General features: G+C 65.8%; 91 protein-coding genes, 1 tRNA gene and 4 pseudogenes (1 of these 96 running past the window's edge). 46 read left to right on the top strand and 50 right to left on the bottom strand.

What is annotated here, in order from left to right; genetic code table 11:
- Both AC1DR7_RS01240 and AC1DR7_RS01235 read left to right on the top strand, forming a co-directional pair.
- On the top strand, positions 1-442 hold the end of the coding sequence (locus AC1DR7_RS01240; protein WP_457318015.1) for a pyridoxal-phosphate dependent enzyme. Its footprint begins 518 nt before the window's first position; 442 of the gene's 960 nt are visible here — the last part of the coding sequence; its start codon lies off the left edge, out of view; the stop codon is at positions 440-442.
- Positions 439-1,038: a YdcF family protein gene (locus AC1DR7_RS01235; RefSeq protein ID WP_457318016.1), complete on the top strand. Its 600-nt coding sequence runs from the start codon at positions 439-441 to the stop codon at positions 1,036-1,038. The genes AC1DR7_RS01240 and AC1DR7_RS01235 overlap by 4 nt, the downstream gene beginning before the upstream one ends.
- A gap of 751 nt (positions 1,039-1,789) precedes the next feature.
- On the opposite strand, the gene bioC is transcribed toward AC1DR7_RS01235, so the two are convergent.
- The 5 genes from bioC to bioB all read right to left on the bottom strand — a co-directional run bounded on the left by bioC (position 1,790) and on the right by bioB (position 6,673).
- Positions 1,790-2,674 carry a malonyl-ACP O-methyltransferase BioC gene (gene bioC, locus AC1DR7_RS01230; RefSeq protein ID WP_478050938.1) on the bottom strand — a complete coding sequence of 295 codons (885 nt, stop codon included), beginning with the start codon at positions 2,672-2,674 and terminating at the stop codon, positions 1,790-1,792.
- A 34-nt stretch (positions 2,675-2,708) separates the two neighbouring features.
- Complete coding sequence (locus AC1DR7_RS01225; RefSeq protein ID WP_478050937.1) at positions 2,709-3,491, bottom strand: SDR family oxidoreductase; 783 nt, start codon at positions 3,489-3,491, stop codon at positions 2,709-2,711.
- Between the two features lie 57 nt (positions 3,492-3,548).
- A complete protein-coding gene (bioH, locus tag AC1DR7_RS01220; RefSeq protein ID WP_457319593.1) occupies positions 3,549-4,310 on the bottom strand; it encodes a pimeloyl-ACP methyl ester esterase BioH in 762 nt (253 codons plus the stop codon).
- A gap of 16 nt (positions 4,311-4,326) precedes the next feature.
- Positions 4,327-5,538, bottom strand: coding sequence for an 8-amino-7-oxononanoate synthase (gene bioF / locus AC1DR7_RS01215; RefSeq protein ID WP_457319591.1), 1,212 nt, complete (start codon positions 5,536-5,538; stop codon positions 4,327-4,329).
- 85 nt (positions 5,539-5,623) lie between these two features.
- Positions 5,624-6,673: a biotin synthase BioB gene (gene bioB / locus AC1DR7_RS01210; RefSeq protein ID WP_256774803.1), complete on the bottom strand. Its 1,050-nt coding sequence runs from the start codon at positions 6,671-6,673 to the stop codon at positions 5,624-5,626.
- A 247-nt stretch (positions 6,674-6,920) separates the two neighbouring features.
- Here bioB and AC1DR7_RS01205 point away from each other — a divergent pair, with 247 nt between their 5' ends.
- The 6 genes from AC1DR7_RS01205 (at position 6,921) to AC1DR7_RS01180 (ending at position 11,451) form a co-directional block, all read left to right on the top strand.
- Positions 6,921-7,460, top strand: coding sequence for a helix-turn-helix transcriptional regulator (locus AC1DR7_RS01205; RefSeq protein ID WP_457319590.1), 540 nt, complete (start codon positions 6,921-6,923; stop codon positions 7,458-7,460).
- A 2-nt stretch (positions 7,461-7,462) separates the two neighbouring features.
- Positions 7,463-8,734 (top strand): type II toxin-antitoxin system HipA family toxin, encoded by a 1,272-nt coding sequence (locus AC1DR7_RS01200; protein ID WP_457319589.1) that lies wholly within the window; start codon positions 7,463-7,465, stop codon positions 8,732-8,734.
- A gap of 75 nt (positions 8,735-8,809) precedes the next feature.
- The gene (locus tag AC1DR7_RS01195; protein ID WP_457319588.1) at positions 8,810-9,538 is read left to right on the top strand and encodes a ComF family protein; all 729 of its coding nucleotides are present in this window, start codon (positions 8,810-8,812) and stop codon (positions 9,536-9,538) included.
- Positions 9,539-9,583: 45 nt separating this feature from the next.
- Positions 9,584-10,600, top strand: a complete 1,017-nt coding sequence (locus AC1DR7_RS01190) for an SMI1/KNR4 family protein (RefSeq protein WP_478050936.1) — start codon at positions 9,584-9,586, stop codon at positions 10,598-10,600.
- A 71-nt stretch (positions 10,601-10,671) separates the two neighbouring features.
- Positions 10,672-10,908: a hypothetical protein gene (locus AC1DR7_RS01185; RefSeq protein ID WP_457318439.1), complete on the top strand. Its 237-nt coding sequence runs from the start codon at positions 10,672-10,674 to the stop codon at positions 10,906-10,908.
- Positions 10,909-11,028: 120 nt separating this feature from the next.
- On the top strand, positions 11,029-11,451 hold the full coding sequence (locus AC1DR7_RS01180) for a SecDF P1 head subdomain-containing protein (protein ID WP_256774798.1): 423 nt from the start codon (positions 11,029-11,031) through the stop codon (positions 11,449-11,451).
- A gap of 48 nt (positions 11,452-11,499) precedes the next feature.
- Here AC1DR7_RS01180 and AC1DR7_RS01175 read toward each other — a convergent pair whose 3' ends face one another.
- Genes AC1DR7_RS01175 through AC1DR7_RS01150 form a run of 6 tightly spaced genes read right to left on the bottom strand, consistent with a single transcriptional unit; the run spans position 11,500 to position 18,731 of the window.
- Positions 11,500-13,305, bottom strand: coding sequence for an MFS transporter (locus AC1DR7_RS01175; RefSeq protein WP_457318440.1), 1,806 nt, complete (start codon positions 13,303-13,305; stop codon positions 11,500-11,502).
- Between the two features lie 53 nt (positions 13,306-13,358).
- On the bottom strand, positions 13,359-14,474 hold the full coding sequence (gene nagA / locus AC1DR7_RS01170; protein WP_457318441.1) for an N-acetylglucosamine-6-phosphate deacetylase: 1,116 nt from the start codon (positions 14,472-14,474) through the stop codon (positions 13,359-13,361).
- Positions 14,471-15,247, bottom strand: coding sequence for a DeoR family transcriptional regulator (locus tag AC1DR7_RS01165; protein WP_478076368.1), 777 nt, complete (start codon positions 15,245-15,247; stop codon positions 14,471-14,473). The genes nagA and AC1DR7_RS01165 overlap by 4 nt, the downstream gene beginning before the upstream one ends.
- Positions 15,248-15,280: 33 nt before the next feature.
- Positions 15,281-16,609, bottom strand: a complete 1,329-nt coding sequence (locus tag AC1DR7_RS01160; protein ID WP_457318442.1) for a D-tagatose-bisphosphate aldolase, class II, non-catalytic subunit — start codon at positions 16,607-16,609, stop codon at positions 15,281-15,283.
- A gap of 24 nt (positions 16,610-16,633) precedes the next feature.
- Positions 16,634-17,560, bottom strand: coding sequence for an ROK family protein (locus AC1DR7_RS01155; protein WP_457318443.1), 927 nt, complete (start codon positions 17,558-17,560; stop codon positions 16,634-16,636).
- 13 nt (positions 17,561-17,573) lie between these two features.
- Entirely contained in the window at positions 17,574-18,731 is a 1,158-nt protein-coding gene (locus AC1DR7_RS01150) for an SIS domain-containing protein (protein ID WP_457318444.1), read from the bottom strand.
- A 322-nt stretch (positions 18,732-19,053) separates the two neighbouring features.
- Here AC1DR7_RS01150 and AC1DR7_RS01145 point away from each other — a divergent pair, with 322 nt between their 5' ends.
- From AC1DR7_RS01145 to AC1DR7_RS01135, 3 genes are all read left to right on the top strand, one after another.
- Positions 19,054-22,413: a TIM-barrel domain-containing protein gene (locus AC1DR7_RS01145; protein WP_478052682.1), complete on the top strand. Its 3,360-nt coding sequence runs from the start codon at positions 19,054-19,056 to the stop codon at positions 22,411-22,413.
- Between the two features lie 137 nt (positions 22,414-22,550).
- Positions 22,551-25,523 carry a TonB-dependent receptor domain-containing protein gene (locus AC1DR7_RS01140; RefSeq protein ID WP_478076367.1) on the top strand — a complete coding sequence of 991 codons (2,973 nt, stop codon included), beginning with the start codon at positions 22,551-22,553 and terminating at the stop codon, positions 25,521-25,523.
- Positions 25,524-25,575: 52 nt separating this feature from the next.
- Positions 25,576-26,931 carry a Gfo/Idh/MocA family protein gene (locus AC1DR7_RS01135; protein ID WP_457318447.1) on the top strand — a complete coding sequence of 452 codons (1,356 nt, stop codon included), beginning with the start codon at positions 25,576-25,578 and terminating at the stop codon, positions 26,929-26,931.
- Positions 26,932-26,988: 57 nt separating this feature from the next.
- Here the strand turns inward: AC1DR7_RS01135 and AC1DR7_RS01130 are convergent, their stop codons facing one another.
- The 3 genes from AC1DR7_RS01130 to AC1DR7_RS01120 all read right to left on the bottom strand — a co-directional run bounded on the left by AC1DR7_RS01130 (position 26,989) and on the right by AC1DR7_RS01120 (position 30,311).
- Positions 26,989-28,911 carry a pepsin/retropepsin-like aspartic protease family protein gene (locus AC1DR7_RS01130; RefSeq protein WP_478076366.1) on the bottom strand — a complete coding sequence of 641 codons (1,923 nt, stop codon included), beginning with the start codon at positions 28,909-28,911 and terminating at the stop codon, positions 26,989-26,991.
- 34 nt (positions 28,912-28,945) lie between these two features.
- A complete protein-coding gene (locus AC1DR7_RS01125) occupies positions 28,946-30,106 on the bottom strand; it encodes a helix-turn-helix domain-containing protein (protein WP_457318985.1) in 1,161 nt (386 codons plus the stop codon).
- 128 nt (positions 30,107-30,234) lie between these two features.
- A tRNA-Arg gene (locus AC1DR7_RS01120) sits at positions 30,235-30,311 on the bottom strand.
- A gap of 155 nt (positions 30,312-30,466) precedes the next feature.
- Between AC1DR7_RS01120 and ubiA the strand changes: the two genes are divergently transcribed.
- Both ubiA and AC1DR7_RS01110 read left to right on the top strand, forming a co-directional pair.
- Positions 30,467-31,360: a 4-hydroxybenzoate octaprenyltransferase gene (gene ubiA, locus AC1DR7_RS01115; protein WP_457318984.1), complete on the top strand. Its 894-nt coding sequence runs from the start codon at positions 30,467-30,469 to the stop codon at positions 31,358-31,360.
- Between the two features lie 371 nt (positions 31,361-31,731).
- On the top strand, positions 31,732-33,123 hold the full coding sequence (locus AC1DR7_RS01110) for a short-chain fatty acid transporter (RefSeq protein WP_457318983.1): 1,392 nt from the start codon (positions 31,732-31,734) through the stop codon (positions 33,121-33,123).
- Between the two features lie 12 nt (positions 33,124-33,135).
- Here the strand turns inward: AC1DR7_RS01110 and AC1DR7_RS01105 are convergent, their stop codons facing one another.
- The 3 genes from AC1DR7_RS01105 to AC1DR7_RS01095 form a co-directional block, all read right to left on the bottom strand.
- Positions 33,136-35,997 carry a type I restriction endonuclease gene (locus tag AC1DR7_RS01105; RefSeq protein ID WP_478054262.1) on the bottom strand — a complete coding sequence of 954 codons (2,862 nt, stop codon included), beginning with the start codon at positions 35,995-35,997 and terminating at the stop codon, positions 33,136-33,138.
- A gap of 248 nt (positions 35,998-36,245) precedes the next feature.
- Positions 36,246-37,784 (bottom strand): HsdM family class I SAM-dependent methyltransferase, encoded by a 1,539-nt coding sequence (locus AC1DR7_RS01100; protein ID WP_457318981.1) that lies wholly within the window; start codon positions 37,782-37,784, stop codon positions 36,246-36,248.
- Complete coding sequence (locus AC1DR7_RS01095; RefSeq protein WP_478050931.1) at positions 37,781-38,377, bottom strand: restriction endonuclease subunit S; 597 nt, start codon at positions 38,375-38,377, stop codon at positions 37,781-37,783. Before AC1DR7_RS01095 ends, AC1DR7_RS01100 begins: the two co-directional genes overlap by 4 nt.
- Positions 38,378-39,144: 767 nt before the next feature.
- Here AC1DR7_RS01095 and AC1DR7_RS01090 point away from each other — a divergent pair.
- Complete coding sequence (locus AC1DR7_RS01090; RefSeq protein ID WP_478076365.1) at positions 39,145-43,818, top strand: RHS repeat domain-containing protein; 4,674 nt, start codon at positions 39,145-39,147, stop codon at positions 43,816-43,818.
- A gap of 99 nt (positions 43,819-43,917) precedes the next feature.
- Positions 43,918-44,757, top strand: coding sequence for an RHS repeat-associated core domain-containing protein (locus AC1DR7_RS01085; protein ID WP_457322303.1), 840 nt, complete (start codon positions 43,918-43,920; stop codon positions 44,755-44,757).
- A 580-nt stretch (positions 44,758-45,337) separates the two neighbouring features.
- On the opposite strand, the gene AC1DR7_RS01080 is transcribed toward AC1DR7_RS01085, so the two are convergent.
- Complete coding sequence (locus tag AC1DR7_RS01080; protein WP_478051071.1) at positions 45,338-45,787, bottom strand: multidrug/biocide efflux PACE transporter; 450 nt, start codon at positions 45,785-45,787, stop codon at positions 45,338-45,340.
- A gap of 165 nt (positions 45,788-45,952) precedes the next feature.
- On the opposite strand from AC1DR7_RS01080, the gene AC1DR7_RS01075 reads away from it, so the two are divergent.
- Both AC1DR7_RS01075 and AC1DR7_RS01070 read left to right on the top strand, forming a co-directional pair.
- Positions 45,953-46,837: a LysR family transcriptional regulator gene (locus AC1DR7_RS01075; RefSeq protein ID WP_256774774.1), complete on the top strand. Its 885-nt coding sequence runs from the start codon at positions 45,953-45,955 to the stop codon at positions 46,835-46,837.
- Positions 46,838-47,028: 191 nt separating this feature from the next.
- Complete coding sequence (locus tag AC1DR7_RS01070) at positions 47,029-48,336, top strand: TPM domain-containing protein (RefSeq protein ID WP_457320827.1); 1,308 nt, start codon at positions 47,029-47,031, stop codon at positions 48,334-48,336.
- An 8-nt stretch (positions 48,337-48,344) separates the two neighbouring features.
- On the opposite strand, the gene AC1DR7_RS01065 is transcribed toward AC1DR7_RS01070, so the two are convergent.
- Complete coding sequence (locus AC1DR7_RS01065; RefSeq protein ID WP_478051080.1) at positions 48,345-49,016, bottom strand: VOC family protein; 672 nt, start codon at positions 49,014-49,016, stop codon at positions 48,345-48,347.
- A 50-nt stretch (positions 49,017-49,066) separates the two neighbouring features.
- Positions 49,067-49,564 carry an Lrp/AsnC family transcriptional regulator gene (locus AC1DR7_RS01060; protein WP_312237919.1) on the bottom strand — a complete coding sequence of 166 codons (498 nt, stop codon included), beginning with the start codon at positions 49,562-49,564 and terminating at the stop codon, positions 49,067-49,069.
- 270 nt (positions 49,565-49,834) lie between these two features.
- On the opposite strand from AC1DR7_RS01060, the gene AC1DR7_RS01055 reads away from it, so the two are divergent.
- Genes AC1DR7_RS01055 through proC form a run of 7 tightly spaced genes read left to right on the top strand, consistent with a single transcriptional unit; the run spans position 49,835 to position 59,508 of the window.
- Positions 49,835-52,081, top strand: a complete 2,247-nt coding sequence (locus AC1DR7_RS01055; RefSeq protein WP_457318505.1) for a TonB-dependent receptor — start codon at positions 49,835-49,837, stop codon at positions 52,079-52,081.
- Between the two features lie 4 nt (positions 52,082-52,085).
- Positions 52,086-53,639: an amino acid permease gene (locus AC1DR7_RS01050; RefSeq protein WP_478076364.1), complete on the top strand. Its 1,554-nt coding sequence runs from the start codon at positions 52,086-52,088 to the stop codon at positions 53,637-53,639.
- Complete coding sequence (locus AC1DR7_RS01045; protein ID WP_457318507.1) at positions 53,636-55,075, top strand: amidase family protein; 1,440 nt, start codon at positions 53,636-53,638, stop codon at positions 55,073-55,075. Before AC1DR7_RS01050 ends, AC1DR7_RS01045 begins: the two co-directional genes overlap by 4 nt.
- Entirely contained in the window at positions 55,075-55,704 is a 630-nt protein-coding gene (locus tag AC1DR7_RS01040; protein WP_457318508.1) for an FMN-binding negative transcriptional regulator, read from the top strand. The genes AC1DR7_RS01045 and AC1DR7_RS01040 overlap by 1 nt, the downstream gene beginning before the upstream one ends.
- Entirely contained in the window at positions 55,701-56,693 is a 993-nt protein-coding gene (locus tag AC1DR7_RS01035) for an alpha/beta hydrolase (protein ID WP_478051072.1), read from the top strand. The genes AC1DR7_RS01040 and AC1DR7_RS01035 overlap by 4 nt, the downstream gene beginning before the upstream one ends.
- Complete coding sequence (locus tag AC1DR7_RS01030; protein WP_457318510.1) at positions 56,690-58,690, top strand: S9 family peptidase; 2,001 nt, start codon at positions 56,690-56,692, stop codon at positions 58,688-58,690. Before AC1DR7_RS01035 ends, AC1DR7_RS01030 begins: the two co-directional genes overlap by 4 nt.
- Positions 58,687-59,508, top strand: a complete 822-nt coding sequence (proC, locus tag AC1DR7_RS01025; RefSeq protein WP_478051074.1) for a pyrroline-5-carboxylate reductase — start codon at positions 58,687-58,689, stop codon at positions 59,506-59,508. The genes AC1DR7_RS01030 and proC overlap by 4 nt, the downstream gene beginning before the upstream one ends.
- A gap of 6 nt (positions 59,509-59,514) precedes the next feature.
- On the opposite strand, the gene AC1DR7_RS01020 is transcribed toward proC, so the two are convergent.
- From AC1DR7_RS01020 to AC1DR7_RS01010, 3 genes and pseudogenes are all read right to left on the bottom strand, one after another.
- Entirely contained in the window at positions 59,515-60,516 is a 1,002-nt protein-coding gene (locus tag AC1DR7_RS01020; protein ID WP_457318512.1) for an aldo/keto reductase, read from the bottom strand.
- Between the two features lie 47 nt (positions 60,517-60,563).
- Entirely contained in the window at positions 60,564-61,568 is a 1,005-nt protein-coding gene (locus AC1DR7_RS01015) for a TIGR03571 family LLM class oxidoreductase (RefSeq protein WP_457318513.1), read from the bottom strand.
- Between the two features lie 117 nt (positions 61,569-61,685).
- Positions 61,686-62,357, bottom strand: a pseudogene (locus AC1DR7_RS01010) (ATP-binding protein); the annotation flags it as partial.
- A 214-nt stretch (positions 62,358-62,571) separates the two neighbouring features.
- Between AC1DR7_RS01010 and AC1DR7_RS01005 the strand changes: the two are divergent.
- The 6 genes and pseudogenes from AC1DR7_RS01005 to AC1DR7_RS00980 all read left to right on the top strand — a co-directional run bounded on the left by AC1DR7_RS01005 (position 62,572) and on the right by AC1DR7_RS00980 (position 68,447).
- A complete protein-coding gene (locus AC1DR7_RS01005) occupies positions 62,572-63,144 on the top strand; it encodes a TnsA endonuclease N-terminal domain-containing protein (protein WP_457318515.1) in 573 nt (190 codons plus the stop codon).
- A 3-nt stretch (positions 63,145-63,147) separates the two neighbouring features.
- Positions 63,148-65,040, top strand: a complete 1,893-nt coding sequence (locus AC1DR7_RS01000; RefSeq protein ID WP_478051076.1) for a transposase — start codon at positions 63,148-63,150, stop codon at positions 65,038-65,040.
- Positions 65,040-65,927, top strand: coding sequence for a TniB family NTP-binding protein (locus tag AC1DR7_RS00995; protein ID WP_478051077.1), 888 nt, complete (start codon positions 65,040-65,042; stop codon positions 65,925-65,927). The genes AC1DR7_RS01000 and AC1DR7_RS00995 overlap by 1 nt, the downstream gene beginning before the upstream one ends.
- Positions 65,849-66,343: pseudogene (locus tag AC1DR7_RS00990) on the top strand (TniQ family protein); the annotation flags it as partial. The gene AC1DR7_RS00995 and the pseudogene AC1DR7_RS00990, both read left to right, overlap by 79 nt.
- Positions 66,344-66,574: 231 nt before the next feature.
- On the top strand, positions 66,575-66,964 hold the full coding sequence (locus AC1DR7_RS00985) for a hypothetical protein (protein WP_457321702.1): 390 nt from the start codon (positions 66,575-66,577) through the stop codon (positions 66,962-66,964).
- Between the two features lie 634 nt (positions 66,965-67,598).
- The gene (locus AC1DR7_RS00980) at positions 67,599-68,447 is read left to right on the top strand and encodes a hypothetical protein (protein ID WP_478076363.1); all 849 of its coding nucleotides are present in this window, start codon (positions 67,599-67,601) and stop codon (positions 68,445-68,447) included.
- Positions 68,448-68,513: 66 nt separating this feature from the next.
- Here AC1DR7_RS00980 and AC1DR7_RS00975 read toward each other — a convergent pair whose 3' ends face one another.
- From AC1DR7_RS00975 to AC1DR7_RS00950, 6 genes are all read right to left on the bottom strand, one after another.
- A complete protein-coding gene (locus tag AC1DR7_RS00975) occupies positions 68,514-70,436 on the bottom strand; it encodes a hypothetical protein (protein WP_457321278.1) in 1,923 nt (640 codons plus the stop codon).
- 274 nt (positions 70,437-70,710) lie between these two features.
- Positions 70,711-71,007, bottom strand: a complete 297-nt coding sequence (locus AC1DR7_RS00970; RefSeq protein ID WP_457321276.1) for a hypothetical protein — start codon at positions 71,005-71,007, stop codon at positions 70,711-70,713.
- 104 nt (positions 71,008-71,111) lie between these two features.
- Positions 71,112-71,888, bottom strand: coding sequence for a hypothetical protein (locus AC1DR7_RS00965; protein WP_478051910.1), 777 nt, complete (start codon positions 71,886-71,888; stop codon positions 71,112-71,114).
- A 442-nt stretch (positions 71,889-72,330) separates the two neighbouring features.
- On the bottom strand, positions 72,331-72,987 hold the full coding sequence (locus tag AC1DR7_RS00960; RefSeq protein ID WP_478051909.1) for a hypothetical protein: 657 nt from the start codon (positions 72,985-72,987) through the stop codon (positions 72,331-72,333).
- A complete protein-coding gene (locus AC1DR7_RS00955; protein WP_478076362.1) occupies positions 72,987-74,018 on the bottom strand; it encodes an ImmA/IrrE family metallo-endopeptidase in 1,032 nt (343 codons plus the stop codon). Before AC1DR7_RS00955 ends, AC1DR7_RS00960 begins: the two co-directional genes overlap by 1 nt.
- A 30-nt stretch (positions 74,019-74,048) precedes the next feature.
- The gene (locus AC1DR7_RS00950) at positions 74,049-74,378 is read right to left on the bottom strand and encodes a hypothetical protein (protein ID WP_457322148.1); all 330 of its coding nucleotides are present in this window, start codon (positions 74,376-74,378) and stop codon (positions 74,049-74,051) included.
- Between the two features lie 76 nt (positions 74,379-74,454).
- Between AC1DR7_RS00950 and AC1DR7_RS00945 the strand changes: the two genes are divergently transcribed.
- Positions 74,455-75,015 carry a sce7726 family protein gene (locus AC1DR7_RS00945; protein ID WP_457322150.1) on the top strand — a complete coding sequence of 187 codons (561 nt, stop codon included), beginning with the start codon at positions 74,455-74,457 and terminating at the stop codon, positions 75,013-75,015.
- Here the strand turns inward: AC1DR7_RS00945 and AC1DR7_RS00940 are convergent.
- The 4 genes from AC1DR7_RS00940 to AC1DR7_RS00925 all read right to left on the bottom strand — a co-directional run bounded on the left by AC1DR7_RS00940 (position 75,012) and on the right by AC1DR7_RS00925 (position 79,818).
- Positions 75,012-76,031, bottom strand: a complete 1,020-nt coding sequence (locus tag AC1DR7_RS00940) for a beta family protein (RefSeq protein WP_478053122.1) — start codon at positions 76,029-76,031, stop codon at positions 75,012-75,014. The genes AC1DR7_RS00945 and AC1DR7_RS00940 overlap by 4 nt on opposite strands.
- Before the next feature lie 587 nt (positions 76,032-76,618).
- Positions 76,619-76,888 carry a hypothetical protein gene (locus tag AC1DR7_RS00935; RefSeq protein WP_478052335.1) on the bottom strand — a complete coding sequence of 90 codons (270 nt, stop codon included), beginning with the start codon at positions 76,886-76,888 and terminating at the stop codon, positions 76,619-76,621.
- Between the two features lie 233 nt (positions 76,889-77,121).
- Complete coding sequence (locus AC1DR7_RS00930) at positions 77,122-77,826, bottom strand: hypothetical protein (RefSeq protein ID WP_478053097.1); 705 nt, start codon at positions 77,824-77,826, stop codon at positions 77,122-77,124.
- Between the two features lie 861 nt (positions 77,827-78,687).
- Positions 78,688-79,818: a HEPN-associated N-terminal domain-containing protein gene (locus tag AC1DR7_RS00925; RefSeq protein ID WP_478054823.1), complete on the bottom strand. Its 1,131-nt coding sequence runs from the start codon at positions 79,816-79,818 to the stop codon at positions 78,688-78,690.
- A gap of 584 nt (positions 79,819-80,402) precedes the next feature.
- Here AC1DR7_RS00925 and AC1DR7_RS00920 point away from each other — a divergent pair.
- Positions 80,403-83,027 (top strand): AAA family ATPase, encoded by a 2,625-nt coding sequence (locus tag AC1DR7_RS00920; protein ID WP_478076361.1) that lies wholly within the window; start codon positions 80,403-80,405, stop codon positions 83,025-83,027.
- A gap of 457 nt (positions 83,028-83,484) precedes the next feature.
- On the opposite strand, the pseudogene AC1DR7_RS00915 reads toward AC1DR7_RS00920, so the two are convergent.
- Positions 83,485-84,330, bottom strand: a pseudogene (locus AC1DR7_RS00915) (YifB family Mg chelatase-like AAA ATPase); the annotation flags it as partial.
- A gap of 162 nt (positions 84,331-84,492) precedes the next feature.
- Here AC1DR7_RS00915 and yidA point away from each other — a divergent pair.
- Positions 84,493-85,332, top strand: a complete 840-nt coding sequence (yidA, locus tag AC1DR7_RS00910) for a sugar-phosphatase (RefSeq protein WP_478051717.1) — start codon at positions 84,493-84,495, stop codon at positions 85,330-85,332.
- Between the two features lie 73 nt (positions 85,333-85,405).
- The gene (locus tag AC1DR7_RS00905; protein WP_478076360.1) at positions 85,406-85,975 is read left to right on the top strand and encodes a DUF6438 domain-containing protein; all 570 of its coding nucleotides are present in this window, start codon (positions 85,406-85,408) and stop codon (positions 85,973-85,975) included.
- A 45-nt stretch (positions 85,976-86,020) separates the two neighbouring features.
- Here the strand turns inward: AC1DR7_RS00905 and ubiK are convergent, their stop codons facing one another.
- A complete protein-coding gene (ubiK, locus tag AC1DR7_RS00900) occupies positions 86,021-86,281 on the bottom strand; it encodes a ubiquinone biosynthesis accessory factor UbiK (protein WP_478051716.1) in 261 nt (86 codons plus the stop codon).
- A gap of 123 nt (positions 86,282-86,404) precedes the next feature.
- Here ubiK and AC1DR7_RS00895 point away from each other — a divergent pair, with 123 nt between their 5' ends.
- Entirely contained in the window at positions 86,405-86,743 is a 339-nt protein-coding gene (locus AC1DR7_RS00895; RefSeq protein WP_038685739.1) for a P-II family nitrogen regulator, read from the top strand.
- A gap of 19 nt (positions 86,744-86,762) precedes the next feature.
- Here the strand turns inward: AC1DR7_RS00895 and AC1DR7_RS00890 are convergent, their stop codons facing one another.
- Together AC1DR7_RS00890 and AC1DR7_RS00885 are read right to left on the bottom strand one after the other, a co-directional pair.
- Positions 86,763-87,416, bottom strand: coding sequence for an RIO1 family regulatory kinase/ATPase domain-containing protein (locus tag AC1DR7_RS00890; RefSeq protein ID WP_256774751.1), 654 nt, complete (start codon positions 87,414-87,416; stop codon positions 86,763-86,765).
- Between the two features lie 199 nt (positions 87,417-87,615).
- Positions 87,616-88,572: an alpha/beta hydrolase gene (locus AC1DR7_RS00885; protein ID WP_457318325.1), complete on the bottom strand. Its 957-nt coding sequence runs from the start codon at positions 88,570-88,572 to the stop codon at positions 87,616-87,618.
- Positions 88,573-88,791: 219 nt separating this feature from the next.
- Here AC1DR7_RS00885 and AC1DR7_RS00880 point away from each other — a divergent pair, with 219 nt between their 5' ends.
- Entirely contained in the window at positions 88,792-89,697 is a 906-nt protein-coding gene (locus tag AC1DR7_RS00880) for an aspartyl/asparaginyl beta-hydroxylase domain-containing protein (protein WP_256774749.1), read from the top strand.
- Between the two features lie 203 nt (positions 89,698-89,900).
- On the opposite strand, the gene speE is transcribed toward AC1DR7_RS00880, so the two are convergent.
- Positions 89,901-90,755 carry a polyamine aminopropyltransferase gene (gene speE / locus AC1DR7_RS00875; protein WP_256774748.1) on the bottom strand — a complete coding sequence of 285 codons (855 nt, stop codon included), beginning with the start codon at positions 90,753-90,755 and terminating at the stop codon, positions 89,901-89,903.
- Between the two features lie 191 nt (positions 90,756-90,946).
- On the opposite strand from speE, the gene speA reads away from it, so the two are divergent.
- Together speA and AC1DR7_RS00865 are read left to right on the top strand one after the other, a co-directional pair.
- Positions 90,947-92,836: an arginine decarboxylase gene (speA, locus tag AC1DR7_RS00870; RefSeq protein WP_457318323.1), complete on the top strand. Its 1,890-nt coding sequence runs from the start codon at positions 90,947-90,949 to the stop codon at positions 92,834-92,836.
- 187 nt (positions 92,837-93,023) lie between these two features.
- A complete protein-coding gene (locus tag AC1DR7_RS00865) occupies positions 93,024-93,347 on the top strand; it encodes a DUF6122 family protein (RefSeq protein WP_457318322.1) in 324 nt (107 codons plus the stop codon).
- 124 nt (positions 93,348-93,471) lie between these two features.
- On the opposite strand, the gene AC1DR7_RS00860 is transcribed toward AC1DR7_RS00865, so the two are convergent.
- Genes AC1DR7_RS00860 through AC1DR7_RS00850 form a run of 3 tightly spaced genes read right to left on the bottom strand, consistent with a single transcriptional unit; the run spans position 93,472 to position 95,758 of the window.
- Positions 93,472-94,797 carry a sensor histidine kinase gene (locus AC1DR7_RS00860; protein WP_478051386.1) on the bottom strand — a complete coding sequence of 442 codons (1,326 nt, stop codon included), beginning with the start codon at positions 94,795-94,797 and terminating at the stop codon, positions 93,472-93,474.
- Positions 94,794-95,456 (bottom strand): response regulator transcription factor, encoded by a 663-nt coding sequence (locus tag AC1DR7_RS00855; protein ID WP_256774744.1) that lies wholly within the window; start codon positions 95,454-95,456, stop codon positions 94,794-94,796. Before AC1DR7_RS00855 ends, AC1DR7_RS00860 begins: the two co-directional genes overlap by 4 nt.
- Positions 95,456-95,758 carry a PepSY domain-containing protein gene (locus AC1DR7_RS00850; protein WP_478076359.1) on the bottom strand — a complete coding sequence of 101 codons (303 nt, stop codon included), beginning with the start codon at positions 95,756-95,758 and terminating at the stop codon, positions 95,456-95,458. The genes AC1DR7_RS00855 and AC1DR7_RS00850 overlap by 1 nt, the downstream gene beginning before the upstream one ends.
- Before the next feature lie 118 nt (positions 95,759-95,876).
- On the opposite strand from AC1DR7_RS00850, the gene AC1DR7_RS00845 reads away from it, so the two are divergent.
- Entirely contained in the window at positions 95,877-96,311 is a 435-nt protein-coding gene (locus tag AC1DR7_RS00845; protein ID WP_457318319.1) for a PepSY domain-containing protein, read from the top strand.
- Between the two features lie 75 nt (positions 96,312-96,386).
- Here the strand turns inward: AC1DR7_RS00845 and AC1DR7_RS00840 are convergent, their stop codons facing one another.
- The 3 genes from AC1DR7_RS00840 to AC1DR7_RS00830 all read right to left on the bottom strand — a co-directional run bounded on the left by AC1DR7_RS00840 (position 96,387) and on the right by AC1DR7_RS00830 (position 98,709).
- Positions 96,387-96,893 carry a hypothetical protein gene (locus tag AC1DR7_RS00840; protein ID WP_256774741.1) on the bottom strand — a complete coding sequence of 169 codons (507 nt, stop codon included), beginning with the start codon at positions 96,891-96,893 and terminating at the stop codon, positions 96,387-96,389.
- A 105-nt stretch (positions 96,894-96,998) separates the two neighbouring features.
- Positions 96,999-98,210 carry an NAD(P)/FAD-dependent oxidoreductase gene (locus AC1DR7_RS00835; protein WP_478052844.1) on the bottom strand — a complete coding sequence of 404 codons (1,212 nt, stop codon included), beginning with the start codon at positions 98,208-98,210 and terminating at the stop codon, positions 96,999-97,001.
- Between the two features lie 4 nt (positions 98,211-98,214).
- The gene (locus tag AC1DR7_RS00830) at positions 98,215-98,709 is read right to left on the bottom strand and encodes a lipocalin family protein (RefSeq protein ID WP_256774739.1); all 495 of its coding nucleotides are present in this window, start codon (positions 98,707-98,709) and stop codon (positions 98,215-98,217) included.
- A 178-nt stretch (positions 98,710-98,887) separates the two neighbouring features.
- Here AC1DR7_RS00830 and AC1DR7_RS00825 point away from each other — a divergent pair, with 178 nt between their 5' ends.
- Both AC1DR7_RS00825 and AC1DR7_RS00820 read left to right on the top strand, forming a co-directional pair.
- The gene (locus AC1DR7_RS00825; RefSeq protein WP_457318317.1) at positions 98,888-99,136 is read left to right on the top strand and encodes a hypothetical protein; all 249 of its coding nucleotides are present in this window, start codon (positions 98,888-98,890) and stop codon (positions 99,134-99,136) included.
- A 146-nt stretch (positions 99,137-99,282) separates the two neighbouring features.
- Positions 99,283-101,679 carry a DUF3772 domain-containing protein gene (locus AC1DR7_RS00820; RefSeq protein ID WP_478052848.1) on the top strand — a complete coding sequence of 799 codons (2,397 nt, stop codon included), beginning with the start codon at positions 99,283-99,285 and terminating at the stop codon, positions 101,677-101,679.
- Positions 101,680-101,783: 104 nt separating this feature from the next.
- Here AC1DR7_RS00820 and AC1DR7_RS00815 read toward each other — a convergent pair whose 3' ends face one another.
- Together AC1DR7_RS00815 and AC1DR7_RS00810 are read right to left on the bottom strand one after the other, a co-directional pair.
- Positions 101,784-103,886, bottom strand: a complete 2,103-nt coding sequence (locus tag AC1DR7_RS00815; protein ID WP_256774737.1) for a phosphoglycerol transferase I — start codon at positions 103,884-103,886, stop codon at positions 101,784-101,786.
- A gap of 266 nt (positions 103,887-104,152) precedes the next feature.
- A complete protein-coding gene (locus AC1DR7_RS00810) occupies positions 104,153-105,793 on the bottom strand; it encodes an ABC1 kinase family protein (protein WP_457318330.1) in 1,641 nt (546 codons plus the stop codon).
- A 181-nt stretch (positions 105,794-105,974) separates the two neighbouring features.
- Here AC1DR7_RS00810 and AC1DR7_RS00805 point away from each other — a divergent pair, with 181 nt between their 5' ends.
- Positions 105,975-106,913 (top strand): DUF808 domain-containing protein, encoded by a 939-nt coding sequence (locus tag AC1DR7_RS00805; protein WP_256774878.1) that lies wholly within the window; start codon positions 105,975-105,977, stop codon positions 106,911-106,913.
- A 141-nt stretch (positions 106,914-107,054) separates the two neighbouring features.
- Here AC1DR7_RS00805 and AC1DR7_RS00800 read toward each other — a convergent pair whose 3' ends face one another.
- The 3 genes from AC1DR7_RS00800 to AC1DR7_RS00790 are packed head-to-tail and all read right to left on the bottom strand — an operon-like array spanning position 107,055 to position 109,869.
- A complete protein-coding gene (locus AC1DR7_RS00800) occupies positions 107,055-107,717 on the bottom strand; it encodes a hypothetical protein (RefSeq protein WP_457318315.1) in 663 nt (220 codons plus the stop codon).
- A gap of 10 nt (positions 107,718-107,727) precedes the next feature.
- Complete coding sequence (locus tag AC1DR7_RS00795) at positions 107,728-108,249, bottom strand: RNA polymerase sigma factor (protein WP_457318314.1); 522 nt, start codon at positions 108,247-108,249, stop codon at positions 107,728-107,730.
- A gap of 57 nt (positions 108,250-108,306) precedes the next feature.
- Positions 108,307-109,869: a GGDEF domain-containing protein gene (locus tag AC1DR7_RS00790; protein WP_457318313.1), complete on the bottom strand. Its 1,563-nt coding sequence runs from the start codon at positions 109,867-109,869 to the stop codon at positions 108,307-108,309.
- A 148-nt stretch (positions 109,870-110,017) separates the two neighbouring features.
- On the opposite strand from AC1DR7_RS00790, the gene AC1DR7_RS00785 reads away from it, so the two are divergent.
- Positions 110,018-110,650: an NAD(P)H-binding protein gene (locus AC1DR7_RS00785; protein ID WP_457318312.1), complete on the top strand. Its 633-nt coding sequence runs from the start codon at positions 110,018-110,020 to the stop codon at positions 110,648-110,650.
- A gap of 835 nt (positions 110,651-111,485) precedes the next feature.
- Here the strand turns inward: AC1DR7_RS00785 and AC1DR7_RS00780 are convergent.
- Positions 111,486-111,668: pseudogene (locus AC1DR7_RS00780) on the bottom strand (2-oxo acid dehydrogenase subunit E2); the annotation flags it as partial.
- A gap of 113 nt (positions 111,669-111,781) precedes the next feature.
- Between AC1DR7_RS00780 and AC1DR7_RS00775 the strand changes: the two are divergent.
- The 3 genes from AC1DR7_RS00775 (at position 111,782) to AC1DR7_RS00765 (ending at position 115,022) form a co-directional block, all read left to right on the top strand.
- Positions 111,782-112,660 carry a tryptophan 2,3-dioxygenase gene (locus tag AC1DR7_RS00775; protein WP_256777584.1) on the top strand — a complete coding sequence of 293 codons (879 nt, stop codon included), beginning with the start codon at positions 111,782-111,784 and terminating at the stop codon, positions 112,658-112,660.
- Between the two features lie 242 nt (positions 112,661-112,902).
- Positions 112,903-114,405, top strand: a complete 1,503-nt coding sequence (locus AC1DR7_RS00770) for a peptide MFS transporter (protein ID WP_256777583.1) — start codon at positions 112,903-112,905, stop codon at positions 114,403-114,405.
- An 8-nt stretch (positions 114,406-114,413) separates the two neighbouring features.
- A complete protein-coding gene (locus tag AC1DR7_RS00765) occupies positions 114,414-115,022 on the top strand; it encodes a thioredoxin family protein (RefSeq protein ID WP_457318310.1) in 609 nt (202 codons plus the stop codon).
- The last annotated feature ends 321 nt before the right edge of the window (positions 115,023-115,343 follow it).

Genomic DNA, 115,343 nt, shown 5'->3' with positions numbered 1-115,343 from the left:
GTTCGACGTGCTGGTGGTGCCGGTCGGCGGTGGTGGTCTGGCCGCCGGCACGCGCCTGGCGCTGCAGGCGGTCGCACCGAACACCCGTCTGGTGCTGGCCGAACCGGAGGGCGCGGCCGACACCGCGCGCTCGCTGGCCGCCGGCGAACGCCGCATCGACTTCACCCCGGCAACCGTCTGCGATGGCCTGCGCACCACCCTCGGCGCGCCCAACTTCGCCCTGCTGCATGGGGCGGCCGAGGTCATCACGGTGCCCGACGCGGCCACCCTGGCGGCGATGCGGCTGCTCTGGCAGGTGCTCAAGCAGGTGGTTGAACCGTCCTCGGCGATCGTGCTGGCCGCGATCCTGTCCGACCCGGCGCGGTTTGCCGGGCAGCGGGTCGGGCTGGTGCTGTCTGGCGGCAATGTCGACCTGGACGCACTGCCCTGGGGGCGCGCATGAGCGGGCACGCGCGGGTGGGCCTGCTCGGCTGGCTGTGGCGGCTGTGCGTCGTGCTGTTCGCCTGGCTGCTCGGGGTGACCGCGTGGATCGTGTGGGTGGGCGAGCGCGACCAGGCCGCCAAGGCCGATGCGATCATCGTGCTGGGCGCGGCGGCCTACGATGCCAAGCCGTCACCGGTGTTCGAAGAGCGCATTCGCCATGGGCTGGACCTGTACGAGCAGGGGTATGCGCCGCTGCTGATCTTCACCGGTGGCTACGGCGGCACCGGGGCGCGCTTTTCCGAATCGCAGGTGGCACGGCGCTACGCGCTCAAGCAGGGCGTGCCGGACAAGGCGATCCTGATCGAGACCGCCTCGCGTACCACCCGGCAGAACCTGATCGAGGCACGCCGGCTCATGGAGCAGCGCAACCTGCACCGGGTGATCATCGTCAGCGATCCGCTGCACATGGCGCGCGCGCTGCGCCTGGCCCGTGAGCTGGGCATCGACGCGCTCTCCTCTTCGACCCCGAGCACCCGCTTCCGCAGCTTCCACACCAGCTGGAAGTTCCTGGTGCAGGAGATCTACTTCTTCCACCGCGACATGTTCCCGGCGTAGAGCCGACCGTTGGTCGGCTGGACCGCTTCCACCAGACATGTTCCCGTCGTAGAGCCGACCGTTGGTCGGCTGGACCACCGACCCGCCACACGGGCAGCCGACCATACGCGTGGCCGACCACACGGCAGCCGACCAACGGTCGGCTCTACGATCAATCGTTCTGCGCCGGATCGGGATCGCCGATTCCACACCAGCTCGAAGTTCCCGGTGCAGGAGATCTACTTCTTCCACCAGACATGTTCCCGTCGTAGAGCCGACCGTTGGTCGGCTGGACCACCGACCCGCCACACGGGCAGCCGACCATACGAGTGGCCGACCACACGGCAGCCGACCAACGGTCGGCTCTACGATCAATCGTTCTGCGCCGGATCGGGATCGCCGATTCCACACCAGCTCGAAGTTCCCGGTGCAGGAGATCTACGTCTTCCACCGCGACATGTTCCCGTCGTAGAGCCGACCGTTGGTCGGCTGGACCACCGACCCGCCACACGCGTAGCCGACCATACGAGTGGCCGACCACACGGCAGCCGACCAACGGTCGGCTCTACGATCAATCGTTCTGCGCCGGATCGGGATCGCCGATTCCATACCAGCTCGAAGTTCCCGGTGCAGGAGATCTACGTCTTCCTCCACGACATGTTCCCGTCGTAGAGCCGACCGTTGGTCGGCTGGACCGCCGACCCGCCATACCGGCAGCCGACCACACCGGCAGCCGACCAACGGTCGGCTCCACGCGATCAGCGCGGTCGGCTCAGGGCGTTCTGCGCCGGATCGGGATGGCCGACACCGGCACGCTGGCCACGTCCTGGCCGCGCTCGCGGATCGGGGCGCCGGCCTCGGGTGCCCAGGCATGGGCGTAGATCACTTCCCAGCTGCTGGGCAGCTTGCCGTCGTCGCGGCGCAGCGGCTCGTAGGCCGCGCGTGCGGCGGCAAAGCGTCCGCGTCCAGTCAGTGTGTGCCGGCGATCCTGGCGGGCGTTGGTGGCGCCAATGGCCTGCAGCTCGCGCATCAGTGCGGTCAGGTCGTCGTAGGTGAGGGTGAACAGATCGCGGTCCAGCACCGGATCGCGGAAGCCGGACATCATCAGCGCATCGCCGAACTGCGCGATCGGGGCGAAGCGACTGACATGCGGCACCGCGTCGGCCTGGGCGAAGGCCTCGCGCAGTTCGACCAGCGTGTCCGGGCCGAAGGTGGAACACAGCAGCAGGCCGCCGGGCTTGAGCGCGCGGCGGAAGCCGGCGAACACCGCCGGCAGGTCGTCCACCCACTGCAGGCACAGGTTGCTGTAGATCACATCCACGCTCTGGTCCAGCAGCGGCAGTGCCTGTGCATCGGCGCAGACACGCGAGAACGGTCTCCACCAGCCGGCCTGCTTCTTCGCTTCGCGCAGCATCGGCTCGGCCAGATCGAGGGCGATCACCTGCGCCTTGGGCCAGCGCTTCTTCATCGCCGCGCTGGCATGGCCGGTGCCGCTGCCAATATCCAGCACCACCTGCGGTTGCCGGTCTTCCAGATAGTCCAGCGATTCGAGCAGGCGCTTTTCGACCTCGCGCTGCAACGCGGCGGCGGCATCGTAGCTGTGGGCGGCGCGCGAGAACGCGCGGCGGACGTGGCGGGGATCGAAGCTGGACGTCATGGAAGGCTCACTGCGGAAAACACGATGGCGAAGGTCAGAACGTGCCGGGGTAGGCGCCGCCGTCGATCAGCAGGTTCTGCCCGGTGATGTAGCCGGCGTGCGCGCTGCACAGGAACGCGCAGGCCGCGCCGAACTCATCGGCGGTGCCGAAACGGCCGGCCGGAATGGGGGTGCGCTTGCGCTCGGCCAGCTGGCCGGCATCGATGCCCTGCTGCTGGGCGAGATAGGCGAAGTTGCCGCGCAGGCGATCGGTATCGAACTGGCCCGGCAGCAGGTTGTTGAGGGTGACGTTGTGGGCCACGGTCTTGCGCGCCAGCCCGGCGACGAAGCCGGTCAGCCCCGAGCGTGCGCCGTTGGACAGGCCGAGGATGTCGATGGGGGCCTTCACCGACGAGGAGGTGATGTTGACCACCCGCCCGAAGCCGCGCTCGATCATGCCATCGACGGTGGCGCGGATCAGTTCGATGGGGGCCAGCATGTTGGCATCCAGCGCGGCGATCCAGTCCTCGCGGGTGAACTGGCGGAAGTCGCCGGCCGGTGGGCCACCAGCGTTGTTGACCAGGATGTCTACCTGCGGGCACGCCGCCAGCGCGGCCTGCCGGCCTTCGTCGGTGGTGATGTCGGCGACCACGCCGATGACCTGGCGCGCGCCCGGCAGCGCCTGCAGCTCGCGTACGGCGCGGTCCAGCGCGTCTTCACCGCGCGCGGCGATCACCACGTTGACGCCTTCGCGCACCAGCGCACGTGCGCAGCCCAGGCCGAGGCCTTTGCTGGCGGCGCAGACCAAGGCCCAGCGCCCGGCGATTCCAAGGTCCATGGGTCAATCCTGTGGTGGGAGACGGGCGTACATGATCGGCGATGCGTAGCGGCAAGGTCAGGGCAGGGCGGCAACGAAGTGTTGCAGCTGCGCGGCAACCTCATCGCTATGGCCCAGGAACGGGGCGTGGCCACCGTGGGCGACCACGTGCGCCTGCGCCGCCGGGGCCAGTGCGGCCGCCGCCTGCATGGCCTTGGCCGAGACCAGCCGGTCGCGCTGGCCGGCCAGCCACAGGCTGGGCTTGCCCAGGCCGGGCAGGGCGCCGCGCAGATCGGTGGTTTCCAGTAGCCGCAATCCTTCCTGCAACGCGCGTGGGGCCGGCTCGCCGCGCGCGACGAGCAGGTCGCGCAGGGTGCGCAGTTCCTGGCGGGCGTGTTCGGAGCCCATCGCATCCAGCGCCAGGAAGCGTTCCAGTGTGCCGCGGTAGTCCGTGGCCAGGTCCTGGCCGAACTGTTCGAACACCGCCGGCTCGACCGCGTGCGGCCAATCGTCGGCGCACACGAAGCGCGGGGTCGCGGCGATCATCGCCAGCGCGCGCACCTGCGGCAGCGTGGCGGCAGCGTGCAGCGCGAACAGGCCGCCCAGCGACCAGCCGCACCACACCGCCGGCGGCGTGGCCGCGGCAATCGCATTGACCACGTAAGGCAACCGCAGCGGGGTGGGGTCGTCGTGGCTGTGGCCGTGGCCAGGCAGGTCGACCAGGTGCAGCTGATGCTGCGCGGCCAGGCGCTCGACCAGTGGTGCGAACACGCCGCCGTGCAACGCCCAGCCATGGATGAGGACCAGCGCCGGCCCGTGCCCGAGCACCTCGATATGCAGGCTCACAGCGACCGGCTCACGCGCTCAGTGCATCCAGCGACTGCTGCCGCAGCACGGTATCGCGTGCATGCCCGATCGCATCGGTGAGCGCGCGTACCTGGGCCGGGGTGTGCAGCGCGGACAGCGTCACCCGCAGCCGCGCCTTGCCTTCGGGCACGGTCGGCGGGCGGATCGCGCTGACCAGGAAGCCGGAGGCTTCCAGTGCCGCCGACAACGCCATCACCGTCGATTCGCTGCCGCACAGCAGCGGCTGGATCGGCGTGTCCGACGGCATCAGTTCCAGGCCGTGCTGGCGTGCACCGGCGCGGAACACACCGACCAGCTCGGCCAGCTTTTCGCGGCGCCAGTCATCGCGCCGGGCCAGCTTCACCGCCGCCAGCGACGCGGCGGCCTGGGCCGGCGACACCGCCGTGGTGTAGATGTAGGGACGTGCGGTTTCGGCCAGGTGCTGGATCAGCGCTGCATCGCCCAGCACTACCGCACCGCTGCCGCCGAGCGCCTTGCCCAGCGTGGCCAGCTGCAAGGGCACATCGGCCACGCCCAGGCCGGCATCGGCCACGCAGCCGCGGCCGTGCTCGCCGACCACGCCGATACCGTGCGCGTCGTCCACGTACAGCAGCGCTTCCTGCATGCGCGCCACCAGCGACAGCGAACGCAGCGGGGCGATGTCGCCATCCATGCTGAAGACGCCATCGGTGACCAGCATCGCCGCGCCGTCCGGCGCGTGCTTCAACTGGCGCAGCGCGCCTTCGGTATCCAGGTGCGGGTAGCGGCGCAGACGGCAACCGGCCAGGCGCGCGGCATCCAGCAGGCTGGCGTGGTTGAGCCGGTCCTGCACGCACACATCGTCTTCTTCGCTGAGCAGGGCCTGCTGCACCGCCAGGTTGGCGGCAAAGCCGCTGCCGAACAGCAGCGCGCGCGGATAACCGAGCCAGTCGGCCATTTCCTGTTCGAGCGCTTCATGCAGGGCATGGTGGCCGCAGATCAGGTGCGAGGCGGTGGCGCCGGCACCTTCGCGCGCGGCCGCGTCCTGCAGCGCGCTGACCACGCCGAACTGTTGCGACAGCCCCAGATAATCATTGCTGCAGAAGCCGGTCAGCCATTGGCCATTGATCTCCAGCCGCACACCGTCGCGACGGGTCACCGTGCGGCGCACGCGGATGCGCCCCTGCGCGTCGCGGAGCTTGCGCTGGGCCTGGATGCGGTCGTGCAGGTCGGGGCGGGCCATGGTCGTCGGCTGGCATGGATGGGCGGTTAGCGTACCCGGTTGACGGGCCCGGCGCTGCCCCGGCAGGGCCGGCCGGGCGCCGCCCTCAGGCGGCCTGCTCGCAGCCACCCTTGCAGCGGCCTGCCTCGGCCGTGATGTCGGCGTGGACCGTGCCCGGGTGGTCGTGGTCGGCCGCGTCCACCTGGACCGCCATCGGGCGCAGGCCCAGCCGTTCGAACAGGGCCAGGTCGCGCGCGGTGTCCGGGTTGCCGGTGGTGAGCAGCTTTTCGCCATGGAAGATCGAGTTGGCCCCGGCAAGGAAGCACAGCGCCTGCAGCTCATCGCTCATCGCTTCGCGCCCGGCCGACAGCCGCACCATCGAGCGCGGCATGACGATGCGCGCCACCGCGATCATCCGCACGAACTCGAACGGGTCCAGTTCGGCGATGCCGTGCAGGGGCGTGCCGGCGACCTGCACCAGCCGATTGATCGGTACCGAATCGGGATGCGCGGGCAGCGTGGCCAGCGCCAGCAGCAGGCCCGCGCGCTGCTCACGGGTTTCACCCATGCCGACGATGCCGCCGCAGCAGGTCTTCAGCCCGGCATCGCGCACGTGCGCCAGGGTATCCAGGCGGTCCTGGTACTGGCGGGTGTGGATGATCGCGTCGTAGTAGTCCGGCGCGGTGTCCAGGTTGTGGTTGTAGTAATCCAGCCCGGCCTCGCGCAGGGCCACGGCCTGGTCGCCGCTGAGCATGCCCAGGGTGGCGCAGGTCTCCAGCCCCAGCGCCTTCACCTCGCGGATCATCGCCGCCACCTTGGGCACATCGCGATCCTTGGGCGAGCGCCAGGCCGCGCCCATGCAGAACCGCGACGCACCGGCGGCCTTGGCCTGGCGTGCCTTGGCGACCACCGCCTCGGTGTCCATCAGCTTCTGCGCCGCCACCCCGGTGCTGTAGCGCTGGGCCTGGGGGCAATACGCGCAGTCCTCCGGGCAGCCGCCGGTCTTGACCGACAGCAGGGTGGAAACCTGCACTTCCGCCGCATCGAAGTGCTCGCGGTGGATGCCGGCGGCGCGGTGCAGCAGGTCCGGGAACGGCAGTGCGAACAGCGCCAGCAGTTCGTCGCGGTGCCAGTCGTGGCGGAGGGCAGCAGCCATGGGGTGTCCTGACGGAGAGAGGCGAAAGGGCGGCAGTCTGGTGAGTGCAGTCGAAGCTGTCAACCTTGAGGATCAAGTATAGGTTTACAGTGAAACGGTTTGCTCGAGCGGATCAATGTTGAATAAATCCAACACAAACCCCGCGAATGTTGGATTTATGGATCATGGGTGTCTGGCTACGACCCGATGCCGTATGAAATGTAAGATAAAAATGACACCAGCCGCCAAAGTGATGGTTTAATTACGCATGGCCAAGCGAACGCCACCGGTAAGACCAGGAGATGCCAAGCGCATCGCCGCGCTCGGCGAGCGCCTGCGTACCGCGCGGCTCGCGCGTCGCATGAGCCAGGCAAACCTCGCCGAGCGCGTCGGTGTGGATCGCACCACCATAGGCAAGCTGGAAGCCGGCGATGCCGGCACCAGCCTGTCCACCGTCCTGCGCGTGCTTTCCGCGTTAGGCCTGGAGCGGGACATCGAGCGCATTGCAGCGGACGACGCGCTGGGTGCACAGCTGGCTGCAAGCAGCCTGAAACGACCGCCACCGCGCCGCGTGCCCGCCGCAACCGGCCGGGCATCGAGCCCGCAAGGTACGACGCCCGCCACGCTGCAGGTCCGGGAGCCAAGGGGTGCTGAAACGCACCCCACCTATTCGACCGATCACACCGGGCCATCGCAGGACGCAACCGGCGACCGATACACGTTGGTTGCAGGCCATCGCGCGCCGCGTCTGGATGCTCCGGCTGCAACGCCGACGCGGCGTCGATCCCGCGCACCCGGTAGCCGCTGAACATGGCCGGCCGGGAGCAGATCGACCGGGAAGTCTGGTTCGACGCACCGGAACTCTGCCCACCGGTGCAGGTGGGATGGATCAGCCGGCACGCCGGTCGCACCGGCGACACCGTCGCCTTCACCTACGCCGATGTCTGGCTGCGTGGCGCCATGGGCATCGCTCCTTTCGCACTCGATCCCGGCCTGCCGCTGGTGGAAGGCCACCAGTTCGCCCGCACAGGCGCCGGCGAGGTGACCGCCGCGTTCCAGGACTGCTCGCCCGATCGATGGGGGCGGCTGCTGATGGATCGGCGCGAGGCAGTACGCGCCAATCGCGATGGAGTGCCTCGCAGATCCCTGCGGTCGTGGGACTACCTGATGGGAGTGGATGACACCACCCGCATGGGGGCGCTGCGTCTGCGTGATCCGGACACGCAGACGTGGATCACTTCGGACAGCCCGGCCGCACCGCCGGTCACCGACCTGCGCCGATTGGAAAGCATCGCGGGAAAGGTGGAGTCCGGTGCCAGACTCACCCGCGACGAGGAGACGCGCTGGCTGATCCAGCTCGTCGCACCTGGCGCATCACTGGGCGGGGCCCGCCCCAAGGCAGGGTATCGAGATTCCGACGGTGCGCTGTGGTTGGCGAAGTTTCCCGGCAACGAAGATCGCCATGACGTCGGGCTCTGGGAATACATCACCTACCGCCTCGCCACGGAAGCCGGCGTGCGGATGCCGCCGGCCGCCCTGCTGTCGCTTTCCGCGCGCGGGCACACGTTCGCCGTCCAGCGCTTTGATCGTAGTCCTGAGGGGCGGCGTCACTACGCGTCGGCGTTCACCCTGCTCGACGCGACGCACGGCGAAGGCCACAGCTACCTGGATCTGGCCCAGGTGATCGAAAACGTCGGCACGCAGCGGGGCATCGCAGACGATCTTGACCAGCTTTTCCGCAGGGCCCTGTTCAACGTGCTGGTCGGCAACCGCGATGACCACCTGCGTAACCATGGCTTCCTGCGGACCCGGACGGGCTGGTCGCTTTCCCCCGCGTTCGATGTGAACCCGAATACGGCCAGCGACACGCACGTGCTGGCGCTGGACGATGCCGATCCCACGCCAACGACCGCGCATGTTCTGGCGACGGCTGCGTATTACCAGCTGACGCCGGCCGATGCGGCTGTCATTGAACGGCAGGTGCGGCACGCGGTGCGCAAATGGCAGGCAGTTGCCAAGGCACAAGGTGCCAAATGTGCCGAGATGGAGTTGATGGCCTCGGTGATCGACGCCGACCGATAAGGCACCTGCAAGGCGAAACGCCGACGCGCTCGAAGGGAACGCACTGACAGACATTCGCCGACCGAGGCGGCAGCCTTGTCGCACTCCACGCGCTGCGGTGACACCTTGCCTCTTCACTGGTTCGATTCTCTGGCGTGGCTGTCCCGACAGGCCCTGCCGCTGCGCTGCCTGGTCTGTGACGAAGCCGGGGCCGACGGGCGCGACCTGTGCCTGGCCTGCCATGCCGCATTGCCATGGAATGAGCACGCCTGCCCGCTGTGCGCGCTGCCACTGCCAGCCGACGAACCTGCCGAGCGCTGCGGCAGCTGCCAGCACGATCCACCACGCCAATCCGCCGCCGCTGCGGTGTTCCTGTATGCCGCGCCCGTTGACCAGTTGCTGATCCGCTTCAAGTTCCATCAGGATCTGGCGGCGGGACGGCTGCTTTCCCAGCTCATGCTGCAGCGAGTGCCCGCGTTCGCGACCGGTCCGCTGGCGCCGGTGCCACTGCACTGGCGGCGCCTGCGTTCGCGCGGCTACGACCAGGCCCTGGAGCTGACACGCCCGTTGGCGCGCGCGCTGCGACAGCCTCTGTGGTGCGGGCTGCACCGGGATCGGCTCACTGCCGCGCAATCTGACCTGGATGCCGATGCGCGACGTCGCAACCTGCGCGATGCGTTTGCAGTGACCTCGCCGCCACCGTCACGGCTGACCCTTGTCGATGACGTAATGACCACCGGCGCCACGCTCGACGCGGCGGCGCACGCGGTGGAGCGAGCCGGACTGCCCGATGCCGCCCTGTGGGTGTGCGCGCGGGTGCCGTAAGCGACCGCTCTATACTTGGCCGCTGTCATAGGGAAAGCGCACCCGATGGATCCGTTCGCCACGTTCGACTTTGATGATTTCTGGGACGACTGCGAGTACGCCCTGCAGAACTACCAGGAGCCGCCGCCCGGCGATGCAGTGATCGCCGAACTCCAGGCCGAACTGGGCTACCGCATCCCCGACGCATACGTCGCCCTCGCGCGGCGCCACAATGGCGGCCTGCTGCAGCGCAGCTGCCATCCGATGGATGAGGCCACCAGTTGGGCCGAAGACCACATCCAGGTCTGCGGCCTGTACGCGCTGGGGCGGCAGAAGCCCTACTCGCTGGGGGGCGAATTCGGTTCGCGTTTCATGCAGGAGCAGTGGGGCTACCCGGACATCGGCATCGTCTTCGCCGACTGCCCCAGCGCCGGCCACGACGTGATCATGCTGGATTACCGCCACTGCGGGCCGCAGGGCGAGCCGCAGGTGGTGCATGTGGACCAGGAGGCGGACTACGCGATCACGGTGGTCGCCCCGGACTTTGCCGCGTTCATCCGCGGGCTGGTGGACGAGGAGGCCTTCGATGACGCCGCCGAAACGCTGGAGATCGATCTGGTCACGGTGGATCGGGGCACCTTGTCACCGATCGTGCGCCGCGCGCTGGATGCATCGGTGGCCGTGCGTCCGCACGGCGAGCGCCACCTGCGCGCGCTGGCTAGGAAGATCACCGAAGAGAAGGGCTTCTTCGCCCTGCACGCCGACGCAGACTCGCACCGCATGTACGACTGGATGTTCTGGCTGTATTCGCAGTTGGCTACGGCCAGGTCGTTCACGCAGTTCCTCAAACTCCCGGCCGAGCAGAATGACTACGCAACGCCGTGCTACGAACTCATGCTGCCCTTCGACCTCGTCGCGGCGCCGTTCGGCTTCAAGACCGGTGGCTTCGCGCCCGGGTTCGTCGAGGACTGGTGGAACGCGCGGGTGGCCGACGGTGCCATCGTGCCGGTGGACGGCGGCTATCGTTTCAGTGCCGAGGCCGAGCAGCGGCTGCTGGCGGAGGCGGCTACCGCGACGGGCTGATGGACACGCGGTGATCGAGCCTCTCATCGCCCGGCGCCGGATGGACCACTGACCCCTGCACGGCGCTGGCGATGAACACCCCCTTGTCCCCTGTGTTGTCCCTGATCGGCCGCAGCTGGTGGGTACTGCTGCTGTACGGCATCGTGGCCGTGGTGTTCGGCCTGATCGCCATCGCCCGGCCGCTGGCGGCCGCCACCGCGCTGGCCTGGGCGATCGGTGTGATGGCACTGGTGTGGATCGGTGTGGGCAGTCTTATCTACGGTGTGCTGCAGATTGTGGTGGGCTGGCGGCTTCGCCGGCTGCGTTGAGTCGCCCGAGCGGTGATACTGCTCCCAGATCCGAGTGGAGGTGGATGTATGCGCGCTGTTGTGCTGACTGGACTGATCCTGGCTGGATGTGTCGCCCTGACCGGTTGCCCGCGGAAGGAGATGACCTCCCCTGTTGCGGATGTCGCCGGTGTTGCACCGCTGCCCCAGGCCCGCATTTTGATGCGCGAAGTGGACGAACAGCGCGCCGCCGGCTCCACCCACCTGAAGAATCGCGACGGCACCCCGCTTGCGCTGCTGGAGCCGCCTTTCGTTCTCACCGCCGACGTAGCGTCGGTGGCGCTGGGGATGGATTCCACCGGCCAGCCGGTACTCAACCTGCAGATGACCGAGGCCGCCGCGCCACGCATCCTGGCGGCCACCGAGGCGCGGGTCGGCCGCCGTGTGGCCTTTACCGTGGGCGACCGGGTGCTGACGGTCGCCACCATCCGGGGGCCCTTCGGCAAGGCGATGCAGGTCGCCGGGCTGGAAGATGCCACCGACGCGCAGCGGATATTCACCGAGATCACCGGCAAAGCGCACTAGCCGAACACAGCCTGCGAGGGCCGGTGGCTTGACCACCGGCGCGTTTCATCAACGGAACGTAGCCTCGATCTGCTCCAGCGTCTTCCCCTTGGTTTCCGGCAGCCAGAAGGCGGCGATCAGGAAGTACAGCAACGTGCAGCCGGCCCAGAAGAAGAACATGCTGGCATAGCCGTGGTGGCCGACCGTGGGCAGGAAGATCGCCGCGATCACGGTGGACACGAACTGGTTGATCAGCAGCGCGATGCTCATCCCGTTGGAGCGGATCCGGGTGGGCATCAGTTCGGACAGCGCCAGCCACACGCACACGCCGGGACCGACGGCGAAGAAGGCCACGAACAGCAGGATGCAGCCGGCCACCAGCCAGCCGTGGGTGGGCGAGGGGACCGGGCCGATCATGGCGCGCTCGATCACCAGCGGCGCCTGCGCGGCATGGGCCGGGTCCGGGAACGGGTTGAGGTGCAGCGTGCGGAAGAACGCGCCGATCACGCTGTCAGCCGAGACCGCATCCTCACGGCGGATCTCCAGCGCGGCATCGATGGGATTGTCGCTGCGCAACGAACGCACGTTGCTGAAACCGCCGTACGCATAGGACACCGTCAACTGCTGCGGCCCCATGCCGGCATGGCCATCCAGCCGCTGCCACTGCGCGGCGTCCAGCGGCAACGACAAGCTGCTGCCGGCCACCTGCTGCTGCAGCTGCGCATGCACGTCCACGCGGCCGTGCTCGCTCTTCACGAACAACAGCGCGGCCGCCAGCAGCGCCACGGTGATGCCGCCGCTGCCCAACATCAGCAGGAACTTGCGGCCCTTGCGGTCCACCAGCACCAGCGCCACCACCGTCATGATCGCGTTGAGCAGCTTGATCGCCACGTCCGCGCCATTGGCCACCGAGCCGGGCAGGCCGGCCTGGTTGAGAATGTTGACCGCGTAGGCCAGCACCGAGTTGATGCCGGTGGCCTGGGTGAAGGCCAGCACCAGGCAGGCCAGCACGAACGGCCACACATAGCGCCGGCTCAGCAGCGGATCGCGCGTGCCGTTGCGGCCGGCCTGCACGTCGTCCGGAGCCTGCATGCGCTGCAGGGTCGGCTCCACCTCGGCAGCGGCGACCGTGCGCTGCAGGGCAACGCGTGCCTTGTCGATGCGCCCACGGCGGACCAGCCAGCGCGGTGATTCGCTGATGAGCAGCACGCCGGCGGTGAACACCAGGCCGGGCAGCAGGCAACTCCAGAAGATCGTGCGCCAGGCGTGGTCCTTGACCACGAACAGCAGCCGTTGCTGCTCGGCGGCGGGCAGCTGGCGCACCGCGTCGGTCGCCGCGTCCACGGTATGCGCGTGGTACAGACCGATCAAGGCGGCCAGTACCAGCCCGATGGTCAGCAGCAGCTGGAACATCGCCGCGCCGCGGCCACGCCGCTCGGGGCTGAGCACTTCGGCCAGGTACAGCGGCACCACCACACCGATCAGGCCGCCGCTTACACCCTGCAGCAGGCGCCCCATCAACAGCGCGGCGTAGCCATCGGACAGTGCCATGACCGGAATGCTGGCGGTGAACAGCACGCCGGCCACCAGCATCGCCCCACGGCGGCCGATCAGGTCGGCGACCATGCCGGCGAACAACGAGGACAGCACGCTGCCCAGCAGCACCGCAGCGACCACGAAGCCCAGCTGCTGGCTGGTGAGGTGCCAGCTCGCGGTCGCGGTCGCTTCCAGGTAGGGCAGGGCGCCGGCGATGATGCCGATGTCGATGCCGTAGAGCAGGCCGCCCATGCCGCCGATGAACAACAGATAGCGTACCGGCCAGCGCGGCGCGTCGGCGTGGGCATGCATGGGCGTAGCGGCGGAAACCTGATTCATCGAGCCGGTCCTGTCTGCAACTGCATGCGCCGCATCGGCGCGGGATTCAACGCTTAATCGAGTGCGATGTCGTCGCCTTCCACCACCACCCCGCGCACCTGCAGGTCGCGGTCGAGCACGACCAGGTCGGCCCAGGCGCCGAGCGCGAGGCGACCGCGATCGGCGATGCCCAGGTAATCGGCGGGGTAGCGCGACAGCCGGTTGCTGGCATCGGCGATATCCAACCCCAACGACACCAGGTTGCGCAGTGCCTGGTCCATGGTCAGCGCGCTGCCGGCCAGCGAGCCGGTCGACAGGCGCACGCAGCCCAGGCACTTGTGCACGCGCTGCACGCCCAGCGCGTACTCGCCATCGGGCATGCCGGTGGCGGCGGTGGCATCGGTGACGCAGTAGAGCTTTGGGATCGCGCGCAGCGCGGTGCGGATGGCGCCGGGGTGCACGTGCTGCAGATCGGGAATCAGCTCGGCGTACTCGGCATGGGCGAGCGCGGCGGTGGCGATGCCCGGGTGGTAGTGGTCCACGCCGGTCATGCCGTTGAACAGATGGGTGAAGCCCGACGCGCCGGCCTGCAGTGCGGCCACGCCGTCGGCGTAGCTGCCGGCGCTGTGGCCGAGCTGCACGCGGATGCCCAGGGCGCTCAGCGCGGGAATCAGCGCCAGGTGCTGGCCGATCTCCGGGGCGAGCGTCAGTACCTTGATCGGGGCGATGGCATGCAGGCGGCGCACGTCGTCCAGCGTGGCTTCCACCACCAGCGGGGGCTGCGCGCCCAGGCGCTGGGCGCTGATGAAGGGGCCTTCCAGATGCACGCCCAGCATGCGCGCCGTCCCGGGCGCGCGCGTTGCGATCACCGCGGCCAGGCCCGCCAGCGCCTGCACGATGTCATCCTCGTGCGCGGTCATGGTGGTGCCCAGCAGTGCGGTGGTGCCGTGGCGCGCATGCGTTCGGGCGACGGTGCGCCCCGCCTCGCCACCCTGCATGATGTCCACGCCGGCCGCGCCATGCACGTGCAGGTCGATGAAGCCGGGCAGGATCAGCGGTACCTCGTGGTCATCGCGCCGGTCTTCGTGCGCGGTGTCGATGGCGGTGATGCGCTGGTCGAAATGGATGTCGCCGCGCATCCAACCGGTAGCGGTGAGCAGGCGGCCATGCAGGGAGCGGGTCTGGGTCAAGGCGGGGACTCGGCGATGATCACTTCGATGCCCAGCCGCTGCAGTCCTTCCAGGTACTCGGCGTCGATGCTGGCGTCGGTGATGACGGTATGGACCTGGTCCAGCTGTGCGATACGKTGCAGGCTGACCCGGCCGAACTTGGAGGCATCGGTCAGCACCACGATGCGGCGCGCGCGCTCGACCATGCGGTGGTTGAGGCTGGCTTCGGCCTCGTGGTGGGTGGTGAGACCGAACTGCAGGTCCAGGCCATCCACGCCCAGGAACAGGGTGTCGAAGCTGTAGGTGTTGAGGCTGGCCTCGGCCTGGCTGCCCTGCAGCGACAGCGACTGCTTGCGCAGCAGTCCACCGGTGAGCAGCAGCTCAACCCCCGGTGCGTTGGCCAGCTCCCAGGCGATGTTCAGGCCGTTGGTCATCACCGTCACGTCGCGGTGCRCGCGCAGGTGGCGGGCCAGGGTCATCGTGGTGGAGCCGGAGTCGATGATGATGTTGTCGCCTGCCTTGACCAGCCCAGCCGCGTGCGCGCCGATGCTGTCCTTGACCGGCAGGTTCAGCGTGTCCTTCTCGTGGATGTCCTGCTCCGGCAGCGGCGTGCGCACCAGCGTGGCGCCGCCGTGGGTGCGGGTGGCCATGCCCTGCGACTCGATGTGGGTCAGGTCGGCGCGGATGGTCACCGCCGACACGCCAAAGCGCTCGACGAGATCGCTGACCTGCACGTTGCCGTGGTCGACCAGCAACTGCAGGATCTGTTGGCGGCGCTGCCGTGTGTTGCGCATGGGGACGATTCCGTTCAGAAGGAAAGCCAAAGCTTACCGTTCCGAAAGCTCCGTGGCCCGGGAAGTTTCGTTATCGGCAGCTGCCCGGTTGCGATTGCAGGCGCGGGCGTACTCGGCAAGGCGCTCGGCCACCTTGTGCTGGATCAGCGCGCGGGGCTCGGCCTGCAGCTCGCCGCGTTCGATGGCCAGCTGCTGGGTGGGCAGGAACTGACTGAGCAGGATCTGCGGCGGCGCGTGTTCGGTCAGGTTGGCCAGCAGGGTGTCCAGTGCTGCCTGCACCGGCGCTTCACCCCAGTAATAGCGGCTGCGGTCACTGAGTGCGTACGCGCGCAGCAGGCGCAGTTGGTCTTCATCGCCCTGGTAATAGCTGCGCCAGCTGCCTGGCATGTCGACCATGCAGCGGTCCAGCACCTCGATCAGGTTCGAGCACTGCGCGGCGGGCAGCAGTTCGCGCTCGATCATCGCCAGTGCGAACACCGCCTCGCGGAAGGCATAGGTCGCCGCCGGGCCCACCTTGAGGATGGCGAAGTGATCGCGCACCAGCGCATGCAGGCCAGCTTCGGTCTGGTAATCGGTGGAGTGTGCCTCGAACACGATGCGCGGCTGCTGCTCGACAAACGCCGACAGTTCGGCCGCGGCGGCCGGGTCGTAGTAGTGCACGCTGCTGTGGTCGAAATCCACACCCGGCTGCACCACCATCGCGATCACCCGCTCCCACGCTGGCAGCAGGTCCGGCGCGGCGAACGCCTCGCGGTGGATCGCCAGCGTGGTCGCCGCGGCGGCGGGCGTGGTGACCTGCAGGCCACCGGCCAGTGAGGCCTCGCCACCGGGGATCGGCACCTCGGTCCCGATCACATACACCGGCGGCGGCAGGCCGTGCTCGGCAGCGGTCCGCTCGGCGATGCGCGCCAGCTCGGCCGAGCGCGCCGCGACGGTCGCGTCCGGCAGCGGCACCGGGTCATCGGCGCAGGACATGCTGCAGTCCAGGTGGATCTTGTGGAAGCCGGCGGCCACGTAGGCGGCGATCAGCACGCGCGCATTGGCCATGGCCGCCTCGGCCGGACCCTTCTGCCAGGCGTTGGGGCCGAGGTGATCGCCGCCCAGCACCAATCGCTCGGCCGGGAAGCCGGCGTCGCGTGCCAGCTGCAGCACGTAGTCGCGGTACTGCGGCGGGGTCATGCCGGTATAGCCGCCGAACTGGTCGACCTGGTTGGAGGTCGCCTCGATCAGCAGCAGGGTGTCGTAGCGCCGGGCCACCTGCATCGCCGCCAGCAGCACCTGTGCGTTGCTGCAGCACACGCTGTACAGCCCGACGGGGTGGCCTTGGCGATGGGCGGCGATCAGCGATTGGATGGCAGACATGGCAACTCCAGTAACAACGGAAGATCAGTGGGCCCGGTGGTGCTGCCGCGCGAGCAGGGCGGCGCCGCGTGCGCCACCGGCATCGCCGAAGGCCGGCGGCAGGATCGGGGGCACGCGCACCCCCTGGAACAGGTACGGAGCGATCGCCGCTGGCAGGTCGCGGTAGAGCTGCTCCAGCTTGGACAGCCCGCCGCCGAGCACGATCACGTGTGGATCGACGGCCAGGATGAGGTTGGCGAAGCTGTAACCGAGCAGATCGCGGTGGACCGCCAGCGCCTGCGCCGCGATGGGATCGCCGGCGGCGGCCAGGGCCACCACGGTCGTGGCGTCCATCGCCTCGCCGCCGCGGCCTTCGTAAATCAACGTCAGCCCATTGCCGGAGACATACCGCTCCAGGCAGCCGCGCAAGCCGCAGGCGCAGGCCAGCACCGGCAAGGCATGGCGCTGCAGGAGGGTGGCCGGAATGCTCCAGTGCCCCCACTCGCCGGCAATGCCGTTGGCACCGGCGACCAGGCGCCCACCCACGCAGAAGCCGCCACCGGCACCGGTGCCGAGGATCGCGCCGAACATGCTCGCGTAGCCCGCACCCGCGCCGCCGTGTGCCTCGCTCAACGCGAAGCACTGCAGGTCGTTGCCGAACTGCAGCGGGCGTTGCAGCAACGCCTGCAGGTCATCACCGACCAGGCGCCCGGTCAGCACCGGTACGTTGGCGCTCAGTTGGCGGCCGCTGACGCGGTCGCGCACGCCGGGCAGGCCGATGCCGATGGCAATGCCTGCACCGCCCAATGCCGCGTCCGCGCCGTGCACCAGACCGGCGATGGCCTGCAGGAACGCGTCGTAGTCCTGGGTCGGCGTGCCCACCCGCTGCCGATGCAGCTCGCGCAGGTCGCCGTCGTAGGCGACCAGTTCGATCTTGGTGCCACCCACATCGAGGCCGTACCAACACTGCATGGGCGTTGCCTGCTCAGCCATGGGGATGGATGGTCACGCCCTGGACGACCCGGTTGACGGTGCCGTCGGGGAAGGGATTGTCCGGCGTGATGCCGAGCGCGGCCGAGCGCTGCAGGGCATAGCACTGCGGCACCAGCAGCCACAGCGGCGCCAGCCACGGGTCGGCCAGCGCGGGCGCATCCAGGACGAAGTCGCCCTCGACGCGGTCGGCGCCGTCGGGGCCCACCGAGATCACCTTGGCGGCGATGCGGTCGCGGCGCAGTTCGTCCAGCAGGTCCTGCTCGTAGCGGCGCGACAGCGGCTGCGCGCTGCGCAGCATCACCACCAGGGTGTCGCCATCGAGCGTGGACTTGGGACCATGACGGAAGCCGAGCGGCGTGTTGGCCAGCGCCAGGACGCGGCCGCCGGTGAGTTCGAGGACCTTCAGCGCTGCCTCGCGTGCCAGCGCTTCCAGCGGGCCGCTGCCCAGGTAGATCACCCGCGAATACGCCGCTTGCGCCAGTGTACCCACGCCGGTATCCCAGGCGCCCAGCGCCTGCTCACCGTGCGTGGCAAGCGTGCGCAGACGCTGCAGGCGCTGCGGCCACGGCGCGGTGTCGAACACACTCAGCGCGGCGAGCAGCATGCAGCTCAGGCTGCTGGTCATGGCGAACGCACGGTCGCAGCTGGCCGCCGGCATCAGCAGCGACAGCGTGTCGCTGCGGCCCTGGCCACGCCGGGCCAGTTCGCCGTCGGGGTTGCAGGTGATATCCAGGAAGCGCGCCTCATCCACCATCGCACGCACCAGCTCCACCACGGCAACGCTTTCCGGGCTGGAGCCGCTGCGGCCGAAGGACACCAGCAGGGTCGGGCGGTCGCGGCGCAGGTACAGCGCCGGGTGGGTCAGCAGGCTGGTGGTGTGCAGGGCGCGCACTTCGGCCGGCCACTGCGCGTTGATCTGGTCGGCCACCATCTCGGCGATGAAGCCCGAGCTGCCGGCGCCGGTGAAGATGACCAGTTGGCCCGGCTGGCGCAGGGCCTGGCCGAGGAAGGTATCGATCTTCGCCTGCGCGCTGTCCAGGCTGTCGGCCAGCGCCGTCCACATGCGCGGCTGCTGGGCGATTTCTTCGGCGGTATAGGCGCCGCCGAGGCGCTGCCACGCGGGCAAATCAGTGAGCAGAGAAGCGTCCATTCGCAATTCCTGTTGGGCGACCGCACCTTCTGTGTTTTCTTTCGAAATGTCAAATATCGAAAGATAAAGAAAAGCTGGGTCGATCACATTTTCCCGCGAACAATACGGCGCCAATGGCACAGATGCCGCGCTGCGACATGGTTACACGCGACACGAAGTCCGCATTCAGCCGCCATATAGAAAGTGGTGCCCCGCAACAACTTTCGTTTATCCTAAAATATCCTTCTTTTTTCTTTGCAATTTATTGACATCTTTCGAGACCCTGCCCTAGAGTCGGCCGCACTGGTTGCAGATATCCGCTCATCGCGGGCTTGGGGGCAAGGTGGAATTCCGGGTACGACGCACGGGTTTGACGATCGCACTGCTGGCCGCGCTGGCGGTGGCCGCACCGGTGATGGCCGAACCGCTGGGCAACCTGCGCGCCATCACTGCCGCCCCCGGCAAGGACGGCAGCCCTGGCTGGACGCTGAGCACCGACAACGGCGTGGCGCTGCGCGTGGACCTGCTCGGCGCGGACGTGCTGCGCATCCAGGCCGGGCGCAACGGCACACTGCGGCCGGCCGGCGACAAGGCCGCCCCGATCGTGCTGCCGCAGCCGGCGGCCAAGGTCGCCTTCCAGCTGGAAGAAGACGGCAACGAAGTGCGCATCCGCACCGATGCGCTGGTGCTGCACATCCAGCGCACGCCGCTGCGGCTGGCGCTGGACCGCCGCGAGCAGGGCACCGACATCGCGCTGTGGCGCGAACTGCAGCCGCTGGACCTGGACAAGGAGCAGAGCGTGCAGGTGCTGTCCAGCGAGGCCGGCGAACACTTCTACGGCGGTGGCCAGCAGAACGGCCGCTTTGAGTTCAAGGGCCGCGAGCTGGAGGTGTCCTACTCCGGTGGCTGGGAAGAGGGCGACCGCCCCAACCCGGCACCGATGCTGCTCAGCTCGCGCGGCTGGGGCATGCTGCGCAACACCTGGAGCGATGGCAGCTACGACCTGCGCCAGGCCGACCAGGCCACGCTGCTGCATCGCGAAGACCGCTTCGATGCGTACTACTTCGTCGGGCCCAGCCTGCACACGCTGCTGGACCGCTACACCACGCTGACCGGCCGCGCCGGCCTGCTGCCGCGTTGGGCGTTCTCCTACGGCGATGCGGACTGCTACAACGACGCCGACAACATCAAGAAGCCCGGCAGCGTGCCCGACGGCTGGAGCGATGGCCCCACCGGCACCACCCCGGACGTGGTCGACAGCGTGGCCAAGCAGTACCGCGCGCACGACATGCCCGGCGGCTGGATCCTGCCCAACGACGGGTACGGCTGCGGTTATAAAAAACTCCCGGAAACGGTGCAGGGCTTGGCGAAATACGGCTTCAAGACCGGCCTGTGGACCGAGAACGGCGTGGACAAGATCGCCTGGGAAGTGGGCACCGCCGGCAGCCGCGTGCAGAAGCTGGACGTGGCCTGGACCGGCAAGGGCTACCAGTTCGCGATGGACGCCAACCAGTCCGCGTTCAACGGCATTCTCAACAACTCCGACTCGCGTCCGTTCCTGTGGACGGTGATGGGCTGGGGTGGCATCCAGCGCTACGCGGTGGCCTGGACCGGCGACCAGAGCAGCAGCTGGGATTACATCCGCTGGCACATCCCGACCCTGATCGGCTCGGGCCTGTCCGGCATGGCCTATGCCAGTGGCGATGTGGATGCGATCTTCGGCGGCAGCGCCGAAACCTTCACCCGCGACCTGCAGTGGAAGAGCTTCACCCCCGTGCTGATGGGCATGTCCGGCTGGTCGGCCAATGCGCGCAAGCACCCGTGGTGGTTCGACGAGCCGTACCGCAGCGTCAACCGCGACTACCTCAAGCTGAAGATGCGCATGACCCCGTACATGTACGGGCTGGCGCACGATGCGGCCACCAGCGGCGCACCGCCGCTGCGCGCGCTGATGTGGGACTACCCGCAGGACCCGCAGGCGTATACCGAAGCGCACAAGTATCAGTTCCTGCTCGGCCGCGAACTGCTGATCGCCCCGGTGTACCGCAGCCAGGCCGCCAGCCGTGGCTGGCGCCGCGACATCCACCTGCCGCCGGGCCGCTGGATCGACTACTGGGACGGGCGCCAACTGCAGGCCGGTGCCGACGGACGTTCGCTGGACCGCCCGGTCGACCTGGCCACGATCCCGGTGTTCGTGCGCGCCGGGGCGATCATCCCGATGTACCCGGACATGCTCTACGACGGTGAAAAGCCCCTCGATGAAGTGACCTTCGACCTGTATCCGCAGGGCGAGGCCAGCTACACCCTGTACGAAGACGACGGCGCCACCCGCCGCTACGAGAAGGGCGAATCCAGCACCCAGCAGATCCACGTGCAGGCACCGGCGCAAGGCAGTGGCCCGGTGCAGGTGCGCATCGATGCCGTGCAGGGCCAGTACGCCGGCCAGCGGGCGCAGCGCCGCTATGGCCTGCGGGTGCTCAGCCGCCAGCGTCCGAGTGCGGTAACGCTGGGCGAGCGCACGTTGCCGATGCTGGCCGACAAGGCGGCATGGCAGGCGGCCAGCGAAGGCTGGTACTTCGATGCCAGCGAGCGTCGCGGCACCGTGCACGTGCGTACCGCCCCCAGCGACATCCGCCAGCCGCTGCGCCTACAACTGGCGCTACCGGTCGCCGCCGCCGTGGCCGATGACGCCTACCCGGCTGCGCCCGAACTTGGCCGTGCACTGCCGTCGGACAGCCTGCTGGTGGTCAACCGCCCGGCCGAAGAACAGGGCTACGAACTGGAAAAGGCCTTCGACGACGATCCGGCCACGTGGTTCCGCACGGTGCGCAACCAGGCGGTCAAGACCGGCGCGCACGAATGGGTGGTCGGCTTCGGCGAGCGCAAGCTGATCGATGGCATCGAACTGGCCCCGCGCAACGACCAGCACTGGAAGAACGGGCAGATCCGCGACTACGAGATCTACCTGGCCGACAGCAACGGCGAGTGGGGCGAACCGGTCAAGCGCGGTCGCCTGATCCTGCAGCAGGGCAAGCAACAGATCGACTTCCCCGCCCACGCCGGCCGCCTGCTGCGCTTCCGCGTGTTGAGCACGCAGAACCCGGAAGGCGACGGCGCCAGTGCGTCCGATCCGATGGTGACCGCCGCGCAGGGCAGCGTGGCCCGCGCGGTGGATGCGCTGCAACCGCGCGATGTGGGTCCGATCGTGCTGTCGACCTTCCATGTGCTGGAACACCAGCAGCCTGAAAAGCCGGCGCAGCAGCTGTACCTGTCCGCATTGCCACTGCCGGCCGCGTTGCAGGCCAGCGTCGCCACCGACCACGCCTTCGGCGGCACGGCGGACATGCGCATGAACGGCCTGCACTTCCGTCGCGGCCTGGGCGTGAATGCCAGCAGCCGCATCGACCTGCAGCTGGGCGGCAGCTGGCGCCTGCTGCGCGCCGACCTCGGCATCGATGACCAATGCCGCGCCGCCGGTGGCATGCAGTTCCAGGTCTGGGGCGATGGCCGGCTGCTGTACGACAGCGGCCTGGTCAAGGCACCGGGCGTGGTCAAACCGGAACTGGACGTGCGCGGCCTGCAGCGCCTGAGCCTGCGTACGCTGGGCGCGCAGGGCCAGACGCCTGCGCAGGTCTGTGGCAACTGGGCCAATGCCGCCCTGATCGGACAGGAGGGCGATACCGCCAGCATCGTGTCGCCGTAACCGCTCAACCGCCCGCTTCAAAAACAGCTCTCTGCGTTTTCCCGACTGCGGCCCGCCGGCCGCGGAACGGGGGACGTTTGCCCGAAAACACCCATCCACCGCCAGCCCCACGCTGCGGATCGAACAAGGAGACAAAGATGTTGACCGAACGCCATCGCCATCGCCGCATCACCGCTACCCCCTTGTCCATCGCACTCGGCCTGGCCGTTGCCGTGGTCGGCAGTGCCAACGCGCAGGACGCCACCCCCGATCCCAAGGCCACCGAGCTGTCGCGCATCGAAGTGACCGGCTCCAACATCCGCCGCACCGACGTGGAAACCGCCTCGCCGGTGCAGGTGATCAGCAAGCAGGACATCGAGAACATGGGCGCACGCACCCTGCTGCAAGTGCTCGACAACCTGCCCGCAGCGCGTCCGGGCCAGCAGGATTCGCGCTCGCTGTTCACCGGCTCCGATGGTGCCTCGCAGGCCAACCTGCGTGGCCTCGGCGCGCAGGGCACGCTGGTGCTGCTGAACGGCCGTCGCCTGTCGTACTACGGCGCGCCGGCCGGCTTCCAGACCCAGTTCGTCAACATCGATGCGATCCCGGCCGCGGCCATCGAACGCATGGAAGTGCTCACCGACGGCGCCTCGGCGGTGTACGGCACCGATGCGGTGGCCGGCGTGATCAACGTGATCACCAAGCGCTCCTACCAGGGCGCCGAGATCAACCTCACCACCGATAAATCCTCGCGCATCAGCTCCTACGGCGAACACCAGGGCAGCATCACCGCCGGCTTCGGCGACCTCGACGCTGACCGTTACAACGTCTACGCCTCGGTCAACCTGTACCGCCGTGATGCGATTCCGCTGAGCGATTTCTACGACAAGCGCCCCAGCCAGTACTACGTCAACAACCCCAACTACCTGCCCAACCTGCGCCTGGGCACCGGCAGCAAGCCGGGCGAGTTCAACCCCGGCAGCTACTTCGCCTTCGACCCGGTCACCGGTCGCCGCGTGCAGGAAGCCGCGCCAGGCTGCAACAACGTGCTCACCAGCGAAGCGGCCGGCCCGCGCTGTATCTGGGAGACGTGGATGAACAACGAGATCGATGCCGGCGCCAAATCCGAGCGCAACACCGCCTACGTCAACGCGCATTTCCTCATTGGCGACAGCACCGAAGCCTTCGCCGAGGCGACCTATACCGACATCGACCTGACCGCCAACGGCGGCACCCCGCGCGCCTACGGCACTACCACCGGCAACCCCACCAGCTGGTTCTCGCGCAACACCGGCACCACGGTCAACCAGTTCCTGTACCCGTACCTGGGTCCGAACAACGAATACAACCACGCGTCGCCCGAACTGAAAGCCCTGATGGGCGGCGTGGTCGGCCTGCAGTACCTGCTGCAGGACGTGGGCGCCAACCACTTCGGCCAGCGCAACACCGACCAGAGCTACCGCGTGGTGGCCGGCCTGCGTGGCGACGTGGGTGACTGGAACTGGGAAACCGCGTTCGCCACCGCCGGCAGCCACTCGGTCACCTACCAGACCACCAACGTCAACCTGGCCGGTTTCGAGAAGGCCTTCGGCCCGTACAGCATCGACCCGGGCACCGGGCGGGTGATCATCTCCGACCATCCGGCCTACACGTTCGGCGAGCTCAGCGAAGCCAACGCCGCGCTGATCCGCGAGGCGTTCCCCACTTTCGACATCCAGTCGTGGACGCGCCTGCACACCCTGGACGGCAAGATCGAAGGCCCGCTGTTCAGCCTGCCCGCCGGTGAGGTACGTGCGGCCTTCGGCTTCAACGCCAGCCGCGAAACCTTCTACACCCCCGGCAACCCGGATGCGGCCAACGGCCTGATCACCCAGCAGGGCGGCTCGTGGTTCGACGGCAAGCGCAACACCTATGCGCTGTTTGCCGAAACCGTGGCCCCGCTCACCGAGAAGCTGGAACTGGACGCTGCGCTGCGCGTGGACAAGTACCCCGACTTCAGCGCCAACCTGGCCCCGAAGATCGGCCTGAAGTACCAGATGTTCGACCAGCTGATGCTGCGCGGCACGTACTCCACGGGCTTCCGTGCACCCAGCCTGGCCGAGTCCGGCAACGGCGGGGTGTTTGCGCAGCTGGGCGGCTACCGCGACGAAGTACGCTGCAACGAGACCAACGCCATTGCCAACCTGCTGCTGAAATCCGGCCGCGGCGGTGATGTGGACCTGGGCAAGACCCTGCTCAACAGCGACTGCAGCCGCACCGTGGCGCGCATGACCCAGCCCAACCCGGACCTGAAGCCGGAGAAGGCCAAGATCACCACGCTCGGCTTCGTCTACGAGCCCACCCAGTGGCTGTCGGTGTCGGCCGACTACTGGTTCATCTACCGCAGCAACGAAATCGTCGCCCCGGACTTCACCCGCGACGAAGACATCATCGCCTCAACGCGCTCGCCGATCACCGACAGCGACCGTGCCAACCAGGCCGCGCTGGCGGCGATGTGCGCCGACCCGGCCAGCGGCGTCAGCTGCCCCGGCACGCYGCCCGGCTACAGCGTGGGCAACGTGGCCAGCGTGGTGGGCCAGTACAAGAACCGCGGCAAGACGCTCATCGACGGCTTCGACATCGACGCGCGCAGCCGCTWCACCCTGGGCGACTGGGGCAACCTCAACATCGGCCTGGCCGCCACCATCGCCAACCGCAACCGCTCCTACACCGACGCGGAAAGCGGCTGGTACTACGGCGACCTGGTCGGCTATTACAACAACCCGCGCCTGCGTGCCACGCTCAACGCCGACTGGACCTACAAGCAGTTCACCACCAGCATGTTCATCAACTACGTGGGCGGCACCAAGTGGGCGCTGCAGCAGATCGATGAGGAAGACAACAACCCGCAGACCTGCACCGCCGGCTACCTGCCGCTGGAGCAGAGCAAGTGCGATGGTGCCCCGTCGTGGTGGACGGCAAACCTCAGCGTGGGCTGGCGCCCGGATGAGCACTGGAATGTCGGCTTCACCATCAAGAACCTGTTCGACCGCCTGCCGTTCTACGATCCGAACAGCTTCCTCGGCGACTCCAGCGATTACGCCACCATCTACGGTCGTGGTTACAGTCTGACCGTCGGCTACAAGTTCTGATGCTTCATCGCGCCGGTGCACGCCGGCGCGATCTTCAAACGAGGTACTGTCCATGAAACGTAGGGAATTCATCGCCGCCAGCGCGGCCGTCGCCGCCACCAGCCTGCTGCCGCAGACGCCGGCCTGGGCGCGCGGGCGCAAGGTAAGACTGGGCCTGATCGGTACCGGTATGCGTGGCCAGGTGCTGCTGACCGAACTGGTGCGCCGCGACGATGTCGAGGTGGTGGCGCTGTGCGACATCGAACCGATCATGCTCGGTCGCGCCCTGGAAAAAGTGGCCAAGGCCGGCAAGCCGACGCCGAAAACCTACGGCCAGGACCGCGACGTCAACGCCTGGAAGCGCCTGCTCGAACAGCGCGGCCTCGATGCCGTGATCATCGCCACGCCGTGGGACTACCACGCGCCGATGGCCATTGCCGCGATGCAGGCCAAGATCGCGGTCGGCTGTGAAGTGGTCGCCGGCATCACCTTGCAGGACCACTGGGACGTGCTCAAGACCCAGCTGAGCACCGGCACCCCGTACATGCTGCTGGAAAACGTCTGCTACCGCCGCGATGTGATGGCCGCGCTGCAGATGGTACGCAAGGGCCTGTTCGGTGAACTGGTGCACCTGCAGGCCGGTTACCAGCACGACCTGCGCGGGGTGAAGTTCAACTCCGGCGACCCCGACCAGCCCTATGACAGCGGCGTGGAGTTCGGGGCCAAGGGCTGGTCCGAAGCGCGCTGGCGCACCGAGCACTCGGTCAAGCGCAACGGCGAGCTGTACCCCAGCCATGGCATCGGCCCGTGCGCGATGTACACCGGCATCAACCGTGGCAACCGCTTCACCCACATCAACGCGTTTGCCAGCAAGGCGCGTGGGCTGCACGATTACACCGTGGCCAAGAGTGGCGGCACCACCCACCCCAGCACCAAGGTTGCTTTCAAGCTGGGCGACATCGTCACCACCACGCTGGCCTGCGAGAACGGCGAGACGATCCTGCTGCAGCACGACACCTCGCTGCCGCGTCCCTACTCGATGGGTTTCCGCGTGCAGGGCACCAAGGGCCTGTGGATGGACGTCAACCAGTCCATCCACATCGAAGGCCGCAGCCCCCCGCACAAGTGGGAGGACTTCAAGACCTACCAGGACCAGTACGAGCATCCCCTGTGGAAGCAGCACGCCGCCACCGCCGCCAGCGCCGGCCACGGCGGCATGGACTGGTTCGTCATCCACGCCTTCGTTGAAGCACTCAAGGCCAGGGCGCCGATGCCGATCGACATCTACGACGCCATCACCTGGAGCGCGATTACGCCATTGTCGGAGCAGTCCATCACCACCGGCTTCCAGACGTTGGAATTCCCGGACTTCACTGCCGGGTTGTGGAAGCAGCGCAAGCCGATTTTCGCGTTTGACGGGACGTATTGAGCGCGGCACTCCGGAGCGAATCGCTTGCTCCGGAGGCCCTCGGGAAAGGCCGGCGCCTCAATCCGCAGGCCAGCGCGGCGCAATGCGATCGGCCAGCACCATCTCTGCCACCGCCGCCTTTCCATCGCGAACATAGCCGACCGCAACGCGTTCGCCTACCGGCAGTTCCCGCAGCATCACCCGCCAGTCGCCGAGGCCGCGGGTGGCCACCGGCGCACCGCGCAGGGACACGATGCGATCGTCCTCGCGCAGCCCCGCCCGCGCGGCGGCGGTGCCCGCAGCAACATCGCCTACGCGCACTACCGCGCCATCGGCTTGCAGCCACAGCCCGCTGCGGTCGAACGGCTCCGGTGACGCATTTTCGGCATTGGCGGTCAGGTACATGTGCTTGCGGTCGTAATCCAGACCCACCGTAAAACGCCGCAGCACCGCGCCGCCGAGGATCGCGCCGTAATCGGCCGTGGCCAACGCGCCCTTGCCGGTCGTCGACAGGTCCCCCGCCAGCCCCTCAACCACGATGCTGCCCAGGTGCAGAACGCCCAGCCGCGCCGGATGGGCGCGGGCCGGCCCACCGATGCCCCAGCCGACCACGGCTTCGCCGCTGGCACCGTACTTTTCAAGCAGGCCGTGGCGGCGCACGAACGGGCTGTTCAGGCTGAGCGAACCGCGTGACCCCGAGTCGATCCACAGCCGCAACGGGATCCCGTCCAGCACGCCGGACAGGACCGGCGCACGGTCGTCCTGCTCGAAGGCAAGCACGACCGCATCGACCGGCGGCGGGAAGCGACCGGGCTCAGCGAAGGTCAGTACGCCTGCGGCGTAATCGAAGGTGGTGACGAAACGACGGAAGGTCTCATAGCCGATGAAGCCGTCGTAGGCCACGCCCATCGAATTCAGCTGCTCGCCCAGCTCAACGACGTAGAACACCGGATGCGGCAGATGCGCCTCACCGACGCGCAGCGCGCGCCCTTGTGCCAGGCTCAGGTCGATGGCCGCGTCGCCGGCACCGCTGATGCTCAGCTTTCCCGCGCTGGCGACGCCCAGGCGCTTGGCCGCGGCGGGCGTGAGCAGGTTCACCGCGCCGGTATCGACCAGGAAGCGCGCCGGCTTTCCATCCACTTCGGCATCGACATACATATGGTTGTTGACCAGGTCGAAGGGCACCCGGGTGATGCCGGCAGGGTTGTCCACGTAGGCATCGGTCGGCATCGGCGGTGGCGCGAAGGCTGCCTCGGCGAGCGGTGCGTTGATCGCGTAACGCTGCACCTGCAGCACAGTGCGCAGGCGCGGATCGCTGTGGCCGCGGCTGTCGATCGCGTCGACGGTGATCCGGTGCGGCAACTGCAGGCCGTCTACCTGCCGGTAATCGCTCGGCACCGATACCGTCGACCCCCCGATGGCCGGAACCACGACGCGGGCAAGCAGGCCGGTGCCGGCATCGAACCACAGCTCGAGCGGATCGCCACCGTCAGGCGTTGCTGCGATGAGGGTGTAGCGCCGGCCTTCCAGCGTCTGCGCGCGCACGGCGGCATGGCCTGCCGGCAGGCCGCCGACATGCCAGTACGTCCGCGCCGCCAGCCACGCCTGGGTACGTGCCTGACGCAGCGGCACCACCCCATTGAGCAACCCGATCTCGCCGCCCGGGTCGCGCCGCCACACGTGCTGGCCATCAAAGCCGTGGGCCTGTTGGAACGCACCCAACGCCGAGGATTCGACGTAACGGCCGCTGCCCAGCGCCTGGGTGAGCTGCCAGGCACCGCTCAGGCCGCCGGCCGATCGGGTGCCCGCCATCTGCAGCGTCTGCACGCTGTCCCAGTTCGCGCCCCCGCTGCTGGCCTTGGCACGCGCCAGTACCGCTTCGGCATCCTGCGTCTGCGCCGTGACCGCGCCGGCCGCCATCAACGCAACAAATAGCCATCGTATGCATCGCATCCCGCACCCCACCTTGTCCGAGTAGGTGCGCAGGACAGCAGAGGTCAAGGCACGATTCGTCTGATCGTGCCGGATCGCACCTTCAGGGGCAGCTGCCGGCCTGCTTGTCGGTGGCGGGCAGGCGCCGGTACTCGCGCGGAGTGTGGCCGGTCACCCGCTTGAACACTGCGTTGAAGGTCGATTTGCTGCCGAAGCCGGAGGCCAGGGCGATCTCCAACACGCTGCGACCATCGCCGCCATCGGCCAGGCTGGCCGTCGCACTGGCGATGCGGAAGGTGTTCACGAACTCGAAGAAGTTCTGCCCCAGGCCCTGATTCAATGCCTGCGACACATGGTTCGGTGGCCAACCGCTGCGCTGGCTCAGGCGCAGCAGGTCGAAGTCGGGGTCGGCATACAACCGCTCGGCCTGCACCAGACGGGTGAGTTCGGCGGCGATCCGCGCGCAATGGGATGCATCCAGCCCGGAGCGCTGGTAGCGCGGGTCCATCGCGGTGCCGGTGGCGGTTGCGTCGCGCGCGTCCGTGTTCCTGGCGGCCGGCGGCCGTGCCATCAGGATGCGCTGGCGCAGACCGGACAGGGCCAGCACGTACATGCCGGCGGTGGTCAGCCAGTTCAGCGCCACGCCGAGCCACGGCCAACCGGGGATATCGGCCGCCGGTGCCCAGCGTCCGAGCGTGCTGGAGATCCAGCACGCCACGATCACCGCCAGCAGGCCGCGCAGCCAGCCGAGCTGGCGCGCCGCGTCGTGTTCCTGCGGCAGGTGCGGGTGAAAGGCATGCCATAGCGCGGCCAGCAGATACGGGGTGCCCTGCAGCAGCCACGCATGGAAGCTGAGCAGGAAGACCGTTTCACCTGCCGCGGCGGTATCGAACGGTGCCACTGCGTTGGCCAGCGAGACGACGAAGGCCATCCCCGCCGGCAGCAGGTGCCAGCGCAGGCGCGCGCGCGTGGGCGTATGGCCAGGGCGGGTCACTGCACGCGCATAGCCATACAGCAACGGTCCCAGCAGGTAGACCAGCGGCACTTCAATCACGCGCAGCCAGCGCACCGCTGCCGCCGTCAGCCACGCATCGCCGCCCAGCAGGAAGGTGCCGAACAGATTGGCCAACGCAAAGCAGGCGAAGAACGCGGTGATATACCGGGCCGCACGCGTCTGCAGCCCGCATCCCATGCCCGCACTCAACGCAGCCAGCCCGAGCGTCGCGGCACCCGCCGCCAGGTTCAACAGATCCGGTGGAGTCATGCCGGCAGTGTTGATGATGGGAGGGGAGGGCGTCCAGCGCACGCGGCGCGTGCCACGGACGCACAGCCATGCCGCCGGCGGCGACTTGGAGAAACGGGGAGGCTGGGGTCGCCATGCAATGGCGGAGATGGTGCGCCCGGAGGGATTCGAACCCCCGACCAATGGCTTCGGAAGCCACTACTCTATCCGGCTGAGCTACGAGCGCGTTGTGTCCTGCGTTCCCGGGCGCCGATGCTGGCCGCCTGACGCCTTGGTGGCGCGGGAGGAGCATTCTAGCGGGAAACGCCGCGCAGGTCTGCCCCCTGTACAAACGCCTGCCCCGGCAACGCCGGCTGCGGGGCTTGGCGGTATCCTTTGCGCATGGCTTATGAACGTTTTGAAGTCCCCGCCGGCGGTGCGCCGTCGCGCTGGGGCCAGTACTGGAAACTGATGCGCGCCGATCGCCCGATCGGCACCCTGTTGCTGCTTTGGCCCACCTGGTGGGCGTTGTGGCTGGCCACCGGCGGCCTGCCGTCGCTGTGGACCCTGTTCGTGTTCAGCGCCGGGGTATGGCTGACGCGGTCGGCCGGCTGCGTCATCAACGATTACGCCGACCGCTGGCTGGACCCGCACGTCAAGCGCACCAAGGACCGCCCGCTGGCCAGTGGCAGGGTGTCCGGGCGCGAGGCGCTCGTGCTGTTCGCGGTGCTGATGCTGGTCGCCTTCGCCCTGGTGCTCACCCTGAACGCGCTGACCATCGGGCTGAGCTTCATCGGCATCTTCCTGGCCGCCAGCTACCCCTACCTCAAGCGCTACACCCACCTGCCGCAGGTCTACCTGGGCATGGCCTTCGGCTGGGGCATCCCGATGGCCTTCGCCGCCGTGCAGGGCGAGGTGCCGGTGATCGGCTGGCTGCTGTATGGCGCCAACATCCTGTGGTCCACCGCCTATGACACCTGGTACGCCATGGTGGACCGCGACGACGACCTGAAGATGGGCTCGCACTCCACGGCGATCCTGTTCGGGGATCTGGACCTGGTCATCCAGGGCATCCTCTACGCACTGTTCCTGGGCACGATGGCCCTGGTCGGCGTCCGCGCCGGACTGGGCGCGGCGTACTGGCTGTCACTGGGCGTGGCTGCCCTGCTGATCGTCTACGAGTTCATGCTGTGCCAGAAGCGCGAACGCGACCGCTGCTTCAAGGCCTTCCTGCACAACAACTGGGTAGGCGCCACCCTGTTCGCCGGCATCGCCGCCGCCCTGGCGTTCCATTGAAGGCAGGCCAACGCCAACCGGTCATGCCCCGGTAGTGCCGAGCCATGCTCGGCAGCCCTTAACCCAGCAGCGCCATGACCCGGTAGTGCCGAGCCACGCTCGGCAGCCCACAACCCAGCAGCGCCATGCCCCGGTAGTGCCGAGCCATGCTCGGCATCCCGTAACCCAGCAGGTCCATGACCGGTAGTGCCGGCCGCTGGCCGGCTCCCGACCCTGCTCAGGCGCCGCCCATGCGCCATCCCCACGTGCCCAACACCGCCCCCTAAGACCAATAGGCGACTGACACCGCCCCCGCCAACCCACAGAATCCCCCCATTGAATGCTCCGGGAGAGAGCCAATGGCCACGTCGACAACGATTCGGGACGGCTTCATGGCGCGCGCAGCCCTGCGCTCGGCCGCATGGGCCGAAAAATGGTTCCCCGATGCCTACGTCTTCGCCGTCCTCGGCGTCATCATCGTGGCCGGTGCCGCCATGGGCTTCGGCGCCACCCCACAGGCCACCGCCAGCGCCTTCGGCGAGGGCTTCTGGAGCCTGATCCCCTTCACCATGCAGATGGCGTTCGTGGTCATCGGTGGCTACGCATTGGCCACCGCCCCCATTGTGGCGCGCTTCATCGACCAACTGGCGCGGGTGCCGCGCACCGGCCGCGGCGCGGTGGTGTACGTTGGCCTGGTCAGCATGCTGGCCTCGCTGCTCAGCTGGGGCTTCTCGCTGGTGTTCGGCGGGCTGCTGGTACGCGCGCTGGCGCGCCGCGAAGACCTCAAGATGGATTACCGCGCCGCCGGCGCCTCGGCCTACCTCGGGCTGGGCGCGGTGTGGGCGATGGGCCTGAGTTCCTCGGCCGCGCAGCTGCAGGCCAACCCGGTCAGCATGCCGCCGGGACTGGTGGAGATCACCGGCGTGTTGCCCTTCACCGAAACCATCTTCCTGTGGCAGTCCATCGCCCTCACCACCGCGCTCATCCTGGTCTCGCTGCTCATCGCCTGGCTCACCGCGCCGGGCCCGGCCACGGCCCGCACCGCCCGCGAATTCGACGGTGCCGCCCAAGCCGAGCCGCAGCCGCTGCAACCGCGCACCCGCCCCGGCGAATGGCTGGAATACAGTCCGCTGTTGACCGTGCTGCTCTCGCTACTGGCCTTCGGCTGGCTGTTCGGCGAGTTCGCCAGCAAGCCGCTGGTAAGTGCGATTGCCAACCTCAACACCTACAACTTTCTGTTCATCTCGCTGGGCCTGCTGCTGCACTGGCGGCCGCGCAGCTTCCTCAACGCAGTGGCCAAGGCCGTGCCCAGCACCACCGGCGTGCTGATCCAGTTCCCGCTGTACGGCGGCATCGCCATGATCCTCACCCACGCGGTGGGCAGCGGCGATGAAACGTTGGCGCATCGGCTCTCCAGCCTGTTCGTGCATATCGCCACCACCGACAGCTTCGCCTTGGTAATGGGCGTGTACTCGGCGGTGCTGGGGTTCTTCGTGCCCTCCGGCGGCGGCAAGTGGATCATCGAGGCGCTCTATGTGATGCAGGCGGCCAACGAACTGCGCGCGCACCTGGGCTGGGCGGTACAGGTCTACAACGCCGCCGAGGCGCTGCCCAACCTGATCAACCCGTTCTGGATGCTGCCGCTGCTGGGCGTGCTGGGGCTGAAGGCGCGCGACATCGTCGGCTTCACCTTCATCCAGCTGCTGGTGCACATCCCGCTGGTGCTGGGCCTGCTGTGGCTGCTGGGCATGACCCTGACCTACGTGCCGCCCGTAATGCCCTGAGCCCTCGGGCGCTCAGTCCAATGGCACCGCCTCGAACAGCGCCGCCCGGCCAAGCAGCGCGGGCAGGCCGTCCAGCACGGCGTCGCGCTGCTGCGGCGTGAGCTGCATCGGCCAGGCGGGCGTCAATCGTCGGCGCAGCGCCATCGCTATCAGATGCGGCGCGCCCGCGTGCGCTACGCGGACATCAATCAACGCCGCTTCCAGCTGCGCGGCCAGCGCCTGCCGCAGCCGCAGCTGCGCCCGGCCGCCGGCAGCGCCCAAATGACGGGTAAGCAGCCCGTGGCAGGCTTGCAGCAGTGGAGATGCAGCGTACTCAGCGCCGGACCCATCACGGTCGAGGGTTGCGTGCAGCGCCCTCAGGCCCTTCAAGCGTCGGGCCGGCGTGGCAGGCTGGGCCAGCAGCGCACGCAGCTGATGGTGCGTGCGACGTCGCATCTCCGGGGCGACCGTATCGACGTCCAGCTGGACGCGCAGTTGGCTGTGCAGCGCGTCCGCCTCATGCCGGACATCCGCCGTGTCCATGGCCTGCAGGCTGAGGTACTCCCACGCCGGTTCCTGCACCTGCGGTGCCCGCTCGCGCGCCCAGTGCCGGATGCGCACGTCCTCGGCCACATACAGCGGCTGTTCCTGCGCGTCCACGGTGACGGCATCGCGCAACAACGAACAGAAGTGCAGGTCGTACTGGTAGCGCCAGCGCTGGCTGCCCTCGGCCATGTCCTGCTGATCATCGGCGGTGAGCAACGCGGCTTGGAGCTGCTGGCCGAACGTGGTCACCCGTCGGTGCAGGCAGCGCCGACGCTGGCGGTGCAGGTCACGGGGTTCGCCGTGCGTGTCCAGTGCCCAGCGCGGCGCCAGGTGCGTGCGACAGGCGTGGAAGTTGCTGCCGCTTGCGGCCGGTAGCAGAGCGCGCAGGCGTTGATGGTGGCGGGGCAGGGCGGCGTCCAGGTCTTGTCGTGGGCCCGGTGCCCACGCGTCCGGCCCCGGTAGGGGGCAACCCGAGGCGCGCAGGTTCACCAGCCACGCGCAGCGCTTGTCTTGGTGTGGGCGGCTGAGCAGGGCCACGGCGCCCGCCAGCGGAGTGCCAGACAACTCGCGGTCCAGATACACCACCGCCAGACGCGCATCGAACGAGGGCAGTGCCACGCCGGCAGCAGCGATCAACAGCTGTATCTGCCCGAGATCACCATGGCGACGGCTGGCCACGCACCGCGCGGTGGCCGGTACGAGCGCACTGCGCAACGTGCCTTCCCGCACGAAGGCGCGCTGATAGTGCCGCGCGTCTTCGTTGCTGGCCACCAGCAGCAGTGCCTGCAGGTCGCGTTCGGTGCGCAGGAGGCTGTCGGCAACGTGCTGGCAGATCGCCGCAGCCAGTGCAGCCACGCGGGTATCTGGTGAATCCGGCTGGGTATCGTGCACGATGGCGGCTACCGGCGAAGACTGCAACGTCTGCTGATACACCGGCGCCAGTACACCGTCCGCCACGCCGTGCGCGGGCGGATAGGCATACAGCAGCGGGGCGTCCTGTCCGCCTTCGCCCACGCAGGGGGCCGGCGTCGATGTCAGCCACAACCACGCCGCGCGCGGCAGGCGCTCGTGTGCACGTTGCAGCCAGGCGGGATGGCTGTGCTGCAGGTCGGCGTCCACCAGCAGGACCAGGTCGTCGCCAGCGTACTGTGCATCGCGTCGGCGCAGCCATGCCTGCAGCGTCACCAGGGAGGTGTGAAGCGTGGTGCCGCGCCCGTCGGCCAGGAAGGCGGCCAGACGCCGTCCCGGCGACAGCGGCGACGGCGCGTCGCGCATCGCCGCAGACAGCGACGCGGGCGACTGCACCCGCAACACCCGGCAATGACGCAACCAGGGATCGCGTCGCAGGTGGTGCAGCAGCCAGTGCCGCGTCAGCTGCATCCCGCTGCCGGGCGCCAGACACAGCTGTCCGCCGCAGCGTCGCCCCTGCACATCGATGCGCCGCAGCTGATCCAGTGCCGCCTGCACCGCAAAGAACTGCGCCGAGCGCGCGATGCGGCGCCGTCCATCGGCGGCGACATCGATGAAACCGCGCAGCAGGGCCAGCACCCGCTCCGGTGCCATTACCCCTGCCAGCAGCGGGGCGTGTACGGCGCGTAGATCGGCAAGCGCCTCGCCACGGTCGTTATCCGTCGGTGTGGGCAGCGCCATGCGCAGTTGCTGCAGGCGTGCGGGCGCCCAACCCTGTTCGCGCCAGTGCACCCAGTCTTCAGGCGGCGAGCCGTGGGTGGCGTATCGCCCGCCGCGACGATCCAATGCCATCAGCACCTGTGCAGAAGAAAGTGCCGGCCCGGGACGCTGCCGCTGCAGTAACGCAATCGCCTCCACGTCGCTTCCCCAGCGCCACTGGCCATCGCGCTCCACACACAGCACACCCAGCAGCGGCAGCCCGTTGACGTAGCCAGCCAACGCATCCACACGGGCGACGGCATCGCGGGCTACCTGTCCACCCGGAGATTCCGCAACATCCCAGCCGTTGCGCTCCACGTGGTCCCAGTCGATCACCTGTACACAGGCGTGTACCCGTTGGCCGTCCGGCAAGTGCTGCTCGATATCGATGCCGTCCAGCAACAGCCGAAGCAGCGCGTCATTGCCCTCGCGGACCCCGCGCCGCTGCACCACCCGGCCCAGTGCCGCCAACACCTGGGCCATGCCGCTTTCGTCCAGGGACCAGGTCTGTCCGCGCGCCGCAAACCGTATTGCCTGCAGCCGCTGCCGCAATCTTGGCAACAGGATGCCATTTGCATTTTCGCTCTGGTACGCCGCATGGTCCACCGGCGACAGGTACCGCCAGCCCAACCGGCGCAGCCAGCCCAGTGCCGAGTGCTTCACGGTAGTCGCAGGTTTCATGCGCGACTCCCAGCAGCGTCATGTGTGCGATGGCTGGGCCGGCGAGATGACCTGCGCACGTGTACGCAGGCGGACGAGACAGTAAGGGAAAGGGAATGCGACATACCCGCAGTCTGGCGCAGCGGGCTTCGCCCACACCGTGTGCATCATTCCGTTTCCTGATCACCGCATGACGCGGGTGCCGCATAGTTCTGATGCTTTCCAACAAGCAGATAGCACCCGTCGATCAGCCGTTCTGGCCGTGCCGGTCATGCCGCGCCACGCTCAGCGGCCGCCGCATACGGTTGTTCCAGCGTGCGCAGATCCACGTCCAGCGCCTGCTCCAGCGCATTCAACCGCGACCGCAACGTCGCCCGCTCGCGGCGAACGGCGTCCAGCGATGGCGAGGCGTCTGTGGATTCCGGGTGCACGTAGCGGGCAACGCTCAGGTTGCCATCGTGGTGTGCAATCAGCGCCGGATCGGCGCGGCAGACCAGCCCGGGCACATCCTTGCGCGCCTGGCAGAGCGCCAGCAGCTGCTCGGCGCCAGCACGGTCCAGCTTGGCGGAACGCCTGCCACTGGACTGCAGCTGGCGCGCATCGATGAACAGCACCGCTTCGTCATTGCGCACGCTGCGCAGGACCAGCAGCGCCGTGGCGACCGGGGTGCCGGCAAACAGCCGGTCGGGCAGGCCGATCACCGTCTCGATCAGGTTGGCGTCCAGCAGGCGTCGGCGGATGAGCGCCTCATCGCCGGCGCGGAACAGCACGCCGTGTGGCACCACGAGGGCGATGCGCCCGCGCTGCGGGTCCATCGCCTTGAGCATGTGCTGCAACAGCGCCAGATGTCCCCACTGGCGCGGGGGCAGGCCGTGCACGAAGCGCCGGTGTGGATCACGAGGCGCGCGCTCGGGCGCCCACGCCAGCGCAAACGGCGGCCGCGACAGCTGCACGTGAAAACGCTGCAGCGTGCCGTCCGGCTGCACCAGCATGTCGTGCCGCAACGGCGTGCCCCCGTGTACGGCATGATTGTCTTCGCCGTGCAGCAACAGGCGCAGGCGGGTGCGCGCCCAGCCGTCGTCCATGTCCTCCTGGCCGGCCAGCCGGTGGCGGCGGGCACCATGCCGCGTTCGCGCCCAGCGGCTGGCGGCCAGCAGCAGGCTGCCGCTGTGGCAGGACGGATCACAGATGCCCTCGTCCTCTGCCGGGTCCATCAACGCAGCCATCAGCCAGCCCAGCGCATCGGGCACATGTGCAAGCGGCAGTTTGCTGCGCCGCGGTTGATTACGCTCCAGCAACCGATCCACTGCCTCGCCGATGTCGCTGCGATAGGCGCCGCGCAGGCTGCGGAAATCCAACGCAGGCACTGACAACCGCCCCAGCAGCCGCGACAGGGCCACCTCGCGCCGGTCGGCATCGCGCGGCCAGCCATCGTGCAGGCGCAGCACATCGAACACCTCGCCCAGCGTGGCCGGATTGGATTGGGCCAGCCGCTGCAGGGCGGTCATGATGCGCAGGTCGTTGCCTACTGCGAAGCGATGGTGATGCAGCGCCTCAAAGCGGGCATCGGCCGGTACCGCCAGCAGCTGTGCGCCGGGAGCGCCGGGCGGCCAGGTAAGCGGTGACCCATACGCGCCGCTCGGATCGTGCGCGGCGGCCTCGGTATCGCTGGCGATCTTGAGCAACAGCAAAGCCAGCAGCAGGTGCGTGGCGGCCTCGCCCTCGGCGGCGTCTACCAGCACCTCGCGGGCGGCGGTGAGCGCGGCCAGCGTGGCATGCGCGCCCGGCAACGCGGCAATCAGGTTCATGCGGCACCTCCCTGCAGAAACTGCTCGGCCACAACGGCGATCTCCTGTTGGCGGTTGTGGATCAGCGCTTCCAGGCAGCGCTGCTCGGCCTGCACCGCCTGGGCGATCGCCACGATGCGCTGCTGCTGTGGCAGCGGCGGAATGCGCAGCGGCAACTGCGCCACCACCGTCTTGCGCAGGCTCTGTTGGCGCGATCCCGCCGCCTGCTGGTGCAGGTAGGCCTGGGCCGCGCGCTGGTTCAACTGCCATGCCAGAAACGCCGGCAGCAGGTCGGCCGTGCTCACCCTCACCATGTACATGTGCGGACTGCACACGGTGGATTCTGGCGGCGCACGTAGCAACATCGCCAGCGGGTGATTGCCGCGTGCCGCGATCAGGACATCCTGATCCTGCACCCAGTCCGGCGGCTTGCGTGCGCGCAGCACGGTACGCAGCAAGTGCTCGCGCTCCCGCAGGCCATCGGCGCAGAGGTTCTTCAATTGGATGACCTGCACCGGGCCCCCCGGTACGGCGCCGATGGCACCGCGAAAGGGGTGGCCTTGGCGGATGCTGGCCACGTCGCCAAGCAGGGCGATGCGCGTGAGAGTGTTCATGCGTGCACCATGCTTTCGGGGTGGGGGAGGGTCAACCGAGCAGGTGGGCAGCATTTGCAATGATGCGAAATGGAGTGCGGTGGATGTGCGGAAGTGGGATGAAACTCGCAGGGGGTCGCAGCTGRTGCGAACGACGGCGTCAACTGGAGTTGAGGTTTTGGAGAGGTGGGGGTGATGGTGGGGCGAAAGTTGCGCGGGTTGATTCTGGTTGAGGGCGATCGGGTAGCAGCATTCGAAGAAGCTGGACCAATGCCGTATCGAACTCGAACGTAGGCCATCGCACTTGCGGCGGCAGAGACGCCGCGGGTGTTGAAAGCGTGCGTACGTTTCGAATGCGCAGCTAACAGATAGGAAAAACCATATCTCGCGGTTGGCATGAGAGTTCTCCTTGGCAAAGCAACCCTACTGCGGCATCTGGGATATCCGAAATCAGGATATCGACCGGTGATCGTGCGGCGGAAAAGTCACTGTGACCTGGAACGTTCGTGCCATTCTGGACGTAGATCGAAAGCAAAGTGCATCGCGGATTGCCACTCTTCTGACATCCACTTCAAGTTCTTTCCAACCCCGTCAAGAAGACGCCGCGCGCCTGGAGGTCAGTGTGGAGCATTGTTGGCCACCGGATCGACCACGACCGACTGACACTGGGACATAGTCAGCCATTAGGGAGAGTCATCACGCCGTCTTGACATAATGCCAGGTGTAGCGGAATACTCGCTCCCGACAATTAGGGGGCATGGATGCGGATCGAGTCTAGGAAAGACGTAGTGTCGCTGCGCGCGCGCGCTATCGCAGCATTGGTGATCGCCGCAGCAATGGCATGCTCGGCACATGCTCAACAAGTCGTCCAGAAACCATATCAAGAGTACGACAAGCAATTGCGGTCGTCAGAACTCGTGGGACCGTTGACCTCGGATCTGTTCGGGGACTCAATCAACGTGTTCGACCAAAGTGCCTATTTTGGCCAGACGGACATTGATCTGCCTGGCACGAATAACCTGCCTGTAAAGCTGACGCGTAGATTCAACCTCCGTCCTATACCGATGCTCGGGCTTGATCCACTCATCTACGGCGGAGCCGGTGATTGGAACATCGACGTTCCATTCATTTCTGGAGTGTTCGACTCCAGCTATGGCTGGACCTACAGAGGTTCCAGGAAGGTTCAACGGTGTAGCGAGAACTTCATCCCGTATACGCCGCCGCCGTTCCGCATTGAAGATATTTGGTCAGGGTATACGGTCAATCTACCGGGCGAGGGCGCCCGCTCCCTGATAGGCGACCCTCCGGCTCGCTTTAGGCCTGCAAGCAGGCAGAGCAGCAACTGGAGCTGGACTACGAGCTCACTTGATACGGTGAGCTGCACGCCGATGATCGCTGGGTATGAGGGTGAGGGCTTCATTATCCAGACAACCTCAGGGATAAAGTACACATTCAACGTGGGTACTGAACGAATTGTCGGTCTTATGGGATCAATCAGCTCAGTTAATGCCAATCAAGCGCGCGTAGAAGTGTATTTGATGGCCAGTCGTATCGAAGATCGCTTTGGTAACAGCGTAAGCATCAGCTACAACGGGAACGGTCACCCCACCTCAATTTCTTCCAGTGACGGGCGAGCCATTAGTCTGAGTTACTCCGGTAACAAGCTACAGAGTGCATCGGCCAACGGAAGAACGTGGAGCTACGCATACGCAGGGAACGCCTTGCAGCGGGTCACCCAACCCGATGGCGCCGGCTGGGAGATTACTCATCTGGATGACAATCGCATTGCCTACGAGGAGTGGTCGGAAGACCCCGGCGAGGGCTGCGCTGGCGGCGCGCCGTTTCGCGACAAGGTTTATCGCCTGCGCATGAAACACCCTTCGGGCGCTGTGGGAAATTTCAGATTCGATCACCAAAGAAGATACCGAGCTGGTGTTCCCAAGCTGTACTGTTTCGTCGAGTCAGCCGGAGAAGGCTCGCTACGCCATACGTTGGGGGTGCCGTACTACTCTGATGTTCTGGCCATCACCGAAAAGACCATCGACGGCCCAGGGCTGCCGCAGATGCGCTGGACTTACGGCGACTATGGCGACTACCAGGACATGTGGGAGGGATCCATCACGCCCTGCACGACCTGCACGCAGTCGAAGATGGTTAAGATCACCCAGCCCGACGGTAGCCGTATCGAGGAGACGTACGGAATCGTGTACGAGCACAACGAAGGAAAGTTGCTCGGACGCAAGATCGTGGCGGCGTCCGGCGCGGTTCTGGAAGCTGAAGAGCTTACTTACTTGACCTCTTCCCAGGCGGCAACGATGCCCTTCCCGGATCGCTATGGCTGGACATGGGGTGGGTTTGATGGGACCTCCGCGCTTGTACGACCGCTTCAGCGGCGTCAGGTCGTGCGCGATGGTGTGACGATGACCTGGCAGGCCAACTCGTTCGATAGCTATGGTCACCCGGCAAGCGTGACGCGAAGCAGCACGCAGGGCGTCAGTCGAACTGATACAACCGCTTACTACAACGACACAAGCGCTTGGATTCTGGGGCAAGTAGCCACGSAGACCAACAACGATACGGGCCTGGTCGAAGCGCAGACCACCTATAATGCAAACGGACTGCCATATGAGCGTCGGCAGTTCGGGAAGCTCGTGCAGAAGTTGGCATATCACGCTGATGGGAGCATCGCCAGCTTTTCCGATGGGCGCGGGAATGTCACCACCTTGAGTAGTTGGAAGCGCGGCACCCCGCAGGCTATTGGCTTTGCCGATGGCACGTCGATTTCGGCGAGTGTGGATGACAATGGTTGGATTCGCTCTGTTACCAACGAGATGGGCTATCAAACGACGTATGCTTATGACCCGATGGGTCGGCAGACTCAAAGGGCATTTGCATCCGGAGATACCGTCGCATGGAATTCCACGACGCAGGTGTTCGAGCGCGTCGATTCCGTTGAGCATGGACTAGCTGCGGGCCACTGGCGGTTGACTAGCAATACCGGTAACCGCAACAAGGTAACGTGGTTTGATGCGATGTGGCGACCAGCGTTGACCCGCGAACGTGACGGAAGCAATGTCGCCGCGACAGAGCGATATCAGCGCTTCACCTACGATCATTCTGGCCGGACGACCTTCCAGTCATATCCTGCCTCGGGTAGCAACCCAGTGTCGGGACAGTGGAGTGAGTATGATGCCCTGGGTCGACCGACATCCAGTTCGATTGACAGCGAACAAGGTCTACTGACCACGGTAACAGCGTATGAGGCTGGCATGCGTGTTCGCACGACCGATCCTCGCAAGCAAGCCACCATAACGCAGTATCGCGTATATGACGCTCCCGCCTATGACTTTGCAGTGGCGATCGAGCATCCGGCCGGAGCATTCACAGAGATAGGGCGCGACGTATTCGGCAAGCCCATTTCGATCAAACGCCGCAACGCAACGGGTAGCGTGGCCGTGACCCGTTCATACGTGTACAACTCGCAGCAGGAACTCTGCAAGAGCGTAGAGCCGGAGACCGGAGCCAGCGTAGCGGGCTACGATGCCGCTGGTAACCTTGCATGGTCTGCGGCTGGGCTTTCGCTGACGGCGACCAACAGTTGCGATGAAGCTGCGGCGCAAGCTTCGGGACGTCGCGTCGACCGTAGCTATGACGCTCGAAATCGACTTAAGCAGTTGATCTTCGCTGACGGCAGTGGGAACCAGACTTGGACCTACAACAACGCTGGGTTACCGACTCAGGTCGTGACTAACAATCCAGACGGCAAACAGGTCATCAATACGTATGCATACAGCAAGCGCGGCCCAGTCATCGGTGAAACGCTCCAGCAGCCTGGGACGGGAATATGGTCCATGGGTTATGGATATGATGCCAATGCGTCACTAGCCAGCCTGCAGTATCCCAGTGGCTTGCAGCTCATCTTCGCGCCGAACGCGCTTGGCCAACCGACACGTGTCGGAAGCTACGCAAGCGCTATTTCTCACTATCCTGATGGTGCCTTGCGTTCATTCGCATATGGAAATGGCATCGCGCATAGCATGGTGCAGAATGCCCGTGGTCTTCCCGCCCGAGCAATAGACACCGGCGTTCTTGATACGAGTTTTATGTACGACAAGAACGGAAACGTGGCGAGCGTCACCGATGCGGTTGAGCCGTCAAAGTCACGGCAGATGCAGTACGATGCTCTGGATCGCCTAACCCAGGCGAACTCCTCATCGTTTGGCGGCGACAAGATCTACCGTTTTACGTATGACGTGCTGGACAACCTCCGTAGCGCCAAGCTGGGAGGGATTAAGCAGCATAACTATTGGTACGACGCACGCAATCGCATGATCACCGTGAGTCAGGATGACGGTAGCGCGATCATAGGCTTGGACTACGACGTACAGGGAAACTTGGCCAAGAAGAATGGCGAGCCATTCCGCTTCGATCAAGGGAATCGACTCCGTGACGCAAAGGGAAGGGAGTCATACGCATACGATGCGCATGGTCGTCGCGTAGCGAGCTACAGCGCCGCTGACGGGGATATCTTCTCGTTCTACGGCAACGACGGAGTGCTGCGTCACCAGCATAATAAGCGGACTCGAAAGGAGATTGAGTACATCAGCCTGGGTGCTCACCTCATTGCTCGAGTCGAGAACACTACCGGATTGGCCGCACCCGTGTTGTCCGCGCCTGCCTCCGTCCAGACGGGTAGTTACACGCTGGCCTGGAATGCTGTGCAAGGTGCGACGCGTTATGAGCTCCGCATGTCTGCGGACGGTGGTTCAACCTGGGGCAGCTTGTACGCAGGTGGTGCGACGAATCACGCTGTGACTGGAGTTCCGAAGGGCGTGAGGCAGTATCAGATTCGCGCGTGTCAAGGAAATGAGTGCAGTCCCTGGAGCGCGTCGGCCACGGTTCGCCACCTGCCGATCCCAGTTCCGGCAATGGCTCCGATCCTGACGATTCCTGCCCAATCAACAGGGACCTATACGCTCTATTGGGCGGCTGTGGCGGATGCCACCTTCTATCGTCTTGAAGAGTCGGTCAACGCAGGTGGCTGGGCTCAAATTAGCGAAAATCCCGCCACTTCCCGGCAATTCGCTTCTCGGTTGCCAGGAACTTATCAATATCGAGTCAACGCCTGTAGTGAGGGCGGCTGTGGTCCATGGAGCATCATTGGGCGTCATGATGTCCAGCTTCCCGCCCCTCCAGCACCACTAAATGTTACGTCGCGAAAAGTGAGCTTGGATTGGGATAAAGGTCTGGAACTCTCATGGTCTCAATCCGCAGGTGCTCAATATTACGAATATAAGGCTGCAATGCCCGAACTAGGCTATAACGGCAGTCCAGTTAACGTTGGCGCGGTTTTAATTATTGTCTGGAATCTTAAGAAGGACCTTGTTCCTCTCGGGGATCTATATGTCAGAGCCTGCAATGTTTCTGCATGCTCGGAATGGACGGCGGCGGTACGCCGGTAGCTTTCCATCGATGCGCTCCGCTTCGTTGTTCGGCGTGTGGAGCTCGAAAATACAAATGAAGCACTCTCTCGGTGGTGTTGCTTGCACATAAACTCGAAGATGATGGCTGTTTGGGTGGGAATGGTTGTGATCGCTACTGCTTTCACATTCCATGCTTCTGCGCAATCAGTTACCTACATTCATACTGACGCATTGGGCTCTGTCGTTGCAGAGTCTGATGCCGGTGGCAATGTAACGAATAGGTTTCACTACGGTCCCTATGGAGACCTGTTGATAGGCGGGGCAGTCGACGGACCGGGCTATACTGGCCACGTGGGCGATCTATCAACTGGGCTGAGCTATATGCAGCAGCGGTACATGGATCCGGAGCTGGGAATCTTCATCAGCGTTGACCCAGTAACGGCATATGACCAGCCCGTTACTCAGTTCAATCGCTATAGGTACGCGAATGGAAATCCGTATAGCTTCACTGATCCTGATGGACGAACCAGCCGAAGCGGAGTGCGCGGCAGTCAGGCGGCGCAGCTTGGCCGAATGATAAGGGCCTACTGGGATGCTAGAGGCGATAAAGAGAAAGGAGAGAAGAACTTTTCCGAAGCGCAGCAGCGCCAGAAAGAGAACGACAAGATAGCGCTGGATCTAATGGTAGATGTCAGTCGAGCGGGGCCGATTAAGGACGTCATTGAGATCGGAGGTGAAGTGGTCAAAGGCGGTGGGGGCGTGGACAAAGCCACAGAGGTTGCTGCAGGTGACGTCGTATCGAAGGTCGTCGAAAAGGCCCTTGACGGGAAGATTGGTGCGCCTGCAGCAAATGCAGTGGGTGCATTCGCCGGAAAGGCTGCCGGTGATATCGTTGAGAAAGGCACCTCGGCGGCGAAGGACTCATCTGCCAAGCAATCGGTGAGTTCTGGTGGCGTAAACACCCGCGACAAACGATAGGATGGTGCTCCCAGTGACGCTGCGAATGAGATGCTTACGGTGAAGAAGACATGGCCCTATTTCCTGCGAGGGGTTGCCCTTCAAACGAGCGCTCTGTCCCTCGCAACATTGACCATAGGGGTCCCGGTAGGGTTCTTCGAGGTTGAGCTAGTGCAGGCAGTCGGACCAGTCTGGCGAGAGATCATTGACCAAGTTCTTAGTTGCTTGGCGATATTTGTCGTGTGCGCAATTTTTGCTTTTTGGCGCCCGCATAGATTCTTCTTTGCAATGGCTTTGTCGTTCGTAGCGACAGAGCTGATCTTTCAGGGTTTTTCATTGCTTACAGGCGGTGTTGAGCAGCCATTGGCTTTAGTAGTTTTGACTCTTCTTCTGTCGGCCGGCTGCGCTCTCTGCGGCGCCGTTTTGGGCAGGACTGTCAGGAAGTGCAGGGCTACCTAGGCCGACAATCGCACACCTGAACAGCCTTTCAGCCGGAGCCAATGCATGAAAGTGCGACCGCGGGGTAATCGGCGATGAAAGGTTGCCCGTACGGGACGAAAGACCAAGAGCGGGCGTCCTGTTGGCGCGCGCGCCCCCATCATCAGGCCTCGCTAACCCGCGCAGCCTCCCCACGCCGCACCAACCGCTCCCGCACCTTGTCGTACACCAGGTTGTACACATACGTGTAAGGCAGGAAGAACGCGATCAGCCCCATCTCCAACAGGAACGCATCCCAGTAGGAGATGGACAGCCACCACGCGGCCAGCAGCACCACCACCAGCACCAGCCCACCCTCGAAGCCCACCGCGTGCCCGATACGCACCGGCACGGTCCGCTTGAACCCGAACTTCTTCTCCACCCGCTCGAACATTGCGTTGTAGAGCATGTTCCAGAGCATCGCGCACGTGGCCAGGGCGATGGTGAGTACGCCGGTGTCGAACAGCGACTTGCCCAGCACGTAGGACATCACCGGCGCGCACAGGCACAGGGCGATGCCTTCAAACAGCACGGCGTGGACGATTCGGTCCCAAAGGGTCTTTTCGGTTTTCATGGGTGCAGCACCTGATGTTCGCCGCCGGCAGGGCCAGGCGGAGAGGAGAGCGGATCGAAGGAGGGGGAGGGGGCGGCGATCAACGCTCGTAGCGCGCCCGGAGACCATGGTATAAGTTTCAAAAATGGTGAAAAACCCCCAATATCGTAGGCGGCCGTTTCATATATGAAACACTTTCCGTGGGACAACCTGATGGTGCTGCTCGCGGTGGTCCGTGGCGGCACCCTGCGCGAAGCCGCCAAGGCAGCGCGCATGAGCACGGCCACGCTGTCGCGCCGGCTGGATGCGCTGGAAGAGCGGCTGGGCGGCAAGGTGGTGGAGCGCACGTCCACCGGCTGCATCCCCACCGAGCTGGGGCAGCGGGTGTTTGCGCTGGCCGAGCAGATGGAGGAGGCCGCCGACGAGATCGCCCGCGAAGCCGATACGCCCAAGGAGCTGGTGGGCACGGTGCGGATCAACGCCGACGAATGGGCCAGCTTCCTGCTGATCACCCTGTTGCCCGGACTGAATCGCCAGCACCCCGGCCTGGGCGTGGAGGTGCTCACCTCGCGCGAGCCTTACAACCTGGCCCGCCGCGAGGCCGACGCGCTGCTGCGCTACGGTCCGCCCGACACGACGGATCTGCGCGGTGACCGCGTAGGCCGTGTGGAATACGCGTTGTACGCCAACCAGGCCTACGCCGCGCGGCGGCAGGCGGCGATTGCCAACCAGGCGTGGCATGAGCTGGAATTCGTGGGACTGGACGAGCCGCGCGTGGAGTTCGAGGTGGAGCGCTGGCTGCGCACGCTGCCCGGCGCCAACCGCCCGTGGCTGCGCTGCAACTATTCGGTGGGTGTGCTGGATGGCGTGACTGCAGGTGGCGGGCTGGGGGTCATCGAGTGCACGGTGGCGCAGCACGTGGGCGGGCTGGTGCGCGTGCGCGATGCGCCGGCATTGAGCCAGGAGGTGTGGCTGTGGACGCACCGGTCGCTGTACGACACGCCGCGCTTCCAGGCGGTGCGCGACTTCCTCAAGCACGCCTGGCTCAATGCGATGGGTGAGCGCGGGTAGCGGGTGGTGTAAGGCGTGCGCGACGGCGTCATGCAGCCTTGGCAAGGCTGTCAATGAGGAAAGTGGCCCTTGCTCAATGCTGCGTCCAGAATCAGACGCCGGGATGCCAGGACGAGGAAGCGTGAGGCCCGCTCCGCATATCGCGTAGCATCGCCCCCAGCATGCAACCGGACGCGGCGATGGGGAGCAGGATGAAGCGACTGTGGCGATGGGCCTGGGTACTGTGTCTATTGCCGGTAATGGCGTTGGCCGCAACCACGCCGATTCTCGAACTGCATGACCCGGTGGTGGACACGGTTGGCGTTCTCGACGCCAGCCAGACCGCGCAATTGCGCGCGCAGGCGCTGGACCTGCAGGCACGGCGCGGTGCGCAGTTGCAGATCCTGGTGGTGGACAGCACCGGCGAGGACGGCATCGAAGCCTACGCGCTACGGGTGTTCGACCAGTGGAAGATTGGCCGCCAGGGAGTGGATGACGGCGTGCTGCTGGTGCTGGCCATGGGCGACCGCCGTGTGCGCATCCAGACCGGCTATGGGCTGGAAGGCGCGATTCCGGATGCCTACGCTCAGCGGATCATCGACCAGGCCATCCTCCCGCGTCTACGCGAGGGTGAGCCCGCCCAAGGACTGATCGACGGCAGTGCGCTGCTGGTGCGGCTGGTGGATGGCGAGGCGCTGCCGCCGCCCAGCGACGATGCCGATGCCCACGTGACCCGGCTGCCGCAGGACTGGCGGCGGGGCGACAGCATCGTGGCGCTCGCACTGCTGGCCGGCTTTCTGCTGGGGCTATGGCCGCGACGTCCCGCAGTGGACGCCAAGGCGCCTGTGCGGCGCTGGTGGATGCGGCCGCTGCTGATGGCGGGTGCGGTGGCGATCGGCGCGCTGGCCTGTGCGCTGCTGAGCCCGGGTGCGACCCCGGCGCTGGCCATCGCGATGGGTTTCCTGGTGCCAATGGCTGCCGTGCTCGGTTGGCTATGGCGGGACAACGGGCCATCGCGCTGGGCGCTGGGTCCGCTGCTGGTCGCCTGTGTCGCGGGCGACATCGCATGGCTCTGGTCCGGTCGCCCCCTGCCCAGCTTGGCGCTGCACATCGCAGCAGTGGTCGTGCTGGCCTTCGTGGGGATGGTGATCACGTTCCTGGTGCTCGCGCTGCGCTCCAGTTGGCGGGTGGGGCGCATCGGCTTCTTCGCACGGCTGGTGTTCCTGTCGATGCTGACCGCAGGCTTCGTCTGGCTGGTGCAGCGTACCTTCGCGAAGATGGGCAGTGACGCCGGTACGGTGATGCTGGTGGCGGGCACGTTCGTTCTGTATTTCGCCTGGACGTTGGTGATGGCACTGCACCAGCGGCCCCAGAAGGGCGGCAAGGGCCGGCGACGCGGCGGCGGCTCGCGCCGCAATGACGAGCGTAGTTCGTCCAACAGCTCATCCAGTAGTTCGTCCAGCAGTTGGTCCGGTGGTGGCGGACGCAGTGGCGGTGGCGGCGCATCGGGAAGCTGGTAAGCGTCGGATCAGGCCGAATACATGCGCCAACCGAGCGCAGCGTCGATGAGTTCGGCGCCGGCCGTAACGCCGCTCAACCGCGCCTGCACGCCCCGTGCATTGGGCAGCGAGCGCTGCTCGGGGAACCAGCGGCGGGTAACGTCGGCCACGATCAGCAGCCCTTCGTCATCGCCCATCGGCGCGAAGTAGGGCGTTGGTGGCGACAGCGGTTCCAGGCCGAACGTGGCTTCAATCCGCGCCTGCGTGACAGCAACGGACACCGCCGGCAGGCCGACCTCGCTGATGCAGGTCATCTCGCTGCCGTGGAAGGCGCCGTGCAGCGCCGACGCGGGCAGGCGCCGGCGTGCGATCAGCTCCAGGATCAGGCCGTCGGGGCCGGTGAAGTAGATCGATTCCGAATCCCAGCGGCCTTCGAAGGTGAAGTGTTCCTGGCCCTCGGCATTGCGCTGGCGCGTGGCGCGTGCATCCAGCCACGCGGTGGCTTCGGTGAAGCGGTTGTGTGGCACGTTGAAGGCAAGATGCACGCCGCCGACCGGCAGTTCGCCCGCAGGAACAAGCTGCAAGGTGCTCCAGCCCACCTGCACGCGATCACCGTCCACCGGCAATTGCAGCACATCGCGGAAGTACGCCGCCACGGCGGCGAGATCGGAAACCGGCAGGATCAGGTGGTCGATACGCATGCAGGCATGGTGCAGCGGACGCACGTGCAGGTCCAGTGCACGGCGCACATTCACCCGCTGCGTTTGCTCGACGACGCATCCACCAGTGGATAGCCGCTGAAGGGTTTCACTTCGTCCATCAGGAACTGCGAGACGATCTTTTCAACGCCGTAGTCGCCGCCGAGCAGCAGCCGGGCGATGTCCTTCCAATGGTGCACATCGTTGACGATCACCCGCAGCAGGTAGTCCGACGCGCCGGAGATGCGGCAGGCCTCGACCACCTCGGGCATGGCCAGTATGCGGCGGTCGAAGGCGGTGAATTCTTCCAGCACGTGCTGCTTGAAGGTGACCAGCGCGAGCACCACCGTGACCGAGCGGATGCGGTCCACCGCCACGTGCGCGCGATAGCCACGGATCAGTCCCTTGGTCTCCAGGGTGCGCACGCGCGCCAGGCAGGCACTGGGCGAGAGAGCCACGCGCTCGGCCAGCGCCTGGTTGGTGATGCGCGCGTCCTGCTGCAGCACGTCGAGGATCTTCAGGTCGGTGCGATCGAGGGCCTTGGCAGTCATGGAACTCCGGGAGGCGGCATGCACCGCAGGTTGTTCGCTATTTGAGGGCCAGTGCCGCAGATTCTGCGTAATTCACCTGCGATATCGGCCGGATCTTCGGTTTTGCGCCAGATAACCATAAGGCAATCAATGGTTTGGCGCCAGTTAGTGCCCCGTCGTTTCTGCTGGACAGCGATAGCCCTTTTCACTTTCACTCGACCTCAGCCGTGATCGCCACCGCGCAGACAGCCGCCGGTAGCGTCATCCATCGCCACTCGGGGGACCGTGCCAATGTCGTCGCATCTCCACGTACGCAAGCTGACCCGCGCCATCCGTGTTTCCTGTTGCCTGGGCCTGATCGCCAGCGCACCCGCCTGGGCGCAGGACGCCGCCCCTGCCTCCGGGGACCCGGCCAAGACCCTGGACACCATCGTGGTCACCGCCGGCAAGCTGAAGGAGTCGGTGCGCGAGATCGCCGGCTCCGTCTCGGCGGTCACCGACCAGCAACTGCAGGACATCGGCGCGCAGTCGCTGGCCGATTACATCCAGCGCACCCCGGGCGTGGTGTTCAACAACTACCAGCCGGGCGTGTCGCACGTGGTGATGCGCGGCATCGCCACCAGTTCGGGCAATGTGCAGGGCCAGCCGACCACCGGTTACTTCCTCAACGAAGTGCCGCTGACTGAGCCGGGCTGGACGATCGCGATCCCCGATATCGATGCGTTCGACCTCAATCGCGTGGAGGTGCTGCGCGGCCCGCAGGGCACGTTGTTCGGTTCGGCCTCGATGGGCGGTGCGATCAACTACGTGGCCAACGTGGCCGACAGCAGTGGCTTCGATGCCGCCGCCGAAGCGACGGTGAGCCAGACCAAGAATGCGGACGTGGGCTATTCGGCCAAGGCCATGGTCAACCTGCCGATCAAGGAAGACCTGCTCGCCGTGCGCGCAGTGGCGCAGTACCGCGATGCGCCCGGCTTCCTGGACAACATCGGCACCGGCAAGAAGGGGTCCAACAGCAGCACCGTGGAGGGCGGCCGCCTGTCGGTGGTGCTCACCCCAAGCGAAGGCACCACGCTGACCTGGCTGAGCCTGCTGCAGAACACCGACAGCGACGACAACAGTTACCGCATCGTTGGCTTGGGCGACCTGGAGCGCAAGACCGCGCTGCCCGAGTTCACCAACACCAAGGTGGCCGTGCACAGCCTGCGTCTGGACCAGGACCTGGGCGTCGCCGACCTCACCGCGTTGTTGTCCTACCAGAAGAAACAGCAGGACTGGCGCTTCGACTACACCCCGGTGCGCGGCGCTTACAACGCCGACCTGGGCCTGGGCCTGACCGCGCCGCTGTACATCGCCTCCGGCGGCGAGAGCCGGGGGAAGAGCATCGAGCTGCGCCTGTCGTCCAAGCCCGGTGGCCGCATCGACTGGCTGGTGGGCGGGATGTACTTCGATTCGGACAAAAGCCTGTACGAGACGCTCGGTGCGCGGGGCGCGGCCGGTGCCTTCGACCGCTCGCCGCTGTACGGCCCGGGCAGCGGTGCGGTGATCGCGCCGGACGGGGAGATCTTCAACGGCTTCGGCACCCGGTTGAGCGGCTCGGAGGCGGCGTTGTTCGGTGAAGCCAGCCTGCACCTCAACGAACAGTGGAAGCTGACCGTGGGCGGTCGCCTGTTCCGCAACAAGGTGCGCACGACCACCACGCAGGAAGGCTTCTCGACCTATCCCGGCGCGCCGATCGTGTCCACCCAGCAGACCGAGGAAGACGGGTTCAATCCGAAGGTGTCGCTCACCTGGCAGGCGACCGACGATGTGATGGTCTACGGACTGGTGTCCGAGGGCTTCCGCTTCGGCGAGCCGAACACGGCCGGCCTGAGTACCTATCCGGTGCCGTCGGGGTCGAAGAGCGACAGCCTGATCAACTACGAGCTGGGCACGCGCACCCGCTGGGCCGGTGGTCGCCTGCTGCTGGACGCCACGCTGTTCTACGTGGACTGGAAAGACATCCAGTTGCGGCTGCAGACGCCGGACTTCTTCAACTACGCCAGCAACGGCGGCAAGGCCTACAGCCGTGGCGTCGAGCTTTCCGCGACCTGGCGCCCGGTGGATGCGTTCGACTGGCAGGCTTCGGCAACGTGGCAGCACGCGCGGCTGGATGAAGACCTACTGATTCTGTATTACGGCACCGCGCCGGCGGGTTCGCAGCTGCCAGGCTCGGCCGACTGGACGGTGAGCAACCTGCTCACCTACCACTTCGATGCGCGCTTCGATCCCACGCTGTCGCTCTCCCACCAGTACGTGGGCGGTGGCATCAGCGATCTCAACTCGGCCGTTCCCGGGGTGACGCCGAACCGGCAGGGCAACTACAACCTGTTCGACCTGCGCTACCGGATGACCTTCGGTACCACCGATGTGACCCTGTTCGGCAGCAACCTCACCGACAAGCGCGGCATCACCCGCAGCGTGACCGAAACCAACGGCATCGGCGAAGGCCTGGTGCGGCCGCGTACCTACGGCCTCACCGTTCACTGGCGTTACTGACAGCATGGACGGGACGGGTCGGGTGGACGAACGTTCGATCGGGCGCTGGCAGCTTGCGGCCCGCCGCAAGACGCTGGAGTCGGTGGTGGCCGATGGCGAGCGCGCCGGTCTGCACCGTCGGCTTGGCGCGGGCAGCCTGCTGGTGCTGGGGGTGGCCAACATCCTGGGTGCGGGCATCTACGTGGTGACCGGGACGGCGGCGGCCAGCTTCGCCGGGCCGGCGGTGCTGCTGGCGTTCGTGCTGGCGGCGCTGGCCTGTGGTTTCACCGGGTTGTGCTACGCCGAGCTGGCCTCGGTGATTCCGGTGTCCGGATCGGCGTACTCATACTGCTATGTGACCCTGGGGGAGGGCGCGGCGTGGGCGCTGGCCTGGATGGTGATCCTAGAATACCTGCTGGCGGCCGCCGCGGKGGCGGCGGGGTTCTCCGGCTATCTGACCAGCCTGCTCGGCGATCTGCATGTGCAGGTGCCCATGGCCCTGGCCACCTCCAGCGTGATCGCCAGCCAGCTGGGCGGCCACACGCAGTTGTCCTTCAGTGGTGGCGCCAATGTGGTGGCCGCGCTGGCCGTGCTGGCGGCCGCGGCGGTACAGATTGCCGGGGTAGGGCGGTCGGCGTTTGCCAACCTGGTGCTGGTGCTGATCAAGATCACGGTGCTGCTGGCCTTCATCGGGGTCGGCTCGCAGTTCATCGACACCGCCAACTGGCATCCGTTCCTGCCGGCCAACGAAGGCGGGTTCGCCTACGGCTGGCCCGGGGTGATGCGCGCGGCGGCGATGCTGTTCTTCGCCTATCTCGGCTTCGAGACGGTGTCGATGGCAGCGGCCGAAGCGCGCAACCCGCGCCGTGATGTGCCGGTGGGCATTCTCGGCTCGCTCGTGGTGTGCACGGTGCTGTACATCGCCGCCGGTGCGGTGCTGACCGGGCTGGTGCCGTTCCGCGAACTTGGCGTGCCCGATCCGGTCGCGCTGGCGGTGGACCGCATCGGCTGGCCGGGCTTTGCGGTGCTGATCAAGGTGGGTGCGCTGACCGGGTTGGGCTCGGTGCTGCTGGCCAACGCGTACGGCGCGTCGCGGATCAGCCTGAGCATCGCCCGCGATGGGTTGCTGCCGGCGTTTTTCACCCGCGTACATCCGCGCCTGGGTACGCCGTGGCTGGCCAGCGTGGTGTTCGGCACGGCCAGTGCGGTGCTGGCCGCGCTGCTGCCGATCGGCATCCTCGGCGACCTGATCTGCCTGGGCATCGCCTCGGCCTTCATCGTGGTGTGCATCGCGGTGATGTGGCTGCGCTCCACCCGTCCGGACCTGCGCGGTGGTTTCCGCGTGCCGCTCGGCGGGGTGTGGATCGGCCGCACCTGGATCGGCGTGGTGCCGGTGCTGGGCATCGTGATGTGTCTGGCGATGATGGCCCCGGTGCTCGGTGACATGTACGCGCAGGTGCGCCGTGGCGACACGTTGCCGGCCACCATTCTGCTGGTCTACGTGTTGGTCGGCGCCTTCCTCTATCTCGGTTATGGCCAGCGCCGCGCGCGCCGGCATGTGCAGGACACCCCCGCATGACGCTTGATGATTTTCCCCTGACCCACGCATTGCAGCTGGGTCGGCTGGATGCGCACGACCAGCACGCGCTGGTGCGTCGTGGCGACCTCTCGCCCACCGAACTCACCGCTGCCGGCATCGTCCGCGCCCGCCATCTGGACCCGGCGCTGGGTGCGCTCAGCCATACGGATTTCGATGCGGCGCTGGTGCGGGCCGGTCACGTGGACCGCAGCGCGCCGATGGCCGGCGTGCCGTGGCTGCCCAAGGATTCGCTGCGCTATCCGGGCATGCCCACGCGGGGCGGCTCGCGCTCGCGCAGTGGGGTGGCGGCTACCGACGCCTCGCCATTCGTGCAGCGCTTCGATGCAGCCGGGCTGGTGGCCATCGGCAAGAGCTGCATGCCGGAGTTTGGCTTGATGGGCTCGACCGAACCGCTGCTGGGCCCGGTCACACGTAATCCGTGGGCACCGGCGCATTCGCCGGGCGGTTCCAGCGGCGGTGCCGGGGCGGCGCTGGCGGCGGGCATCGTGCCACTGGCGCATGGCAGTGATGGCGCCGGCTCGATCCGGATTCCCGCCTCGGCCTGCGGGGTGGTCGGATTGAAACCCGGCCGTGGCACCACCGTGGCGGTGCGCGGGCGGCACGCGATCGAAGACCTGATCGTGGCCGACAGCCTGATGTCGCGCAGCGTGCGCGATACGGCCTGGGCGTTTGCGGCCGCGCATCCGCACGCCGGGCTGGATCTGGACGCACTGGCACGGCCGCCGGCACGCCTGCGGATCGGCGTGGTGAGCGGCGCACTGCCGGGGCTTGCACCCGATCCGGCGGTGGCTGCCGTGCTCGCCGAGGTGGTCGAACTGTGCACGGCGTTGGGCCACGAGGTGCAGGCCACCAACTATCCGCTGCCGGGCACCGAGGTCTGGCAGGCGCTGTACACGCTGTGGTCGCGGCTTGGGCAGGATGCCGTGGAGGTGGCGACGGCGCAGGGCGGTGAAGACTTCGCTGCGCGGGCGCTGGAGCCGTGGACGCACGGCTTGGCGCGCTATCACCGCACGCACTGCGACGTGGCCGCGCTGGAGCAGGCCTACGCCACGCTGGCCGCCCTGCCAGCCGCGTTCAACCGCTTCCACCAGCATTTCGATGTGCTGCTGACGCCCACGCTGCGCACGCCGCCGCCATTGCTGGGCGAGCTGGCACCGGACCGCGATTTCGACGCGCTGATGCCGGCGATGTTCGACTGGATCAGCTACACCCCGTTGCAGAACCTTGCCGGCACGCCGGCGATCTCACTGCCGCTGGGCCAGGCCGATGCCCTGCCGATCGGCGTGCAGTTTGCCGCCGACCGCGGGCAGGAGCCGCTGCTGTTGCAGCTGGCCGCCGAACTCGAACGCGTCGCGCCGTGGCGCGACCGCTGGCCGACGGTTTCCGTGGCCACCGCATTGAAGGAGATGGACTGATGGGACACGCCCGCGACAGCCGCTACGCCGCGCGCAGCGAGGACGACGTACTGCACCTGCTTGCCGCCCAACCTTTCGCCTGGCTGGTGTCGGCCGGGGGCGACGATGCCGCTTTCACGCCGTTGCCGCTGCGCGCCGAATGCGATGCCAGCGGCCAGCTGGTGGCCCTGCGCGGACATCTGGCACGCCGCAACCCGCACGTGGCGCGGCTGCAGCGCGACGGTCGCGCGCAGGCGCTGGTGATGGGGCCGCATGCCTATGTGTCACCGAGCTGGCTGGACGACCGTACCCAGGCCCCCAGCTGGAACTATGCCGCTGCCGTGTTCGACCTGGACGTGGCGGTCAGCGAAGAGGCGCACGACATCCGCGCCGAACTGGATGCGCTGATCACCCAGATGGAAGCCGGCCGCCCGCGTGCCTGGGCGCTGGATGAGATGGGCGAGCGCTATGCGCGGCTGGCGACCGGGGTGAGTTCGCTGTGCGGGGTGGTGCGCGAAGTGCGCGCCACCTTCAAGCTGGGCCAGGACGAGGCGCCGTTCGATTTCGCGCAGTTGCTGCTGGGCCTGCAGGCCGATGGTGAACACGCGCTGGTGGACTGGATGCGCGATTTTGCCGGGGAGCGCGCATGAGCCGCAGCTTGGACGCGCTGGATCCGCAGATCCGTGGCTTCATCGAGAGCGTCTGCCGCGAAGGCGCGCGGCTGCGTGGCGGACGCGAACTGGGGTGGCCCGAACGCCGGGTGATCGCCGCACAGGCCCGCGAGCCGTGGCGCACCGGCGGTCCACAGATGCGCGAGGTCATCGATGTGCGACTGGACTCCGCGCACGGGCCGTTTGGCGTGCGCGTGTTGTTCCCGCACGAGGGGGCCGCCACGCCTTCGCCCGCGCTGGCGTACCTGCACGGTGGCGGCTGGTGCCTGTTCGGGCTGGATACGCATGACCGCCTGCTGCGCGAGTACGCCGCCGCTGCCCGCATGCCGGTGGTGGCGATCGACTACAGCCTGGCCCCCGAGCATCCGTACCCGGCCGCACTGGACCAGGCGCTCATCGCGCTGGACTGGGTGCGCAGCCACGGTGCGGACATCGGCATCGATACTGACCGCCTGGCGCTGGGCGGCGACTCGGCCGGCGCCAATCTCGCCGTGGCCACCACACTGCGACTGCGTGAGCGCGACGAGCACGCCCGTGTGCGGGCGCTGGTACTCAACTACGGCGCATGGACGCCCACCCTGTCCGATACGGCGCGGCAGACCCTGGGCGGGTCGGACGACATGCTCAGCGGCGCGGAAATGGATGAGTTCTGGGCCGCTTATCTCGGGCCGGATGCCGCGCAGCAAACCGGTGCGCTGATGGCGCCGCTGCATGCGCCGCTGCACGCGCTGCCCCCCGCGCTGCTGCTGTGGGGTGATCGCGATGTACTGGCCGAGCAGAACGCCGCGATGGCGCAGCGTCTGGCCGAGGCCGGCGTACCGACCCGAACGCAGGTATATGCGGGCGCGCCGCACAGCTTCATCGAAGCGATGGCCGTGTCCGACACGGCGCGCGATGCCATCGCCCGCGGCGCAGAATGGGTGCGCCAGCATCTGTTGCTGCCCACCCTGCAAGGACATCCCGCATGACGCTGACGCCGCACCGGATTCTCGCCGCCTGCCTGTGCCTCGCCGCCTCGTTGCCCGCTCTGGCCGCCACGAAGGAGGCACCGGTGGCGCCGACCCCGGCACAGATCATGGCGCTGCGCACGGTTGCCGACCCGCAGATCGACCGTGACGGCGCGTGGATCGCCTACACGGTCGGCACGCCGCAGGCCGAGGGCAAGCCGCCGCGCAGTCGGATCTGGCGGGTAGCGGCCAGTGGCACGTCGCCCGCGCACGAACTGAGTGCCCCCGACACCGTCAGCGACGAGCATCCGCGCTGGAGTGCCGACGGGCATCTGGATTTCATCTCGAACCGGACGTTACCGGCCGCCGACGCACATCCCGGCCTGGCCGATGCGCAGGTGTGGCGCATCGACGCACGCGGCGACACAGCCACGCCGCTCACCCGCGCCAGCGGTGCGGTGAGCGCCTTCGAGGTGTCGCGCGACGGTACGCGCGTGGCGTATCTGGCTGCGGACGCAGATGCTGCCGCCACCGTCGCTGCACGCGCCGCCAAGGACGATGCGGTAGTGGTCGAGCGTCCTGCGTCGTTCACCCGGGTGTGGCTGCGCGAGCTGCGCAGCGGCGACACCCGCGCGCTGACCGCACCCGGCCTGCAGGTCCACGACCTGGCCTGGTCGCCGGACGGGCGCACGCTTGCGCTGCGCGTGTCCGATGGCGCCACTCTCAACGACTATTGGTACCGCTCAAGGGTGGTGCTGGTCGATCCCGCCACCGGCACGCTGGGGCAGGTGCTGGAACCGCGTGCTTCGGCCCATCCGCTGCAGTGGTCATCGGATGGAAGTCGGCTGCTTTATGGACACCTGGGCGAGCACGGCATGGTTGCCGACGTGACCGTGCACGAGATCGCCACGGGCAAGCGCGTGGTGCTTGGTGCGGACTGGAACGGCACGTTGTGGCTGGCGCGCTGGCAGGACGACCGCCGTCTGCTCGGCCTGGGCCAACGCGGCGTGCGCGGCACGTTCCTGCAGCTGGATGCGGCGACCGGCCGCTGGCAGGAAGTGGCGCGCCCGCAGATTCCGTACGCCGCTTTCACCACCACCGCCAGCGGCCGCAGCGCGTACATCGGCATCGGCGACGCGCAGCCAGCGGAGGTGTGGGTGGAGAACGGCGGCACGCTGGGCGCACGCACCGAACACCATCCGGAAGTGGCCGGCTGGGCCCACGGACAGGTGCGCGAGCTGACCTGGACCTCCTCACGCGACGGCCTGCCCATCACCGGCCTGCTGGTCACCCCGCCAGGCTGGGAACGCGGCACGCCGCTGCCCACCCTCGTGCAGGGCCACGGCGGCCCGGCGTGGGCGTGGTGGTCGGGCTGGCTGGGCTCGTGGCACGACTGGGCGCAACTGCTGGCCACGCACGGCTATGCGGTGTTCCTGCCCAACCCACGTGGCTCTGAAGGCGCCGGCCATGCGTTCACCGAGATGGCGCGCAACGATTGGGGCGGTGGGGATTTCCAGGACATCCTGGATGGCGTGGACATGCTGGAAAAGGAGGGTGTGGTCGACCCGCAACGGCTGGCGATCGGCGGCTGGAGCTACGGCGGTTACTTGGCCGCATGGGCGGTGACCCATAGCGATCGCTTCAAGACCGCGATCGTCGGCGCCGGCGTGATCGACATCGGCGCGATGGCGCTGACCACCGACACCCCCGACTATCTGCCCGGCTACTTCGGCGACCCGCTGGCCAACCGCGCCGCCTATGACGCGCACTCGCCGATCCGCTACGCCGACCGGGTCAAGGTGCCAGTGCTGATCCTGCACGGCGAGCAGGACAAGCGTGTGCCGCTCTCGCAAGGGCAGATGTTCCACCGCGCGCTGCGTTTCAATGGCACGCCGGTGGAGATGGTCACCTATCCGCGCGGGCCGCACTGGTTCTTTGAAACCGCACACGGCCGCGATGTACAGCAGCGCGTGCTGGACTGGCTGCATGCGCAGCTGGGCGCGGAGCGGCCGCAGTGACGGCCGCTGCGGAGATCGCCTTCATCGGTGGCGGGCACATGGCGCGCTGCCTGATCGAGGGCTTACTTGCGCAGGGGCGTGAGCCGTTGCAGATCGCAGTCGCCGATCCCGTGCCTGGCATTCGTCAGTCGTTGGCGGAGGACCTGGGCGTGCGCGTTTTCGAACATGGCGCCGAGGCCGCCGCTGTCGCACCGCTGTGGGTGCTGGCGGTGAAGCCGCAAGTGGCGCACGCGGCCTGCGAAGCGCTGGCTGGCGTTGCCGCGCAGGTGCGTCCGCTGATCGTATCGATCATGGCCGGCATCACCCACGCACAGTTGCAGCAGTGGCTGGGCATCGACACGATCGTGCGCAGCATGCCCAACCAGCCCGCCGCGATTGGTGCGGGTATCACTGGGCTGCATGCGGCGGCATCGCTTGGTGTCCAAGCGCGCGTCCAGGCCGAAGCGGTGTTCATCGGTGCAGGTGCCACCGTGTGGCTGGAACAGGAATCGCAGATGGACACCGTCACCGCCGTGGCCGGTAGTGGCCCGGCATATCTGTATCTGCTTGCCGAGGCGCTGGAGCAGGCGGCCTGCACCCGTGATCTGTCGCCTGAGAACGCCCGCGCGCTGGTAGTACAGACGCTGCTGGGGGCCGCACGCATGCTGCAGGTGTCCGGCGAGGCACCTGCGCAGCTGCGGCAGCGCGTGACCTCGCCGGGAGGCACGACGCAGGCGGCCATCGAGGCGCTTGAAGTGGGTGGATGGCACGCGTTGGTCGATCAGGCGGTGGACGCGGCCCGTGCACGAGGGAGGGCGTTGGCCGTGCAGCCCGGCTGAGGCCCGTCAGCCTCCCTGCGGCAGCGGCGCCTCCTGCGCGATCAATCCCCGCTTACGCAGCTCCTGCCAGAAACCGGCCGGAATCACCGCAGCGGCCAGGGCAAGGTTTTCGGCGATGCGGCTGGGCTGGCTCGCCCCAGGAATGACCGCCGCCACGGCCGGATGGGCCAGCGAGAACTGCAGTGCGGCCGCGCGGATGTCAACCTGGTACGCGTCACAGACGCCGCGCAATGCCGCCACGCGGGCGAGGATCTCCGGGGTGGCCTGCTGGTACTCGTAGTGCGCACCGCCGGCCAGGATGCCCGAGTTGTACGGACCACCTACGACAATCCCCAGACCACGCGCAGCGCTGGCCGGCATCAGCGTCCTGAGGGCGTCGGCATGGTCGAGCAGCGTGTAACGCCCGGCGATCAGGAAGCCGTCGGGATCAGATTGCTGCAATGCCATCTCACACGGCTCTACCCGGTTCACGCCCAGGCCCCAAGCCTTGATGACGCCTTCCTCGCGCAGGCGGGTCAGCGCCTTGGCGGCGCCGTTCATTGCAACGTCGAACACCTCGTGCCAGGTCTCGCCGTGGAAATCCTTGGCTGGGTCGTGGATCCAGACGATATCCAGGCGGTCGGTCTGCAACCGCTTCAGGCTGGCCTCGATCGCGCGCAGCGTGCCGTCGGCGGTGTAGTCGTAGACGATCTTGTTGGGCAGGCCGTGTTCGAACAGGCCGCCCTTCTCGCCAAGGTCGCGCCGGGTGGTGTCTTCCACCTCGTCCAGGATCAGGCGGCCGACCTTGGTGCTCAGCGCATAGGCGTCGCGCGGATGGTGCGCCAGCGCCTGCCCCAGGCGGATCTCGGCCAGGCCGGCGCCGTACATGGGCGCGGCATCGAAGTAGCGGATGCCCTGCTGCCAGGCGGCTTCGACGGTATCCAGAGCTTCCTGGGTGGGGATGTTGCGGTACATGTTGCCCAGCGGGGCGGTGCCAAACCCCATCGGGGTGGGAACGGAAATGCGCATGCGTGTCTCGGGGGAGAAGGGGAAAGGAGGGGCAGCGGCGCGTGGGTTCATGCCGCTGTTGGCACCGCGATCGATGCGATTGCTGATTCAGGCGCTGCAGCCGGGGAATGGAAGATCGGCAGCACGTACTCGGAGATTTCATGCAGCGTCTCCTCGAGCGGGCGCTGGTTGCGACGCAGGTGCAGGCCGATGTGATCGACGCCGGCGGCACGCATCGCCTGCAGTTCGGCGATCAGCGCGTGGCGACCACCACTGAAGCCGAACCGCCAACGCTGCATGGGTGCATCCGGACGCGCGTCCAGCTCAAGATGGATGAAGCTGGCGTAGGGCTTGTTCCCGGCGACGGCACGCCATGCGGCCACGCGCTGCGCGTGAATCTCCGGCGTCCCCGGAAACGCCAGGCTGCCGTCCATGTGCTGGCCGATCCACGCGGGCGTCTGCTGGGCCAGGCCGGCCACCAGCAGCGGCAGCGGCGATGCCTGTCGGGGCAGCAGATCAAGCGGCTCGGGCAAGCGCGTACGCGCGTGGTCGCGCAGCATCGCCACCTGATCGCGGAAGTTGCTGCCGCGACCGGGGAAATCGCGTCCGAACAGCGGGTATTCCACCGGTCGGTCGCCGCTGGCCACGCCCAGCAGCAGACGGTTGCCACTGAGCTGCTGCACGGTGGCGGCGGCCTTGAGGGTGAGCAGCGGTTCGCGGATCGGCAGGACCACCGCGGCAGTGCCAAGCAGGATGTCGCGGGTGATCCCGGCGAGATAGCCGAGGTAGGCAAACACCTCGAACACCTGCGCCGCATCGCCGAAGGACGGGTCGTAGACCGGCACGTCGCGGATCCACAGGGCACGGAAGCCAAGCCGGTCAACCAGGCGGCCGAGCTCGGCATGGCGCTGCATGTCCGGTTCGCCGGGAAGGCGGCCGCTGTTGCGCCGTGCCCGCTCGCCGCCGGGTGTCCAGTCATTGTCCAGCGGCGCTTCCAGCCCGATGCTGAAGCCACCGGCGGTGAGGCGGGCGAGGGCAGGAGGCGTGTCGAGGTGGACGGGCGCGATGTTCAAAGGGAGATCCAGTCGGGGGAGACGGCGGCAGGTGCCGGTGCTACGGCAGGCGCACAGTCTGTTCCGTGGACTCTTTCGGAATAAGGGGCCAATCCACAAATTTCCTTTGCGGTTGGATCAACAATGGAGCCCGGTTCCCCGGTCCAGCTGCCGATAGCCGATGGCCTCGGCCACATGCGATGTGGCGATGTCGGCCTGTCCGTCCAGATCGGCCACGGTGCGTGCCACGCGCAGGATGCGGTGCAACGACCGGGCCGAAAGCTGCAGGCGCTCGACCGCCTCTTCCAGCAGCGCCCTGTCGCTTTTGGATAGCCGGCAGTGCTGCGCAAGCTCGGCGGGAAGCAGCTGCGCATTCGGTTTCCCACTGCGGGCCAACTGCACCCTGCGCGCCGCAACCACGCGCGCACGCACGGCCTCGCTGTCCTCGCCGTGCGGTTGCTCATCGCGCAGCTCCTGCGGTTCCAGGCGCGGCACCTCCACGTGCAGGTCGATGCGGTCCAGCAACGGGCCGGACACGCGGCCGCGATAGCGCTGGATGCTCTCGGCCGCACAGCGGCAACGTCCGCTCCGGTCGCCGGCCCAACCGCAGGGACACGGATTCATGGCCGCAACCAACTGGAAGCGTGCAGGGAAGATCTCGGTGCGCGACGCCCTTGCGACGACGACCTGCCCACTCTCAAGCGGCTCGCGCAGCACCTCCAGCGTGTGCCGGCTCCATTCGGGCAATTCGTCCAGGAACAGCACGCCGTTGTGGGCCAGCGATATTTCCCCGGGGCGCGGATAGGTGCCGCTGTCAATTGTCAGGAAAACCGCGACTTAGGCCTTTACAGGTCCTGAGTCTTGGGCGATTCTAGCGCCTGAATGGTGCGACAGAAGTTCATAAATAACGCGACTGCGTGGCAAATGGCGATATATGACGCGACTGAGTTCCGCTTCGCCCGTCCGGGCGCTGAAAAATAGCCGCCGCGCCCTGACCGGGAAGGTCACTTTGGGCGGCGGTGAGATGGCCGGCTTTGAATCCTCGCTGGAGCGGGACTGGCTGAGGCTGCTCGATTTCGATCCCAACGTCATCGCGTTGCGAGAACAGCCCTTCACGATCTACTACGAATCTGAAGGGCGGCGCACCCGGTACACGCCGGACGTCCTGGCCGAGTACTCGCAGGCCGGGCAGGCCAAGACTGTGGTCTACGAGGTCAAGCCGCTGGAGACCCTGCGCTCGGACTGGCAGCTGCTGCGGCCGCGGTTCAAGGCGGCGGTACAGCATTGTCGGGCCCAGGGCTGGCAGTTCCGAATCGTGACCGAGCGGCACATCCGGACCCCTCTGTTGGCCAACGCCACCTTCCTGCGTCGATACAGATCCATGACTCCGCTGTTGGTTAAGCAGGCGCAGCTGAAGTACACCGCGACGGTGCTGGGCCCAACGACCCCTCAGGCACTGCTGGCCGCCGCCTACTGGCCGGTCGACGAGCAGGCCCAGGCCATTCCTGCCCTGTGGCAGCTGGTGGCCAGCGGTGAAATCGAGGCTGACCTGAGCAAGCCGCTCACCATGGCCACCCCCATCCGCTTGAGAGGCTGACACGTGTCACTGTCCAACTTCTTCAAGGTAGAGCCTGGTGCCCAGGTCTTTGTTGGCCCGCGCAAGTATCGGGTGACCCACATGCTGTCCATCGACAGCGTGTTGGCTGAGGACATGGAGACGGGGGCCAGCGCTAGGCTCAGGATCGAGACGCTGTCCACGATCGTCTCTGCCGAGGACGCCAGCGATGCCGGCGGCTTCCCGATTCACCAGTATTCCAAGGAAGAGTGGTCGGTCGCGCAGAAGCGATTTGAAGCGCTGCGGCCGATGATCGATCACCCCATCAGAAGTCGTACTGAAGTCGAAAAGCTGGCCAAGGCGGCCGGCGTCCACGTGGCCACCTACTACAAGTGGCTCGCGGCCTATCATGACGCCGGCCATGTTGCCGCCCTTGTCCCGCGCAAGCGCGGAGCCGCCAAGGGCCAGAAGCATCTGGCCGCTGATCAGGAACTGGTGATCAGCTCCGTCGTCGAGGACATGTATCTCAAAAAGCAGAGACACTCGCCCAAAGAAGTCGTGGACGAAGTGCTCCTGCGCTGCAAGCGCGCCAAGATCACCCCCCCAGCTCCCAGCACCATCCGTCGACGTCTGAGAGAACTGTCGCCGGCGATGACGCTGCGCCGGCGCGGCTTCAAGGACAAGGCCCGAGACGTGTACGAGCCCATTCGTGGCTCGTTCCCGGGTGCTGACTTCCCATTGTCAGTCGTCCAGATCGATCACACCCCGCTCGACGTCATCGTCCTTGATGAGGTCCACCGCAAGCCGATCGGTCGCCCGTGGCTGACGTTGGCGATCGACGTTTACAGCCGGATGATCGTGGGACTCTACGTCACCCTGGACAAGCCGTCGGCGACATCCGTGGCCATGTGCATTTCCCACGCCATGACGCCGAAGAGCGATTACCTGGCGGCTCTTGGAGTGGAAGGCAACTGGCCGGTATGGGGTCAGATTGGCACGCTGCACGCCGACAACGCCAAAGAGTTCAAGTGCAAGGCGGTTACCCGCGGCTGCCAGGCCAACCACATCGACATGCAGTGGCGGCCGGTCAAGAAGCCTCACTATGGGGCACACATCGAACGGTATATGGGCGTGGTGGCGACCGAGCTCAAGAAGGTGCCCGGTACCACGTTCTCCAACACCCAGCAGCGCAAGGGTTATGACTCCGAGAAGGAAGCTGTGTGCACGATGAAGGAGGTCGAGGCCTATCTGGTGGAATTCATCGTCAACAACTATCACCAGCGCAGCCACAGCCAGCTTCAGGAGGCCTCGCCGACGCGTATCTGGCAGCAGGGCATCGTTGGCACGTCCGAGCGGCCGGGCATTGGGGCAATGCCGATTGTCGGTGATCCCGAGCGGATTCGGATGGATTTCCTGCCGTACTTCGAGATCACGATCCAGCGGTCGGGCGTTCGCCTTGAGAACGTCTTCTACTATGACCCGGTCCTGGACCCGTACATCGGCGCAACCATGCCCGATGATCCCAATACGAAGCAAAAATTCATCTTTGCGCGGGACCCGCGCGACGTCAGCCAGATTTATTTCCTGGATCCCAAGGCGGATCGGTACACCCCAATCCCCTATCGAGACCTGTCCCATCCTCCTGTATCAGCGTCTGAGCTGAGAGAGGTGACCAAGGCACTTCGCGCGGAGAACAAGGACGAAGTGGACGAGCACCGCATCTTCAGCAGCATCCAGCGCAACCGTGACCGGATCAACGCCTCGACCGAGTCGACTAAGGCTGCCCGTCGCCAGGCAGCGTCGCGGCCCAAGGCAAAGCCCGTGCCTGCCCAGGTGCCCGCGGCAGCCCAGCCCCCGGCGAACGAGCGCGCCGCTGAGCCGGCTCTCAGCATCTTTGACCAGGAGCTGGAAGAGTTTGAAGTAGGAGAGCTGAACTGATGAGTGCCTACCCCCACCTCCTGCCCCAGGTCGCGGAGCGAATGGAGGACTCGGAGTCCGAGCGCATCGAGTTTGCCCGCAGCGATCGGTGGATMGCGTATCCGGTCGCAAAGGTTGTGATTGATGAGCTTGATCAGATCATTGCCTACCCAACCACTCAGCGGCCTCCCTGCCGGTTGATCGTGGGCCGGGGTGATAACGGAAAGACAGCCATCCTGCGTCAGTTCCGGCAGCGACATCCGATCACCATCCGCGAGGACGGTAGCCCCAATTCACCGGTGGTCGCCATCGGCATGCCGGCAACCCCGGACCTTTCCCAGATATGGTCGGAGATCCTGCAGTCCTGCGCCATCACGCATCGTCGTGGTGACCCTGCCCATGCCAAGTACGCTCAGGTGGTTGGAGCCTTGAGATACATCAAGGCGCGGGTGCTGTTGATCGACGAGTTCAACAACATCGTGAATGCTAGGAAGGAGGCTGCGGACGTCCTGGCTGGCCTGCGCAAGCTCAGCAACGATCTGAACCTGAGCATCGTCGCTGCGGGAACCGAGTCTGCCATCAACGCGCTTTCTTTCGATCCGCAGATGCGATCGCGCTTCAAGCCATTGGCCCTGACCCGATGGAGCCTGGATCTGCCTTATCTGTCTTTCTTGAAGACGTACGAAAGGCTCCTGCCTCTGCGGACAGCATCGAACCTGGCTGGCAAAGATTTGGCCCAGGTGATCTTCAATGCCGGCGGCGTGGCCATTGGGGGCACCGTCTCTCTGATCAAGGAAGCTGCGGTTACCGCGATCCGGTCGGGTCAGGAATGCATCACTCCAGCGACCATCCTGGATACCCAAGAACGCCTGCGCCAGAACTACGAGGGCGTTGTCGCCTCGACCTGACCATGCACATCGGATGGCCGCCGCTGGCTGGGAATGAGCTACTGAGCTCGTATCTTTCCCGCGCGGCCATCGGTCGTGGAATGAGTGCACAAAGCCTGACCTCGCTAGTCTGCCCTGGGCACTCCATCTGGACCCGGGATGTAGACACCAATGCCCGAGTGGATACGTTGAATGTATTGGCTGCAGCGATCGGCGTGCCCACATCCCGCATTCGGGGCATGACGCTAGCGGGACTGAGCCATCCAGAGCCGGACGGGCCTGGTTGGCAGGGAACCCATCACTGGGTGACCTCAATCGGTGTCTACCATCGGTCCAGGCGGCGCCACGGATTGTGTTTCTGCCCCGTCTGTCTCGATGAGCGCCCGTTCTTTCGCCGCGAGTGGCGCTTGGCCTTCTGGACAGTGTGTCCGCAGCATCAGGTATTGCTGCACGATGCCTGCCCTTCATGCGGCGGTACCGTGGAGCCGCATCGTCAGCAGTACGACCTGCGCCTGTGTTCACGGTGTAACCGGTCTCTGGTCTCTGGGGACTGCGTGGTCGCGGTCCCCTCCTCCATGCAGGGGAAGTTGTACAGGGCATGCGTGCAGCCTGGCTTCACCCAAAACTGGCGGGTAACCCGATGCACCGGTCGGGACTTTCTCCTTGCGATGGACGCACTGCTTTCTGGCTTCGGTAGCGCTCGCCTGCCGGACATCAACGGCGGACGGCAGTGTCGGGAGAGACTGGAAATGCGCCGAGTGGGCCTGCGAGATGCCGATCTTCGGCTGCTGGATACGCTGTGCCGGGCTTGGCCACTGTCGCTTCATGCTGGTTCCCGGCAGTATCATGTGACCCAGCGAAGTTTCAGACAGCAGTGTCCGGAATGGCTCGCACAAGAGATTGGCCAGTTGCCGGCCGGACGCATCAATGGCCAGGCCAACGCGGGTCGGCGAGCAGTGCGTATTGCGGCTGAGGCAGAACAATGGCGGAAACCTGGATGGCGCTCGCTACGCGCAAGTACGCTGCTGAAGATGATTACTCCTCTCAATGAGCACTGACAATTACGGCCGCCGTACCTGTGATGGGTGTTATACCCCGATCGTGAACGCGCACCGCGTTCACAACAAGTCCGAGTATTGCCAGAAGTGCTACAACGACCAGTTCGCCAAAGGCATATGCCCTGAATGCAGTGGACCGACGCGTTATCAYGTGTCTGAGTCGTCGATACCGCCTTGCGGTAAATGTCTCCGGCAGAAGCGCCCGTGTGGTCGGTGCAAGCGGCCTACGCCTCGTGCCGCGCGCATCTTCGAGGTCGAAGTTCCCGGTATGGGAGAGGAGGCGGGTCCCGGAACGCTGAGCATGGTGGTGTGTGCCAGATGCGTCCGATACTTCCGGGCACCCGAACCCTGTGATCTGTGTGGAGAGCCGAGCTCTGACCTAGCGCGTGCGTCTCATCTGGAAGAAGGGGTGCGCGCCTGCCCCAGGTGCCGTACTGCAGATACCCACGCCACCTGTTGCCTGTGCCGCAAGTACAGGAAGATCGAGACAACCGTCGATGGGCTTAACCATTGCAAGGCTTGCTCAGGTCCGACTGCGGCTTCCCATGCGTGCCCAGGCTGCGGGCTCACGGTTGCTGGTAGTGGCCAGTCCCATTGCGACGATTGTCTGATCCTGTCGCGCCTGGATCGTGAGGTGGAGCTGCGCTTGCCGCTTTTCGAGCAACCTTGGCTGGCCCGCCTATACAAGAATTTCGCCGAGTGGAGTGCCAACCGGGGCGTTCGCACACCGCGGCTGCCGGCGAACGTTACCAAGGCGGTGGACTTCTTCCTGATACTGGACCGGGTCAAGGATCTTCGTCAGCCGCTGACTGCCGATGCGATGGTCAAGGTATTCAGCTCCAAGGAGCTGCGCTCTAACTTGAATGCGGCGACCTTTCTGCAGCAGCAGTTCGGCTTCATCATTGATGGCAAGGCCCGCGCCGAAGGGCAGAGTCACGCAATCATTGAGGACAAGTTGGCTGCAGCTGCCGGCACACCTTGGTACACCTATTTGGCCTCCTACCGTGCCTGGCTGGCGGATAAGCCTGCGCGCACGGTGGCCCAGTACATGGGCGTCGCCGAGGCCTTCTGCCGGCAGTTCCAGATCAGTGGCCCATTTTCGCAGCAGGAACTGGTTGAGTTCCTTGCGTCCAAGCCGGGCGCTCGGACCAACCTCGGCCCCTGGGTCAGCTTCGCTCAAAAGCAGCTCGGCTGGCCTGTCACCTTGCCACCAAAGGTGATCCCGCCCCCCGCGCTACGGACGGACGCTGCCCGTCTCAAGAAGCTGCTGGGCGCGATCGGGGACGCAGCTGAGGCGTCCACTCAGGACCTCGAGGACGTTGTGGCGCTGGCATTTGGCTTCAATAGGCGCGAGTTGGCCAAGGAGGTGCTGGGCAGGTCCGGGGAACGTCATCTGCAGACCCGCAATGGTCCGGTAGAAATCCCGAACGCCATGGCGGGCCTGGTCGCCACGTGGCTCCAACGACGAGGCAAGTTGGCGTAAGCGCGGTGGGGTACTTGGCCAGCGGGGCTTCTCCTTCACTGGTACGGGGCACGCCGGCCCTACAGATCACTTCACAGCGCTGCCGGCAACTTGCCTGCTACCGGACACGGACTTGAAAAAGGCTATCAACCAGTCTTTGTCCCATTTCTTCTTGTGCTCTCTCTTCTTGCCGTCGTCCTGGCCCTCATCCTCATCCTCATCCTGTGAAACATAGCGATGGGTGAAGCAGTACGCCTTCATGGATGCGGTGCGGAAATGGTCCTCGAGGTTGCTCCCCCTGGCGCTGAAGATGACATTCAGCGCTCTGGAGATTTGAGCATCCGGGTCAGATCCATCGTCAATCACCAGTGGGGTCATTGCGCCCTGCCGGGTCTGGATCTCGATCCAGAAGCCCGTTCTTCCATCTGACAGCGTCACACCCACGACCAGCGCGCCTCGCTCCAGTCCTCCGGACCGCCTGCCTTCCTGATGGAGGAACGCCCATCCCTTACGAACCCGCTGGTCGTAGTTGACTGCCCGTTCCAGTTCATCCAGGAAGTTCCAGCAGACGCATGACCCAATCGGCACGCGTTGGGTCGAATCCTGAGGGTAGACCAGGCTGAAGTCAGCAATGGCACCTTCAGCCTTGATCGCCTCCAGTACCTCGAGAAGCGCCACAAAGTTGCTCTCGGACGCGCGGCTCTTCAGTCGGGCGTCGAGCGCGCTCTTGGAGTCCTTGGCACCATCGCGGTCGCCGAACGAGCCGTCCTCGGTACTGGTATTAGGTCCCGGGGCCCTTGGCTCGGTGTACACCGCACTGTGGTCCTTCACCAAGTCAAAGCGCGGAGGGGCATTGACCCACTCGAACGTATCGCTGGGCTCGTCGAACGCCTGGTGGTTGGTTGAGCCATTGTGGCCATCGTTGTCCTGCATGCCATTCGGCCGCTTTGGGCCGCGGTCCGGCGCGCCACTATAGGGGCGAGGTCCGTCCGAATGCTCGAGATCACCGTCCCGGCCGCCATCGTTGACTAGGATGTCGCCCATCTCTGGAAAGTCACGTGGTAGCGAAAACCCGAGGAATGAGGTGACAAGGAACGTCTTGCGAGGTCGACCGCCCCTATGTGGGGTCAGGTAGTACCCCATTACCTTGCCGCTGTAGGGGCCAAGGTCTGGATCCATGGGTATCTGCGCATTGGAGTACCACGAGAAATCACCACCGAACGCGGCGTCGTTCTGCGCTTTGAGCATCGGTGTATAGAGCGCATTGGCCGTGGCCTTGCCGTACGGGTAGAAGTGCAGCAGTGCAACAGATACGGCATCCGCCTTACGCATCCCTCGTTGCATCACTAGATGAAAGCAACGAGGGTCCTGCATTTCGCGCGTCCAGTTTCCAGCGAACTCCTTGTCCAGGAAGATCACCCTGCCGGCAGTTTCATCCCAAATCCCGGCGGTGAACACGGACGCCAGATAGGTAGAGCGGGCATAGAAGGTCCGGAATATCACGCTCCGCGGAATCAAAAACTCGATCCCACTGGCGGAGTCTTCTGCCATCAACACCCCGCTGCGGAAGCGGACGCTGTGCTCGAGGTGAAGCTGGCTGGTCGGAACCGCCTTGATGGGGAAGTCCCCGTGCTTGCCGATGACTGTGTCGAGCTGGATGTTGCGCCCGTACTTGCCAGAGCCTTCCGCGTTCGACAAGGCATCGCCCAGGGAGAGTTCCCGGCTGGGAAGCACGCCTACGCGCTTGCCGTCACGGTAGACGTAACCAATGCGGATCGAAGGCAGGGCACCGACCAGGACCCTAGCTACGAAGGGCATCTGCTCCGAATAGCCGAACAGCTTGGCGATCTGATCCGGCGTTGCCTTGGCCGGATCTTTGATGTCATCGGGTAGGGGTGCCAGATAGCAGCACACCGACGTCGACGTAGAGCCCTTATGGGGCTTGGTGTAGCGATCAATCCATCGGATGAAATACAGCCGCGAATCGCCGGGGTAGTCCTTGAAGTCCATCGTGTGCCAATCGATACGTAGCAACGCATCAATAGCGGCACCGATGGCAGTACCTTTAGAGTGGCGGGCCTCGTGGAATAGGTGTGCCGCCAGCCAGTGTCTCACCAAACAAGCTGACGCCCGCCAAAAAGGGGGCGGCTCTCAATTTTTGCTCCGGCTAACTAGCATCGTCAACGCACGGCGGCAACATGATGTTGCCAAACCATGGCTAACGCAAAGTGCAGGACGCAGAACATGCCCTACGCCCCGCAATAGATCGTTCCAGCTCCGAAGCTCACTTAACCGATGTGCCAGATACAGTGCCCCGAGGTCCGGCGCTGCTGTCGGTCTTGGACAGCAGGTCATTTAAGTCGTCGAGGACCCCCGGCGTGGCCGGATCCGCCTCCAGCAACTTCAGGATGGCCTCAATTTCGGCTAACAGATCTTTGAGACCTTGCTCGCCGGAAAGCCCATTCGACAGCGTCTTCCACTTAAGAATAAGCCTGTTAACGTCTCTCTCGAGAGCATGGCCGCGAGCCTTGATCTTAACGTTTGCAATAGCGTCAGCGATCCTCTTTCCCAAATCTGACATGGCAGCGCTCCTTCACTTGAGTACGACGAACAACATCTCATAGGGATTGCGGCTAGGCTACGTACTGCGATGTACCCACCACCCTCGTTTCCCATTAGAGTCTGCTACTGAGTCATGCGTTTTGCGTCAAATCCGCTGACGTCAAATTCGGCCATGACCGAGCCTTGCTGATACACATTGAACTCCACTCGGAGGCGCTTGGCTTTACCCAGCTTACTCGTGAGGGTCTTGTATCCCGGGATGAAGACCATCTCGCTGCTGTTGTCGGATGGCTCAGTTCCGGTGAAGGTTTTGGCGGACTCATCGTCGAATCGGATGCGCACGGGGCAGGAGCTGAAGCTATGGCACAGGATCTGCCCCTTCTCGATGCTGACCATTACATCGTTGCCCCATCGAGGGTGACGCCTCATCGTGAGCTCTGCCTTCTGGCGGCCTGAGTAGGGGAAGTCAAAGTTGAAGCTGTTGGTGCTGGTTACCCGTGCCGTGCGGACAGGTTTTCCCGACATGTCATCCTGCTGGGTGGAATAGGACCACTGCAGGCCTACCGGGTTAAGCTCGGCGTGGAGTTGAGCCTCCAGCTTCGGCCGCATTGCATCAGCCTCCTTGGCTTGGGCCGAGCCGGGATGATTCTTGAGGATCAGCGTGAGGTTCGCCAAGCGTTCGGAAGTTGGCCGGGCCTGGTCCTTTGCGGCAGCCAGAAGTTCGGGCGCAGACATCTCGACCGTTGTTGCCTTCGCAGCACTCTGGTCCGATGCGTGACCGGCGGCTGCCCCGCTCTGGCTGGCAGTGCCGCGGCTTGCCGATGGAGTGGCTGCTTTCTTCTCGGGCCCCATGCCGTAGCCCAAGACCAACAGGACGAGAAGGCCGATGAGTCCAAGCACAACGAATGTTCCACAGCCCGACTTCTTCGGTGCTGGGCGCGGTGCCGGAATGGAGGTCGCAACCGGCGCTGCTCGGTTCAGATCTGAAGACGGGCCCAGCGGTGGTGGAGTTGGGATGCCAGGAGTCGGGTCGACTCCCGCGGACATCGGGAATCCACAATTCGGACAAGCCGAAGCCTGATCACTGATTTGCTTGCCGCATTCGCGGCAGTTCACCAAAGCCATGGCACCCCCTGTGCACACTTTGCCGAAAACAACGCTGTTCCAGGCCGAGATGTTGCCCTCGGCAGTCCAGCCCTACGCGAATCGTAGCAGCGCATCGGCTGACGCGGCCATAGGACATGACGTACAGAAACTATAAAAAGCGACAATGCACTTCTGCTGATGTAGGGAAAGTCACTACATCCCTAAGCGCCTTCGCAGAATGCAGGAAGACGGGTCGCTACCGGGAAAGCCCGGCCACGTAAGGAGATTGATACTTTCCTGCGGTCTTGTGATGCAGGTCATTGAGGTAGCTTAATAGCCCATCAGAGATGGCTTGTTCGTCAGCCGCCACGGACCTTCCGAAGATGCTGGACAGGGCGCTGTTGACGTCCGGACGGGCTCTTACCTTGGCCGATACATAGGCCAAGCCGAAGTGGTCGATGATGATTGCGATGGCGTCCTCCAGGCAGAGGATCTGAGCCCAGCTGAAACTTCGTTCCACCGTCCCGCCGACCTTGCACAGCGCAACCAGCGATCGCTTGTCGCCGGTGATCAGGCCGGCTCTACTGTCCTCACAGAGCGCGGCAAACAGGGCCAGCTCTCCGCCATCTATGTCCGGTGTGCCATCCAGCAGGGCGTAGTTGGCCGATTCAACCAGAACCACGACCTCGCTCGCCTGCGCTACGAGTAGGTTGAGCTGCTCAACCGCCAGCGCGCTCCCCAGTTTGGCAAGCGCCTTGGCGGGATTGGCTGCGTGCAGCTGGAACCGCAGCTGGGCCAGGATCGAAAAGTCCCCAAGCTCAACCCGCAGGGCGGTGGCCATGTCCTGAATGAGGCCGTACTGACAAAGTGCCTTGGCGGCGTCACTGTCCAAGAGGTAGTACTTGGCGCTCATCAGAATCCTTGCATGCTGAGCAGGTAGGCGCGATTGTCGTCCGTGAGCCTGTCAACATCGCAGTTGGCCAGGAAGCGATCCTTGAGCAGTTCCTTTGCGCTGGCCTGGTCTGGGAAGTAGCCAAGGGCCTGATTAGCCAACAGCCAGTCATCATGATCGCGTGCGTAGCTCAAGATGATGTGTCCTGGGTCGACACTGAGGCTGTCGCCGAGACTCATGGCCATGTTTACCAGCTGGGCAGCCGACATCGTGCCGTGGTTATCGAGGGGAAGGCTAAGTCGCCCGTTGCGTAGCATGGCCAGTGCAAACTGATCGGCCTGGCGCTCTTCTGCGTCGCCATGCTGATCCGCCTCACGCTCGATAGCCTCCGTGATGGCGTCCATTCCCTCATCGATCAGCACGCCGGTACCGGCGACGTGGCCAAGGCAGATATGGGCCAGCTCGTGGGCTAGCACGAACAGCTGCTTTGCATTCTGGCCAGACTGGAAGCCCAGGACGATCACCGGCCTGTCTTCAATCCGCATGGCCATACCGGTAATGCGCTTGCTGCCGCGGGGGAGCTCCTTCAAGAACAGCACGGGGATACCCTGCTGCCAGCAGAAATCCAGCAACGACCCGAATCCTATTGCCGCAGCCCCGGTCGAGGCACGCACCCTCTTGGACAGCTCCTTGGGGTCTGCCGGGAGCGGGTCGGYGGTGCCATCAGTGCAAAACAGCGCAAGCTTGCCCAGGGCCATGCCCAGGCTCGAGCAGACCTGCAGCTCGCTCACCAGCGTGRCAGCTCTCTTTTTGTAACGGGCAGGGCGGTTTGAGGCGAGCACTTCAAGCTCACCGCTGTCACCAAATCGGACATCCAAGCCAAGCCGTTGCTTGAGTATCGAGGCAAACTCGATAGCCCCGCTGCTTGTCTTGAAAAGTGCGTTGTCCCACCAGTCCGGTAAAAGGCGAGATACAAAACTTTTAGGGTAGCCGGCCTCGCCGAGCGCGTGATATGCGCTCTTGACCGTCACCGTTGGCGTGTTCTTGTTCATCCTTGGCCTCCATTGGGCCTAGGCCAATTCTTACATGTGGGCCCGCTGGTGGGCAAAAAGAAGCTTCGCCAGGCGTTGAGCGTGCCCGTCGGTTCCATCCCATACAGCCGACAGAGCATCCATCAACACCTTGGACTCCCCGGGATCACTGGTGCCCTCGTATGCATCAATGCCTGCGTATTTGCATAGATGCTTCAATGTCCGAGTGACGCGCTTGGGCCCACCGAACAAATTCCGGTAGACCTGAGGCTGGCCAATGCTCGCAGCGCGGGCAATCGCAGAGCTGGTGGTGAGCCCGTCTGCCTCAAACCTTCCACGCAACTCCAGAGCCAGGCTGTGCGGCTGCTTCAGACGTTTCATGCAAATAGATAATGTGAAGTGCATATAAGCATAACTATGATATCCTCCCGCTGTACACCCCTCCGCCCTGGTTCCCATGAGAGAGCTACAGATCAAACAGGCTTTGGCCGGCCATCTGGCGAGGCAATCTGCTGTCCAAGCGATCTCGCTGCTGGAAGAGCTGCGGCTGCACGGTGGGGAGGTGCGGGCCGATCTGGTGCTGGTTGAGGATATGCATTGCTTTGAGATCAAGAGCGAGGCCGATAGCCTGGCCCGGCTGATCAATCAAGGCTCTCGTTACGGCTGGGTCTTCGATCGGGTCACCTTGGTCATGGCCCCCTGCCACGTGGCCAAGGCGATGGACCTGTTGCCGCCCTGGTGGGGTGCAATGGTGGTCGACGCTGAGACGGGTACGTTCCAGTGCTTGCGCGAGGCGGGCTTGAATGTCCGGCACAAGGCCGCATCCCTCGCTTCCATCCTGAACAAGGAGGAGGCATTGGAGGTACTGCGCTTGGAAGGGCAATTGAAAGGCTGGAAGAGCAAGAGCCTGTACCTGATCCAGCAGCACATCACCGAGACGCTGAGTCTGGAGGAGATCAAGGCACACATTCGCACTGCGCTGCTCGTGCGGGCGAACAGCGCAGTGGCGCTCCACTAATACTGTTTTTTCAGCACATAGCTGATGTGATGTGTCCAGAACTCAGAGATGTGCAGATGGCCGCCGGCTTTGTTCTTCAGCGGAACGGTTGGATCGACCCGATCTGCAATCAGACGATCGCCGAATGAGAACGGGGCTCCGAGGAATTCATTGGCATACACCGTGGTCATGACCTTGGAGATGGCGATCGACTCGGCCTTGGTGGCGTTCTGGCCGCGTATGATGCGCCACTTGTCATCCAGGGCGTAGCGAATGATGACCCGATTGCCTCGCCGCTTGAGCGTCTCTTCGGACCAGTTGGGGTTGAGCGGTCCATAGTCGGCGAAGCCAATGAGCGTGTCCGGTGCCAACGCATTGATCTGCGTCCATAGCTCCCAGTCCTTGCGCTTTACTTCGCCAGCACCATTGATGTGAGCCAGCGATGCAGGGAAGGAGCCCGACGCAAGGTGCACGTGCTTGAAGCCCTGGCCCTTCAGCGCCTGCAGGGAAGCCGCCAGCACCGGTCGGTTTGCAGCAGAGATCGCCGGTGTCTGGCCCAAGTCGACGATGAGTCGCTCCACCCGTTGTCGTAGTCCGGGGACTTCAAGGGCGGCCTTAACAATTGGGATTGCGTCTGGCGCATCGCCTGGCTCAGCCAGGCGCAGACGAAGGGCAATCTTCCTGTTCCCTAGGGATGGCCCAATGGCCGGGAAGTCCTTTGCCGCGGTGACGGGGTTGAGGACCGGCGTGACCAGCTTGCCTGAGCCGCCTACCACCTTTAAGAACTCGTTGAGTTCCTTGATGCGGCTGGCATTGAGGTCGCCATCCGGATTGGAGTAATCAATCAGCGCTGGCTGCTTCCATACATCAGCATAGGATTCGAGCATGGATGCGTGCTGCCCAGGCAAGCGAACCTCGATGCACGGCAGGGTTCGCCCCACCACTGGAGCAACCAGCTCGGACAATGCGCGCTGCTCGAATTTCTGCCACTTGATGATCGGAACATATTGCGGATGCGTGTCGAATCGAGCCGCCATGGCCCCCTCCTTGGCAGTTAATATGTCCTGGCGAGCCATTGGTGGACATCGCCAGCAATATCACTCCTGAAGGAAACTCCCTCCATGGAGTAGCCCAGATACTCTTAGGGTTTTGAGAAAGAGTCAAATCACCCGACCCAAAGACCGAGCGCCATTTCATTTAGACAAATGCCGGCTTCTCTCCATGCTCTTCAGCTGGCAAGCCCGTAACCCCGCACCGGTGCCCAATGCAATTGACACGGAGTGTGTGATGTCCGCAGCGGTACGCCACCGCCCAAAAATTTTAGGCTGGAAGCCGTAAGCCGCAGCAGTGGTACGCCGTTGGTTGCTCCGGCGGGGGGGGTGACGAACGTCTGCGGGGACGGATCATGCCTGGGCAACGGGAGTCGGCCTCAAATTATTGCGTCAAGTACTGAGGGCGCAGTTCTGTGATAAGTAGCTCCTGATCCCTAAACGTTTTGGGTCAGGACAGGCATCGGCAACCATCCACCGCAAGCAGCGTGCTTGGAGGCCAATCCGTCTTGAGCCAGGTTGTAGTAATCACAGGTCGCCAGGCGCTGGTGTATCCAGCGCCTGAGTACCCACCATCATTGGCTCTGTGGCGACACCTCCTTCGTCAGGATGGGAGGTCGACGGAACTCGATGCGGATGTCCAGGCATCCGGACTGCTGATAGTCCGTAATCTTGAGGATGTGCCCGTCCTTCAAGGCTTGCTGGGCAAGCGCGAGAAGCGTTTGGTGCTCTGAGGCGTCCTTGCATGCTACCAGGACGGTGTCCTGCCTGAAGCATGTTGCACTCAATTGTTTGATGGATGTTGCTGCCGCTGCTGCGGTCTCAAGGTTGCTATTTGATTTCATAGGTTTCTCCTGTTCGAATTCAAAGCCGATGTGCTGGCCTCAATATTTAGGGGAGAATTATTTTTCTGTAACAACTCTGCTGCTATCGGCTGGATCAGTTGTCATACGACCGACATCCCAGTCCGAGAGGACAGTCGCTTGCAAACCCGAACCTCCTGCCGGCGGGCCTCGCTTCGAGATGCACTCATTGAGTGCATCTGGGTGAAGCGGGTTCAATCTGATCCCTCTATGTATCACCGGTCGTGCTCGTCATCTTCTCGACTTCCGAGTGTCGGCCCACGCCAGACACTGCGATCCTCACGATGAGCAGGGGATTGGGCACGTTCTTGAAGAGGTTCCAGAAGTTGCTCCAGCGAAGAGCTCGTCCGGATCTTGAAGCTATCGTCGCTTTTGGCCACGGCAAGCCAGGTCGCATCCCTTCCACCTCCGCCTTGCTTGCGATACGAGGCCAGCTTGCGCAGGTACGCCTCAAGATCACCGGGCGGCAGGCCAATCTTCTTCTTGGCTTCTGGAGATTTGTCGCCGACCAGACCCACGAGGCCCAGGATCAGGCGATGGCACTCCATCTCAACCTTGGACTTACCCAAGCCCAACGCGGATGCATAGGCCACAGCGAACAGATCGATTCCATCGGACGTTGACCGGCTGAAACACAACATGTGGGCCCTGCGGGAGGCGACCTTCAGCAGCGTGTCACTATCAAAGGCCTGCAGCGCTTCCTTGCTCCATTTCTCCTTCTCCGAGTCGATGGTCCCCTCCTCGCGCTTGAATTCCAGGGCCAGGCACCAGTCCGCCCCGACCACGAGGTCACCGAACGTCCCGTCCAACGGAGTTTGCTGGAATAGATTGGCTGGCATGAAAATTCCGGCCTTCCCGCATTCAACGCCCAGCGCGAAGACGAACGCGCCCAGGATCTGGTTCTCATACGGTGTACCCATGCTGTCGCACTTCCCTGTTCCAAAGTGATTCTCTGATCCTAGCGATTAGAGCTTTCAGGGACTGTAGGGCGGTTCCTTACAGGCGCAGCCAGCGCCTCGCCACCGCCACGAGTTGGGGGTACGGCCTTTGGTGGGCGTGACATCGAGGGAGTACGCTGCGCCTTGCATCGTCCTTCGGCGGACTGTCAGCGTGCGCGGACAGTCCCGGCGCCGACGCAATCTCAAGCTGTGCGACGCCGGATACTGACAATCGCTTAGGCAACCACGAGATGGGAGGGGATCATGGAACGAGGAAGCTGGGTGGTGGTGCGAGCGTATGGTCCAGCTGCGTCGCTGCTTGTGCTGGCGGCGCTATGTGCAGCGATGCTGTCGGCATGGCCCCAGCGACCCCTGCTGGCGGGCCTGGAATCCATGGCCAGCTTGGTGCCGGTGGGGCTAGTGGCCGCAAGCCTGGGGTTGATGGGGATGGCTACCTACCGGCTGCACCAGTGGGAGCGTGGTGCGGGCCATGACTGCTCTCATTGCGGTGGACCGCTCGGCCCCGAACGGGCTGGCCGTGCCCGGATGGGAGGTGCCTATCGGCGCTGCTATGCCTGTGGCTCCAACGTCAATCATCGACACTACCAGTAGCCGGCAATAACTGGCCGGTCAGGCTCTGTCCAGATTCAACCACTTGAGCGCAGTGGCTTGACTCACGAGGATGGCGTAATCCGGTCCGGTGCGGTGCCGCCAGCGGCAATTTTGGCGAGATGAAGAAGCCGGTTGATGGTGAGGTTGACCGAAGGTCGAAGCCCGCAAGAAGAGGGCCATGGCCAAGTGGGGCACGTAGATCCGACGCAGACGGTGGGAGGAGCAGTGCATTCACATCGAGACGGCACTACCAAAAGAAATAGCCTTGAACCGATTGTGGTCGAAGGGGCTCCCTGACGGGAAAAGTACCAGATTGACGCCGCCTTGGTGGGCGGCACTCGGGAAGATTAGACCGTCGATGGATACGCCATCGCCTCGGGAAAAAGACTGAGCCACGTACTCACAAACGATCTGCGAGGGGACGTAGTCGATATGTTCTCTGCCATCCTTATGGACAGGCTGTGTGATTGCCGTCACGAAGCCGGTTAAGAACAGCGCCCTGACACGCTCAGCCCTTAGGTCAGTTGCAAAGACAGACGGCGCTCTAGGAAGCTTCACGAGGTCCACAACGTTAAGCAATCTCTCGGTACGGAAGACCGCGGTTGCAGGCAATTTGCCCTCGGGAACCTCGCCGATCTCCGCAAGGGCGGTTTTCACATCGAACGCTGCATAGAAGTACGGGATGCCGGCAGGGTTCATGCGGCCGGCTGAGGCAGCCTCTTTCGGAGGCGGCCCCATAGTCGAGGCTGATACCGCCACGGATCCGTCGGCCGGAAGGTACCTTGCCCTGTAGAGTTCCGTTCCAATATCGAGCGTCCTGATCAGCGAGCCTACTTCCCCACCGACGACGTCCAGCATGTCGGCGACGGGTATCTCCTGCGAGTCCCTATCGGTACAAACGTTTCGGAAGTTGAATCGAGTCTGATGCTTCACCGCATAAGAGAAGCTCTTCCAAGAGTGGAGCATGAGCTCCTCGTCCTGGACATCCGCCCAATGCCCGCGCGCAGCTTCAACCCAGTATCCAGTTACATCAGCCCCGACAATATCCTCCCGCAGCTCGTCGGTCGGATAGAAGCCAAGCTTTTCCAGAACCTCGTCCGTGTCGAAGGTGGGTACGATCCATGCTCCTTCCATCCAGGGAGTGCCCGCGTTTGCAGGTTCGGCGTAGTACCTTCCCAGCACTTCATAGAGGTGTTCTTGGACGTGTTCGACAGGAAGAACAAGGATGTTGCACCTGCCGCAGTAGTCGCACTCGCCTTCGCCAATGTTGGCTCTCGACAGTCGCCAGACATCCTCCTGATTCAAACATTCCTCGCAGGTGCTCCGCTGGATAGAGCTCCAGCCTCTCTCCTGATCCTCCATCCATTCGTGCTTTGCCCGTCCCATCGTTACGCCCTCGAGCGCCCCATGCTGGCGCGAGTATAGCCACAGCGAACAGTGGTCTCCCGCTCGAGCGTGCTCCCCGAACCTTGCTCCTCGGCGGCCGGTCTTTGGGGCAGCTTCCCAAAAGACGGCCAACTCCTAAGCCGGTCCCAGGCACTGGGTAGCAATTACTCATCTCCGAGGCTATTCAGTTCCGGGTGTCCAGTTGAAGGGCCTGCGTCCTTCAAGCTGCAGAGGGGCGTGGCAGCACGCGCAAGGCGCTATTGGGTCGGAGACCATAGTTCGTGTCGAAAATGAGCCATAGTTTGTGCAGATCGAGGCGTTTGAGGTACCAACTATGGTGTACATGTACCGCATAGTTCGTTCATGTCGAAGGGTTATGCTTTTAAACCATAGGCTAAGCAAATCTCCAAATGTGGCCCCTTTAGTGCATAGTTTGTGCACTTAGGTCGATTCGGCCGATCACGAATAGAAGCAACACCCGCCTGTGAGCATGGCGCTGGCGGCTGATCAACAAAACCCGGGGGCGCAACCGACAGCGTCCTTCTGTGTAGAGGGGCTGCATGGCGAGCATTCGTTCCGAGTACCACCGCTTCCTGGCGCACCTGGCGCAGCGACAAGTGCACGACGATGTGCGCCGACTTGCGCACCTGGTGCTGAATCACTTGCAGTCACTGGCTGAGGTTGGCGCGGCGGGCCGCAGGCGATCCGGCCGCCTAGCGCCGCTGGCCATAGCCAACTTGGCGCAAACTCCGGTGGCGTACCAAGGAGACGGCCACGGCCCCGACGCTGGGCCGGCGCTTGGTCGCCTTCTTCAGCTCGAGGTGGGCCCGTTCCGCGGGTTCATGCGGCAAGAAACGTTCGACCTCAGCCATGACATCACCTTGGTCTATGGCGCCAATGGCACGGGCAAGAGCAGTTTCTGCGAGGCGCTGGAAGTTGCGATGCTCGGGTCCATCAGCGAAGCCCAGGTCAAGCGAGTCGACCAGCGTACCTACTGTAACAACGCCCGGCTGCGGCGCCATGTCACGCCCGTTCTCTCTTCCGGGGCGGCAGAGCGGGCCCAAGTCGTGCAGCCCGACGAGGCGGAGTACCGCTTCTGCTTCATCGAGAAAAATCGCCTCGATGATTTCGCGCGCATCGCGGCCCGTACACCGGGCGACCAGCGACAGCTCATTGCCACCCTATTCGGCGTGGATCAGTTCAGTGACTTCGTGCGCGGCTTCAATCCCACTCTCGACCAAGACCTGATGCTTGCCGGAGTCCAAGCCGCCCAGCTAGCGCAGCGGCGCTTGCAGTTGGCGAATTCCGAACAGACGATTGCCGCCTATCCACAGAAGATCGCAGCGATTGAGGGCATGGAACAGGCGTTGGCGCAACGCATGCCGCCCGACGCGACGTACCAGGGCTGCGTCGACTGGCTGCTTGGCACGCCTCAGCAACAAGGGCGGCTTCCGTACGTGCAGGCGCAACTCGTCGCCGTCCCTCCAGCGGTTCATGAAGTGACACGGGCACGTCTGCAGGGTTTGCTAGACGAGGCGTACCGCCTTCAAGGCCTGTGGCGGGCCGCCACCGAGCAGTTGGCCGCGCGTGCCGGTGACGTGTCGTATGCCAAGCTGTACGAGGCGGTGCTGGCTCTGGCCGATGGCGCAACCGCCTGTCCCGCATGCGGAACCGGGTTAGCTGCGGTGGCCCAGGACCCCTTCGCCAAGGCACGAGCGGGCCTAGAGCAGCTCGCGCAGTTGGCCGCCCTCCAACAGCAAGAGGCCGGCTTGCGCACGCAACTGAGCGAGGCGGTGCGGGTGCTGTGGGAGGAGATGCGTCGCGTGGTCACGGCGGCGGCAGCCGCGTGTCCTGCCCAGCTGCAGGCGGCGGCGTTGCCTCTACTGCCCCCAGCCGCCACAGGTGCCTGGCTGGGCGCATGGGTCGATGGCGACCGCCGCGGATGGACTGCGCTGCTGCAGGTCGCCGAGTTCATCGAACGTGCCGACGCGCAGTCTCGCGAGGCACATGCCTTGCGTGGAGCGCTGGCTCAGGAACGAGATGTCTTGGACCAGCAACGGCTGGAGATCGAGCGGCTGAAGACTCTGCGCACGACCGCAGACCAGGAACTGGCCACCGCCCGGCAGACCGTGGCCCAGTTCGTTGAGGCCAACCGTGCCCTGATCGATGCTGCCGCGGCCGAAGTGCCGGTCATCGCGCACCACCAGCGCATCCAGGCCGCCTACAGCGGCTACCTGCCTGAGATCCAGGCCTACCTGGCGGCCTTGCCGGGCCTGCTGCTCCAGGGCCTTGGAGAGCAGGCTYGCAACCTCTACAACGCGTTCAACCGCGCCGATCCGCCCGGCGACCTGCTGCATGCGTTGTGGCTGCCGGTCGCCGAGAATGGCAAGATCGAAGTCGAGTTCACCGGCGAACCTGGCGTGCGCTATGACGCGTTGGTCGTCTTTAGCGAGGGGCACATCAAGTGCCTGGGACTGGCGATCCTGCTGGCCAAGAACATCGCACAGGGATGCCCCGTGGTCATCTTCGACGACGTCGTCAACGCGATCGATGATGACCACCGTGACGGCATCTGGCGCACCTTCTTCGAGGATGGCGTGCTCGACGGCAAGCAGGTCATCCTCACCTCGCACGCCGAGGAGTTTCTGCACCGGATTCAGCAGGAACTGGGCGCTCGCCGCGCCGGAGCGATCAAGCGCTACAAGTTCCTCCCGCACCAGGGTGAGCACGAACTGCGCGTCGACAGCGACCCGCCGACGAAGAACTACGTACTGTTGGCCCAGCAGGCGCTGGCGGACGATGAGAAGCGCGAGGCCTTGCGACAGGCACGGCCCGCGCTAGAAAGCTTGACTGACCGCCTCTGGACATGGCTTAGCCGGCGGGGAGATGGGCGCCTTGAGATCAAGCTCGGCGGACCTCGCTCGCCATGGGAACTGAACAACAAATGCAGCAAGCTGAAATCAGCGGTAGCTCGCGTTGCGGTGCAGTATCCCGGTGCACAGCAAGCGGTCGACGCACTTACCGCTTTGCTTAGCGTCAACGGGGCGAGCATTGAATGGGGATACCTGAACAGTGGCGTGCACGACGCGCAGCGCGATCACGAGTTCGACCGAGCTACTGTGCGAACAGTAGTGGATGCAGTCACTGCCTTGGATGACGCGTTGGAAGCACTGCGGAACCCCTGATCGACAGTACGCCCAGAGCAGAACACCATAGTTTGTCCAAAGTGCACAAACTATGGTGTTCGCCCTACTATCTATCTGACTGCAAAGGAGATGTCCCAACCTATGGAGAAGCCGCAGAACTAGGGGCAATTCGCGCAGTATCGGCGGCGTACGTTGAATTCAAACCCATTGGGGACTGGGGGCGTGAACTGGGCCGTTTCTGATAGCTAGGCGCGGGGTTGTAGCGCAATCGCTCAGTCTTCGCAGAAGGCGTATGCCTTGGTCAAGGCGTTGTCAGTTCGGCCGCGCATGGACGATGGTGCGCGGCACTATGGCCAGTTGACTGGATCAGAGCTATCTGTCGCCGGAAAGTACCCCAATGGTTGCTGTATCGGCTTGGCCCAATAGGGTTGAGAGCGGAGGGCTTTCGCTAATGTCAGTCGCGCATTTCATGACCTAGTCGCGTTAATCGTGACTCGTGACAGCCGCCCCCCACCAGCGACGCAGCGCTGGCGGTGTGATGCGGCGATCGGTAAGGCCGTTGCCGCCAACGCGCGGCGTCGATGCCGTGCCCACCGCAAGCGGTCACGGTGGCCGTCTCCAGCGCTTCGGCGTCGGTTGCATCGGGCAGGATGCCGGGCAGCCGTGACGCCAGCAGGGTCTTGCCGCATCCCGGCGTGCCGATCAACAGCAGATGGTGGCCACCTGCCGCGGCGACTTCCAATGCGCGCCGCGCCAGCGGCTGGCCGCGTACGTCGCGCAGGTCCGCCATCGGCGAACCGGCAATGTCCACCGGCATGGCGCGCGGAAGCTCGCGTTCGCCCAACCCGGCACAGACCTCCAACAGGGTGCGCGCCACGCGCACGTCGGCATGCCCGGCCAGCCCGGCTTCGGCCGCGTTCTCCGGCGGCACGATCAGCGTGCGATCCAGGCGGGCGGCGGCCAATGCCGCGGGCAACACACCGTTGATGCCACGCAGTTCACCGGTGAGGGCCAGCTCACCCAGGAACTCATAGCGCGACAACACCTGCGCATCGATCTGCCCGCTGGCGGCCAGGATGCCCAGCGCGATGGCCAGGTCGAAACGTCCACCTTCCTTGGGCAGATCGGCCGGTGCCAGGTTGATGGTGATGCGCCGCTGCGGAAACTCGAACTGCGAGCAGACGATGGCCGCACGTACCCGGTCGCGCGATTCGCGCACGGCGGTTTCCGGCAGGCCCACCATCTGGGTGTGCGGCAGCCCGCCGGAGAGCAGCACTTCGATACGCACCGCGGGCGCGTTGACGCCGGCGCGGGCACGGCTGTGGACGAGCGCCAGGCTCATGCGGTTACCACGGTTGCTTGGGATGGGGGCGATGATGGCGGCTGCGCGCAGGCCGGTATGTAGGCATTCGCACCGGCCTACCGTCGGGCTTCTGCGGTCGCGGACGTTCATGCGCTGCCGCTAGACTGGACATCCCCCTGCACCGCCCGAACATTGAACCTGATGGATATGCAACACCGCCCCGACCCGGTCCACCTCGTCGCCATCGACATGGACGGCACCCTGCTCAACCCGGCCCACCAGCTTACGCCGCGTGTTAAGCAGGCCATTGCCGCAGCCCGCGCGCAGGGTGTGCGGGTTGTGCTGGCCAGTGGCCGACCGGTGTCCGGGCTGGCGCCGTTCCTGAGCGAACTTGGCATCGAGGGCGATGCGGAGTTCTGCATCGCCTGCAACGGCGCGGTGGTGGAGAACCTCGGCAGCGGCCAGCGCGTGGTCGAGTACCCGCTGAGCTTCGAGGACTTCATGTTCTGCGAGCGCATCGCGCGCGATCTGGGCATCCACTTCCAGGCGATGGATGGACTGCGCATCTACACGCCCAACCAGGACATCAGCATCTACACCGTGGCCGACTCGCACCTGTCGCATGCGCCCCTGTCTTACCGGCGGGTGGAGGACATGGACCCGGCGATGCAGTTCATCAAGCTGATGATGATCGACGAGCCGCACGTGCTGGACGCGGCAATCAAACGCCTGCCATCGGAACTGACCGATCGCTTCGCGGTGCTCAAGAGCGCCCCGTTCTTCCTGGAGGTGTTCGACCATCGGGCGGGCAAGGGGCCGAGCCTGCAGAAACTGGCCAAGCACCTGGGCGTGGATGCGGCCAACGTGATGGCGCTCGGCGACCAGGAAAACGACCTGACCATGCTGCAGTTTGCCGGCACCAGCGTGGCGATGGGCAATGCGATCAAGGCGGTGAAGCAGACCGCGCGCTTTGAGACCGCGTCCAATGCCGAAGATGGCGTGGCGTTGGCGATTGAACGGTTCGTATTGCGGGGCGCGTAAGCCGCTGCGTGAGCTGTCAACGACTGCAGGTCGAAGGATGCATTAAAGTCGCTCCTGACAGGGATGCAGGACGATGCCGATGCAATTGCAGGACGCAAAGGAATACGGGTTGTTCAAGCGAGGCGTCATCGCTTCCGGTGCAGCGCTGCTGCTCGCGCTGGCGGCATGCTCCAGCCCGCAGACGCCTCCCCGCGAGGCCGACCTGATCGATCAGATCACGCTCAAGCGGCGTGCCTGCTACGGCACGTGTCCGGTGTATGAGGTGAGCGTGGCCAGCGATGGGTCGGTTCGCTTCATAGGCCAGGGATATGTACAGCAGCACGGCGTGGCCCACGCAACGATTGCCCCTGAGCACTGGCAGCGACTGCTGACCGCGGTCGAGGACGCCGATTTCTTCTCGCTGCAGCGCCGGTACGCGCCCCACGATGGTTGCATTGAGGGTATGACCGACCAGCCGTCCTACCGGATAAGTGTCAGCCGGGCGGGCAAGGTAAAGCGGGTGGTGGTCTACGAAGGGTGCAAGAGCACGCCCGCGCTGGAAGCGGCCTCACGTCTGGGCCGCATGATCGATGCCGAGCTGGGCACCGCACGGTGGATCGGCAGGGGATGCGAAGTCGGCAGCGTCGAAGCGTGGTGCTATTGAACAGGGCGGCTCCCGCTGGGCTGCCCGTGTATGGTCCGGCGCAGATTACTCACCTGACGCACCACTCCCACGCGCTTCCAGTTCGGCCACCACCTTCTCCAACGCCTCCAGCTTCTCGCGTGTCCTGAGCAGCACCGCGCGCTGCACGTCGAATTCCTCGCGCGTCACCAGGTCCAGCTTGCCCAGACCGGCCTGCAGGGCGGTCTTGAAGGTGGCCTGCAGTTCTTCGCGCGACTGGCGCAGGCCCGGCGGGACCATGTCGCTCAGGCGGCGGGCCAGGTCATCCAGGTGGTTGAGGTCGATCATGCTGTGCTCCGCGGGGTATACGCTAAGGATAATCCCCGGCGCGGCTGCCGGCACTGGGCGGGTGCATCGCGTTCACCGGCCGACAGGCGTTATCCTCGCTGCGCGATTACAGGAGCCAATCAGATGAAGATGGTCATGGCGGTGCTCAAGCCGTTCAAGCTCGACGACGTGCGCGAAGCGCTGGCCGAGCGCGGCGTCACCGGGATCACGGTCACCGAGGTCAAGGGCTTCGGGCGGCAGAAGGGCCACACCGAGCTGTATCGGGGCGCGGAGTACGTGGTCGACTTCCTCCCCAAGGTGAAGATCGAGGTGGCGGTCACCGACGGCCAGGTCGAGGAAGTAGTGGAGGCCATCGTCAAGGCCGCCGGCACCGGCAAGATCGGCGACGGCAAGGTGTTCGTGTACGACCTGGGCAGCGTGGTGCGCATCCGCACCGGTGAGCTGGACGCCGACGCGCTGTAAGCGCGCCGGATGGCCACGCTCAGGCGTGGCCCTTGAACCAGCGGTAGAAGCGCTTCCAGCCCACGCGCACGGCCGCCACCCAGCGCGGGTCGGCCACCTGCGCAGCCTCCGACGCGCTGGGGCGCTCGCCGGTCAGGCGCTGGCGCATCTTGAGCAGGTTCTTCATGTCGCTGCGGCGAAGCTGGCGCGAGACCGGGTGCACCGGCAGCCAGCGCGGGCTGCGCCAGGCCGAGGTGAAGTCCACCAACACCGGCACCCCGCCGCTGACCATGACGTTGGTGCCGTGCAGGTCGTTGTGGGTGATGCCGGCCGCATGCAGGCGGGTGAGCGCGTACTGCAGCTGTTCGAAGACCTCCACGCCCACCGACTGGGCCGCGCTCAGGGTCTGGCCGGGAATGAATTCCATGCCCAGCGCGAGGCCGCCGACGGTGCCCAGCAGGGCAGGGGCATGCTTCCAGCCGCTCAGGCGCTGCAGGATGCGCGCCTCGCGGCGGACCAGCAGGCGCGCGAGCGGCGACAGCGGCGTGCCGCGGTAACGGGTGTAGTCCTTGACCACCGCCGGCTGGCCGTTGAGGCAGGTGCGGTAGACATCGGGTTCAAGCAGGCGTTCGCCGCGCTTGAGCAGCTCGGCGGGGGCGGTGTCATCGACACACGAGGCAACGAGAGTGTTCATAGGGGTCTGTGCGACCCGGCGGTCGGCGCAATGCGTCAGGCGTACCGGTGCTACTGAAGGGTGATTACTAAGATTTCGTTAATTTTAGTACTCGCCGGTACACCAATCCAGCGTTTGTCGGAGAAATGTCGTAGCCCGGTGTGGAACAGTTCGTCACGCCGAAGCGGACAAACTTGTATCGTTTGAAGGAATGTTGTTTTCAATCAGACGCTTGGGAGACGGGGGTCTGGGCAATGCGCTGGAGGAACGGAAGGAGTGCGTCGCGCAACTGGTCCAGGCCGGGCTGCTCGATCGGGAAGTGGCCGCATTCGGCCAACAGCACCCGCTCGCGGGGGACGGCCAACCGGTTGAAGAAACGGTCGCTGATCTCTACGGGTGTCCACGCGTCGCGGGCGGGATGGACCATCAACACCGGGCATCGCGTGAACTGTTCTGGTTCCCGTGCCGGCGGGGTGTCGAACAGGGACGCCAGCAGGCCCAGTGGTACCCGGTTGCCACCGCCCAGCCGATCGCGGCATACCAGCGCCGATAGCGCGGGATTGCGCGACATCCGTTGCATGTGGGTGAACCAGCGCACGGGGATGCGCAGCCCGCGGGTCACCCGGCTCAGGGGACGCAGGGCAGGCAGCAACCGGCGCATCCAGGGCTGGCGCACCAGCGCCGCCTGCACGACCGGATCGCGCGGGTCGGCCAGGGTGGTGGCCACCAGCCCGTGCACTCTGGGCGATTCGGCCGCCACCAGGTAGGCCAGATAGCCGCCGATGCTCGCGCCCAGCAGCACGAATGGCCGGGCGCGCTGTGCATGCTCGGCTTCGATCAGTGCGAGCAGGCGGTGCTTCCATGCCGCGTAATCGACCTGCGGCCAGCGTGCCGGGCTGAGCCCGTAGCCCGGCAGGTCCGGCGCCAACACTTCGTAGCCGGCCACCGCCAGCCGCTGTGCCAGCGGCGCAAACATCCGTCCGTAGCCGCCGGCGCCATGCACCAGCACCACGCTCATGGCGGCGTCGGCGGGGCCATGGCGGTCCAGCTGCAGCACGCCGGACGGGCCGTCGACGCGGCACGCGCGAGGGGCTGCCGCACCGGCGACCGGATCGAAAAATGCTTGGTAGGCCTGGCTGAGGGGAGGGTAGGGATCGTTGTGGGCAGGTCCGTGCATCGGGACAGTCTAGGCGCTTGGTTCAGCCACGCCGCGCTGGCCACCCCCCAGTCCGTGCTTGACCGGGAGGCGGGCTCTGCCGACCATATGCCGTTATCTGCGCCATCGGCGGCCGCCCCCCACTCCGGCACGTCCCCGCCCCCTGCCGCCTTATCGATGCCGGCTCCTGCCGTGCATCGCCCCCACCTTTTCGGTTCCGGCCCTGCCGGAGGAAGACTGATGATCAAGATCGTGCTGGCAGTGCTGTTCATCGCCTGCGTGCTGTACATCCATTACCGCGGCAAGGTCCGCGCGCGCTGGTCGCGCCAGTTGCTGGACCACTCCAGCTTCATGGCTCCGATCAACGTGATCATGTACGCGTTTTCCAAAGTGCCGACCACGCCGTTCCTGGACCCGGGCAAGGAATTCCCGCAGTTGGAGCCGCTGCGCCAGAACTGGCAGATGATCCGCGACGAAGCCCTGGCCCTGCGCGATGCGGACAAGATCGCCGCGTCCAGCACGTTCAACGATGCCGGGTTCAATTCGTTCTTCCGCCGTGGCTGGAAGCGCTTCTACCTGAAGTGGTACGGCCCCTCGCACCCGTCGGCCAAAGCGCTGTGCCCGCAGACCACCGCGTTGCTGGAATCGCTGCCGGACGTGCGCGCGGCGATGTTCGCCCAGCTGCCGTCGGGCAGCGAGCTGCGCCCGCACCGCGATCCCTTCGCCGGTTCGCTGCGCCTGCACCTGGGTCTTGCCACGCCGAACGATGATGCCTGCTACATCGAAGTGGACGGCATCCGGAAGAGCTGGCGCGATGGCCAGTGGATGATGTTCGATGAGACCTACATCCACCATGCGCACAACGAGACCCCGGACGATCGGGTGATCCTGTTCTGCGACATCGCCCGCCCGCTGCGCTTCGGCCTGCCGAGCCTGTTCAACCGCGCGGTGGCCTCCACGCTGCTGGCCGGCGGCGCCTCGCCGAACCTGCCGGGTGATCCCACCGGTGGGGTCAACAAGGCCTTCGGCAGCGTCTACAAGGTGCGGCTGAAGGCCAAGGCGCTGCGCGAGCGCAGCGTGGTGGCGTATCAGGTGATCAAGTGGGGTCTGGTGGTGGCGGTGATCGCGGGCATCTGGGCGATTTGAGCGCATGGCTTCATGGGTTGCCGGCCAGCGGCCGGCACTACCGGAACAAAGAAAACCCGCGCTGTTGCCAGCGCGGGTTTTTCTTGGCTGCAAGGTAGCGCCGAGCCATGCTCGGCTGCGGCGCTCGCGATGCATCGGGCCCAGGCTTGCCGAGCTTGAGGCAGCCGAGCATGGCTCGGCTCTACCCCTCCCCTATCGACCGATCAGCCCTTCAGGGCTGAAGCCACGAACGGCGGAGTCACCAGCACGCCGGTGTGCAGTGCGGCGGTGTAGTACAGGGTATCGAACGACTTGGCGGCCGAATCGGCCTGGCGGAAGTCGAAGCTGCTCTCGCCCTTGCGGGCCAGGGTCACGCTCCACCAGCCGGTCGGGTAGCACGGCTGCGGGAACGGCAGGGTCTTGAACGCACCGAAGCCGGCCTTGCCCATCTCGGTGCGCATTTCGTTGATGAGGTCCAGCTGCATCAGCGGTGATTCGGACTGCTGCACCAGGATGCCGTCGTCCTTGAGCGCCTTGAAGCAGCTCTCGTAGAACGCCTTGTTGAACAGGCCTTCGCCGGGGCCGACCGGGTCGGTGGAGTCCACGATCACCACGTCCACGCTGCCGGCCGGGCAGTTGGCCATGTAGGCCACGCCGTCGTCGAACATCAGCTCGGCGCGCGGGTCGTCGTTGGACTCGCACAGTTCCGGGAAGTGCTTGCGGGCCATCACGGTGACCTGCTCGTCGATGTCGCACTGGGTGACGCTCTCCACGCCGGTGTGCTTGAGCACTTCGCGCAGGGTGCCGCAGTCGCCGCCACCGATGATCACCACGCGCTTGGGCGCGGCGTGGGTGAACAGCACCGGGTGGCTGATCATCTCGTGATAGAAGAAGTTGTCCTTGCTGGTCAGCATGATGGCGCCATCGATGGTCATCAGGTTGCCCCAATCGGTGGTCGCGAAGATCTCGATCTTCTGGAACGGCGACTGCACTTCATCGAGCTTGCCCTTCAGGCGGTAGCCGATGGCCGAGCCGGTGCGCTCGAAATGCTCGATGTACCACTTGTTGTTGTCAGTCATGGAATAGCAATCCTGTTCGGAGGGTGTTGGAGCCGGGCTGGCGGCGGTGCCGCGTGGCGCAAGCCACGTCCGGACGGGTTGGCCCGTTCAGGTTTCAAGCCTGAGCACGGGCGCGGGCGCGCATGATAACGGAGCTGTCGCCACATAGGCGTTATCATGCACCCCCTTTTTTACCAACCAGGCCCACTGAAATGACCGATTGGTCCCTCGACCAAGCCCGCAAGACCTACTCGATTCCGCATTGGGCGGATGGCTACTTCGACGTGGATCAGGCAGGACACATGGTGGTGAGACCGACTGGCCAGGACGGCCCGGTGGTGTCCTTGCCCAAGATCGTCGACGCCGCCCGCGCGGCCGGCGCCAAGCTGCCGCTGCTGGTGCGCTTCCCGGACATCCTGGGCCAGCGCCTGGGCAAGCTGCAGGCCGCGTTCGCGCAGGCGCAGACCGACTGGGACTATCCGGGCGGCTACACCGCCGTGTATCCGATCAAGGTCAACCAGCATCGCGGCGTGGCCGGCACCCTGGCCAGCCACCACGGCGAAGGCTTCGGCCTGGAAGCGGGCAGCAAGCCCGAACTGATGGCGGTGCTTGCGCTGTCGCGCCCGGGCGGGCTGATCGTCTGCAATGGTTACAAGGACCGCGAGTACATCCGCCTGGCCCTGATCGGCCGCAAGCTGGGCCTGCAGACCTTCATCGTCATCGAGAAGCCCTCCGAGCTGAAGCTGGTGCTGGAAGAATCCAAGGCGCTGGACGTCAAGCCCGGCCTGGGCGTGCGCATGCGCCTGGCCTCGCTGGGCGCGGGCAAGTGGCAGAACAGCGGCGGCGACAAGGCCAAGTTCGGCCTGTCCCCGCGCCAGCTGCTGGACCTGTGGAAGTCGCTGCGCGACACCGAGTACGCCGACTGCCTGAGCCTGCTGCATTTCCACATGGGCTCGCAGATCTCCAACGTACGCGACATCGCCAACGGCATGCGCGAGGCCACGCGTTACTTCGTGGAGCTGTCCCAGCTGGGCGCGAAGATCACCCACGTCGACGTGGGCGGTGGCCTGGGCGTGGATTACGAAGGCACCCGTTCGCGCAGTTTCTGCTCGATCAACTACGGGTTGGCCTCCTACGCCAGCAACATCGTGCAGCCGCTGGCCAACGCCTGCGAAGAACACGGCCTGACCCCGCCGCGCATCGTTACCGAGTGCGGCCGCGCGATGACCGCCCACCACGCGGTGCTGATCGCCAACGTGTCCGAGGTGGAGCAGGCGCAGGAAGGCCGCGTGCCCGACCAGCATGACGACGAGCCGGCGGCGATCCGCCACCTGCGCGAGATCCATGCCGAGCTGGACGAGCGCCCGGCGGTGGAGCTGTTCCAGGAAGCGCAGCATTTCCATGCCGAAGGCCTGTCCAGCTACGCGCTGGGCCAGATCGACCTGCCGCAGCGTGCGCGCATCGATGACCTGTTCTACGCCATCGCCCATGCCGTGCGTGCGCGCCTGAGCTACGACGAGAAGAGCCATCGCCCGGCGCTGGATGAATTGAACGAGCGGCTGGTGGACAAGTACTTCGTCAACTTCAGCGTGTTCGAATCGATCCCCGATGCCTGGGCGATCGACCAGGTGTTCCCGATCGTGCCGATCGAGCGGCTGAACGAGCAGCCGGAGCGTCGCGGCATCATCGCCGACATGACCTGCGATTCGGACGGCATGGTCAAGACCTATGTCGAAAACGAAAGCCTGGACAGCTCGCTGCCGCTGCATGCGCTCAACCACGGCGAGAGCTACCGCATCGGTTTCTTCATGGTGGGTGCCTATCAGGAGATCCTGGGCGACATCCACAACCTGTTCGGCGATACCGATGCGGTGGAAGTGCTGGCCGGTGACGATGGTTATGCCATCACCCAGCAGCGTCGCGGTGACACCACCGATGTGATGCTCGACTACGTGGGTTACAGCCTGGCCGATCTGCGTGCCAGCTACGCCGAGCGCGTGGCGGCAGCCGATCTGTCGCCGGCGCGTGCGCAGGAGTTGTCCGAGGCGCTGGAAGCGGGGTTGACCGGGTACACCTACCTGTCCGACGAGCCGCTGGCGTGAGGGGCGGGCAGGTGACGTCGGCGACGGCGGGTGCCGTTGCCGACGCTGCCTGCCGTGTTGCGGAGGGCGCCCGCTTGAAGGGAGGGTATCCCTTGCGGCCCGACGTCTTGTTGGGCGTGGCGTGCAGTGCGGTGCCGAGCATGGCTCGGTACTACCGGGCGGTTGTGCCTCGGCGTTGGCCGTTGGCATGAGCGCGCGGGCCATTTTCCATCTCGTGTTGCATGCGGCCGTGCCGGCGCTGCTGGCATGGCTGTTCTGGCGCAAGCGGTTCCTGTCGGCGTGGGGGTTGCTGCTGCTGGGCTGGATCATCGATCTGGACCATCTGCTGGCCGACCCGATCTATGTCCCCAACCGCTGCAGCATCGGGTTCCACCCGCTGCATACCGCGCCGGCGATCGCCGTGTATGCGGGACTGTGCGTGCCGAAGAAGACACGGTTGTTCGGTATCGGGCTGATGGTCCACATCGTGCTGGATGCGATCGATTGCTGGTGGATGCACCACGCCCGGTAGAGCCGACCGTTGGTCGGCTGCCGTTGGCTCCCCGTARAGCCGACCGTTGGTCGGCTGCCGTTGGCGAAAAACCACACACGCTGCGCGTGCCAGCCGACCAACGGTCGGCTCTACCGGGCGTTTGTCATCCCGCCGGCAACGTCAACGTCGCCCTCAAACCCGGACCGGCATTGGCCAGCACCAACGTGCCGCCGTAGCTCTCGGCGATATCGGCCACGATCGCCAACCCCAGACCACTGCCGGCCGCGCGCTGGTCCAGCCGCACGCCGCGTTCCAGCACGCGCTGCAGGTCCGCCTCGGGCAGCCCCGGGCCATCGTCCATCACCTCGATCCGCAGCGTGCTGTCGATGTGCCGCAGGCGGATCGCCACGCGGTGCGCGGCCCACTTGCCGGCATTGTCGAGCAGGTTGCCCAGCATCTCCTCCAGGTCTTCGCGGGCGCCGGCAAACAGGCCATGCGCGTCCGGGTCCTGGTCGAACACCAGGCCACGCTCGTTGTGCACGCGCTGCATCAGCGTGCACAGCGCGTCGATCACCGGCGCCACCACAGTGCGCTGTTGGCTGTCGGCACCGATGCCGGCGGCGAGGTAGCGGTCGATGCTGAGCTGCATGCGCGCGGTTTCGCTGCGCAGGGTCTGGCGCCAGTCGCTGCCATCGCCTTCGGCCTCGGTCACCAGCACGGTCAGCGGTGTCTTCAGCGCATGGGCCAGGTCTTCGGCGCTGCGGCGCGCGCGCACCACCATGCGCTGGTGATGGTCGAGCAGGTCGTTGAGCTGCGCGGCCAGCGGCGCGACTTCCTTGACCAGGCCGCGCTGCGGGAAGCGCACGTCCTGGCCATTGCGGACCTGGCCGGCGATGCGGCCCAGCTCGGCCAGCGGGCGCAGGCCGTAATGCACCTGGGTGGCCAGCACGGCGAACCACAATGCGATGAGCACCGCCAACCCGAGCGCGGTGCGCTGGCGGAACGCGCTGACCTGCGCGTCCAGGTCGCTGCGGTCGGTGGCCACTACGACCCGCAACGGCGCAGGCACGCGCGGCAGCGTCACCTGCTGGGCCAGCGCACGCAGCGGCATATGCAGCGGGCCGGTGGTGTCGAAGGCTTGGGCGGGTCCGGTGCGCAGTGACGCCGGGGCGGGCAAGGTCTCATCCCACAACGAACGCGATTGCCCCAGCGCCTGCCCGCGGGTGTCCTGCACTTGCCAGTACGTGCCGGAGAACACGCGCTGGTAGCGCTCGTCGAACAGTTCCCGGCGCAGCTGCAGGCGGCCCTGCGCATCGCTTTCGGCCAGCGCCAGCACCGCGATCAATTCATTGCCCAGACGCTGGTCCATCGCTGCACGTGCGGAGCGCTCGTACATCGCCCCCAGCCACCAGGTCGCCAGTGCCGAGACCAGCACCAGCCCGACGCCACCGGCGAGCAGCAGGCGGGTGCGCAGCGAGCCGGTGTTCATGGCTGCGCCGACAGGCGGAAGCCCTGCCCGCGATGGGTGTGGATGAGGTCGCTGCCGAGCTTGCGGCGGATCCGGCCGATCAGCACGTCCAGCGTGTTGGAGTCCGGATCGAAACCGGCCTCGTAGACATGTTCGCCCAGGCGCGAGCGGCTGATCACGATGTCCGGGTGGTGCATGAAGTAGCTGAGGATGCGGTACTCCTGCGGGCTCAGGTGCAGCAATTCGCCATCCAGTTCCAGGCGGCCGGCGTTGACGTCCAGCAGCAGCGGCCCGCACTGAAGGCGGGGGCTGGCATGGCCGGCGCTGCGCCGGATCAACGCGCGCAGGCGCAGCAGCAGTTCTTCGGGCTGGAAGGGCTTGGTGAGGTAATCGTCGGCGCCGGCATCGAAACCGGCGAGCTTGTCGTGCCAGCGTGCGCGGGCGGTCAGCACCAGCACCGGAAAGCCGCGCCCGGCCTGGCGCCAGCGCTCGATGATGCTGAGCCCGTCCAGCCCGGGCAGGCCCAGATCCACCACCGCCGCAGCGACGTCTTCGATCTGGCCCAGTTCCTCGGCGGCGCGGCCTTCGGCGCAGTGCAGCACCACATAGCCGGCCTCTTCCAGCAGGGTCTGCAGGCGGCTGGCGAGCAGCGCATCGTCTTCGGCAAGCAGGATCCGCATCAGTCTTCTTCCATCTTCAGCAGGCGGCCGGTGGCTGCATCGTAATCCAGCTCCATCACCACGCCGTTGGCGCCCAGGATCTCGATCTCGTACTTGCCGTCGTCCAGCTCCACCTCCACCAGCTTGCCCGGGTAGCGGCGCAGCGCGTCGGCCACCACCTGCTGCAACGGCACCAGCCGGCCCTGGCGGACCGCCTGGCGCACGGCGTCCTGCTGGTGGCTGCCACCGTCGAGGACGCGCACGGGGTCCTGCGGGGCGAGCGCCAGCAGCACGGGAAACAAGAGGGAGGTGGCCAAGGTCATGGCAACGGTATACGCGGCGTGTCTAAACATTGTCTAACAGCCGGGCTCATGGTCCGCTTAAGCGGGCTTGCCAGACTGGCGGTGCCGGAATCGACCGGCGTCCTTCTGGAGTCCCCCGATGAACAAGCTGATCCTCGCCGCCGCCCTGGCCACCGCGCTGGTGTCCACCCCGGCCATGGCCGCCGAACTTACCGCTGCCGATGTGCAGGCCAAGCTGCGTGCGGCCGGCTACACCCGGGTGCACGAACTGGAGCGCGATGACGGCCTGTGGGAAGCGGACGTGACCCGAGCCGATGGCACCTTTGAAGAAGTGATCGTGGACCCGGCCACCGGCGAGATCTTCGACCCGCGCGGCAGCCGCGCGCTGCTCGACGCCGGGCAGATCCTGGACCTTGCCGGCAAGGCCGGTTTCACCCGGATCGAGTCGTTCGAACGCGATGGCGCCACCTGGAAGCTGGAAGCCCGCAACGCACGCAACCAGCGCGTGGACGTGCGCATGAGCGGCCATGACGGCCGGGTGCTGTCGAGCAAGCGCGACGGCTGGTGGGACTGAGTCCCCGTCATGCCGGTGGCGGATATGCAAACGGCCGGTTGCCCGGCCGTTTCGGCATGCCCGTGACGCGGGCGCTTACCAGCCGCCGCGCGGCGGGTAATCCCAGTAGCCCGGGCCCGGGCCGTAGCCATAGCCGCCATATCCACCGTAGGGACCATAAAACCCGGGACCCTTGCCTTCGCTGACCCGGATGTTGAGGTTCATGTTGTGGGTCTTGCCCTCATCGGTGGTGTAGTTCTTGTTGAGGTTCAACTCGGCCGCGTTGTAGTGCGAGTTGCCGCCCTCCTTGGAATAGCCGATGCCGGTGGTGACGCTGCCGTTGACCCGCAGCTTGTCATCGGTGACGTTGGCGATGCCATTGCCGGCGCCGGGATCGCTCAGGCGGCGGCCGCTCTTGTCGCCGTAGAACGTGCCGGGCGGGTCGCCGCGCAGCGAGCCGTCGCCCAGGTACTGCATCGGCGCGGAGGGCACGGCCAGGTTGAGGTCGGTGGCCGACTGCGGGCCGGTCGCTCCTGCCGCGGACTGGGCCAGGACGACGCCGGGGGCAAGCAGGCACAGCAGCAGCGATAGCGAGCGGATCATGGTGGGGCTCCGGAACGGGCGGGCAGCAGGCAGGCCGCCGACAGCGCTGACGCTAGCACCGGCTGCTTGAACGATGCCTGTCATGGCACCGGCTGCCCGGGAACTTTACTCCAGCCGTCCGAACCCGAACAGCGCGGCCAGCGGGTGCCGACGGCGCTCGATCCGGGCGCGGAGCAGGCCGGCGCCGATCATCGAGTAGGTGATGCCGTTGCCGCCGTAAGCCATGGCGAACAGGACCCGCGGCCCCCACTGTGGGTGCGCGCCGAAGAACGGCAGCCCGTCCTTGGTCTCGGCGAAGGTGCCGCCCCAGGAGAACGCCGGTTGCAGCGGCAGGTGCGGGAACAGCTTGGCCACCTGCTTGAGCAGGGTGCCGGTCTTGGACTGGACACGCCGATCGCGCCGGGCCGGGATGTCGATGGCATCGTCTTCCCCGCCGATCAGCAGCCGATGGTCGCCGGTAGTACGCATATACAGGTAGGGCCGTGCCGACTCCCAGACCATGGTCTGGGCCAGCGGCCCGAGCAGCGCCGGGTCGATCGGGTCGGTGATGAAGGCGTAGCTGCTGCGGTTGCGCGCCACCGATGGCTTGAGCCAATGCTGGCTGGCGTAACCGGCGGCCATCACCACGTGCCTGCAGTGGATCTGCATGCCGTCGGCGGTGCGCGCGGTGACCCCGCGGCTGGTGGGAGTGAGCGTCTCCAGCACGGTACGGTCGTACACCCCGCAGCCGCGCTTCTGCAGCCGCATCAACAGCCGGTAGGCGAGCCGGTACGGGTCCACGCGCGCGGCCAACGCACTGAGGATGGCGCCGGGCGCGTTGATACCGAACTCATGCCCCACCGCGTCCTTTTCCAGCCAGCGCACCCCGAAGCCATGCTTTTTGCGCAGCAGGTATTCCTCGTGCAGCACCGCGTGGTGGCGCCGCTTGCTGGCGTAGTAAAGGCTCTGCATGCGATGGCAGTCGACACCGGTGAACGCACCGGCCACCTCGCGCAGTGCCGGGATCGCATCGGCGCAGGCCTGGTAGGCCAGCACCGCCGCCTTCTCGCCGTACTGCTCGGCAAGGTCGACCATGTGGGTGTCGATCTCGTACTGCAGCAGTGCGGTACTGGCCGCAGTGCTGCCCCAGCCGACGTCGCGCTGCTCGATCACGGCCACGTCGTGGCCGTTCGCGCACAGCTCATCGGCGATCAGCGCACCGCTGATGCCGCCACCCACCACCAGGACCTCACACCTCAGGTCCTGTTCCAGCGGCGGGAAGGCGTGCATCAGCCCGTTACGGACCGCCCAGAAGGGATAGCCGCTCTTGAGATCCATGCGCTCAGGCCGTCGGTCGGCCGGTGTGCGGGGTGTGGATCAGCGGGGCGAGGTCGAAACCCTGCTGGCGCGCCTGGGCCAGGTAATGTTCCTGGGTGGTGGTATCCAGCGTAGGCGTACGCGCAAGCAACCACAGGAACTTGCGGTCCGGGCTGCCGACCAGCGCCACGCTGTAATCGGGCGCGACCTGGATGACCCAGTAGTCGCCCTTGGTGAAGGGGATCCAGCGCAGGCCCTTGGGCAGGAAGCTCACTTCCAGCCGCGCGCTGTCGTTGTCGACCGGGCAGGCCTCGCCCTCGGCTTCCTCGATCTCGTCGCCGAGCCGGCAACGGTTGAGTACGGCGACGTGACCGTTTTCCTTCAGGCTGTAATGCGCCGACACATCGGTGCAGTCCTCCGGCTCATGCTTCATCGGCAGGCGGGCGATTTCGTACCAGGTGCCGAGGTAGCGCGGCAGCTTGAGGTCAGGGACGGTCTTGAGGTCGGCGTGAGTGTTCATCGAAGGCAGCTTGTGAAGGTCGCCGCCACGATGCCGGGTCCGCTGCCACGGCCGGGTGAAGCCCGGGCGAATGCGCCGTGGAGAACGCTGCGTTGCCGTTGCGTCATGCATTGCTACGGGCGACGGCGCTATGGTGTGGGTCGGCACAACGCCGGTTTTCCATGCATGGGAGGTGTGGATGTATCAGGTGATCCTGCTCAAGAGCGACAGCAGTTTTTCGCGCGGGCACTGGGAAGCGGTCGACGACGTGGTCGACCATGAAGGCGTGACCTACTCGCTGCGCGCCGGCCCGCGCCAGCCGTTGCCCACCGACCACGCATGGGACCCGGTGGCGGTGTATGCACCGGAGGAAATCAGCGAAGAGGAGTTCCAGGACTGGTACACCCAGCTGCAGCCACAGGTCGAAGAGCTGCGCCTGAAGTACTGACGGCGGCGGCCCGGCGGGGCCTCTACCCGCTGTGAACAGGGCGCGGTTTATAGTTCGCGCAGGCGCGGTGGTCCGCGCGAACCTTGCGGTGCACCGGCTTGTCTTCCCGTCTTTTCCGATCGTTGCGGCGGCCACTGGCCTTGCTGATGTTGTGTGCCTGGCTGGGCATGGCGCCGCTGGCCATGGCCCAGGCCGATGAGGCCACCGATGCCGATCCCATCGCCCAGCTGGCCCAGGCCGACAAGGACCTCAAGCAGATCCAGGCTTCGCTGGACGATGCCGATACCCGCGACACGCTCAAGACCCTGTCCGACCGCGCGCTGGCCGTGCAGCGCGACGCCGATGCCGCGCGCAATGCGCTGCAGCCGCAGCTGGACCAGATGGACGCGCGCGTTGCCCAGCTTGGGGTTGTGCCCGAAGGCACCGTCGAAGCACGCGACATCGCGTTGCAGCGCAAGGCCCTGAACCAGCAGCGCAGCGACATCGCCTCGGCGATCGCGCGGGCCAAGCTGCTGGCTGGCGATGCCAGGCAGCTGGGCACGGATATCGAGAAGATGCGCGTCAGCCAGTTCAGCGAAGAACTGGCGCGCAAGGTCAATTCGCCGCTGTCGCCGTCCTTGTGGAAACAGTTCGCCACCCATGTGCCGGCCGACTATGGGCGGCTGGTGTCGCTGTACCGGCAGGGGGAAAGCACCGCGCGCAAGGCGATCGCCGAGCATGGCTGGGCGGCGCCGCTGACCGGGCTGGGGGTGGCGCTGTTGATGTTCTTCCCGTTGCGCTTGTGGCTGCGCGCGGCCGGGCGCCGTTATGCCGCGTCCGAGCGCGCGCCGGACGGTCGCCTGCGTCGGTCCGGGCTGGCGGTATGGCTGCTGGCGGTCGGGACACTGCTACCCGGTTTCGCGGCCGTGGTGCTGGTGGCCGCGCTGGAATCCATCGGGGCGATCCCGCCGCGGCTGGAGCAGTTGGCGCAGCATTTCCAGGTGGCCACCTTCGTGGCGGCGTTCATCGCCGCGCTCAGCGCGTGCCTGCTGGTGCCCAGTCGGCCCTCGTGGCGCCTGCTCACCCTGGATGACACGGCGGCGTGGCGCCTGCGCAAGTACGCCTGGGGCGCGGCCGGCCTGACCTGGCTGAGTATCCTGCTGGTGGAGATCAACCGCGCCTCGCGCACCAGTGCCATCACTACGGTGGCGGTGGACGGGCTGATCGCGATCACCTACATGGCGTTGATCATCGCCATCCTGGTGTCGCTGGCGCGCCTGCATCGGCGCCAGACCGACGAAGCCCAGGCCAAGCTGGATGCGCAGGCCGAGTCGGGCGCCAAACCGAAGGCGCCGCCGCGTCGCAGCGGCTGGATCGTGATCGCGCGGCTGGCCGGGCATGTGGTGGTGGCCGCAGCGGTCATTGCCACCCTGCTGGGCTATCTCAATTTCGCGCTGTTCGTGGCCCAGCAACTGGTCTGGGGCGCGGTGGTGCTGCTGGCCGCCTCGCTGCTGCTGAAATTCGCCGACGACCTGGCCACCTGGGCACTGTCGCCCACCAGCCGGGTCGGGCAGAGCATCGTGCTCACCACCGGGCTGACCGAGGCGCGCGTCGAACAGGCCGGCGTGCTGCTGTCGGCGGTGCTGCGCATCGGCGTGATCGTGCTGGCGGTGCTGGCGCTGGCTGCGCCGTTCGGCAACCTCAATGCGTTCTATGGCGGGCTGGATTCGCTGTCCAACGGGTTGACCATCGGCAGCACCACGCTCAAGCCCAGCAGCGTGCTCTACGCGGTGCTGGCGTTCCTGGTGGTGTGGGCGGTGATGCAGGCCTTCCAGAACTGGCTCACCGAGACCTACCTGCCCAAGACCGAACTGGACGCCGGCGCGCGCAATTCGATCAGCACCGTCACCCGCTACCTGGGCATCATCACCGCCGTGCTGTGGGGCCTGACCGCCCTGGGGATCGGCTTTGAGAAGCTGGCGCTGGTGGTCAGCGCGTTGTCGGTGGGTATCGGCTTCGGTCTGCAGGCGATCACCCAGAACTTCGTCTCCGGCCTGATCCTGCTGGCCGAGCGGCCGGTGAAGATCGGCGACTGGGTCAAGCTGGGTGACCAGGAAGGCGACATCAAACGCATCAGCGTGCGCTCCACCGAGATCCAGGTGGGGGACAAGTCGACGCTGATCGTGCCCAACTCCGAACTGATCACCAAGACCATCCGCAACATGACGATGGGCAATGCGCAGGGCCGCATCCAGATCCAGTTCTCGCTGCCGCTGAGTACCGACGTGGCTGCCGTGCGGCAGATCCTGCTGGACAGCTATGCCGAGCACGTGGCGGTGCTGTCCGACCCGGCCCCGTCGGTGTTCATCGATTCGATCGCCAACGGGCAGATCGCGATCAACAGCTTCGCCTACGTGTCCGGCCCGCGCGCGGTGTATGGCGTGCGCAGTGATCTTTACTTCACGATGCTGCAGAAATTCGCCGCTGGCGGGATCGCGTTGTCCTCGCCGACCGATATCCATTTGGTGCGCGACCCCACCGCCCCGCGGGAACCTGAGGCGTAAGCGGAAGGCGGTGACGCATAAGCGGAACTTGGTGGTGCCGGCSGCTGGSCGGCAATCGCKTGRTGCGGGGTGGGTCGGGAGCCGGCCAGCGGCCGGCACTACCGTCAGCCGCGGTTGCCGCGTCGCGACGGGACCAGCGCGAAGTTGTCCACGGCCAGCTTCTCGGCGTGGTTCAACCACGCCCGGATTTCCAGGTCGTCCACTTCGTGATCCAGGCCGAACGGTACGCTGATGCGGCCCTCCGCGTCGGGCTGCACCCACTGCTGGGCCACCACCACCTTGCGCTGCGAGGACACCGCTTCAATCCAGAAGCCACGGTCCGGCGACTGCTTGGCCACGAACTGCAGCATGTACTGGCCGGCGCGGGTGCGACGGCCCTTCTGGGTGATCATGTGCGCCTGGCGGATGCTCGGACGTGGCCCGTTGAACGGTTCCAGCGGGCCATCGACGGCGAAGCCGCTGCGCAGTGCGTCATCGCGATACAGCTTGATGCCCTTGTCGCGGTTGACCAGCATCGCGCACCAGTCGCCATCGGCCGAGCCATCCTCGAAGGCGGTGCAGCGATCGACATAGGCCAGCGTGTTGGTCGGATCGGCCTGGTCGAACTGCTTGGAGGTGTTCTCCAGGTACACCGATTTCAGGTCGAACTGCTTGTCGTATTCCAGCAGTACCGGTGGCTGCACATGCTGCAGGCCGATCACCACCTGGTTGTCCTCGTCGATGCGCAGCTGGCGGGTCTTGTCGCCCAGCCACAGCGAGCGCGAGAACGCCAGGTAACGTGGATAGTCCTTGCCGTTGTCGCGCAACGCCGCCGCGCTGGCACTGTCGGTGCGCTTGGGGTCCAGCAGCGAGCGGCCAAAGCCGATGGCGTTGATGTCCGGCTGGAGCATGCTGAGCAGGGTGGCGCCGGAATCCAGCGTGGAACCGGGTGCGGCGGCCAGCTGGCGCGGGGCGATGTCCTTGCCCAGGAACAGCAGCAGGTTTTCACGCTTCTGCTTGGCCAGGATATGGCTGAGATCGTTGGGCATGGCCAGGTGATCGGAGGCGATCACGATCAGCGTGTCCTCGCCGTACGGGCTGGCCTGGATGCGATCGACCAGCTTGGCGATCAGACCGTCGGTGCACTTGAGCGCGTTGAGCATGCCGATGTTGCCGTACTCGCTCTGGTAACGGGTGCGCTTGCACGCCACCGGCAGGTGCCCGGCCGGGTGGTGGGTGTCCATGGTCAGGGTGGTCAGCATGAACGGCTGGCCCTGCCGGGACAGCTGCACGAAACGATCGTAGGCCTTGTCCAGCAGCACATCGTCATGCACGCCCCACGGCGAGAAGTGCGAACGTGCCACCTTCTGCTTCTTGAACCACGCCAGGTCGTCGACGGTGTCGAAGCCATGCGTGGCCAGGAACTGGCCCTTGCCGGCGAACTGCCCGTTGGCGCCCCCCAGGTAATGATTGGTATAGCCCTGCTGCTTGAGATAATCGCCCAGGCAGACCGCTTCGGGCAGGAAGCTGCCCATGCGGCCCATGCTGTTCTCATCTTCCTTGGCGGTGGTCAGCGGCACGCCGCACATCGATGAGACCAGGCCGGCGATGGTCCAGCCGCCGCCTTCGGCCGATACCAGCCCGCGCACGTCCAGCGCCTGGCCGGCGAGGCGATTGAGGTTGGGCATCAGGTCGGGGAAGGTGGTCTCGTCCAGATACGTGCGCTCCAGGCTCTCGCCGTAGATCCACACGATGTTGCGCGGCTTGGTCAGCGCCTGCTGCGGAATGCGGTACTCGGGGGCGATGACGGTGTAATCCACCGGGCGCATCTGCAGGTAGAGGCGCTGGCCGTCGCTGTAGAGCGGGCTGACCAGGATCGCCAGCAGCCACATCGCGATGAACCCGCCGAACACGGCCTTGCCGTGCGTGTTGCCGTGCCAGCGCTGGAGACGGGGCACCGCCAGCGGCAACAGCGAGAGCAGTGCCAAGACGATGAACCCGGCGATGTAGCCCTTGAAATCGGCGACACCGGCGCCTTCCATGTCCGCGCCCAGGTGGTACAGCGTGGCGGCGTTGAGCCCATCACCGGACAACTTGTTGATCAACCACCAAGCGCTGAGCGTGAGCAGCAGCAGCGACATCAGACCGGCCTTCCACCATACCCACGTGCGTGATGCGAGCAGCAACCAGGTGAGCAGCAACAGGGACAGCAGCAGGATCCAGATCATGGGCAGCTTCGGCAGTGGAGACAGGTGGTGATGGACGTCATGACGACGTGATTTCCCATCCGACCGGCTGTCCAACCACACTTGCATGACAGACCGATGACCCGATCATGCCTGCACGAACCTGACTGAAATGTTTGTTCAAAACGACATGCGCAGCGCTACCGCGCATCGTGTTTCAGCGTGTAAAACGCGCGTGAAAGTTCGCGCGCGGCAGCGCCGCGCTCAGCCGTGTTCCATTGGACTGATGAATGCGTGAGACGCGTGGTTCAACGATGCCCGCGTTCTTCCTTGGAGCGCGCACGACGGTCGAAGATCAACGCACTGAGGATGATGCCAAGGCCCAGCGCCACGCCAATGAACATCAGGGTAAATGCGATGGCTGGGTACCCGAACAGGTGCCAGCCCGTATCCACCTTCATCATCATCGCCGCAGCCAGAATCAGCGCCGCGGTGATGATGCCGGCCGACACACGGTTGGCGATCTTCTGCAGGTTCTCCATCAACCGTGATTCTTCCAGCCCGGTGACTTTCATCTGCAGCCGGTTCTCGGCGAGCAGCGCGAGGATATCGGACATCTTGCGCGGGCCTTCGCGCAGCAGCTGCTGCATCTCCATCGCCTCGCTGGCCAGGTTGGCCGCCGACAGCGATTTCTTCAGCCGCGCGCGCATCACATGCTGCAGCTGCTTTTCCACGATGCGGCGGGTGTCCAGGTCCGGCGACAACAGCCGGCACACGGTTTCCAGGTTGAGCAGCGCCTTGCCGAGCAGGCTCAGCTCCGGCGGCGTACGCAGGCCGCTGGCGGTGGCGATGCGGACCAGGTCGAGCACCACGCGGCCTTCGGAGTAGCTGGTGTTGGCCGCGTAACGCGCGATCATCTGCCCGGTCTCGCGCAGGTAACGCTCCTCGTCGAAGGATTCCAGCCGCGTGCTGATGCCGATGATCTCATCGGCCACTTCCTCACCGCGGCCGTCCACCGCGGCGAACAGCAGCTTGAGCAGGCGCTCGCGCAAGCGGGGCGGCATGTGCGCGACCATGCCCAGGTCGAAGATCGCCAGCCGACCTTCGGGCGTCACGCGCAGGTTGCCCGGATGCGGATCGGCATGGATCTCGCCATGCACGAAGATCTGGTCGACATAGCCGCGGATCAGCGCGGCCGCCAGCGGCGCCATCGGCTGCTCGGTGCGGCGCACGTCGGGAATCATGTCCACGCGCACGCCGTGGGCCAGTTCCATGGTCAGCACGCGGTGGCTGCAGTAGTCCCACACCGGTTGCGGCACCCACAGCGGCTTGAACGGCTTGAGATGCTGGCCAAAGCGCTGCAGGTTTTCCGCCTCGGCCTGGTAGTCCAGCTCCTGCATCAGGGTCTTGGCGAACTCGTTGAGCCAGTCGCGCAGGCGCACGCGGCGGCCGACCTGGGTAAGGTGGTCGGCGGCCAGCGCGAAGCTGCGCAGCACGTCCAGGTCCGAGCGCAGCTGCGCGGCCACTTCCGGCTTCTGTACCTTGACGGCCACCTCGCGGCCGTCATGCAGTTGCGCGCGGTGCACCTGGGCGATCGAGGCGCAGCCCAGCGGCACCGGATCGAAGCTGGCAAACAGCTTGGACACCGGCGCGCCCAGTTCCCGCTCGATGATGCTGGCGATGCGCTCTACCGGGATCGGTGCCACCTTTTCCTGCATCCGCTCCAGTGCGGTGGCGAACTCCACCGGCACCATGTCCGGGCGCGTGGAAAGCATCTGGCCGAGCTTGACGAAGGTGGGGCCGAGCGATTCCAAGTCGGTGACGAACTGCTCCGGGTTGCCTTCCGGCGGCAGGTCGTGCATCGCCCGCGCATCCAGGTTCATGCCCGAAAACACCCCGGAATGCCGGTAACGCAGCAGTAGGCGCAGGATCTGGCTGCGGCGGTTCATGCCCTTGACCAGCGACGGCGTACCAGGGGCGACAGGCGTGGTATTCAAGCAGGGCTCCAGCAGGGGGATCACCGGCAGTGTCGCCGGGACGGGGTGGTGGGCCGGTGAATCCGCCTGGCGCTATCGCCCCGCGCCCCGGATCGGGCAGAATCCACGCTCCCGCTTGATCTATTGGATTGCCATGGCCGGTGCCAGCCTGTTCGCGTTGCTCGATGACATTGCCGCGCTGTTGGACGATGTGTCGGTCCTGACCAAGGTCGCGGCCAAGAAGACCGCCGGCGTGCTTGGCGACGACCTGGCGCTGAACGCGCAGCAGGTGACGGGTGTCAACGCCAACCGCGAGCTGCCGGTGGTATGGGCGGTGGCCAAGGGCTCGCTGGTCAACAAGGCGATCCTGGTGCCGGCCGCGCTGGCGATCAGCGCGCTGGAGGCCTGGCTGCGCGGCAAGGGCTACCCGGTGCCGATCGTGGTGCCGCTGATGATGATCGGCGGCGCGTTCCTCTGCTACGAGGGCGTGGAGAAGCTGGCGCACCGCTTCCTGCATTCGCAGGAAGAAGATGCCCAGCAGAAGGCCGAGCGGGTCAAGGCGCTGGCCGATGAAAAGGTGGACATGGTCGCGTGGGAGAAGGACAAGGTGAAGGGCGCGGTACGCACCGACTTCATCCTGTCGGCCGAGATCATCGTGCTGTCACTGGGTGTGGTGTCCGCTGCGCCGTTCCTCAACCAGGTCACCGCGCTGGTGATCATCGCCCTGGCGATGACGGTGTTCGTGTACGGCCTGGTGGCCGGCATCGTGAAGCTGGACGACGTCGGCCTGTACCTGTCGCGCAAGGGCGCGGCGCTGGCGGCGATCGGCCGTGGGCTGCTGGTGACCGCGCCGTGGCTGATGAAGTTCCTGTCGGTGGCCGGGACGGCGGCGATGTTCCTGGTCGGTGGCGGCATCCTGGTTCACAACGTGCCGGCGCTGCACCACCTGGTACAGGCACTCGGTGGTGAAGGCCGCTGGGGCTGGYTGGTCAACGCGCTGGGCAACATGGTGGTTGGCGTGATCGCCGGTGCCATCGTGCTGGCGGCGGTGATGGGGTTCCAGAAGCTGCGCGGGAAGAAAGCGGCGCATTGAGGGTGAGGCCGCCGAGCAGGGCTCGGCGCTACCGGTGGGGGCGGGGGATTGATCATCATTCCGCGCCCGGCGGCGGATGCCAACCGCAGGGCGATGCGCTAATCGAAGCGGCGCTTGTCTGGATGCGGCGCGATGGCGCCGTCAGCCGGCGTTCCAGTCGCGCACGGCGGCCAGTTCGGCGTGTGCCCGGGCCAGGCGGCGGCCGGACAGCGCATCGATCGCCCGCTGCAGGCGGGGCGACTGCGGGTCGCGCTGCAGCCAGCGGCGCGCCAGTACCAGCAGGGCGATCATCATCGCCGTCCCTGCCACCAGCGACACCAGCAGCCAGCGCGCGGCGAACACCGACAGGTCCAGGCCCCACGCCTGCCACGCGATCAGCACCGGCACCGCCAGCCACAGCCAGCACCACGGCAATCCCAGCAGCAGTTCGCCGATAGCGGTCTGCATGCGCAGCAACGCCAGCTGCCGGGACTGCTGCAGCACCGGCTGGTCGGGCTGCAGCTGCCCGCGCAGGTGCAGCCGCGCCGCGCTGGCGATGATCACTGCCACGCTGTAGGCGTGCAGCGCCACCGCACTGACCATCACCGCCAGCGGCGGCTGCTGCCACCAGACGCTGCCGCAATAGATCGACAGCGCCAGCCAGAACAGCAGTTGCATCACCTGCACCGCACTGAACGCCGACAGCTGGCGCTGCGCGGCATGCTGCCGGTGGCGGCGCCACGCGTTCAGCGCGGCGCTCGCCTCGCTGTCGTCGGCCTCGTTGCCGGGCTGGTTCCACAGCTGCTTGAGTGGGTCGGTATGCATGGCGGTGGCCTCAGGCGATGGGATTGAAGCGCGCGCGCAGCTGCTGGCGCAGGCGGTGCAGGCGGGTGGAGACGTTGGCGCTGCTGATGCCCAGGATGTCGGCGATCTGGCGGTGGTCGTGGTCGTCCAGGTGCAGCAGCATCAGCGCCCGATCCAGCGGCGGAAGCGTGCGTATGGCGATTTCCAGCTGCTGCACGGCGTGCTGTTGCTCGGCCGGTGCGGTGTCGTCCACCGGCAGGGTGTCCTCGTCCAGGACCGCATGGTGGCGCTGGCGCAGTTGCTGCCGGCGCAGCTGCGAGATGGCCACATTGAGCGCCACCCGGTACAGCCAGGTGGAGAAGCGGGCACGGGCCGGGTCGAAGCTGTCGAACGCGTCCCAGGCCTGCACGCTGATGTCCTGGATCAGGTCGAGCCGGTCTTCCTGGTGCGCGCAGTAGCCGCGTGCGATCTTCAGCACGATGCCACGGTGCTGGTCCAGCAACGCGGCGAAACGGAGGCGCGGGTCGCGGGCGGCGGCGTTGTTCATGTCCATACCCGGATGATTCGCACGGACGCGCCGGTTATCACAGCGCGTTGCGGGACGCGTGGCTCATCGGGGCGCGTCGGCGGCCTGCACGCGGTTCTTGCCGACCCGCTTGGCCGCGTAAAGCGCCGCGTCGGCGCGCCTTAGTAGGGCGTCGGCGGGTTCGTCGGCCTGCCATTGCGCCACCCCGGCGCTGAAGTGCACCGGTACGCGGGTCTGGTCCAACTGCAGCGGGCGCTGGGCCAGCGAGCGTTGCAGCCGCAGCAGGGTGGACATGCTGTCCGCGGCCGGGGTTTCCGGCAGCAGCAGCACGAACTCGTCGCCGCCGATGCGGGCCAGCGCGTCGGTGCTGCGCAGGTGCAGCTGGCAGACCGCGACCAGGTGGCGCAACACCGCATCGCCGCCGGCATGGCCGTGGGTGGCATTGGTCTGGTGGAAATCATCCAGGTCGATCAGCGCCAACGCCAATGGATGGTCGTGGCGACCGGCCCGGGCCAGCTCGCGTTCGATCAACTCCTCGAAGCCACGGCGATTGAGTGCGCCGGTGAGGGGATCGGTGCGGATCAGCCCGGACACATCGCGCAGTTCCTGCTCCAGCTCGGCAATGCGCTGTTCGGCCTGCTCGACCTCGCGGCGTGCGTTGCCCAGATGGTCGCGCGCCTGCAGCGCCTGCTCCTGCACGCGGCCGGTGTCCTGCAGTACATCCTGCAGCAGCTGGTTGAGATCGGCGATGCTGCGCGCCTCCTTCAGGGCCAGCGCATAGCTGCTGATGCGGTCGTGGTACTCGCCGGTACTCACCGCCATCCCGTCCAGCCGCTCGATGAAGCCGCCCATCAGGCCCTTCATCGCCGCCTTGGATTCGCTGATGCCCTGCTTGAGCAGGCCCTGCTTGTAGATCACCTCGCGCAGGTTGATGCGCGCCTGTTCGACCGAGTCGCGGTCCAGCGGGCCGCCGATCAGCTCGCGCACGGCGTGGATCTGGCCGTGCAGCCAACTGCTGTCATCGAGCAGCTCGCCGATGTTGTCCAGCAGCAGGTCGAACAGGCTCAGCAGCAGTTCCTGCTGTTCCTGCCAGCCATCGCTGCGTACGCCGATCTGGTGCGACAGCTCGCGCAGGCGCAGTTCGATCGGCTGCAGCGGCTGGCCGGGATGCCAGTGGCGCAGGTCGGCGGCAATCAGCGCCGGCTCCTCCTTCAGCTCGGGCATGTTCTGCAGCAGGCTGGCCACGGTCACGCCCAGCGTGTGCCGCAGCAGCTCGCGCAGGCGCAGGCTGTCGGGCTGGCCGTCGGGCGTCTCCTGCTCGATGGTGCGGATGTACTTGTCGATCAGCTGGCGCATCGCGCGGCCGTAGCTGACCCAGTCGGCGCTGCGCTGCGCCGACTGCAGGCGCAGGCCCATGTCGCCCAGTTCGCCGGGCAGGGTGGACATGCCATTGGCGAAGGCGGCCAGCAGCGGCTCGGGGCTGTCGATGCCGGCGAACAGGCGCTGCAGCATCGCGCTGCTGCCGCCCTTGGGGCCGGGTGCGTCACCGCCGAGGGTGTCGATCACGCGGGTCTCGGCCTGTCGCCGCGACAGCAACCGGCCCACGGCGGTGCCGGGACTGGGAGGAGCGTCGTGCGGGTCGGTCATGCGGCAGATCCTTGGCGGATGACCGGCGGGGTGCGCCGGGGCGAGGGGAGGTGGGAACAGTATCGGCGCGGGGCACGCCGGCTTGAACGCCGGGGCCGCCACACCCGATATGCCACGATGGTAGGCAATCTGACGGCAGGAGCGTGCGATGAAGGTGATGCTGGTAGGCGCGACCGGGCTGGTCGGTGGGCAGGTGCTGCAGCAGTTGCTCGATGATCCACGCTGCGACGCCGTCGTGGCCCCGACCCGGCGCGCGTTGGCGCTGGCCGATCCGGCGTTGCACAACCCGGTGGTGGACTTTGATCGGTTGCCGGTCGATGCGTCCTGGTGGGCGGTGGATGCGGTGATCTGCGCGCTCGGCAGCACCATCAAGCAGGCCGGCAGCCGCGAGGTGTTTGCCCGCATCGACCATGACTACCCGCTGCAGGTGGCCACCCTGGCGCAGGCGCATGGCGCGCATGCCTTCGTGCTGAATTCGGCAATGGGCGCGGATGCGGATTCGCGGATCTTCTACAACCAGGTCAAGGGCCGGCTGGAGCAGGATCTGCGCGGCCTCGGCTACCCCTCGCTGACCTTGGTGCGGCCGGGACTGATAGGCGGCGACCGCGCCGAACGGCGTACCGGAGAGCACTTGGCCAGCCTGGTGTTGGGTGCGCTCAGCCCGGTCCTGCCGAAGGCGTGGCGGATCAACCCGGCCGAGAACATCGCCGCGGCCATGGTCGAGGCCGCGCTGGTGCCGCGTGCGGGTGTACACATCGTAAGCTCGTCGGACCTGGCCTGAAGGTAGGCGCAAGCCCCTGTAGAGCCGAGCCATGCTCGGCAGAAGCCCTACACGGAAGCCACACGCCGACGCGAAGAGCAGCCGAGCATGGCTCGGCTCTACCAGGGTTGGCGTCGCGGCAGGCCTGAAGGTACGCGCAAGCCCGGTAGAGCCGAGCCATGCTCGGCAGAAGCCCTACACGGGAGCCATGCACCGGCGCGAAGAGCAGCCGAGCATGGCTCGGCTCTACCAGGGTTGGCGTCGCGGCTGATCTGATGGTGCGCACAAGCTCCGGTAGTGCCGAGCCATGCTCGGCAGAAGCCCTACATGGAAGCTATACGCCGGTGCGAAGAGCAGCCGAGCATGGCTCGGCTCTACCAGGGTTGGCGTCGCGGCTGGTCTGATGGTGCGCAAGCCCCGGTAGTGCCGAGCCATGCTCGGCAGAAGCCCACCACGGAAGCTGTAAGCCTGCGCGAAGAGCAGCCGAGCATGGCTCGGCTCTACCAAGGTAGGCGTCGCGGCAGGCCTGATGGTGCGCATAAGCCCCGGTACTGCCGAGCCATGCTCGGCAGAAGCCCTACACGGAAACCACACACCGACGCGAAGAGCAGCCGAGCATGGCTCGGCTCTACCAGGATGGGCGTCGCGGCAGGCCTGATGGTGCGCACAAGCTCCGGTAGTGCCGAGCCATGCTCGGCAGAAGCCCTACACGGGAGCTATACGCCGGCGCGAAGAGCAGCCGAGCATGGCTTGGCTCCACCATGATGGGCCTCGCGGCTGGCCGACGATAACGGCCACGTGGCGGCGGCTTTATCCTTGCATGGTGCCTTCCGACTCACGGACCGCAGTTACCGCATCAGCTCGCCAACACCAGGTCGTCCAGCACCGCGCGCAGAAAGCGCGCCGCTTCGCCGCCGATGGCGGCGCGGTGGTCGAGGGTCACCGACAGCGGGATCACCTTGTGCGCTTCCACGCTGCCCATCTCCGGGGTCATCCGGTCGCGGGCCCGGCCGGCAGCGCCGATCGCCTCGCCCGGCGGCCCACGCGCGCGAAAACCCGGCGCGCGGCTGTACCAGACGCCGGCGTAGGGTGCCGCCCGCCCGGGAGCGCATGCTGTGCGCTACCCTTTGACCCCCTCATTTGGCCCACGCCATGTCCGTCGAGAAGAACCAACGCGACCTCGAAGCCGGTATCCACACCGATCTGGAGGGACGTCTGACCTATGGCGGCTACCTGCGGCTGGACCAGCTGTTGAGCGCCCAGCAGCCGCTGTCCAACCCGCCGCACCACGACGAGATGCTGTTCATCATCCAGCACCAGACCTCCGAGCTGTGGCTGAAGCTGCTGGCGCACGAGCTGCGTGCGGCGATCGGGTTCCTGCAGCGCGACCAGGTGTGGCAATGCCGCAAGGTGCTGGCGCGCAGCAAGCAGGTGCTGCGCCAGTTGACCGAACAGTGGTCGGTACTGGAGACCCTGACCCCGTCGGAGTACATGGGTTTCCGCGACGTGCTGGGCCCGTCCTCGGGCTTCCAGTCGCTGCAGTACCGCTACATCGAGTTCCTGCTGGGCAACAAGAACGCGCAGATGCTGCAGGTGTTCTCGCATGACCCGGCCGGGCAGGCGCAGTTGCAGGAGGTGCTGGACGCGCCGAGCCTGTACGAGGAATTCCTGCGTTACCTGGCGCGCTTCGGCCATCCCGTCCCCGCTGCCTACCAGGGCCGGGACTGGCAGCAGCCGCACGTGGCCGACGATGCCCTGCACCCGGTGTTCGAGCGGATCTACCAGAACACCGACCGGTTCTGGCGCGAGTATTCGCTGTGCGAGGACCTGGTTGACCTGGAGACCGCCTTCCAGCTGTGGCGCTTCCGGCACATGCGCACGGTGATGCGGATCATCGGCTTCAAGCGCGGTACCGGCGGCTCCAGCGGGGTGGGGTTCCTGCGCCAGGCGCTGGAACTGACCTTCTTCCCGGAGCTGTTCCAGGTGCGCACGACCATCCGCAACGACGATCCGATGCCGCCGGACGCCTGATCCGACAGTCCTGCCAATAAGCCTATTCATATTTACCGGCCGCATCCGCCGTAGGGTGCGGCAGCCCCCGCCGTTGCTGCGCTGGCGGGGCCGGACCGGTGGTTGCAGATGCAAGTTCAGCGACCGTGCCGGCAGTTGCACGAATCGGCGTGTATTTGACGTGAACGCCGTTGTTCTGGGATTCTCCCGCGCTGCTTCGCACATCGGACGTGCATGTCTTCCACCGAACCCAGGAATCCCGCATGAGCGTAGACACCGCCGCGACATCCGTTCCCGATCCGGCGCTGCCGGAGTTCAAGACCACGTTGGGCCATCCGCGCCCGTTGTGGATGCTGTTCATGACCGAATTCTGGGAACGCTTTGCGTTCTACGGCATCCGTTGGGCGCTGGTGCTGTACATCGTGTCGCAGTTCTTCGAAGGCGACTCGGCCGGTCAGGCTGCCGCCAGCCGCACTTACGGCGCCTACCTGGCGCTGGTCTATGCCGCGGCCATCTTCGGTGGCTACGTCGCCGACCGGGTGCTGGGGTACCAGCGTTCCATCCTGACCGGTGCGGTGATCATGGCCGCCGGCCTGTTCATGGTCGCCATGCCGAACAAAGAAGTGTTCGAGCTGGGCCTGGCCACGATCATCATCGGCAACGGCCTGTTCAAGCCCAACATCTCCACGATGGTCGGCAAGCTGTACGGCCTGAAGGATGAGCGCCGCGACTCGGGCTTCACCATCTTCTACATGGGCATCAACATCGGCGCGATGATCGCCCCGGTGCTGACCCAGTACCTGGCCGAGCAGGTCTTTGGTACCCAGGCGATGCCGTCCTACAAGATGGTCTTCATCGCCTCGGGCATCGGCATGCTGATCAGCCTGGTGTGGTTCTACATCGGTCGTGCCGGCCTGAAGGGCATCGGCGCACCGCCGGTGGGTGCCGAAGGCTTCGGCCGCATCATCATGGTGCTGGTCGGCTCGATCGTCGCCATTCCGGTCGCCTATTTCCTGCTGTCCACCGGCGCCACCGCGCTGGCTTGGATCCTGGGCGTGATGTTCATCGCGCTGGGCGTGCTGCTGCTGGTCGAGGGCATCCGCGAGGGCAAGGTGCAGCGTGATCGCGTGATCGCCATGCTGATCATTTTCGTCTTCAACGTGATGTTCTGGATGTTCTTCGAACAGGCCGGCAGCTCGTTCACCTTCCTGGCCGACCAGATCGTCAACCGCAACCTCGGCGGCTGGACCTTCCCGACCGCGTGGTTCCAGTCGGTCAACTCGGTGGCGATCATCACCCTGGCCCCGATCATCGCCTGGATCTGGATCAAGCTGGGCCGCGCCAATCCGTCGATTCCGCGCAAGTTCGGCCTGGGCCTGCTGTTCAACGGCGTGGCGTTCGCGCTGCTGATGCTKGCGCTGTCGAGCATGGTGGTGGACGGCAAGATCCCGTTCTGGACGCTGTTCATGGTCTATGTCATCCAGTCGGTCGGTGAGCTGTGCCTGTCGCCGATCGGCCTGTCGATGGTGACCAAGCTGGCCCCGGTGCGCCTGGTCGGCTTCGGCATGGGCGGCTGGTTCCTGTCCACCGGCATCGGCAACAACCTGTCGGGCATTTTCGCCGGCGTGGTCAGTGGCGAAGGCGGCATGACCGTGGCGTCGGCGCTGAAGGGCTACACCTTCGGTTTCTGGGCGTTGATGATCTCCGGCGCGCTGCTGTTCCTGCTCGCCCCGCTGATCAACAAGCTGATGCACGGCGTCAAGTGAGGTCGGTGATGCGCATGAAGATGGGGTGTGCGTCGATGATCGTGGCGGGCCTGCTGTGCGCGTGCGCGCCATCGTCGGCGCCCACGGCCGGTCCTGCGCAGCCGCTGGATACCCGCGAGCAGAAGCCGCCGGTCGCGGATCCCAGCGCACCGGTGGCCTCGGGCAACACGCCGGCCGCGGCCGATGTGGCGGCCATCGCCGCGCTCAACGCGCAGTTCGATCCGGGCCGCGATCCGGTCGCCGACCTGGCCACGGCCAAGGTCGAGGCCAAGCGGGGTGGCAAGCGGATCGTGCTGGACGTGGGCGGGGAGTGGTGCTCGTGGTGCCACCTGATGGATGCCTTCATCGAAGGCGATGCGGAGATCCGCAGCTTCCGCGACGCCAACTTCGTGTGGATGAAGGTGAACTACAGCGAAGACAACGAGAACGCGGCGTTCCTGTCGCAGTTCCCGGCAATCAAGGGCTATCCGCACCTGTTCGTGCTCGATGCCGACGGCACGCTGCTGCATTCGCAGTTCACCGGCGAGCTGGAGGCCGACAAGGGCCAGCCCAAGGGCTACAACCGCACGCGGTTCTTCGCCTTCATGAAGGACTGGGCGCCACCCAAGGCGCCATGACCGAAAAAGCCGCGGATTCCGCGGCTTTTTTTTGGTTTTTCACCCTATGCGGGGCAAGCAGACGTGTGCTTTGACCCCTTCCAGGCGCGGCGGTCGGTGGGTCGGGCGCTGGGCCCCATGCCCTTTCCGGCGACGCCCCCGGCCGCGGGGCGGCCTCCCCCTTGATTTCGCCTCCAAGGGCATGGGAGCCCAGCGCCCGACCCACCGACCGCCGCGCCTGGAAGGGGTCAAAGCACACGTCTGCTTGCCCCGCATAGGGTGAAAAACCAAAAAAAAGCCGCGGAATCCGCGGCTTTTTCGGTCATGGCGCCTTGGGTGGCG

The sequence above is a fragment of the Stenotrophomonas sp. P5_A9 genome, assembly GCF_056400525.1.
Note: the sequence above shows the minus strand (reverse complement) of the source record. Positions and strands in the feature narration are given on the sequence as shown.

Excerpts from the sequence above, each read along its gene's own strand:
- AC1DR7_RS01235 (WP_457318016.1), top strand. The coding sequence starts at position 439 with ATGAGCGGGCACGCGCGGGTGGGCCTGCTCGGCTGGCTGTGGCGGCTG.
- bioC (WP_478050938.1), bottom strand. The coding sequence starts at position 2,674 with ATGACGTCCAGCTTCGATCCCCGCCACGTCCGCCGCGCGTTCTCGCGC.
- AC1DR7_RS01225 (WP_478050937.1), bottom strand. The coding sequence starts at position 3,491 with ATGGACCTTGGAATCGCCGGGCGCTGGGCCTTGGTCTGCGCCGCCAGC.
- bioF (WP_457319591.1), bottom strand. The coding sequence starts at position 5,538 with ATGGCCCGCCCCGACCTGCACGACCGCATCCAGGCCCAGCGCAAGCTC.
- bioB (WP_256774803.1), bottom strand. The coding sequence starts at position 6,673 with ATGGCTGCTGCCCTCCGCCACGACTGGCACCGCGACGAACTGCTGGCG.
- AC1DR7_RS01205 (WP_457319590.1), top strand. The coding sequence starts at position 6,921 with ATGGCCAAGCGAACGCCACCGGTAAGACCAGGAGATGCCAAGCGCATC.
- AC1DR7_RS01200 (WP_457319589.1), top strand. The coding sequence starts at position 7,463 with ATGGCCGGCCGGGAGCAGATCGACCGGGAAGTCTGGTTCGACGCACCG.
- AC1DR7_RS01190 (WP_478050936.1), top strand. The coding sequence starts at position 9,584 with ATGGATCCGTTCGCCACGTTCGACTTTGATGATTTCTGGGACGACTGC.
- AC1DR7_RS01185 (WP_457318439.1), top strand. The coding sequence starts at position 10,672 with ATGAACACCCCCTTGTCCCCTGTGTTGTCCCTGATCGGCCGCAGCTGG.
- AC1DR7_RS01180 (WP_256774798.1), top strand. The coding sequence starts at position 11,029 with ATGACCTCCCCTGTTGCGGATGTCGCCGGTGTTGCACCGCTGCCCCAG.
- AC1DR7_RS01175 (WP_457318440.1), bottom strand. The coding sequence starts at position 13,305 with ATGAATCAGGTTTCCGCCGCTACGCCCATGCATGCCCACGCCGACGCG.
- AC1DR7_RS01160 (WP_457318442.1), bottom strand. The coding sequence starts at position 16,609 with ATGTCTGCCATCCAATCGCTGATCGCCGCCCATCGCCAAGGCCACCCC.
- AC1DR7_RS01155 (WP_457318443.1), bottom strand. The coding sequence starts at position 17,560 with ATGCAGTGTTGGTACGGCCTCGATGTGGGTGGCACCAAGATCGAACTG.
- AC1DR7_RS01150 (WP_457318444.1), bottom strand. The coding sequence starts at position 18,731 with ATGGACGCTTCTCTGCTCACTGATTTGCCCGCGTGGCAGCGCCTCGGC.
- AC1DR7_RS01135 (WP_457318447.1), top strand. The coding sequence starts at position 25,576 with ATGAAACGTAGGGAATTCATCGCCGCCAGCGCGGCCGTCGCCGCCACC.
- AC1DR7_RS01125 (WP_457318985.1), bottom strand. The coding sequence starts at position 30,106 with ATGACTCCACCGGATCTGTTGAACCTGGCGGCGGGTGCCGCGACGCTC.
- ubiA (WP_457318984.1), top strand. The coding sequence starts at position 30,467 with ATGGCTTATGAACGTTTTGAAGTCCCCGCCGGCGGTGCGCCGTCGCGC.
- AC1DR7_RS01110 (WP_457318983.1), top strand. The coding sequence starts at position 31,732 with ATGGCGCGCGCAGCCCTGCGCTCGGCCGCATGGGCCGAAAAATGGTTC.
- AC1DR7_RS01105 (WP_478054262.1), bottom strand. The coding sequence starts at position 35,997 with ATGAAACCTGCGACTACCGTGAAGCACTCGGCACTGGGCTGGCTGCGC.
- AC1DR7_RS01100 (WP_457318981.1), bottom strand. The coding sequence starts at position 37,784 with ATGAACCTGATTGCCGCGTTGCCGGGCGCGCATGCCACGCTGGCCGCG.
- AC1DR7_RS01095 (WP_478050931.1), bottom strand. The coding sequence starts at position 38,377 with ATGAACACTCTCACGCGCATCGCCCTGCTTGGCGACGTGGCCAGCATC.
- AC1DR7_RS01085 (WP_457322303.1), top strand. The coding sequence starts at position 43,918 with ATGATGGCTGTTTGGGTGGGAATGGTTGTGATCGCTACTGCTTTCACA.
- AC1DR7_RS01080 (WP_478051071.1), bottom strand. The coding sequence starts at position 45,787 with ATGAAAACCGAAAAGACCCTTTGGGACCGAATCGTCCACGCCGTGCTG.
- AC1DR7_RS01075 (WP_256774774.1), top strand. The coding sequence starts at position 45,953 with ATGAAACACTTTCCGTGGGACAACCTGATGGTGCTGCTCGCGGTGGTC.
- AC1DR7_RS01070 (WP_457320827.1), top strand. The coding sequence starts at position 47,029 with ATGAAGCGACTGTGGCGATGGGCCTGGGTACTGTGTCTATTGCCGGTA.
- AC1DR7_RS01065 (WP_478051080.1), bottom strand. The coding sequence starts at position 49,016 with ATGCGTATCGACCACCTGATCCTGCCGGTTTCCGATCTCGCCGCCGTG.
- AC1DR7_RS01060 (WP_312237919.1), bottom strand. The coding sequence starts at position 49,564 with ATGACTGCCAAGGCCCTCGATCGCACCGACCTGAAGATCCTCGACGTG.
- AC1DR7_RS01055 (WP_457318505.1), top strand. The coding sequence starts at position 49,835 with ATGTCGTCGCATCTCCACGTACGCAAGCTGACCCGCGCCATCCGTGTT.
- AC1DR7_RS01045 (WP_457318507.1), top strand. The coding sequence starts at position 53,636 with ATGACGCTTGATGATTTTCCCCTGACCCACGCATTGCAGCTGGGTCGG.
- AC1DR7_RS01040 (WP_457318508.1), top strand. The coding sequence starts at position 55,075 with ATGGGACACGCCCGCGACAGCCGCTACGCCGCGCGCAGCGAGGACGAC.
- AC1DR7_RS01035 (WP_478051072.1), top strand. The coding sequence starts at position 55,701 with ATGAGCCGCAGCTTGGACGCGCTGGATCCGCAGATCCGTGGCTTCATC.
- AC1DR7_RS01030 (WP_457318510.1), top strand. The coding sequence starts at position 56,690 with ATGACGCTGACGCCGCACCGGATTCTCGCCGCCTGCCTGTGCCTCGCC.
- AC1DR7_RS01020 (WP_457318512.1), bottom strand. The coding sequence starts at position 60,516 with ATGCGCATTTCCGTTCCCACCCCGATGGGGTTTGGCACCGCCCCGCTG.
- AC1DR7_RS01005 (WP_457318515.1), top strand. The coding sequence starts at position 62,572 with ATGGCCGGCTTTGAATCCTCGCTGGAGCGGGACTGGCTGAGGCTGCTC.
- AC1DR7_RS00985 (WP_457321702.1), top strand. The coding sequence starts at position 66,575 with ATGGACGCACTGCTTTCTGGCTTCGGTAGCGCTCGCCTGCCGGACATC.
- AC1DR7_RS00975 (WP_457321278.1), bottom strand. The coding sequence starts at position 70,436 with ATGGACTTCAAGGACTACCCCGGCGATTCGCGGCTGTATTTCATCCGA.
- AC1DR7_RS00970 (WP_457321276.1), bottom strand. The coding sequence starts at position 71,007 with ATGTCAGATTTGGGAAAGAGGATCGCTGACGCTATTGCAAACGTTAAG.
- AC1DR7_RS00960 (WP_478051909.1), bottom strand. The coding sequence starts at position 72,987 with ATGAGCGCCAAGTACTACCTCTTGGACAGTGACGCCGCCAAGGCACTT.
- AC1DR7_RS00950 (WP_457322148.1), bottom strand. The coding sequence starts at position 74,378 with ATGAAACGTCTGAAGCAGCCGCACAGCCTGGCTCTGGAGTTGCGTGGA.
- AC1DR7_RS00945 (WP_457322150.1), top strand. The coding sequence starts at position 74,455 with ATGAGAGAGCTACAGATCAAACAGGCTTTGGCCGGCCATCTGGCGAGG.
- AC1DR7_RS00940 (WP_478053122.1), bottom strand. The coding sequence starts at position 76,031 with ATGGCGGCTCGATTCGACACGCATCCGCAATATGTTCCGATCATCAAG.
- AC1DR7_RS00935 (WP_478052335.1), bottom strand. The coding sequence starts at position 76,888 with ATGAAATCAAATAGCAACCTTGAGACCGCAGCAGCGGCAGCAACATCC.
- AC1DR7_RS00930 (WP_478053097.1), bottom strand. The coding sequence starts at position 77,826 with ATGGGTACACCGTATGAGAACCAGATCCTGGGCGCGTTCGTCTTCGCG.
- AC1DR7_RS00925 (WP_478054823.1), bottom strand. The coding sequence starts at position 79,818 with ATGGAGGATCAGGAGAGAGGCTGGAGCTCTATCCAGCGGAGCACCTGC.
- yidA (WP_478051717.1), top strand. The coding sequence starts at position 84,493 with ATGGATATGCAACACCGCCCCGACCCGGTCCACCTCGTCGCCATCGAC.
- AC1DR7_RS00905 (WP_478076360.1), top strand. The coding sequence starts at position 85,406 with ATGCCGATGCAATTGCAGGACGCAAAGGAATACGGGTTGTTCAAGCGA.
- ubiK (WP_478051716.1), bottom strand. The coding sequence starts at position 86,281 with ATGATCGACCTCAACCACCTGGATGACCTGGCCCGCCGCCTGAGCGAC.
- AC1DR7_RS00895 (WP_038685739.1), top strand. The coding sequence starts at position 86,405 with ATGAAGATGGTCATGGCGGTGCTCAAGCCGTTCAAGCTCGACGACGTG.
- AC1DR7_RS00890 (WP_256774751.1), bottom strand. The coding sequence starts at position 87,416 with ATGAACACTCTCGTTGCCTCGTGTGTCGATGACACCGCCCCCGCCGAG.
- AC1DR7_RS00885 (WP_457318325.1), bottom strand. The coding sequence starts at position 88,572 with ATGCACGGACCTGCCCACAACGATCCCTACCCTCCCCTCAGCCAGGCC.
- AC1DR7_RS00880 (WP_256774749.1), top strand. The coding sequence starts at position 88,792 with ATGATCAAGATCGTGCTGGCAGTGCTGTTCATCGCCTGCGTGCTGTAC.
- speE (WP_256774748.1), bottom strand. The coding sequence starts at position 90,755 with ATGACTGACAACAACAAGTGGTACATCGAGCATTTCGAGCGCACCGGC.
- speA (WP_457318323.1), top strand. The coding sequence starts at position 90,947 with ATGACCGATTGGTCCCTCGACCAAGCCCGCAAGACCTACTCGATTCCG.
- AC1DR7_RS00865 (WP_457318322.1), top strand. The coding sequence starts at position 93,024 with ATGAGCGCGCGGGCCATTTTCCATCTCGTGTTGCATGCGGCCGTGCCG.
- AC1DR7_RS00860 (WP_478051386.1), bottom strand. The coding sequence starts at position 94,797 with ATGAACACCGGCTCGCTGCGCACCCGCCTGCTGCTCGCCGGTGGCGTC.
- AC1DR7_RS00855 (WP_256774744.1), bottom strand. The coding sequence starts at position 95,456 with ATGCGGATCCTGCTTGCCGAAGACGATGCGCTGCTCGCCAGCCGCCTG.
- AC1DR7_RS00850 (WP_478076359.1), bottom strand. The coding sequence starts at position 95,758 with ATGACCTTGGCCACCTCCCTCTTGTTTCCCGTGCTGCTGGCGCTCGCC.
- AC1DR7_RS00845 (WP_457318319.1), top strand. The coding sequence starts at position 95,877 with ATGAACAAGCTGATCCTCGCCGCCGCCCTGGCCACCGCGCTGGTGTCC.
- AC1DR7_RS00840 (WP_256774741.1), bottom strand. The coding sequence starts at position 96,893 with ATGATCCGCTCGCTATCGCTGCTGCTGTGCCTGCTTGCCCCCGGCGTC.
- AC1DR7_RS00835 (WP_478052844.1), bottom strand. The coding sequence starts at position 98,210 with ATGGATCTCAAGAGCGGCTATCCCTTCTGGGCGGTCCGTAACGGGCTG.
- AC1DR7_RS00830 (WP_256774739.1), bottom strand. The coding sequence starts at position 98,709 with ATGAACACTCACGCCGACCTCAAGACCGTCCCTGACCTCAAGCTGCCG.
- AC1DR7_RS00825 (WP_457318317.1), top strand. The coding sequence starts at position 98,888 with ATGTATCAGGTGATCCTGCTCAAGAGCGACAGCAGTTTTTCGCGCGGG.
- AC1DR7_RS00820 (WP_478052848.1), top strand. The coding sequence starts at position 99,283 with ATGTTGTGTGCCTGGCTGGGCATGGCGCCGCTGGCCATGGCCCAGGCC.
- AC1DR7_RS00815 (WP_256774737.1), bottom strand. The coding sequence starts at position 103,886 with ATGATCTGGATCCTGCTGCTGTCCCTGTTGCTGCTCACCTGGTTGCTG.
- AC1DR7_RS00810 (WP_457318330.1), bottom strand. The coding sequence starts at position 105,793 with ATGAACCGCCGCAGCCAGATCCTGCGCCTACTGCTGCGTTACCGGCAT.
- AC1DR7_RS00800 (WP_457318315.1), bottom strand. The coding sequence starts at position 107,717 with ATGCATACCGACCCACTCAAGCAGCTGTGGAACCAGCCCGGCAACGAG.
- AC1DR7_RS00795 (WP_457318314.1), bottom strand. The coding sequence starts at position 108,249 with ATGGACATGAACAACGCCGCCGCCCGCGACCCGCGCCTCCGTTTCGCC.
- AC1DR7_RS00790 (WP_457318313.1), bottom strand. The coding sequence starts at position 109,869 with ATGACCGACCCGCACGACGCTCCTCCCAGTCCCGGCACCGCCGTGGGC.
- AC1DR7_RS00785 (WP_457318312.1), top strand. The coding sequence starts at position 110,018 with ATGAAGGTGATGCTGGTAGGCGCGACCGGGCTGGTCGGTGGGCAGGTG.
- AC1DR7_RS00775 (WP_256777584.1), top strand. The coding sequence starts at position 111,782 with ATGTCCGTCGAGAAGAACCAACGCGACCTCGAAGCCGGTATCCACACC.
- AC1DR7_RS00765 (WP_457318310.1), top strand. The coding sequence starts at position 114,414 with ATGCGCATGAAGATGGGGTGTGCGTCGATGATCGTGGCGGGCCTGCTG.